Genomic DNA, 115,343 nt, shown 5'->3' with positions numbered 1-115,343 from the left:
AGGATAACCCTGCTCTAGCAACGTACCGAAAGCCAAAGTTTCAGCATAACCCCAGTTTAGCGGCATCGCCCCAGCAGTCATTTTGTTACGATCTTCATAGATCTTCATAACTTGACGCTGAACGACAACACCATCAGGAACTGTTGTCAGCTTTTTAGCCACTTCTTGAAGTTGAGCAAGTGGATACGAGGTATCCCCCGCATCAGTCCACTCTACCCCAAGGTAAGGCTTCCAATCGACAAACAACTCTGAATTTGGCTCAAGCACCAAACTTTTCGCCACATGACGACCGTTATCCAAATCAGCACGGTTTTCATTAACAAGCTGATCCGCTTCCGCTTCACTCACAACACCTTCACTGATCAAGCGCTCAGCGTATTGAGTGCGAGTAGTTTTCAGTTTGCTAATGATCTTGTACATCAATGGCTGAGTACCAGACGGCTCATCCGTTTCGTTGTGACCACGGCGGCGGTAACACACCATATCAATCACGACATCACGACCGAATTCGTAACGGTAATCCAGCGCTAGCTGAGTCACAAATAACACAGCTTCTGGATCATCACCGTTTACGTGGAAGATCGGCGCTTGAATCATCTTCGCAACATCCGTTGCGTATTCAGTAGAGCGAGAGTCTTCTTGACGGTTTGTGGTGAAACCCACTTGGTTGTTCACAACGATGTGTACCGTACCACCAGTACGGTAAGCACGTGTCTGAGACATCTGGAAGGTTTCCATTACCACACCCTGACCAGCAAACGCCGCATCACCGTGAATGGAAATCGGCACTACCGTTTTACCCGTCTTGTCTTGACGACGGTCTTGGCGTGCACGAACAGAGCCTTCTACCACTGGAGAGACGATCTCTAGGTGAGATGGGTTAAAAGCAAGTACCGTATGTACTTCGCCACCCGCAGTCATCACATTAGATGAGAAACCTTGGTGGTATTTCACGTCACCAGACGTATTCACCAGTTTCTTACCTTCGAACTCATCGAACAAATCTTGTGGGTTTTTACCCAAAGTGTTCACAAGTACGTTTAGGCGACCACGGTGAGCCATACCGATTACAACCTCTTTAGCACCCAGGGCACCAGATCGTTGAATCAGCTCATTCACCATAGGAATCAAGCTTTCACCACCCTCAAGACCAAAACGCTTGGCACCTGGGTAGCGGCTGGCTAGATATTTTTCCAGACCTTCTGCTGCAGTCAGACGCTCAAGCAAGGCTTTGCGCGTGTCGGCAGAGTACTCAGGGCGAGAACGCACGGATTCTACACGCTGCTGCAACCAAGCTTTTTCTTGGGTGTCAACGATGTGCATGAATTCGTAGCCGATCGAGCCACAGTAGGTCTTCTCTAGCTCAGTGACGATGTCTTTAAGAGGCATCGACTCTTGATTAAAGAACAGTGAACCTGTTTTAAATGGGGTGTCAAAATCTGCACCGGTAAGCTGATGGTAACCTAGATCCAAGTCTGCAACTTTATCGCGCTTTTGTAGACCAAGAGGATCCAAAGTCGAGTGCTGATGGCCTCGAACTCGGTAGGCATTGATTAGCTGAAGGACATTGATTTGCTTTTGCTCGTGTTCAGAGCTAGCAGCGACACCTGAAGTAACAGGCATATTGCGGAACTTGTTTTTACCAAGCTCTAAGAATTGTTGTTGAATAACGGAGTGTGGTAGATCGGTCGACTGTGCTTCACTGATTCTAGGCAACTGATCAAAACATTTCCGCCATTCTTCGGATACTGAGTTGGGGTCAACTAAGTAGCTTTCAAACAGCCCCTCAACATATTCAAGGTTACCCCCTGAAAAGTGAGAAGTGCTCCATAGCAACTCCATCAAACTTTCGTGCATTCTCGATCACCCTTTTATGTTCGAGCTAGCTATCACAAAACGTGATAACTCATGTTTTGTCGTACTGGCTACACCTTATACAGATACGCCAGATTATTATTTGCTTTTTACCATACACAAACAGCCCTATTCTAAAACACTAGAAGCTTCCCTTTTAGTGCAAAACAGTACTATTTGGTATTTTTTTCGCAGTCTGAGTAATTTCAACTGCAAAATATTAAATCCTGCACATTTCTATTATTTTTTTGATTTTCACTCGTGCATCAAATAACGCAAAAACGGCGACAATGATCAGATACATCAGAGTCGCCATTTTCCACATTAACCCAAGCGATAGCTTGAGTAATGCTATCGACTCACTTATTAGGTCGCGCGCTGCAACAACATAGAACGAATGCTGCCGATTGCCTTAGTCGGGTTCAACCCTTTTGGACAAACATTCACACAGTTCATGATACCGTGACAACGGAATACGCTAAATGGATCATCAAGATCACTCAAACGCTCCTGAGTCGCGGTATCGCGGCTGTCCGCCAAAAAGCGGTAAGCCTGCAACAGACCAGATGGGCCGACAAACTTGTCAGGGTTCCACCAGAAAGATGGACATGCCGTAGAACAACAAGCACACAAGATACACTCATAAAGACCATCAAGTTTCTCACGCTCTTCAGGGCTCTGAAGACGCTCGATTGCTGGCGCAGGCGTATCGTTGATCAAGAAAGGCTTGATCTTTTCATACTGCTTGTAGAACTGTCCCATATCAACAACAAGGTCACGCACTACTGGAAGACCCGGTAGCGGGCGAAGAACCAGCTTGTTGTTTTTCGCTGCAGCGGATACTGGCGTAATACATGCTAGACCATTTTTGCCAGACATGTTCATACCATCAGAACCACATACACCTTCACGACATGAGCGGCGGTAAGAAATACTTGGGTCTTGTGCTTTCAATAAATTAAGCACATCAAGCACCATCAGGTCTTTTCCTGCTGGCAGCTCGATTTCATAATCCTGCATGTAAGGCGCGTCGTCCTTCTCAGGATTGTAACGATAGATACTCACTAACATTGACATAACTCCTTAGTATGAACGGACTTTAGGTGGGAAAGCTTCCATTGTTTTAGGCGCGAAGTTCACATCACGCTTGGTCACTTTCTTATCAGCTGGATGATACAAAGAGTGCTTCAACCAGTTTTCATCATCACGTTCAGTAAAGTCATTACGGGCATGAGCACCACGGCTTTCTTTACGGAATTCCGCAGGAACCGCTGTCGCTTCAGCCACTTCTAATAAATTCTCAAGTTCAAGAGCTTCGATGCGGGCTGTGTTAAATGCCTGGCTCTTATCTTCAAGGTGTAGGTTTTCTACACGCTTACGGATAAGTTTAAGCTGCTCCAGACCTTTCTGCATGGACTCGCCTTCACGGAATACACCGAAGTAAAGCTGCATCACTTTTTGCAGTTCATCACGAACCTCAGCAACAGATTCACCACCTGTTGTGTTGTTCAAGCGATTCAAACGAGCCATGGCACGTTCAACGTCTGTGTCTGTGGCATCCATGGAATCAAAACCTTCATCCAAAGATTTTTTCACCTGAAGACCCACAGCGCGGCCAAATACAACCAAGTCTAGTAGAGAGTTACCGCCTAGACGGTTAGCACCGTGCACAGATACACATGCAATCTCACCACATGCGTACAGACCAGGAACAACAACGTCCTCACCTGCTTCATTCTGCGTCAACGCTTGGCCACCAACGTTAGTTGGCACACCACCCATCATGTAGTGACAGGTTGGCACAACTGGGATAGGTTCTTTAACCGGGTCAACGTGAGCAAAGGTACGAGATAGCTCAAGGATACCTGGCAAACGCTTGTTCAACGTTTCTTCACCAAGGTGATCCAATTTCAACAACACATGGTCACCTTTCTCGCCGCAACCACGGCCTTCCAAGATCTCAAGAATCATCGAACGCGCCACCACGTCACGACCCGCAAGGTCTTTAGCGTTTGGTGCGTAACGCTCCATAAAGCGCTCGCCATCTTTATTGATCAGGTAACCACCTTCACCACGACAACCTTCGGTTACTAGCGTACCTGCACCGTAAATACCCGTTGGGTGGAACTGCCACATTTCCATGTCTTGCATCGGCACACCAGCACGTAATGCCATGCCAACACCGTCACCAGTATTGATGTGAGCATTAGTAGTAGACTGGTAAATTCGACCAGCACCACCTGTAGCTAGAACGGTTGCTTTCGCTTTCATGTAAACGGTTTCGCCCGTTTCAACACATACCACAACCGCACCAACGATTGCGCCGTCTGCGTTTTTCACCAAATCAGTTGCGTACCACTCATTGAAGAATGTAGTACCACCTTTAAGGTTCGCTTGGTAAAGCGTGTGTAATAGTGCGTGACCTGTACGGTCTGCCGCTGCACAAGTACGTGCAGCCTGTCCGCCTTTACCAAAGTCTTTAGACTGTCCACCAAATGGACGCTGGTAAATACGGCCATTCTCTTTACGAGAAAATGGCAGGCCCATATGCTCAAGCTCAAACACTGCCTGAGGACCAACAGAACACATGTACTCAATTGCATCTTGGTCACCGATGTAGTCCGACCCTTTTACAGTGTCGTACATGTGCCAGCGCCAATCATCATTCGGATCTTCACTTGCAATTGCACAAGTAATACCGCCTTGTGCAGATACTGTGTGCGAGCGAGTTGGGAATACTTTCGTTATACAAGCGGTATCAAGACCAGACTCTGTCAACTGTAGCGCAGCACGCATACCAGCGCCGCCGCCGCCAACAACAATGGCATCAAAAGAAATTGTACGAATATTAGCCATTACCTATAGCCCCCAAAGAACCTGAACACCCCATACGACATAGATAAACATTACTAGGCCACATAGAGATTGAAAGAAGAAACGAACACCTGTTGCTTTAATGTAATCAGTTGACACAGACCACAAACCGATCCAAGAGTGGATACCAACAGACAGAAGCGCCAGCAAGCTAAAGATACGCATTGCCGTGGACTCAAATAAAGCGCTCCACTGGTCATAGGTAAGGTCAGGATTTAGCAATAGGTAACCGATGATAAAAATGCTGTACAAGGACAACACCACAGCCGAAATACGCTGCATCATCCAATCATAAAGGCCTGAACGGCCGAAACTAGTAATTTGCGTTACCATACCCATACCCCTACTAACAGAATCAGAACAACAGCGATCACAAGGTTCGCTTTGGCAGCTAGACGGCCGCTTTCAAGTTCTTCGAAATGCCCCATATCCATGAACAAGTGTTTAACACCTGCTACGAAGTGATACATCAAAGCTGACACCACACCCCAGATAATGAATTTCGCTAAGAAGTTGTTTTGCAATGTTTCAACAACCTGATCAAAACCTTCTTGAGATGACAAAGATTTATCGAACGCATAAAACAAGAACACCAAACCTACGAATAGGATGATCCCTGTCACACGATGCAGGATAGAAACGATTGCGGTTACTGGCATTGATATTGTGGAAATATCAAGATTGACTGGTCTTTTTTTGTTCACGACTCTATACACCACTTTGTTGATTGAATGGTCAATCAGACCCAAGTTCTACTTTCTCCGATGGCTGCTACACTATCAGATTACATAGGCCTCCAAGAAAATCCCATCGATTTGCAAACGACTTTGGGTGTTCGACTCAAACAGCACAAATAACATCGGCAAATCAATGAAATCATCGGTGCGCAATTATAGACTAGGGGAAAAACTTAAGACAAATAGACAGAACAAGGGGTTTTCAATGGTCACCATTCATAAAATGAATGCAACCATAAACAAAACCAATAGTGGTGCAAAATTACAAAAAACAGCACTTACGAAATCAGAAAATAAATCAATAAAATCAAACAGATAACAATAAAACAACAAACTAAATGTAAAAGAACCCCATCGATTACGTAGTTTTCTTACAAAGAAATATTAGCAATATGATATCTAACGTGGAAATTGCCACATTGACTTTATAGTCACTAAGACAGTATTTTTTCCGCACCTTCTGGGCCTGGAGAGTTAATTCAAGACTCTTTGCCCCGGACCAGAGTATGAAGGAGAACAAAAATGGCTGATAAAAAAGCTCGCTTAACAGTAGACGGTCTCGATAAAACCATCGAGCTACCAGTACTTTCAGGTACAGCTGGACAAGATGTAATCGACGTACGTGGCCTAGGTGCTAACGGCGTCTTTACTTATGACCCTGGCTTTATGTCTACAGGCTCATGTGAATCTGCAATCACTTACATTGACGGTGAAGCAGGTGTGCTTCTACATCGCGGTTACAAAATCGCAGACCTAGCTGAAAACTCAAGCTACCTAGAAACCTGTTACCTGTTGCTTTATGGAGAGCTTCCTACTGAAGCACAAGCCGCTGAATTTGAAGAGACAGTTAAAAACCACACGATGGTTTCTGAATCGATGCAAAAATTCCTAGACGGCTTTAGAAATGATGCACACCCAATGGCCATCATGGTTGGCTTGGTGGGCGCTCTTTCTGCTTTCTACCAAGACCATATGGACATCAACGACTCCAAACACCGTGAGATCGCTGCATTCCGTCTAATTTCCAAGATGCCAACACTGGCAGCAATGTGCTACAAGTACTCTAAGGGTCAACCAACCATGTACCCTCGTAACGACCTAAGTTATGCTGAGAACTTCCTACACATGATGTTCGCAACCCCTTGCGAAGAATACAAAGTAAACCCTGTATTCGCTAAAGCAATGGACCGCATCTTCATCCTCCACGCGGATCACGAACAAAACGCTTCCACTTCAACAGTTCGTCTTGCAGGCTCTTCTGGTGCAAACCCATTTGCCTGTATCGCTGCTGGCATTGCAACACTTTGGGGCCCTGCTCATGGCGGTGCCAACGAAGCCGTATTGACCATGCTTGAAGAAATTGGCGATGAAGCAAACATCGATGAATTCATTGCCAAAGCAAAAGATAAAAACGACCCATTCCGCCTAATGGGCTTCGGTCACCGTGTCTACAAAAACTTCGATCCTCGCGCCAAAGTAATGCGTGAAACCTGTGATCAAGTGCTTGCAGAGCTTGGCCAGTCGGACGACCCAATGCTTAAGATTGCGAAACGCCTAGAGCAGATCGCATTAGAAGATCCTTACTTCGTTGAGCGTAAACTTTACCCGAACGTAGACTTCTACTCAGGCATCATCATGAAGGCTATCGGCATTCCGACTTCAATGTTCACAGTAATCTTTGCCATGTCCCGCACAATTGGCTGGATTTCTCATTGGAACGAAATGATCAGCGGCCCATATAAAATTGGTCGTCCTCGCCAGCTATATGTTGGTCACACAGAGCGAGACTACCCGACTAAGAAATAAAATTTTCCAGTCACAAAAAAAGGCGTCCATTGGACGCCTTTTTTATTTCACATCATCAAATGCAGAAAGCATCCGTTACTCGTCATCTTCATAGACAATTTCAGTGATTACTTGAGCTCCGCAGTTAACACACTCACCTTCAATCCATAGACGCTGAGACGTTTCATATTCTTTTGGATTCTTCATACCCAAGTCCATTTCCATACACTGATTACACCAGGTTTGAGCCAAAAAATCCGCCTGCTCTTCTACTGGGCGAGCAAAGAAGTCTTTTGCAATTGGAGTCTCTTCAGGACTATCTGACATTAGTTACTACCTTTATATTCAAACATTTCCACCCGATTCGCATCAGGGTCTAACGCACTCAGAGATTTGGGTGACAACATAGAATTCAAGGCCACACTGTTTCTGAATTTATCCACCGAACCATCAAGCTCAAGCAACAACTCTACACTGTCTCCTTCTATAAGCTGAATACGGCTTTCTCGCACCACACCTACCTTATCTAGATATTGCTTAACATTCTGTAGCGCTTGATAGGTATTCACCCCAGTCACTTTAACAGGCAAAGACTGTCCAGAACCGGCCGAGCGAACCGACGCATAACGATTAGACAAGGCTTCCGCTAATTGCTCAACAATCATCTCATTAGCCACTGCCTCAGATGGTGCATTTACTGACAATCTCTGTGGCACAGCGCCAGGTGCAAACAGTACCCCATCCACATTCACAGCATTTCCGTATTGACCCATGCGCACAGCAAATACAACATCCGTCTGATAGCGCTCACTGGCCTGCAAAATTTCATCTTCAAAGAACCCCCAAAGGGCGCCAGCACTCAGAGCTTCAGCGTCTACCCTATCCTGCAAAGGTGCATAAGTAGGTAAACCAAGCTCCTTACCGTAAGCAAACATCTGCCCCAACTCCGCACTGGGTTGACGTGCACCAGAGACCGTACGCACACCGTCTTTTTCTTGTACTAACCACAGCAAAATACTGGGACGATTACTCCCCCAAACCGCCAAACCGTTGGCATATAGAAATCGATTGATAGATTCACTGTAAAAAGAAACATTAACTTGGCGAGCTGTCTGCAGCTCACCATCGAACTCCACCAAGTCCGGCAAATCTTGAATCCTATGCTGAGCCACCCAACCACGAGCACTCTTATGGGCCGACGCTAACACATCAGAGCCAATCGAAGCTTTTTGCCCAGAAACACGAAAAAGGACCTTGTCTACCGCCTGATTGAAGGCCTGATTCAGCAAATCAGACTCATTTAATCGAGCCGGCAACTGGACGGAAGCCTTGTAAAGATTGGCGACGTTGGCAGCCGATACTGATACAGAGAAAAAAAGTACCCAAGCAAATAAAAAAATATGTCTTAAAATCATAACCTTTCCCTTAGTGAGCACCCTATTCTACTGTCTTCTGTGCAAAGAACCATAGCCCTTATTTTCCACTGTGTTAAAATGCCGCTTTTCCCACTCCATGGTAATAAGGCACAGGCAATGACCGAATCGAATAAAACCTCGATCAGTTACAAAGACGCAGGCGTAGACATCAATGCAGGCAACGAACTCGTTGAGCGCATCAAAGGCGTTAGTAAAAAAACTCGCCGCCCAGAAGTTTTAGGCGGCCTAGGCGGCTTTGGCGCATTGACTCGCCTGCCACAGAAATACAAAAATCCAATCCTAGTTTCTGGTACTGACGGTGTGGGTACAAAACTTCGCTTGGCAATGGATCTAAATAAACACGACACCATTGGCATTGATTTGGTTGCCATGTGTGTCAACGATCTAGTTGTTGCTGGTGCAGAGCCTCTTTTATTCCTTGATTATTACGCAACCGGCAAACTAGATGTGGATGTTGCTGCAGATGTAGTAACTGGCATTGGCGAAGGCTGCCTACAATCAGGCTGCGCCCTAGTTGGCGGGGAAACCGCTGAAATGCCTGGCATGTACCATGATGGTGATTACGACCTAGCGGGCTTCTGTGTCGGCGTTGTAGAAGAAGATGAAATCATTGACGGCAGCAAAGTCCAAGCCGGTAATACTTTGATCGCATTGGGCTCCTCTGGCCCACACTCCAACGGCTACTCACTCATTCGTAAGATTCTAGAAGTAAGCGAAGCCAAGCTAGACCAAGAAGTTGATGGCGTTGCCCTGAAAGACGCACTGATGGCTCCAACAAAAATTTACGTCAAATCCATTCTGAAACTTATGGAGACAATCAACGTAAAAGCCCTTTCTCATATCACTGGCGGCGGTCTTCTAGAGAACATCCCTCGTGTACTACCTGAAGGGGCAGCCGCTTACATTGATGCTGCAAGCTGGACGCGTCCTGCCATTTTCGATTGGCTACAAGAACAAGGTAACGTCGATCAAGAAGAAATGTACCGTGTACTGAACTGTGGTGTTGGTATGGTTCTAGCCATTGACGCAGCAGACGTTGAAAAGACACTGTCTATTTTAACTGCCGAAGGCGAAAACGCTTGGGTTATCGGTGAAATCCGCACCAAAACCGACAAAGAGGTTGTCATCTCTGACCTAGAGGCCTCTGCGTGAGCTTTCCAGTCGTTGTTCTAATTTCTGGCAGCGGCAGCAACTTGCAGGCTTTGATTGATCAAAGCCTGCAAGGGAATCTCGATATTGAGATCAAAGCCGTCATCAGCAACAAAGCATCGGCGTACGGACTAGAGCGCGCACAAAAGGCAGGTATCCCAACTCATGCCCTAAGCCACAAAGACTTTGAGTCACGGGAAGCTTTTGACACAGAGCTCGCTGGACTTATTGATCACTACCAGCCCAAGCTAGTTGTGTTGGCTGGGTTTATGCGGATACTGACGGAAACCTTTACCCGTCGCTATGAAGGAAGAATGCTAAACATCCATCCTTCTTTACTGCCTAAATTCAAAGGCCTCGATACTCATCAAAGAGCCATCGATGCCAATGAAGCTGAACATGGCGTCTCTGTTCACTTCGTCACAGCGGAACTCGATGCTGGCTCTGTTGTCCTACAAGCAAGCACTCTTATCGAAGCTGGCGACACGGCAGATAAATTAGCTCAAAAAGTTCACGCTTTAGAGCATATTATTTATCCCTTAAGTGTAAAGTGGTTCAGCTGCGGACGACTTGAACTTAAAGACGGCTTAGCTTACCTTGATGGTAAACCATTGCCTGAAACAGGCATGAGATACCATCCAGATTTAAGTTAGCAGCAGGAAGTACTAACATGGGCATGATCAAGAAAGTCATATTTTTCAGTTTATTCTTTCAGATTATGCCCGTTTTAGCCTCGACACCTGCTTCGCCGGTTCATTTCATTCCTTCTTTTCAGGCCACTTACAGCACCATCTGGGAAAAAGGCATTAGCTTTAAAGTCGAAGGCAAACAAACCCTCACCCAACAAAAGCCCAACCTTTGGCATTTTGAATTTTCTGCTGACACCCTACTTGCCAGTTTAAGCGAATCCGTAACATTTAGGGCCACCAAAAACGCCATAAGGCCGCTCAACTATCACTATAAATCCCGCCTGCTAAATAAGAAACGAGAAGCCAAACTTACCTTCGACTGGAACAATATGAAGGTACTCAATGACGTAGAGAGCAAGCCTTGGAAAATGGACATCACCAACAAAACCATCGACCGCTTGGGACTACAACTTCAGGTTCGTTATGACCTGATTCATGGCAAAGAAACCTTGAAATACGACGTGGCAGATGGCGGTAAGATAAAGCATTACACCTTCAAAAAAGGCAAAACAGAACAAATCAAAACCAAACTGGGAACACTGGATGTTGTTAAAGTTATTCGCACCGACAACTTAACAGATAAAAGGCAATCTTACTTTTGGTTTGCCCCTGAATACGACTTTTTACTGGTGCGCATGGAACACCATGAGAAAGGCGAATCCTACATACTTGATTTAGAAAAAGTCATCGAACTCTAGCGTAATTGCTCTAGCAGGTTTATGTTGTCCAGTTCAGAATCATTTGCCCAATGATATGACTGACAACCCACATGGTTATAGAAAGCCATTACCCCAAGGCGCTCCGCACTTTTCAAATAGTCATCCAAAAGAGATAAACAACTGACCGGAACCACGCCATGGAGTGGATGATGACCAGATTCAGTGGAAATAAAATGGATCAGATTTGGCGATTTTTGAGCGCACTTAACAAGAGCTCTAATTGCCTGTTGAGATACCTTAGGCGTATCACATGGAAGCACTAATAAGTGGGAAGAGGAAAGTGAATTTTTGGCAGAAGCCAATCCACCTAAAGGGCCTTTATCTGAATACTCATCAAGGTCTGAGATAAGATAGTCAGAATAATCTCTATAAGCTTCTTGGTTTCGATTAACACTGATCAAAACCTTTTCAGAGTAAAGCTCAGCCAGATCCACTGCATATTCAATCAAAGGCCGACCAAGATATTCCTGCAGGCCTTTATCGACGCCAGACATGCGAGTTGCTTTGCCGCCCGCCAAGATCAAAGACTCTAAAGTAAACATAAAGAACCAACTGGTGCCTTAATTATCAAACAACTCCCCTATTGCGCCCCACTTAATGAGTCACCACACCCCGCTGAATAAGGAGAGCTAACGACAAACGATCTTTAACATTAAGCTTCTGATAAATAGCTGTTAAATGAGCTTTAACCGTACGCTCAGTAATCTCCATTTCAGTGGCAATGCGCTTATTACTAAACCCTTGTCCAATATACTCAGCGACTGTCTTTTCTCGCTCAGATAGCTCTTCAAAACCGCTAGAAGTATTGATAGTTACGTTAGAAACCGTCGCAGTTTGCTGAATAAGTTGCTGAATAAAATCCTTGCCGCCCCAGATTTCCCCTGAGTCGATTACGGATAAAACGAGCTTAAGTTGCTCCTTCCCGATAAAAGGCGAACACTGGCCATTTACACCCATAGATAACATTCTAAGCGCCGCAGCTTGACTACGTCGGTTTGGAAAAGCAACCAATTTAAGATTCGTAAACTTTTCTCGGAGCGCTACGACATCTTCTACTTTTTCTGAGAAATCTTCATCGCCAAGATAAACAAAGCAATAGTCAAAATTGCCCTTGGACAATTGATTTACTGTTTGTTCGAAATCAGTGGCTCTTATTTGTTCGACAGACGAGTCTAAAATAGTGGTCCAGTGATTCCATACTGATTCATTTGTGTTCCAGCACAATAGTTTCAAAATTCGCCTCATACCTGCAGTGTGCCCGCTCTATTCTATAAGGGAGCTTAACCAATATACGTTAAGTTTTGTAACACCGATTAGTCATAAAATACAATTTTGTAACTATCTTTCTCTTAACGCATTTTGCTTCGCTTTTAGTATGGGTTTGAGCAAGTAATCTAGTAATGTTTTCTTACCTGTGATCACATCGACAGTCGCCTGCATACCAGGAATAATGGCCAAAGGCGCTTCCTCTGTACCAAGATGACTATTATCGGTACGAACCCTCACAAGATAAAAACTATTCCCTTCTTCATCAACAATCGTATCAGCAGAAATATTTTCTACACGAGCGTGAAGGCCACCAAAAATTGCAAAATCATAAGCTGTTAATTTCACCACAGCCTCTAAGTCAGGTTTAATAAAACCAATGTCTTCTGGGCGAACTTTTGCTTCAATCAAAAGAGAATCTTCAATGGGAACAATTTCCATTAGATTCATCCCTGGCTTAATCACACCACCCACTGTATTAATTTGAATCTGCTTAACAATGCCTCGGACCGGTGAACGAACTTGAGTACGCTCTACTTTATCAGCAAGCGAAACACTGGTTTCTCTGATGCGATCTAACTCGGATCGTGCTTTAGTGAGCTCCTCTTGCGCTTCCGCGCGAAATTTAGCATTGCTCTCTTGAAGTTTGGTTTCTGCTTCTCTTAGGGAAGATCGTGCTCGAGGCAGAGCCAATTGCGTTGCCTGCAACTCCCCTTGCATCTGATTGACTTCCCGCTCCAATTGCAACAGTTCAACACGAGACACTGCCCCCTGCTCAAACGCAGGACGTGTGAGAGAAAGCTCTTCTTGGGCTAACTCAACACTTCCTTGGAGGTTATTTAACTTAGCTTCCTGCTCGACAATCTCTTGCTTTTTCTGATCAATCTGCTGCTCAAAAACCGACCGATTAGCCTGCAACGAATCTTGTCGATTCCGATACAAGTCCATTTCTCGGCTGACGATTTCTGGATATTGATTGCGCATGCGATCCGTAAACACAGGGGGCTTGTTTTCTGCTTCAGCAGTCAGACGTGCCGCACGTACAAGCAGGTTCATTTCTTCTACCTGCTGTTCCCGCAAAGAAGACAAGGCTTCTGTGTTCTCAATAGTCATGAGCAACTGGTCGCGGTCTACCGTTTGACCTACATGGGTATTAATCTCTTTTAGAATGCCGCCTTCAAGGTTTTGAATCACTTGAACCTGACTGGAAGGTATAACCTTCCCTTCTCCTACAGTTACCTCATCCAAGGACGTATAGTTGGCCCACACTAGAGCAGCGATCACAAAAATGAATATAGACCAGAGAATGATTCGACCACCACGTGGGGTTTTCAACATAAACGCGGCGTTACGATCAGACAAGAAGTCGAGATCCGTTTGCGCAACGGATTGGCGCTCTTTGGATTCGTTCATCATTAACTTACCTTCAACTTGCCTTGGCGTAAGGCTTCAAATACTTGAGCTTTAGGACCGTCAGCCACCATCCGACCATTATCCATCACAATAATTCTGTCTACTAAATCTAGCATGGAGGATTTGTGCGTGATAAGAACCAGAGTTTTATTCTGGATTGCTTGAGCTAAGCGTCGCTTCATACGCGCTTCAGTTGTATTATCCATAGAGGCCGTAGGCTCATCCAATATCAGTATATTTGGATCGAACAGTAGGGCACGGGCGATAGCAACACTCTGCCTCTGACCACCAGAAAGCAGCACCCCGCGCTCACCCACAACACTGTCTAAACCTGAAGGTCGTCGATTAGCGAACTCAGAAACACCGGATAAGTCTGCAGCACGAAGCACAGCGTCATCTTCAATGTATGGCACCCCAAGGGTAATGTTGTCTTTAATTGACCCGTAAAACAAGGTGACATCTTGGGAAACGGCGCCGACATTGCGACGCAAGTCCGTGGGATTGACTTGACGTATGTCCACCCCATCAATACGTATCGCACCATCCATTGGCGCATAGAGCCCAGTCATTAACTTACCAAGAGTCGATTTCCCTGAACCAATACGACCGATAATGGCAACTTTTTCACCCGGGTTAATTTTGAAGCTAATATCGCTTACAGCAGCTTGCTCTTGTTCTGGGTAAGCAAAACTCACCGTATCAAATTCAAACTGCCCATCGAACCGAGGACGGTGAACATACTTCACTTCGTCTGGTTGCTCTACCGGAGAGTTCATTATTTCATTGAGAGACTCAAAAGCAGACTTTGCTTGATTATAACGGGTTGATAAAGCTGCCACTTGGGCCATTGGCCCCAATGCTCGCCCAGTCAACATGACACAAGCAATTAAAGCCCCCATACTCATTTCTCGTTCCGAGATCTGGTACACACCAACGATCACCATAATCACAGTCGTTAATTGCTGTGCGACCATTGCAAATGAGGAACAGGATTGGGCCAGTTGACGGGTCTTAATGCCCCAATCAGCAATATTGCCCACAGCACTTTCCCAATGCTGCTGTAGCACACCTTGTGCATTGTTAAGCTTCACGCTTTCTGCATTGGAAAGACTCTCGATCAATACGGCATTTTTTTGCGAAGCCGTTTTCTGACCTTCTTCCACAGATTTACGTAATGGCACCTGGATAATCATAGAGTAGATAATAATCAAAGCGATGGTCACGAGCGGAATGTAGCCCACTGGCCCACCTATCAACCAAATTACCCCAACAATCAAAAACATAAATGGGATATCAACCAAGGTGGTAATAGAGGCTGAAGTAATAAAATCCCTTATGCTCTCAAACTCTTGCAGGTTTTTAGCAAAAGCCCCTACCGACTTAGGACGTGAGGCCATTGTGATATTGTTCACTTTAGAAAAAATGGTGGCAGATATTAAAATGTCGGATTTTTTGCCTGCCACATCAATAAAATAGGCTCGTAACGAGCGCAGTAAGAAATCAAACAAATAGACAACACTGGCCCCAATTGCTAATACCCAAAGGGTATCAAAGGCATTATTTGGCACCACTCGGTCATAGACGTTCATGACGAATAAGGGACTGGCCACCGCAAACACATTTATTAAAAGGGAGGCTATAAACACATCTCGATAAATGCGCCATGAGGATGTAATGGTTCCCCAGAACCAATGGCCTTTTTTACGCTCCTCTCCGGCTTGAGTTTGAGATCGCTTATCAAAGCGATATTGCGGACGAACAAAAAAGCAATAACCGGTATAGCTTTCTATTAGTTCGTCCAATGGCATATGCACTTCCCCCTCGCCAGACTCCGGACGAAAGATTTTCGCAATACGCTGTTTTTGATCCACTTCTAACAGCACACATGCCTGCTTATCTTTTAGCAAGAGAACGGTTGGAAGGACCAACTCAGGAATCTTTTCTAACGAGCGCTTCAAAAAACGCGCTTTGAGGCCAATTCGGCGGGCCGCTCGTAAAAATAAATCCGGCCCCATACTTTCAGTATTAACAGGTAAGCCTGCTGCTATGCCATCAGCTGTATAAGGGTTATTGAAGTATTTACTTAATAGCACCAAACAATCTAAAAGAGGGTTAGGATATTCAATCTTAGTGGGATCAATTTCCCATTGTGCTCCAGTTTCCTGAAGGTTCTCTGACTCTTGCTTTGTTGCTTGGGAACTCGATGTATTCTGAGAGATAGTAGACTCCGTAATCTGCTCAGTAGAACTAGCGGTTTGTTGACTAGAACTAGTCTCTGGTTTTTGTTTCTGGCCCGATTGTTGTTCTGACTGATTTGACAATTTATCTGAAGTCTCAGGTGCGGCCATATTGTCTGAACGAGATTCATTGCTTTTACTGAAAGACAAATCTTCATTCAATAATTCTCTTACATTTTTTTTGGGGGCTTCGCTCACTTTAGCATTTTCACTCTCGGTCACACCTTTACTTTCAGTAGCGTTGGACGGTGTACCTTTATCTCCTGACACTGCCATGCAGCCAACCCCCAAAAAATTGATTTAAACAGAACATCTTATGAATCAAGGATATAATAGACTAGAATAAACCCATCAATCATAGAATACTACGATCATCAGCGATTTATAATTCACTTAACCACATTGGAGGGATGCAACAATGCTCTATGCAAAAGTCAATGAAAACGGCGACATAATTGATGTTGCAACCCAACAGTCAGACGAATATACATTGCTTGTAGCACCGGATAATCCAGTAGTTGCTCAATTACTGGAAGCCAAACTCGACGAGAACTCGTCCCGCGAACTATTAGAAACTTCCGACCAAGATATGATGCGAGTCCTAGAGGACTTAATCGACTTACTGAGCGAGAAACGCATCATTCAATTCACGGAACTTCCTTTAGCCGCCCAGAAAAAGCTGTTAAGTCGTAAGTGGGTACGAGGCATTCAAAAAGGCCACAGTGATGCCCTCATCATCGAAAATGAACTAGACGATGATGCTTTGATTTAAAGCATCATCTCATTCATTTCTTAACCAAAACTTCTTGGACGCCCCACTCCGTAACCCTGAATACCGCTAATATCAAATCCTTTCAGTATTTCGATTTGCTCAGCCGTCTCAACACCTGTAGCAATCACTTCAATCTGCAAGCTATTAAACATTTTACACAAGGTGTGCATAAAGAAAGATTCGGACTCCTTACCTACAGCCAGCTTAGTATAAGAAGGATCTACCTTCACATAATCTGGCATTAGGGTCTGCAGGTATTGGAACGCCGAGAAGTGCTTACCCACATTATCAATCCCCAGCTTAACCCCATGACCTTTCAACGTCTGAGCTAACAAAAAGGCATGATCCTCTGATGCCAAGACTGTCTGCTCTGAGATTTCAAAGGCTAGCTTACCTTTAACCGCTTCCGGCACTTTGGTTAACAATTGATCCAACCAGCTCACAAAGGACATTTTTGCATAGGCTGAAGCAGAAAGGTTAATGGCATAAATACCTTTCACAGAAGGGTGTTCAATGGATTCAATCACCCGCTGAATAATTACTTGGTCGACCTGCTCCCCCAAGTCAAATTGTTCAGCTAAACCGATGAAGTAACCCGCATGATACTGCTTACCCTCGTAAGAAAGACTGGCGTAAAGCTCATGCTGCAACGATTTATTCAGGTCTTCAACACTGGCCACCATCTGGCTGCGCAATACAAAGCTGCGCTTTTCAATGGCGTACTCCAGCATCTCCTTCCACTCTAAACGGCCAATGGCCATTTCGTGACCTGTCTCACTGTCAAACAGACGAACTTGGTTCGGGCCAGCTTGCTTCGCAGCACGCAACGCCGCATCGGTTTGTGCCATGGCATTTGAGCGAGTCACACTGTTATCTATCAACACTGCCCCTATGTTCGCCACGTCTTCCGAGTAACTCACACGAGAACCTGAAAGCTCTTTTAGCTCACCCATTAGATCGTCCGCTAATTTAGCAAGTCGATCTTTATCTATGTTAGGAATGAGCACCACAAAGTCAGCACCACTCATTCGCGCCACTGTGGCATCGGAAAATCCTGAAAGCCCAACATTTAAAATAATGTCTGCAGCACTGCGAATAAAATTGTCCGCCGCCTCATAGCCACGCTCATTGTTAACCTTTGCGAGATCTAAGAGGTTCACCAGCACTAGGCCATCTAACGTACGATCCGTATCATCAAAATGCGCTTTGGCTCGACCTTCAAAAAAGTTCCGATTTCCCAGTCCACTAACAGGATCCTTAAACGCCTTGGCTTGCAACCACTGAGCCGTTTGCGCTTCAGCAGCGAATTCTTTTTCCAATTTCTCCGCCATTCGGTTCATGGACTCCACAACGGATTTTAATTCTCGGGTTTTGGGAAGTTCTGTCATACGAACAAAGCGGCGCTGCTGTATCGCCTCTGCCTGTTTTTCCAACTGCACTAAAGGCTTAAACAACCAGCGCAGTGCCAAACCACCTAATACAACAGAGACCAAGCCGATGACGACAAATGACAACAGCAAGGCCCGTGTTGCTTGCCATAACTGGTAATAGCCATAGCCAGCACTGCCAGTAACATACACCTGTCCCATTTCCGTCCAGCCATTGGAGACGACAGCCCGAGCTGTTGGCACTTCAAAATCGATCATGCTGGTAAACCAAGCCGGCACCCCAATGATTTTAGTGGTGTTACTGCGTTCAATATTGCTATCAGATTCGTAGATATGTACGCGCACATTGGAAAAATAACCACTATCAAATACCGCGTTCACACTACTTTCCACAGATACAAAATCTTCCATGGCCATATAGTCCGAGATCTGCATACTCAAGGTAGTCGCAGAGTCTTGGGTCGTTGAGTGCAACTGATTGACCAAATAATCTTTCGTGCTTTGGAAGTTAATCGCTAACACCACCATCAGCACCAAAGACAGCAGCAATATTATGGTTAATAGAAGTTGTCGAAAAAGAGTCACGCTCGTTCTCCTAGCTTTCCAAATCAGAAAGTCGATTGTTTAAGTCTGTCCATAAACTCAGACGCGATGAGCCACCCACCAATTCACCTCGCCCCTTTTCCTTAGACAGCCATAAGTTCTCGGCATTAAAAGAGTATATCGGCAGCAAATCTGGACGTTTAATTGCGGGCAGTATGGTTTTATTTAAGTTATCTAAAATAACCGGTACGGAAGTAGGCTTGTGATAATAAGCCAGTACCATGTGATGTTGATTCAATGTGATCGCTTTAACATAAACCAAGCGAAGTTTGTCATCGGGAACACCCAGCTCGCGCAAGGCGAAATATTTGGCAATGGTAAAATCTTCACAATCCCCTGCGCCTTTCCCTAAGAACTCTACTGGTGTGGCCCAATAGTCGTTTTTTCCCCACAGGTCGATATCATTCACAAAGCCCATCATGTTAAAGAAGTCATTTACCGCGTTTAACTGATCTATGACGCCTTTGCCTTGGGTATCCTCAACCATGTTACGCCAAGCGATAATGCGTCGCTCAGCGCGTTCTCCGTGCTGTAATCCGATTTTATGGGCGAGCGCCAAATACTTCTGTGAAATATCCGCCTGAAGCAAGGTCGCAATGAACATCAATGGCAAGACGATCAACAACAGTCGAAACATTGTCGTCCGTGCTAGCCAAGTGATGAGTCCGCGGATGCCCACTGCCATTAACGCTACTCTTTAGGACCCTTTGCAGCGAACTGAGCCAGTTGCTCTGGAGAGGCTTCTGCTTGATATTTGGCTTTCCATTGATCATAAGGCTCTTTGTAAACGATTTCTCTCGCTTCATCATACGTGAGCTCTTGACCTTGCTCTTCTGCAGCAGCCACATACCATTTGCTCAGGCAATTACGACAAAATCCCGCCAAGTTCATCAGATCAATATTTTGAACATCTTTACGGGAATCTAAATGCTCTAACAAACGGCGTAACACCGCCGCTTCAATTTCAGTTTTGTTATCCATGTTTACAACTTCTTAATCACGATAAATGTTTATGTTGCTGGGGCTGTTGTGCCCATTGTCTCTCGACCACTGCGGCAAAAAACGACGTCATTGCTTGACTGTCAAACTCAGTTGAAAGCAAGTCTAAAGCATAGGTGGCGGCCTCAAAGGTCGATAATGCATTTTCGCTGGGCGATTTACGAATCACATAATGACTTTTAGGCGGTATGGTAAATGACACCATTGGAAAGCTAGCCAATACATCATGGGTATACAGCATCTTCTTTGCCTTTCGCCAAGTGCCATCTAATAACACAATATTTGAGTAATCTGATGACTCATCCGTTGCCAGGATCTCTAGTGGTTTTGCTTTATCATCAGGATAAAGCAAAACCGTGTTTTTAGTTGTAACGCTTTGCAAGAAAGTGTGCCATTCTTCAGGGTCATCCACTTGCACTATTTGTGCTGGCTTATACCCTAAGATAAACAAACGTGCAGTATTCTTAGCGTGCCTGGATTCCTTTTTATCTTGTAGAATCCAAACCTTAACGGAGCCTGAAAGTGACGGTACCAAATCACATATACATTGTATCGCTGGGTAACTGCAGGCTTCGCAGACACAACGTTTATTAACCATCGCCTCAGCCATCAGCTAAGTTGATCTAAATACGCTTTAACGACATTATCCCAACCCAACTCAAGCGCTTCGACCGTCAAAGCGTGGCCAATGGACACTTCGGTAATGTGACCGGGAGCGCATAACAACCCAACATTTTCCAGGTCAAGATCGTGACCTGCATTAACCTCCAAGCCAATGGACTTCGCGGCTAAAGCGGCCTCTTGGTATTCTTCATTGACGGATGCTTGCTGATCTGTGTGGTAGGCATTGGCATACGCTTCCGTATAAAGCTCTACCCGATCAGCACCAACAGACTTTGCCAATGTCATATTCTCAGGGACGGGATCCATAAAGAGCACCACACGAATGCCTTTATCGCGAAGTTTTGCAATGACAGGGCGTAATGCATCCTGATCGCGCGCCACATTCCAACCATGATCGGAAGTCAGCTGATTTGGGTCATCCGGTACTAGGGTGCATTGATCTGGCACGACCTCTAATACCACCTCCAAAAATTTTGCATCAGGAAAGCCCTCAATATTCAACTCTCGGCCTGGGTATTGTTGTAATAACGTCTTAATGTCGTAGGCATCTTTGTAGGTTGCATGACGCTGATCTGGGCGAGGATGTATGGTGATACCAAATGCCCCTTGATCCAATGTGCGCTTTGCCATGGCAACCACATTTGGGTAGTCACGGCCACGAGAATTGCGCAGCAGGCCAATTTTATTCAGATTAACGCTAAGGTGTGTCATGAGCTGTCCTAGTCTAACTATTTTCCACATCAGTATAAGCCAATGACACAACTAACTTTAAGTACTAATTCTTAGAATTCCTATGGAGCGAAACAGTTATGCTACAATGGCCGCCAATGGTTAGGAGCCCACTTTGAACTACGAATCTTTTACAGACATTTATCAACGTGCCATTAAGCGTTTTGGTTCTGAAGCAGTATTAAAACAACAGTTAGTTGTGCCTAAAAACCCTTCGGAATTAGCGCAAATTTCCGATGATCGTTGGCTTGCTGCATTTACCCAAAAGATTTTTCAATCTGGGATGAACTGGCAAGTAGTACGCAATAAATGGCCAAACTTTGAAGAAGCTTTTTTTGGCTTTGATATAGAAAAAATGCTGCTGATTCACGATGAGATGTGGGAGGCAAAAGCCAAAGACCCTGCAATCATTCGCCACCTTGGAAAAGTAATGACCATTCGTGAAAATGCCCTGATGATCTCAGAGATCCAAGGGAAACACGGCAGTTTCTCAGAATATGTGGCTAATTATCCTGTGGCCTTCATCACTGACCTCTGGGCCCAGTTGAAAAAAGACGGGGCACGCTTAGGTGGAAATACCGGCCCTTATACATTACGCATCATGGGAAAAGACACCTACTTGATGACCCGTGATGTTGAAGGTTACCTGCGTAACACCGAGATCATTACCACAGGCAGAGACACACAGGCCGCGAAAAATGCAGCACAAGCTGCCTTTAATCATTGGCAGCAAGAATCCGGGCTCCCCTACTGTCAAATCAGCCAATGCATAGCATTTGGTGTTAACTGATATTATTTCCACGGAGATCAAATGGCCGATTTAACTATCGACATCGTTGCAGACCCAGTTTGCCCATGGTGCTACCTAGGTTACACACGCCTTAAAGCCGCCATAGAGCATTTGGGAGACGACTTTCGTTTCGACATTCACTGGCTTCCCTTTGAATTACACCCAGATGTGCCTAACAGCGGTGTTCCTCGCGCTGAATATTTGGGTAAAAAGTTTGGCAGCCAAGAAAAGTTAAACGAAGTTACCCACGCACTGCAAAACGTAGGTCAAGAAGCGGGATTAGAATTTAACTTTTCTGAGAAAGACGTAATACCGAACACTAAACTCGCCCATCAGTTTATTGCTCAAGCATCACGCATGAACTTATCAACCGCTATGATGACTGCTTTGTTTTATGCTTATTTCACATTAGGCGAAAACATTGGTGATGAAACTGTAATCACAAAAATAGCCAGAGATGTTGGACTTCAAGACGAAGACATCGAAGATGCTTTGTCACGTGAAGCGGAACTCTTGGTGGAAGAAAAGATGGAACGCCTAGCCAGTTTAAACATCCAGTCTGTTCCGACTTACATCGTCAACGAAAAGTTTTTGGTTCAAGGCGCTCACCCACCAGAGACCTTCGCAGAAATTCTCACGGATATCACTAAAGAAAATGGCGCTTAAAGCGCCATTTTCTTTAGCTGTACAAACAAATTTATGGGGTGCAAGCATTTATTCTTAAAATCTATCAGTATTTTAAAATAAATTAATATCTTTTTGTTGATAACAATTATCACTAACCCTAAAATCATTCTCAATTAGTATTGAGAGTGATTTTCATTTTATGTACGTTTGTCTTTGCAACGCCGTATCCGATAAAACGATCAAGAAATCGATTGCCGATGGCGCAACCTCTATGCGTGATCTTTATCGTGAGCATAATTTAGGCAATCAATGTGGAAAGTGCTGTAAGGATGTGAAGAGTATTCTGAATGAAGAGCTCCTCAAACTTGCAGAGGAGCTTCCTATCGCAGTAGTAGCTTAATTGATTGGTACTTAATTCATTAAAGATCAATCAATAGAAGATTCGCCCATTTGCGACTGTAAGTAATTCTCTAACCCAGCTGAGCCAATCAAATGCTGCTGTGTTTCCAGCCAATCAATCTGCTCTTCTTGCTCATCCTGAATCTTTTCAACAACTTCACGACTCATAAAGTCTTTCTTTGATTCACACAGCTTCACAGCTGCCTGAAGGTCCGGCAGTGTTGCTAGCTCAAACGCCAGATTTGATTCAATCATTTCCACACAATCTTCGCCAATGCGCAGACGCCCGAGATCCTGCAGATTTGGTAACCCTTCCAAAAACAAAATACGCTCAATCAATCGATCAGCATTCTTCATTTTTTGGATAGAGGTTTTGTAATCCGCTTTATCTAGTAATTCAAAGCCTTTGTCTTTAAACATACGGGCATGTAAAAAGTACTGATTAATGCCTACCAGTTCATTTGCGAGTATTTTATTCAAGCTCGCAATGACGTCACGATCACCTTTCATACTCGCTCCTTACATTTGAGATTGAATGTAGTTTTGCTCACCGATGACATCCATCAGACGAAGCTGTTTCTCTAGCCAATAAACATGATCTTCTTCCGTGTCAAACAGCAACTTCTCAAGCATTTCGCGGGTTTGGTAGTCCCCTTCTTCCTCGCAGATAGCAATCACATCACGTACGCAGGCCACCACTTCCAGCTCGAGGGTAAGATCATTTTGCATCATAGAACGCACGTCCGTACCCACTAACAGGTCGCGACGTTTAGTCATGCAAGGAGTGCCTTCTAAAAACAAAATACGCTTAATTAACCAGTCTGAGTGATCCTTCTCTTCATCCATCTCATGGTTAAGGCGCTCATATAATTTTGTGAGTCCCCAATCCTCATACATGCGAGAGTGGATAAAGTACTGATCAATTGCCGCGAGTTCATTTTCCAATAGCTTGTTCATGCTATCGATGACTTTTTGACTGCCTTTCATGTTTAATACCTCTTCAGACTACTGTATTCAAAGTAGCATCAATTTCTTACATTTTAAATTTTTCTAATCTATTACTCTGAGGGTTTACCTTCACCCACTTTTACTTCTAAGGTGTCGATCCTCTGGAAACCACGGGGAAGTTTCAAACCTCGACGCCCACGTTCACCAATGTATTCTTGTAACTCTTTCTCAGCGAAGGATATGAATCGCTTACCACTGTGAGCCAAAAGCAGGTCTTCAGGCTGTACAGACGCCATCGCACACACCCACTCTTCTCGATCCTTCGCACGTGCAGACGAGATACTCAGCATCTTATTGCCTTTGCCTTTTGCCATCTGAGGTAAGGACGCCACGTTAAACACCAACATGCGTCCTTCATTTGATACCACCACCGCACGACTTGTCTCAGGGTCTGCTACTTTCACCGGCGGTAGCACTTTCGCATTAACGGGCAAAGTCAGTGTCGCTTTGCCTGCTTTGTTCTTCGCATGCAAATCACCCAACTTAGCGACAAAGCCATAACCAGCATCAGAAGACACTAGATAATAGGCATCATCAGTATCTAAGGCAGCCGCAACAATATGCGTATCTTTTTCTAATGAAATACGACCGGTAATGGGTTCACCCTGCCCCCGCGCCGATGGCAAAGTGTGCGCTTTAATTGAGTAAGTACGCCCATTGGAAGCAAACAAGACTAAGGTTTGATTTGAGCGCCCTTTAGTAGATAAAAAGAATTCATCGCCGGATTTGTAACTCAAACCACGCTCATCAATATCGTGGCCTTTTGCAGCACGCACCCAGCCTTGTTTGGACAAGACCACTGTAATCGGGTCGTTGGACAACAAGTCTTCTTCGCTAAAAGCTTGTGCTTCTTTTCGCTCAATGATTGGTGTTCGACGCTCATCACCGAAGGCTTCGATCGCCTCTTCAATCTCAGTAATGATCAGCTTTTTAAGCTTACGATCCGACGCTAATAAGGCCTCGAGTTGCTGGCGTTCTTTTTCCAACTCATCCTGTTCGCCACGGATACGCATTTCTTCGAGCTTGGCCAAATGGCGAAGTTTTAACTCTAGAATCGCTTCTGCTTGAGTATCCGTCAGGCCAAAACGCTCCATCAAAACAGGCTTAGGCTTATCTTCCGTACGGATAATCTCAATCACTTCATCAATGTTTAAGAAAGCAACTAACAAACCCTCTAAGATATGTAGACGATTAAGTACTTTATCTAAACGGAATTCTAAACGCTTACGCACGACCCCAATTCTGAATCGCAACCACTCACTAATAAAAGCCGTCAAAGGTTTTACTTGGGGCAAACCATCCAAACCGATCACATTCATGTTTACCCGGTAGGATTTTTCTAAATCCGTGGTGGCAAACAAGTGGGTCATTACACTTTCAACATCCACTCGGTTAGATTTCGGAACAATGACGAAGCGAGTTAGATTCTCATGGTCCGACTCATCACGCAAGTCCACGACCATTGGCAATTTCTTCGCCTGCATTTGAGCGGCGATTTGCTCTAAAATTTTGCTACCAGAAACCTGATGGGGCAATTCATAAACAACGATCTCCCCTTCTTCCATGCGGTATCGAGCACGGGCTTTAACTTGCCCCTTACCGGTTTCATATAAACGACGGATGTCAGAACGTGGCGTGATAATTTCTCCGCCCGTAGGAAAATCAGGCCCTTGGACATACTCCATCAGGTCGTCCAGTTCCGCCTTCGGGTTTTGCAACATGTGAATACATGCCTGCCCTACTTCACGAAGATTATGGGGCGGAATGTCCGTTGCCATACCCACTGCAATACCAGTTGTACCATTTAACAAAAGGTTCGGCAGTCGAGCTGGCAACACTGATGGTTCTTGTAGGGTGCCATCAAAGTTAGGAATCCAATCCACGGTTCCTTGATTTACTTCTTTTAGCAGAACATCAGAATACTTTGATAAGCGGGATTCGGTGTAACGCATGGCGGCAAAAGACTTAGGGTCATCTGGTGCCCCCCAGTTACCTTGCCCATCCACTAATGGATAGCGATAAGAGAATGGCTGAGCCATTAACACCATAGCTTCATAACAAGCACTGTCTCCGTGGGGGTGGAACTTACCTAAAACATCACCCACGGTACGGGCAGACTTTTTGTATTTCGCTGTGGCTTTAAGCCCCAGTTCGCTCATGGCATAAACAATGCGGCGTTGCACGGGTTTTAGACCATCACCAATGTGCGGCAAGGCACGATCCAAAATCACGTACATGGAATAATTGAGATACGCCTTTTCGGTGTAATCTTTTAACGAAAGCGTTTCATTGGCTTCGAAGTTTAACAGGTCACTCAAAAGCGATTTCCTTTACTAGATGAACTCGGAGGCGAAAAGCCTAAGTATATCGATGACTTAACAATGCCAACTACTATAATGAGGCGTCATTTCAGCTGCAACCATTGCCGTGTCTGAATTCAGTAATAGTCTTGGATTTCTTTCCGTTGTAGACTGCAAATACTAGGAAATAAGGAGCAAAGCATCATGATGCAGACGCCTCTGGGCAATCAGGGCTGGCAAAAGATTCTTTACAACACGTCTCGTTTCAGGGTGTACGAAGTACAGTTAACCTTAAATGACCATGCCCAGCACAATTATGTCTTCCCTAGCGATGCCATGCTATTTGTTTGTGATGGTCAGCTGTTTATTCAATCTACTCTGGAAGAGTCTTCCCTTAAGACCAACCAAGCCGTCTGGATACGCCATAACTTATCGGTACGCTGTGTCACAGTATCCCCTAGCACCCGCTTCTTCGTCATTGTCTTTTTAGGTCAAACTTCTCGAGAGAATGCACGATTTGAACGGTTTGCCAGCGGTACGGAAGCAAAGAAGCAGAATCGAAATGGCGTCACCCAATGGACTGTAGGGGATAAGACATCAGCAAAAATAGAATGGCACATGTTTCCACCAGGCCACAAAGAGCCTTTTTACTACCTCAAATCCTCTGAGCAATTTGTTGTGCCCATTAATACTGAACGGGACCTCCTCATTGAATACACAGGTTCTGAACCAGTAGGCATAACGCCAAGCGGCCTGTTAATCCCAGCAGGTAAAACTCGTAGCTTGATTAACAACTCTGATAAGCCCATCACTTTCTTAAGTGTTGCCGCTCCCTTCCCTAAACAAAGCCGGGTACTCAAACTCTCTCGTTCAACGTAGGGTTAACGCTGTCAAAACGTGATCTTCCCAAACACCATTGATTTTAAGGTAATTGCGCGCCATCCCTTCTCTCTCAAAGTTCATCCGTTGTAGAACTGCGGCACTGCGATGATTTCTGGGCATGTAACAGGCTTGAATTCGATCAATATTAAGCTCAGATGAAATGTACCGGATGCCAGCCTGCAATACTTCTTGCATCAAGCCTTTTCCCTGGTGCTCATAGGCAATGCTATAGCCTAAGAAGCAAGACTGGGAAATTCCCCTCACAAACTGTGAATAATTACTGTAAGCCAACATTTCATTTTCGCCTGGTGACAGTAAACACAAGACACAGCCTCGATCTTCAATAAAATCCTTACGCATCTCCTTTATGCGCAGATAGCAGGTTTCTTCTGTGTAGTAGTCATCATTCCGTTGCGGCTCCCATGGGGTCAAATGGTCCTTTTGTTCATTGACGTAGCGATGTAGCAAAGGCATATCCTTAACGTCCAGTAACTTTAAAATGCCTCGAGGAGTCTTAATCACGGGAAAACGCCCACTCTCTTTCCAACTTTGGTTACTCACCGACACATCCTCCTGCACCACTTCCATGAGCTTTAAGCGATATTCATCAAACCAACACTGATTACCAATGGATAGAGTTCGACGCAGCATGGTGTGATTCATCCAAGCCTCAGCTTCCACTTTTGTGCGCCAGTAAATTGTTAACTGAGACCGCTCATCCGCCAGCCATTCAAAATACAAATATCCTGGTTGCCCCTGGGCCAGCTCAATGACTTTTTCTGTCATAACACGAAACATGACATCTTCACGCAGTTCAGAGGTGCTAAGGCTTACAGCAAAATACGGGGTCTCGAACACTAATTCCATGGAAATAAATCCTCTACATCACAAATAAAAATGAACCCACTTTAAAATTGATTGTCTATAATTTATACAACCTGAGATTAAGGACTTTGAGCACTATCTCAGTTTAGGAAACGTTCTAGCGGCAATTAGAAGATTTCCATGAAGTTCAATCGCTCCCACACGTTACATGGCGCTCCCCTTTGCGCCTCTAGGGAAAGTATATTAACCCGCTACAGCTGTAGCGGGTTTTTTTTACATAAAAAAAGCGAGGGACTTCAAGTCGCTCGCTTTTTCAAGTAATGCCTAAGACGGCTTAGGAAACTCGCTCACCATGAGCTTGCTTGTCAGCATGGTAAGAGGAACGCACTAATGGGCCACATGCCGCATGCTTAAAGCCTAGCTCTTTTGCTACCTGCTCGTAACGCTCAAACTCTTCTGGGTGAACGAAGCGATCCATTGGGAAGTGATGCTTAGACGGTTGCAAATATTGACCAATCGTCAACATATCCACATTGTGGGCACGTAGGTCTTTCATCACCTCAACAATTTCTTCAAATGTTTCACCCATCCCCACCATTAAACCAGATTTGGTTGGCACATCAGGACAACGCTCTTTGAATTTCTTCAATAGATCAAGCGACCATTGATAATCAGAGCCAGGACGCACTTGGCGGTATAAACGGGGGATCGACTCAAGGTTGTGGTTGAAGACGTCTGGTGGAGAAACTTGCAAAATATCCAGTGCCACATCCATACGACCACGGAAGTCTGGCACCAAGGTTTCAATCTCAATACTTGGGCTCAACTTACGCGTTTCATCAATACAATCCACAAAATGCTGAGCACCACCATCACGCAAATCATCACGGTCCACAGAGGTGATCACGACGTATTTCAAACGCATGTCACGTATCGCTACAGCAAGCTCTTTTGGCTCATCTTGACTCAATGCATTAGGTCGGCCATGAGCAACATCACAAAACGGACAACGACGGGTACAGATGTCACCCATGATCATGAAGGTAGCGGTACCGTTAGAAAAACACTCCCCAAGGTTTGGGCAGTTAGCTTCTTCACATACTGACGCTAATTTGTGTTCACGCAGAGTGCTTTTAATACGCGCGATCTCTGGTGATGCTGGCATTCGCACTCGTAGCCAGTCCGGCTTACGTGGGATTTCTTCGGTTGGGATAACCTTTACAGGGATACGTGCCATTTTGTCGGCACCACGTAGTTTCTCGCCCTGTACGACTCGCTTTTGCTGAGTTGTCATTCTTATTCACCCTTGTTGGATAGTCGGATGAGAATATCCGAGACGCTCAGCCAGTATATTTGCCAGCTGAACTTTCACCTGCGCCATAGACGTTTCCGGCTGTAGACGCTTCATATCAATCATTTGTAGGCCTTGGTAGCCACACGGATTTATCCGTAAAAAAGGCATGAGATCCATATCGACATTCAATGCCACACCATGAAACGAACACCCTCTTCGTACTCGTAAGCCAAGGGAAGAAATTTTCATTTCATCCACATAAACACCAGGAGCATCCGGCTTGGGGTAGGACGTAATACCGTTCGCTTGCAAAACGTCCACAATAGAATTTTCAATCAGTGTGACTAGATCTCTGACCCCTATTCCACAACGCTTTAGGTCAATCATGATGTAAGCGATCAACTGACCTGGGCCATGATAGGTAATCTGACCACCTCGGTCTGCCTGTATGACAGGAATATCCCCAGCATTAAGCAAATGCTCCGCTTTACCTGCTTGTCCCTGAGTAAACACAGGCGGATGCTCGAGCAACCAAATTTGGTCTGGGTCGTCTTTTGTTCGAGTCTGGGTGAAGGCTTTCATGTCTTCCCAAGTCGACTCGTATGGCACCACACCGAGGTCGCGGCACAGAAGAGTTTTCGGCATGAATTAAATGACCATTTTAACTGCTTCAACAGCCATTAGGTCACCGTGAAGCTTTGCAAGCTGCTCTTCACTTTGCGCATTAATGCGAAAACTGAAGCTAACAAACCGCCCTTTTGAGGAGCGGTTTAAACTGATCGTTGTATCATCGAAGTCAGGTGCATGCTTGCGCACGCACCCGACAACGTTAACTTGAGTGTCGTCAGCATCCATTGCAACGACTTTAATCAGGTAATTTTCACAAGGAAACTCGATTTTAGGCGCATCTGGTGCGTCCTGTGCGATATCACCTGTTTTATTAATTAAAGCCATATAAGCTGTATCACCGTTTAGAACAAGTTCATAAAGAACAATTTGATTTTATCGAATAAGCGTTTAAAGAAGCCGCCTTCTTCCACTGACTCTAATGCTACTACATCTCGCTCTAGCAAGATATTGTCAGGCGTACCAACAATAATTTTACCTAGCACATCACCCGCAGCAATCGGCGCTTCAATTTCTTGTTTCAGCTCAAGAGAGGCTGGAATAGAGTCGGCGTTTTGGCGTGGCATTGTCACCAATACATCTTCAGTAAAACCAACTTTTACAGAATCCGCTTCGCCGCCCCATACCTTAGCATCGCTTAAGGATTGGCCTGCATTATACAGCTTACGAGTCTCGTAGTAACGGAAACCATAGTTCAAAAGTTTTTGTGATTCTGCAGCTCGGGCCTCATCAGACGAAGTCCCCAGAACCACTGTAATCAAACGAGTGCCGTTACGAACTGCTGAAGCAGCCAAACAGTAGCCCGCGGCTTCTGTGTGACCGGTCTTTAAACCATCTACTGTCTTATCTCGCCATAACAATTTGTTGCGGTTTGGCTGACGGATATCGTTGTACGTGAAGTACTTTTCATTGTACATCTTGTAGTTTTCTGGGAAGTGAATGATGGTTGCACGGGATAGCAAGGCAAGATCACGGGCACTTGAGTAATGGTCTTCCGCAGGGAAGCCCGTTGAATTCACAAAGTGGGTGTTATCCATCCCTAATAATCGTGCATGCTGATTCATCAGATCAGCAAAAGCAGATTCACCGCCCGCCACATGTTCTGCTACGGCAACACTGGCATCGTTACCGGATTGAATAATGATGCCACGCATCAGATCTTCTAGGCGCACCTGAGTCCCCTCTCGAATAAACATGCGAGAGCCCTCCATACGCCAAGCTTTTTCACTGATGGTTACTTTATCATCTAAGGTAATATTGCCTTTCGCCAACTCGTACTCGGCAATATAGGCAGTCATCAGCTTAGTCAGACTTGCAGGTGGCAATGGTTCGTCACTGTTATGCTCAACCAAAATATCGCCCGTATAAGCATCCATTAGAATATAACTTTTCGCGGATAATTGAGGTGGCGCTGGGATCAAAGAAGGTGCCGCATTTGCTACGGACACGACGAGGGACATTGCTACAATAAATAGTGAAAAAAGTCGTTTCATACTGGTCAACGTTTTAGCCTGATTCGTGAGGTTGAGAATAATACTAGAGCAAGGTTTGAATCTCTAGCCTCGTAAAAGTTCCCCTAGGGAGTTAACGCTACTTTTACACTTTTACCAAACCCTGCTGACTCAAGTTTCGCTTGCCAAGCTTCTAACTTAGCATTTGAGTCATAGGGGCCAACGAACACACGGTACAATCCATCGTCGGATTGACGAGTTTGAATGTTAATGGCGGTATCGAACTGCTCAAAAAGTTTCTGTTTTAGATTATCCGCGGAGGATTCCTTAGAAAACGCAGCCAATTGCAAATGACTAAACAGAAGGTCATTTGACGGAGCTGACGCCGGTGCGACAACTGGGGAAGGCTCTATCGCCACAGGCGTTGATGGGGCACTTGCCACCGGCTGCTTATTGGTTTTCACAGACACCACTTCGCCTGGCTTCGGCGTAATCGCCTCCACCTTAACTCGAGCAAGCCCCTTATTGTGATAATCCAAGCGAGCCGCCGCGGCATAGGACAAATCAATCAAACGGTCCCCATGGAAGGGTCCCCGGTCATTTACTCGCACAATGACACTGCGCTGATTGTCTAAGTTTGTGACCTTCACGTAGGTCGGCAAAGGCAAAGACTTATGGGCGGCAGAAAAGGCATACATATCGTAGGTTTCGCCGTTAGAGGTTTTATGCCCATGGAACTTATTCCCATACCAGGACGCTGTGCCAGTAGCTGTATAACCTTCCGCCGAGTCCATCACATAATACTTTTTACCCCAAACCTCGTATGGAGATTTATTGCCTCCGCGGCTTTTGGGTTCATATTTAGGAACCAGATCAGGTAAGTGGTCTACATTGACTTCATCAGTTGGGCCGTGATCTTGAAGAATAGAATAACGACCGCCTCCAGAAGCCTTATCGTAGTCAATACTGCTAGACGATGCGCCAGCCTTGGTACCACTAAGGTGTTGAGTGCTCATACAGCCAGCTAAACCAGCCGAGCACATCAAGAAAAACAGTTTAACTACCTTCACTCTGAGCAATCCTATTTGCTAGTTCCAAGACAGCCATGGCATAACGTCGGCTGGGGTTGTAATCCATAATTGTAAAGAAGTTCTCATAGGCAAGCCAATAGGCTTTAGAACCTTCTTTATCCTGTAAACCAATGAGTCCTGCATCTCCATACACATATTCACTGGTGGACCAAACCCCTTTCTCTGACCATTCCCTTAATGTGTAAAGTGGTTTGCGCCCTTTGTTAATCAAATCATCAACCGCTGACTCATCATCCACTCTGGCAGTACTCACGGTATAGGCTCCCGCTTGCCAGCCATGATGTTTCATATAGTTTGCAACGCTACCGATCGCATCAGCATTAGAGCCCCAAAGATCTACGTGATCATTTCCATCATAATCAATCGCTAACTTTAAATAATTACTGGGCATAAATTGAACCATGCCTAATGCACCACTGTAGGAGCCTTTGGTGGTTCCTACCGTCCAGCCTTCTTGGCGCGCCAAAATAAGGTATGCCTCCAGCTCGCTGCGAAAATACTGGCCACGGCGAGGATAATCAAATGCCAAAGTAGCCAGTGAGGTAAAAACATCTCGATTTCCGGTAATACGGCCATAAGACGTCTCAACACCGATCAAAGCGACAATGACAGGCCATGGCACTCCGAACTCCGCCTCTGCTTTATCGAGCCAAGCCTTATTTTTCCGAGCAAAAGCAACCCCATCCCGCACTCTAACAGGGTCTATAAAGCGTTTACGATACTCGTAATATGGGGTAATCACTTCCGGTTGATTATCGGATTTAGTAATGACTTGAACACGTTTCTCTGTTTTCGAGAATATATCAACCAAAAGTTGGCGATCATACTGATGTTTGTTCACCATATGATCAATAAACTCAAGCACTTCTGGCTGTGAAATATAAGTTTTGGGTGTAGGCTCTGAAACAATTGGAGTGGGTTGAGAATCCACCGTAGCTGAACATCCTGTAAGAGCAAGTGTTACGCTCAGTGCAATAATTCGTAAAGACATTACTGGGCCCTTTTATGCGTTTGAATCGACATCAAAATACCAAAGGTCGCCATAATGGTAATAATGGAGGTGCCACCATAGCTGACCAGCGGTAACGGTACACCGACTACAGGCAAGATCCCAGAAACCATGCCAATATTTACAAACATATACACAAAGAAGGTTAAGGTAATACTGCCCGCCAACAGGCGAGCATAGTTATCTTCAGCGTACGCTGCGATGTAAAGCCCCCGAGCGATAACCAACAGGTAAGCACACATAAGCAAGGCGCAGCCAATTAGGCCAAACTCTTCCGCCAACACAGCAATGATAAAATCCGTATGACTCTCGGGAAGGAAATTTAACTGGGCTTGGGAGCCTTCCAGCCAACCCTTACCGTGGACACCACCTGAACCAATCGCAGTCTTAGACTGTATGATGTTCCACCCGGAACCAAGGGGATCGCTTTCTGGGTCTAAGAAGGTTAACACCCGCTGTTTTTGATACTCCCGCATCACCTGCCACAAGCTGTAAGCGGCAATAGGCGCTATCGCAGCCGCACTAAGGATGTAACGCCAACCAAGACCCGCTAAAAATAATGCAAAAATCCCGGACACACCAACCAACAACGCTGTCCCTAAGTCAGGCTGTTTAGCAATCATCATAGACGGCACAGCAATCACAATCAGCACCGTCACAATTTCTTTCAACGTAGGGGGGATAGGACGATGAGCAAAGTACCAAGCCACCATCATAGGCATAACAATTTTCATGATCTCAGAGGGCTGAAAACGCAGTCCACCTGGCAACGCTAACCAACGCTGGGCCCCTTTAGCGCCCACCCCAAACAACAACACTCCAACCAACATGGCGACCAATACAGCAAAGAGTATTGGTGAAGCTCGGCGCATATATTTAGGCGGCAATTGCGCCAGACCTAAACACACAGCCATACCAATTCCGAGACGAAGCACTTGGCGTTCTACCATGGCCACATCCTGACCAGAAGCAGAATAAAGTACAAACAAGCCTCCCGTCATCAGCAACAATAGAGCGAGCAATAACAGAATATCAACGTGAGTCAGCTGCCAGAGCCGAGCATTGGTAAAGGAGACTATACGCTGGTAAAGCGACTTATTCATCGACGCCCCTCAGTGAAATAATCGTAACTGGATGGATAATCGTCGTACAAATAAGCATCAAATAGCGCCTTCGTCAGGTCTGCAGGTTTAGAGCTGCTACCGCCATTTTCAAAGATCGCAAATACGGCAATTTTAGGTTTATCAGCAGGGGCAAAACCAATGAATAGAGCATGGTCATGGAGTCGTTTATCGAGGCTGTCCGCGTCGTACTCTTGGTCTTCCTGTAAACTGAATACCTGCCCTGTACCCGTTTTACCCGCTATTTCATAGTCCGTTCCACGAAGACGACGAGCCGTCCCTTTAGAATCCGTCACAACCTTTTTCATTGCTGTCACCATGCGTTCCCAGTTGCGTTGATCCTTCAGCTTAATTTGATGAAGGTTCGGATTACCTTCTTCAAATTCCGGCTCATGATCTGATACGGATTCCGCCATACGCGGATAAAACATCTTACCGCGCGCAGCCAAAGCAGATGTTGCAGCAGCAATTTGTATCGGGGTGGCCACCATAAAGCCTTGCCCTATCCCCACGTTTACAGAGTCGCCGGGGTACCATGGTTCTTTATAACGGGCCATTTTCCATTCATTGGAGGGCAACAATCCACTACTGACACCATGAAGATCTAAGATAGTCTCTTGACCAAAACCGAATTTAGATAAAAAGGTGTGTATTGGTGTGATCCCCATCTTATGAGCCAGCTGGTAATAGTAAGTATCCACGGACTCTATGATAGAGCGCTCAAGGTCAATCCAACCATGACCTGTACGTTTCCAGTCTCGATAGCGTCGGCCATTAGGGTTTATCTGATAATAACCTCGAGCGTAGTAGCTTTCATCCCAAGTTGAAAACCCGTACTCCAACCCAGCAAGAGCCATAAAGGGCTTAATAGTGGAAGCAGGCGGATACCCTCCACGTAAGGCACGATTAAACAATGGCAGGCGCTTATCGTCCCTAAGACGATCATAGTTTTTAACGGAAATTCCCCGTACAAAAAGATTCGGATCATAGCCTGGCTTAGATACCATAGCCAAGATCCCTCCGGTGTTTGGGTCAATGGCAATGACCGAGCCTTTATAATTGCCAAGCAGATCGTAAGCATATTGTTGTAGCCGGGCATCCAGGTATAAATGAACATCTTGCCCAGGGGTCGGATTCTGTCGTTCGATCTCAGACATAATACGCCCGCGGGCATTGACTTCTACCTTTGAGATACCAGGTTTGCCGAATAAGGTTTCTTCGTAGAACTCTTCTACGCCAGTCTTACCAATAAACAAAGCCCCTTGGTAAGCTAATCGGTCCACCCGTTCTAGGTCTTTGGAGGTAATGCGACCAACATAGCCCACCGCATGGGCGAATGCTTCGCCGTAAGGATAGAAGCGCGTTAGCTGAGCTTCTACTTGCACCCCATCTAACTGAAACAGATCTACGGACACTTTTGCCCATTCCGCATCCGTCAGTTGGGATTTAAGAGTGATGGATTGGTAAGGTCGGCGGTACTCTTTGAGCTTAGAACGGTAGTTTTCCCATTCCTCAGGAGAGATATCAATGACATCAGAGAGCTTCTTCTGGAGCTCGTCAAGATTACCCGCTCGCTCGGGAATCACGGTTAAACTATGAATCGGGCGATTGTCTGCCAAAACAATGCCATTACGATCGTAGATAAGCCCACGTGGAGGTGGCTCAGTCACCAACATAACGCGGTTTTCGTTGGCCTTGGTTTGGTACAGGTCATATTGCATCACCTGCAAATAAAACAAACGAGCCATCAGCACACCAACCATCACCAGGACAAATAACGCAGCAACAATAATACGGCGCTGAGTTAAACGTTGTTCCTGACGGTAGTTACGGAAGACCTGATGATGCTTGCCCAAAATAACACTCTAGCGATGGTACGGATGATTATTCATTAATGTCCAAGCTCGATAAATCTGCTCGGCTAACAAGATTCTAACCATGGGATGTGGCAAAGTAAGCTTTGATAACGACCAGGCTTGATCCGCTCTCGCAGTACAGCGTGGATCAAGACCATCTGGGCCACCCACCAACAGCGAAATGTTGTAACCATCCATACGCCATTGGCCAGTCTGTTCGGCTAACTGCTCCGTTGACCAAGACTTACCCAGCACCTCCAAGGCGATCACTTTATCGCCATTCGGGATAGCCGCCAACATGGCGTCGCCTTCCTTTTGAATGGCTTTAGCAATATCAGTATTTTTGCCTCGAGGTGACATAGGCAACTCAACCAGCTCTAATGCAAAATCTTTCGGCAATCGCTTAGCATACTCTTCGTAGCCTTGCGTGACCCATTTTGGCATTTTTGTGCCGACTGCAATTAAACGAACCCGCATCAAAAACGCCTTAACGCTGCTCTGGTGTGATATTCCACAGTTTTTCTAGGTCGTAGAACGAGCGGGCCTCTTCAGTCATTACATGAACGACCACATCGTATAGATCCACTAGTACCCAATCACTTCCCATCTCGCGACCTTCACTACCTAGAGGCTGGAGGCCTTTACTTTTAGCGTGTTCAACAACGTTTTGACCAAGGGAGTGCACATGACGTTTGGACGTACCGGTACAAATCACCATAAAGTCCATCATGTCTGTTAGTTCACTCACGTTTAGTACCGTGATGTTATCGCCTTTCACATCCTCTAATGCTTCGACTGCCAATTCGAGAATTTGTTCAGCTGATAATTGATCTTGGCTCATAGTTTTGGATAACCCTATTTATATAAAGAATGCGCTTCAATAAAGCGCTGTATTGTCTCAGGCACGAGATACGCAATCGATGCGTTCTCGCGACATAGTTTTCTTACCTGACTGGAGGAAATCGCTAACGGCGTAAAACTTTCCATCCAAATCTTTCCAGCGGGCGCGCATTGTAACTCAGCTACGTTCTGGGCTCGATGTTTTTCATAAAACTCTTCCAAGGTGGAGATAAAATCAGGCTCCCAGCCAGGGCGAGAGATCACCAGAATATGCGCCACGTCTAATAAACTTTGCCACTCAGCCCAGGTTGGCAAGGACAAAAAGCTGTCCATCCCCACTACCATAATGATAGGTTCTTCTTCCCCTAATTCATTACGTAGCTCCTGCAAGGTATCCTTGGTGTAGCTTGGCCCTTCGCGCAGAATCTCGCGGGGGTCTACTTCTAACCGTATGTCTGCTTGAATACCCAGCTCAACCATTTGCAAACGCTGCTCTGGGGTTACCGAAGGCTGATCTTTATGAACCGGCTGAAAACACGGCACCATACGCAGGCTTTTAAAACGAAAGAAGTCCAGAATATCCACAGCCGAACGCAAATGACCATGATGGATAGGATCAAAGGTCCCACCCATCACAACCGTACCGCTGTTTTCATTGACTATTGGGGTAAAAGACTCAATTGTCACGGGTGTGACCATCCCCTAATACGACGTATTTTTGACTGGTTAAACCTATCAACCCCACAGGTCCGCGGGCATGAATTTTATCGGTTGAAATACCAATTTCAGCCCCTAACCCATATTCGAAGCCATCTGCAAAAGCGGTAGAAGCATTAACCATTACGGAAGAAGAGTCTACTTCAGCCATAAATGCACGGGTTTTAGAGTAATTCTGCGACACAATGGCATCAGAGTGGTGGGAGCCATATTGGTTAATATGGGCAATAGCTTCATCCATGTCTGCTACCAACTTGATAGACAATTTAGGAGCTAAGTACTCAGTATACCAATCCTCTTCCGTAGCAGGTGCCGCCTCAATAATGTCACGGGCTTGCTCACACGCTACCAGTTCAACGCCTTTCTGGGCCAATGCATCTGCTAGGCAAGGCAATATCGCTTTAGCCACCTTGGTGTTAACCAATAAGGACTCCATGGCATTACACACACCGTAGCGGCGGGTTTTAGCATTCATAGCGATTTTAAACGCTTTTTCTAAATCCGCTTCGTCATCAATGTAAACATGACAGTTGCCATCCAGATGCTTAATCACAGGCACACGGGCGTCTGCACTGATGCGTTCGATCAAGCCCTTGCCACCGCGAGGCACAATGACATCAACAAATTCAGGCATGGTAATCAAACGTCCAACCGCTTCACGATCAACAGTGTTAATGACTTGCACCGCATCTGCTGGTAAACCAGCCGTCAACAAACCTGTTTGCACGGCCTCAGCAATAGCCTGGTTAGAGTAAAAGGCTTCGCTGCCACCACGTAAAATAGTCGCATTACCTGATTTAAGACACAGACTCGCCGCATCAATGGTTACATTTGGGCGGGACTCATAAATGATACCAATCACACCTAACGGCACACGCATTTTGCCCAGCTGGATGCCTGATGGACGAAACACCATATCTGTAATTTCTCCTACAGGATCTGGCAAGCTAGCCACCTGCTTGAGACCTTCTATCATGCCGTCAATACGTCCGTCATTCAGTTCCAAACGATCCAACAAGGCAGCATCTAAGCCCTTTTGTTTGCCGTTTTCTAAGTCCTTAGCATTCTCTTCTTTCAATCGAGGTCGTGCATCTTCCAAAGCATCTGCCATGGCGAACAAAGCATTATTCTTTTGTTCGGTGGTCGCACGGGTCAATAGTCGTGACGCGGCACGGGCTTTTTGACCAACTTCGTTCATGTAAGATTCTAAGGACATTGCTTTCTCTCTTTTTTGCTTATTAGCGAGTTTACTTCCCTATTCGGGCGCTATAGAAACAGATAGGCGCTATACTAACACATCTTGTAGAATCTCATTCCCAAATATTTGACGTAATTATTCATCCATTCCCATGTCAGAACATTTTAAATTCCAACAAATTGGCATCGCACACTCTTGCTACCAACAGAAATTTGGCATCCCCAGACAACCAGGTCTAGTGACGGAAGCAACGGCGAGCATAGAACTACTCCCGCCTTTCAATCGACTTGATACACTGGATGGGTTAGAGGGTTTCTCCCACATCTGGGTACACTTTATTTTTCACCAATGTATGAATGAGAAATGGAAAGCCAAGATTCGCCCCCCTAGGCTTGGAGGTAAAGAGAAAATCGGTATCTTTGCCTCACGGGCAACCCATAGACCGAATCCCTTGGGGTTATCCGTGGTAGAAGTTAAAGGCATTCGTCAGGAAGGTAAGCAAGTTTTCATCGATATCATTGGTGCAGATCTGCTCGACAAAACCCCGATTGTCGATATCAAACCCTACTTACCTTACGCAGACGCACTCCCCCATGCCAAAGGTGGATTCGCGCCACTGGCCACCCCCCTTACTAACGTTAACTTCAGTGAACTCGCAATAGACCAGCTAAAAGACTATAAAGATATCTATGACAGAGATTTGCAACCATTGATTGAACAGGTCATTGGCCAAGACCCTCGCCCCTCTTATCTAAAGGGGTCCGAGGGCAGAGAGCACGGCAACCAACTGTGGAATGCCAATATAAAATGGGTCGCTAAAGCGAATCAGTTTTGGGTCACCGAAGTGCAGTTCCCAAGGAGCGTAAAAGATGAACAAGTCCAAAATGCTCAACGCCTACAAGACTGTGAATAACTTACAGCCTAAGAGTGACGCCACAATAGGCGACAATTCACAGGAAAAAAAGATCTATCGATCAGAATATGATGAAAGGTTGATCAAAGAGTACCACTTTGCCAAGTTTCAGAAGAATTTACACCAAATTCAGAACAATAAAGAGCTCGCCGAACTGCTCGAAAAAGAGGATTGGAGTGAAGACGACATGAAGACTTTATTAGCCGCTTTTCGTTAACAATTTAACTATACCCATATTTATCCACACCTTCTGTGCATAGTTTATTTGTCAATCAAAGTCTGAAAAAAAGCATAAAAAAAGCGGACCATAAGGTCCGCTTTTTAAAAACATAATCCGTTAATTCGAATTAGTTTTGGTTCTCAAGTTGAGCTTTGATTAGGTCACCGATTGTAGTCGGGCCATTTGTCTCAGCTTGTTGTTTCTCAGAGTGAGATTTCAGTGCTGCTTTCTCTTCAGAAGCGTCTTTCGCTTTGATAGAGATAGCGATAGTGCGAGCTTTACGATCAACGTTTACGATCGCAGCTTCAACAGCATCACCTTCTTTAAGTACAGAAGAAGCATCTTCTACACGCTCACGGCTGATTTCAGAAACTTTCAAGTAAGCTTCTACGCCTTCAGCTAGAGTAACAACAGCACCTTTCGCATCAACTTCAGCAACAGTACCGTTTACGATAGCACCTTTGTCGTTTTCAGCAACGAATGCAACAAAAGGATCTTGCTCTAGTTGTTTAACACCTAGAGAGATACGCTCACGCTCAGCATCGATAGAAAGAACAACTGTTTCTAGAACATCACCTTTCTTGTACTTACGTACTGCTTCTTCACCAGTTTCGTCCCAAGATAGGTCAGATAGGTGAACAAGACCATCGATACCGCCGTCAAGACCGATGAATACACCAAAGTCAGTGATAGACTTGATGGCACCAGAGATCTTGTCGTTCTTGTTGAAAGAAGTAGCGAACTCTTCCCATGGGTTTGGAGTGCACTGCTTGATACCTAGAGAGATACGACGACGCTCTTCATCGATGTCAAGGATCATAACTTCTACTTCATCACCGATCTGAACAACTTTAGATGGGTGGATGTTTTTGTTAGTCCAATCCATTTCAGAAACGTGAACAAGACCTTCTACGCCTTCTTCAAGCTCTGCGAAGCAGCCGTAATCCGTTAGGTTAGTTACACGTGCAGTAACTTTAGTACCTTCTGGGTAACGAGCTTTGATTGCTACCCATGGATCTTCGCCTAGTTGCTTAAGACCTAGAGATACGCGGTTACGCTCGCGATCAAACTTAAGAACTTTAACGTCGATCTCATCACCTACAGCGATGATTTCGCTTGGGTGCTTGATACGCTTCCAAGACATGTCAGTGATGTGTAGAAGACCATCAACACCACCCAAGTCAACGAACGCACCGTAATCAGTAAGGTTCTTAACGATACCTTTAACTTCTTGACCTTCTTCAAGGTTAGCAAGAAGAGTTTCACGCTCAGCGCTGTTAGTCGCTTCCATAACGGCACGACGAGATACAACAACGTTGTTACGTTTCTGATCAAGCTTGATAAGTTTGAACTCAAGTTCAACACCTTCAAGGTGAGATGTGTCACGGATAGGACGAACATCTACCAAAGAACCTGGCAAGAAAGCACGGATGTTAGCGATATCCACAGTGAAGCCACCTTTGACTTTACCGTTGATAACACCCTTAACGATTTCACTTTCTTCGTATGCTTTTTCAAGTACAGCCCAAGTTTCAGCACGCTTAGCTTTCTCACGAGAAAGTTTAGTTTCACCGAAACCATCTTCAACTGCATCTAGAGCTACTTTAACTTCGTCGCCGATGTTAAGAGTGAATTCGCCGGTCTCACTTAGGAATTGAGAACGAGGGATAACGCCTTCAGATTTTAGACCTGCGTGAACTGTTACCCAATCGCTGTCGATGTCAACAACGATACCAGTAACAATCGAGCCTGGCGCCATTTCTACGCTTTTTAGGCTTTCTTCAAACAGTTCTGCGAAGCTTTGAGTCATTGTGATTCCTATATATACGGAACAACTAAATGTTCCCTGCCACATCACCAGCTATATGTGGGGTTAATTTACAGTGATTGCGACGCCAGTGGTTGCTGGTCCTGCCGTCGACTTATTCCTACTATTTTAGCACATTAATTGAGCACAAAAACAGATTAAAACTTAAATGTATGAAGCTTTTGATGCCTCAGAGAGCACAACTTCAACAACTTCATCAATACTCAGGTCAGTGCTATCGATCACCAGTGCACCCGCCGCCGGTACAAGTGGCGCCACAGCACGGTTAGCATCACGCTCATCACGCTCTTTGATGGTCTTAACTAGCTCATCAAAATTGACCTCATCTCCCTTGTCCTGTAGCTGAAGCATACGACGTTGCGCACGCTCTTCTGCGCTGGCAGTCAGAAAGACTTTAATAGACGCCTCAGGGAAAACAACAGTCCCCATATCTCGTCCATCCGCCACCAATCCAGGCGTTTGCGCAAAGGCGCGCTGACGCACCAACAGCCCCTCACGGACTTCAGGGATAGCCGCTAGCTTAGATGCCTGGTTTCCCACTGTTTCAGTACGAATCGCCTGGGTGACCACTTCACCTTCAAGGATTATTTCAACTTTGCCTTCTGGCGTTTGCAGGAACTGAATATCCAAATGCTCCGCTAACACCTTCAACGCTTCTACATCTTCAACTGACATACCATGATGCGACACAGCAAGGGCCAATAAACGATACAACGCACCACTATCAAGCAAATGCCAACCCAGCTTCTCTGCAACGATTTGACTTACCGTGCCTTTACCAGCACCACTTGGGCCATCAATCGTAATAACTGGGGCTTGATTTAACATAAATGTTCCTCTTCCTTAGATGTGTACTGAAGCCTTTAGGCCCAGCATCACAGCAATTTCTTCTAAATTTGGAATTTGTTCTAATATTTTTTGACAGTCACGTACGACAGCGCCGTTTCGACAACGGGCAGAAAGCAATAGGAATGCCAACGCCACTAAATCATTACCCGCACTGTCTAAATCGCCACCTTCAGGCACCTTGCCTGTGATATGCAACACCCCACCTTGCCACTGGCAGTCACCACCGATGTGGTTCACACCATCTACTAAAGTCGTCATACGATCTTCGTAGAAATAAGGCAATTGGGAAATCCCTTCAAATGAGCTATCTCCTTGCGCAAAAACAGCTGCAACCGCTAACAAAGGCAAAAACTCTCGGTATTCATAAACCTCCGCAGGAGAAAGATGAATACCCTTTAGTTTTGCAAACGACACCTTAAACGATCGCGTGCTAAATAATCCTTGAGGCTCTGAAAGCCAATCAATCTGAACCCCCATCTTAGGCAACAGATCAAATAGCAGCCGCCCTCGACCAATGGTGGACACCTCATTGATTTGCAACGAGGAACCAGGCAGTAATACGGCTAGCAAGGCACTCCAGATGACTTGTTGCAAGTCCGAAGGCAAATCAATCTCCGCTCCCTCCAATGGTGAAGGCATAACTTTTAGACATTGAGAGCCTGACATTGAGACACCAAAGGCAGAAAAAAGTCCCCGTGTCTGTGCATCAATAGCTATTTGCCCTTTAAACTCACTGTCTTGCTCTGCGTATAGACTTAACAAAAGCGCACTAGAGACCAACCGAGAAGATGGCGAACCAGGTAACTCTCCGGAGACACTTTTAATCACTGCAGGCGTCACTTTAAAGGGCAGACAATCCGCCGGCGCAGAGGTCACTTGCGCTCCTGAACGGGTTAGCAACTCAAGGAGATGCGTAAAAGGCGTATTTAATAAAGCACCTTCACCAATCACTTCAACTGGGAAATTTTGCCCCGCCAAAATAGGCAGTAATAAATACAAGCTAGTAGCCGATTCATGAACATTGACAGGGGCAATGGGTGCCCGCAACCCAGTTCGACCCACACCATGAATGCGTACAGCCCCATGACCAAACTCTTCAATGACTACGCCCATATCACGTAATGCCTGCATGGTGATTTTGACATCACCTGCTAAATCAACATTACCTAATTCACTGACCCCATCAGACAGGGCGGCCATAATAAGGGCTCTATGTGACAAAGATTTGTCACCAGTGAATTTTATTTCACCATTTACCGCTGAGGCTGGCGCCACGGCCATTGAGATTTGTTTTTGCTGAGGCTTGCCAATGGTACGTTGCTCAAGCAGACGCAAAAAATGATCCCGAGCAGACTTAGCTCGAGTAAACACGCCATACATGGAAGCGCCATCCGCCTCAACGATGGCCTGACGCATTTCAGCAAGACGATCGGTAAATAAATCGAGGGTCGCAAGGGTTGCGTCTTTATTGGCTAAAAACACATCTCGCCACATAACCGGATCACTGGAAGCGATTCGTGTAAAATCACGGAACCCCCCCGCCGCAAAGCGGAAGATATCCTGACTCCGATCGGCATTAGCCAAGGTATCCACTAGGGTATAAGCCAATAGATGCGGCAAATGACTTGAAGCAGCCAATACATGGTCATGATGCTCCACATCCATGCTCACCACATCTGCCCCCACAGCACGCCAAAGACGATGCAAACGGTCCAGTAGCTCAGGATCTGAGTCAGGAAGTGGCGTAACTATCGCCATATGCTTTTCAAACAAATGAGGGTTAGCCGCGAGTACACCACTCTTTTCTGCACCGGCGATAGGATGACCAGGGATAAAGTTCTCTGGGGCAGCACCAAACACTTTCGTCGCCGCAGCCACCACACTCCCCTTAGTGGAGCCAACATCCGTTAACAAGGTATCGGAGCGAAGATGGGGCTTAATCTCAGCTAAGACGGACTCCATGGCTCGCACTGGGGTTGCTAAGATAATAATGTCCATCTTTTGGATGGTGTCAGCATCAAGTTGCGCCGGATAATCAATCACGCCGGTAGAAACACCCAGCGTTAACTCTCCTGCACGACGATCTGCACCAAACAAAGTTGCCAAGCCTTGCTGCTTTAAACTCTTGGCAAATGAGCCACCAATCATCCCTAAACCGACGATCAGGACATTTCCGAACTCTTTATTATCTTGCATTATATTTATCTTTTTTAGCGTTACAGAACAGCGACTGGGTAAGATCCCAACACCTTCACTTCAGAAGCACGCTCGCGCAACTCTTCGATGACGGAACGGCACTGGGCATCTTCGCAATGACCGACAAAATCGATATAAAAAACATATCCCCACTTACTGATTAATGAAGGACGTGTTTCCAATCGAGTCATGTCAACACCGTGACGCTCAAAGGACTCCAGCAGGCGATACAACGCACCTGGCTCATTTTTTGCGCTCACCAACAAAGAGGTTTTATCCTTGCCACTTGGCGGAATTTTTTCATTGCCGATGATTAAGAAGCGAGTCGTATTATCTGGATGATCTTCAATATTCGCTGATACAACGGACAAGCTGTAAAGCTCGCTGGCGATATCACCCGCAATGGCAGCGACAGCCTTACCATTCTTACCTGCTTCTTCTGCCAAGCGAGCACCCTCAGCATTGGAGCTAACCGCCACGCGCTCTGCATGGGGCCAATAGCGGTCCAACCAAGCACGACATTGAGCTAAAGACTGCTGATGAGAATAAATGTGTGTCACATCATCTGGGTTCACATTGGGTGCCACCAAAAGATTATGGTGGATGCGCACTTCCACTTCACCACAGATTTTAAGGCGAGAGCCACGGAAGCTATCCAAAGTATGATTAACAACGCCCTCGGTAGAATTCTCTACTGGCACCACCCCATAGTTGGCTGCCCCTGACTCTACCTCACGGAATACTTCATCAATCGCAGCCATTGGGGCACTTACGATAGAATTACCAAAGTGCTTAAGGGCCGCCTGTTGCGTAAAAGTCCCCACAGGTCCCAAGAAAGCAATACGCATTGGCTTTTCCAGGGCCAAACATGAAGACATAATCTGACGAAAAATCTTCGCCATTTCTTCATTACCAAGGGGGCCTTCATTACGCTCCATGACGCGTCGAAGAACTTGTGCTTCACGTTCAGGGCGATAAAACACTGCGCTCTGCACACCCTGCTCTGCCATTTTAACTTCTGCGACTTTTTCCGCGCACATGGCACGCTCATTGATTAGGCGCTGGATTTGCGAATCGAGAGCATCTATGCGATCACGCAGTAATGGCAGGGTTGTCGGAATATCATCTTTTTTTGTCGACATGGAACGTATCCTATTACTATTAACCGTAACGTTTTTCGAAGGCCGCCATGAATTCAATCAAGGCCTCAACCCCAGCTTTTGGCATGGCATTGTAAATGCTCGCACGCATACCCCCTACAGAACGATGGCCTGCAAGGGTGCGCAATCCAGCGGCATCGGACTCTTTCAAGAAGGTCGCTTCAAGGGATTCGTCTGCTAGAACAAATGGCACATTCATACGAGAACGGTAACGAACATCAATAGGGTTAGAGTAAAAACCGCTATTATCAATAGCACTGTAAAGCATGGCAGCTTTTTCAATGTTGATTTGCTCCATGGCAGCAACACCGCCTTGGGCTTCTAGCCACTCAAACACCAAATCCGCTAGATAGATTGCAAAAGTCGGCGGAGTATTGATCATGGAATCATTTTTCGCCAGATTTTCAAATGACCAAACCGTTGGCAAGACATCATTGTTGCTGCGCGCCAATAGATCCTTACGAATAATATTGATCACCACACCCGCAGGGCCAACATTTTTCTGTGCGCCGGCATAAATCAGACCGTATTTGCTCACATCGATGTTACGAGACAAAATTGTTGATGACAGATCAGCAACAATCGGCAGATCCGTTTCAGGCAAAGCATCAAACTCTAAGCCACCAATGGTTTCATTTGGCGTCAAATGTAGGTAAGCCGCCTTTTCGTCTAACTCAAGGGAGGAGAAGTCAGGCACTGTGGTGTAATTCTGAGCCTTGCTAGAGCCTGATACGACAACATTGGCGTACTTCTTAGCCTCTTTAATTGCTTTCGTAGACCATGCACCTGTATCTAGATAACAAGCACTATCAAAGCCATTAGTTAGGTTGGCCGGAATCTGGGCAAACAGAGCCGAAGCGCCACCCTGAGCAAAAACGATTTCATAGTCATCAGGAATGTTCAGCAACCGAGCCAAGCGCGCTTTGGTCGACGCAAGAATGGAAACAAATTCATCACTACGGTGACTCATTTCCATTACCGACACACCTGTGCCATGCCAATCCAACAATTCTGCTTGTGCTTTTTCTAAAACCGCTTCTGGGAGCGCAGCGGGACCAGAACAAAAGTTATAAACTCGGCTCATTCTGCCTAAAACCTCATAAGGTAAGTGGTATATCTATACAAAAGAAGGCGCACTCGAGGTGCGCCCTGGGGGAACTTTATGCTTCCGTATCAGGAGCCTGATCTTGCGGCTCGTCGTTGACAACATCTTCTATTTCAGAGACTTCACCCTCTGCTGTAGCATCATCATCTTCAACAACACGCTCAACACCGACTAAACGTTCCTCATTAGACAAACGAATCAGTGTGACACCTTGTGTATTTCGACCCTGACAAGAAATCTCGGAAACACGTGTACGCACTAGGGTACCCATGTCTGTGATCAAGATGACTTCATCTGTTTCATCAACTTGAGTCGCACCCACAACAGGTCCATTACGCTCTGATACCTGAATACCGATAACCCCCTGACCACCACGTCCGTAGACAGGGAATTCTTCGGTCATAGTGCGCTTACCGTAACCATTTTCACAGGCCATCAGTACCGCTGTATTTTGCTCTGCGCTAGGCACAATCAAAGACACAACTTTAGCGTCTTCTGCCAGCTTGATACCGCGAACACCTGCAGCCGTTCGGCCCATGGCACGAACATCTGTTTCTTTAAAGCGGATCGTTTTGCCAGAGCTGGAAACAAGCATAATGTCATCCGACCCGGTGGTCTGAGCAACACCTACAAGCGCATCAGTTTCATCCAACTTCAGGGCAATCAAGCCGCTTGAACGAGGACGAGCAAAATGCTCCATTGCTGTTTTCTTCACGGTACCGTTAGCAGTCGCCATGAAGATGTAGCTGCTTGCAGCAACGTCCTCTTCTTCCAATTCAACTTCAGCTTCTGCGTCGGTCTTTTCTGGAGCGGTCAAAGGTAGCAATGCGGAAATATGCTCCCCTTCTGCCAAAGGCAATAGGTTAACAATCGGGCGACCTTTCGATGTACGACTTCCCAACGGAATCTCAAACACACGCAACCAGTACACTTTACCGAAGTTACTGAACAACATAACGGTATCATGACTGCTGGTAACGAGAAGGTGACTGATGTGGTCTTCATCTTTCATACCAGAAGCAGACTTACCACGGCCACCACGTCGTTGTGCTTTATATTCTTCCAAAGGTTGAGTCTTGGCATAACCCGTATCAGAGATGGTCACCACCATTGGCGCTTCATCGATTAAATCTGCGATGGTTAAATCTTGCTTAGAGGTCAAAATCTCAGTACGACGGGTATCACCAAACTGATCACGAGCATCTTCTAGCTCTTCACGAATCACTTCCATCAAACGATCTGGGTTACCCAAGATGTTTAGCAATTCAGCAATCAAATCGATCAACGACTTGTACTCGCCCAATAGTTTTTCGTGCTCAAGTCCCGTTAAACGATGTAAACGAAGATCAAGAATAGCTTGGGCTTGCTCTGGAGACAGGCGGTAAACACCATCATTAAAACCGTAGGCAGCATCCAAATCATCTGGGCGGCAAGCATCGGCACCTGCACGCTCAAGCATGGCGTTAACATTGCCTGGCTCCCAGCTTTCAGAGATCAGCTTTTCTTTCGCTTCAGCAGAGGTTGGAGACTGACGAATCAATTCGATCACACGATCAATGTTAGCAAGCGCAACCGCTAGGCCTTCCAGTACGTGACCACGCTCACGGGCTTTACGTAGCTCGTAAATGGTACGACGGGTAACCACTTCACGGCGGTGTTTCACAAAGCACTCAAGCACTTGCTTGAGGTTCAGTAGCTCTGGACGGCCATCAACAAGGGCAACCATGTTAATACCAAACACAGACTGAAGCTGAGTTTGGGTGAAGATATTGTTCACTACCACGTCTGGGTTTTCACCACGGCGCAGCTCAATCACGATACGCATACCGTCTTTATCAGACTCGTCACGCAGCTCGCTAATACCTTCAATCTTCTTCTCTTTTACCAGCTCAGCAATTTTCTCAATCACTTTAGCTTTGTTTAGCTGGTATGGAATCTCAGTAAAAACAATCGCTTGGCGATTGCCTTTATCCATGTCTTCGACATGATGGCGAGCACGCATGTAGATGCGTCCACGACCTGTTTTGTAGGCCTCCACAATGCCAGCGCGACCATTAATGAACGCACCTGTTGGGAAGTCTGGACCAGGAATAAACTCCATTAATTCATCAATGGTGATTTCCGGGTTATCAATAACGTTCAAACAGCCGTCAATGACCTCACCTAAATTATGAGGCGGAATATTGGTCGCCATACCTACGGCAATACCCGCAGAACCATTTACCAACAGTCCAGGAATACGAGTAGGCAAAACTTCAGGCATAAACTCAGTGCCATCATAGTTTGGCACAAAATCGACGGTTTCTTTTTCCAGATCCATCAGCATATGGTGCGACATACGCGCCATACGAATTTCCGTGTAACGCATGGCGGCTGCACTGTCACCGTCCACGGAACCGAAGTTACCTTGACCATCAACAAGTGTGTAACGCATAGAGAATGGTTGCGCCATACGAACGATTGTTTCGTATACAGCCGAGTCACCGTGTGGGTGATACTTACCGATCACATCACCAACGATACGGGCAGATTTTTTGTAAGGCTTATTCCAATCGTTTTTCAATTCATTCATCGCGTAAAGCACACGACGGTGAACCGGTTTCAAACCATCACGAACATCTGGAAGCGCACGTCCAACGATTACGCTCATGGCGTAATCGAGATAAGAACCTTTCAGCTCGTTTTCGATACTGACGGGAATAATTTCTTTGGCTAATTCACCCATAGATACAACCGTTCCTTATGTTAGGAGCAACATGTGCTCGTCATTGCAGACCGAGCAACTCCGACCATCTTTTTGTAAGCGCGGCATTATACCACAAGCATTTCACGAACACCTCTCCCCAATGGCGCTTTTATTCTCCGATTTCTTTTCACAAACCCAGCACTAAAAATACCTAGTCGCCACTCCCCCAAAACCACTATGCCCTTGGCGATAATCATGAGTTTGTGCGAAAGCAAGCTAAATACTCTGCTTTAGTTTGTGGCAAATTCTATTATCTATATAATGCAAGTCATCCAAATAGCGGTAAGCGTACGAATACCATATATATGCATAGTCACCTTGGCGCCGCCAACACGTTTTACATAGGAATGATGACATGACCACCAAGCAATCTAACGCCACCAATGTTGATCTAGATGAAGTTGCGAAGTTTGAAGCCCTCGCAAGCCGCTGGTGGGACAAAGACAGTGAGTTCAAACCACTGCACGACATCAATCCCCTGCGTGCTAATTACATTAACGAGCGCACTAACCTAGCCGGCAAAAAAGCCATCGATGTGGGCTGTGGCGGCGGTATTTTATCGGAAGCGTTAGCACAAATGGGCGCCCAAGTTAAAGGGATCGACATGGGCGAAGCGCCTTTGGCAGTTGCGAAACTACACCGTGAAGAAAGCAAGCTAGACATCGATTATGAACGCATCACAGCAGAAGAAATCGCAGACCGCGAAGCAGGCCAATACGATGTTGTCACCTGTCTTGAAATGCTGGAGCACGTTCCCGATCCATCCTCTGTTATTCGTGCCTGCATGAAGCTATGTAAACCAGGCGGCCACGTATTCTTCTCTACCATCAACCGCAACCCGAAGGCCTACTTATTTGCCATTGTTGGTGCTGAGTACATCTTGCGTATGCTGCCAAAAGGCACCCACGACTACGCGAAATTTATCCAGCCTGCTGAATTAAGCCAATTTGCCCGTCAAGCCGGATTGGAACTCACTCATATGACTGGCCTAACCTATAATCCTATTACCAAGGTCTATAAACTGAACGACAGAGATGTTTCTGTAAACTACATGATGCACACTCAAAAACCTGACACGAACTAGGAGGCAATTATGCTGGATTACCAAGCCCCTAATGACCTTTTAAAAGACAAAGTCATTTTAGTAACAGGCGCTGGCGATGGTATTGGCAAGGAAGCCGCGCTAACCTATGCAGCCCACGGTGCAACCGTTGTGCTTTTGGGTAGAACGACAAAAAAACTGGAACAGGTTTACGACCAAATTGACAATAGCGGCCACCCCCAAGCAGCCATAGTCCCACTGAATCTTGAGACGGCTGCTGAACACGACTACATGGAACTCGCCAACACCATTAAAAAAGAATTTGGCCGCCTTGATGGCATTTTACACAACGCCAGCTTACTGGGTGCCCGAACGCCTTTAGCTAACTTCGAACCCAGCACATTTGACCAAGTTATGAAGGTGAATGTGACTGCTCAATTTTTGTTAAACCAAGCACTGATCCCATTGCTGCAAGAAGCTCCCAGCGCATCCATTGTTTTCACCACCTCCAGTGTTGGACGTAAAGCCCGTGCATATTGGGGTGCCTACTCGGTGTCTAAATTTGCGACGGAAGCCATGATGCAATTACTGGCTGACGAACTGGAAAGCATCTCTAACATTCGCGTCAACGCGATCAACCCTGGTGCCACCAGAACGAGCATGAGAGCTTTTGCCTACCCAGCAGAAGACCCTAACACACTCAAAACACCTACCGACATTATGCCCCTTTACCTCTATTTGATGGGCAACGACAGTAAAGATATCAACGGCCAATCCCTCGACGCACAACCCAACCGCTCACCATCAGCGTAAGCAGTTGCACTGCATCATGGGTTCGAGATAATCTGAACCCATGATGTATTTACTTTCACAAAACACTTTTTTTCGCCATCTTCTCGTCTTTGTGAGCTTGGTGCTCACGAGCCCCTATTCACTAGGCACAAGCATGCAAAACATCCCCGGCAAAAGCCACTCAGACGCCAATAATTATCATTATTTGACCCTTGATAATGGTCTACAAGTCATCCTTATCTCAGATCCAAAGGCGGAGCGCTTCGCTGCTTCACTAGCCATTGGCGCTGGCAACCAACAAGACCCGAACGAGCACCCTGGCATCGCCCACCTACTGGAACATATGCTGTTCCTAGGCACAGAAAAATATCCAGATGCTGGCGCATACCAAACCTTTATACGAGAACATGGGGGCTCCCATAACGCCTACACCAGCAGCCAAGAAACCAACTTTTACTTTGATGTATTACCTGAGGCCTATCCAGAAGCTTTGGACCGATTTGCCCAATTTTTTGTGGCGCCAACCTTGGATGCAAACTACATCGCAAGGGAAATCAACGCGGTAGACTCTGAATACAAAGCCAAGTTAGATGACGAACGCCGCCGCACGAACGAAGCACAAAAGACCCTGTTCAATCCCCACCACCCTGGCAGCCGTTTTACCGTTGGCAATCTAGAGACTCTCGGTAACATTCCCACTGAAACACTCCAAAGCTATTTACAGAGGTTTTATGAGGATTATTACACCCCCGAGAACATGAGACTCACACTGGTGGCAAACAAATCACCAGAAACACTTGCCAGCTTTGCTCGTACATATTTTTCAGGCATAGAAGCCAGACCCACCCAGATAACACCCGAGCTACCTGCCAAGTTTCTTCAGACTCAGACATTCCAGGCCTTTAAGACCAACACCGAAAAAAGCCAGCTGAAGTTGATGTTTCCCATACCCAGCCAACTACGGCACTACCCCTCCCAGCCATATAGATATGTGAGCTATGTTCTTGGAGATGAATCCAGCAACTCCCTATTCGCAAATCTTAAAGAGCTAGGCTGGGCCCAATCGCTCCATGCTGGCATCAGCCAAGATGACGGCAACCAAGCACTTTTCGCCGTTACCATTAGGCTTACTGATGCCGGAGTTAAGCAACGTAACGCTGTGATAGGAAAGGTTTTCTCAGGGATCAAAAATCTACAGCAAGCGCCAACCAACCCCGATTACCTTCGTGAAATCCGAACCTTAAGCGAGCTAAATTACGCCTACCATGATTACATCCCATCGGTACGACTTGCTCAGGTCGCCTCATCGCGCTCACTAAACATCCCTCCTATGGATTTATTGCACAGCTTCAAAATTGAGCGAGACGCCACAGAAGCAGAAATAGCCCCAGTATTGAACGCACTAACCCCAGACAACCTAGTAATCCAATGGCAACACCATAAAGAGTTCCCAACAGAATGGGCTCAAGACGAACTAACATGGTCAACAGAGCCTTTTTACCAAGGACATTATGCTAATGCGTCCTTTAAAAAGGATTGGTTGCAACAGGACGATGAAACGAGCCAGAATTCAATGTATGGCTTACCTAAAATCAACCCATACATTCCAGAAGATCTCAGCTTAACCCAAGGGACTGACAGCCGCCCCACGGCTATATCTGACACAGAGAGCTTTGATTTTTGGCACAAGAAGAACAGCCAGTACGGCAAGCCCACCGGCATGATCTTTGGCTATTTTGGCTGTTCAGAATCCGCCAATGCCAGACAAAAACTGCTATTGCAACTCTGGGCACGCCTCTTCACCGACGCCATGAGTGAACAAACATATCAACCTTATACCGCAGGGCTAAATTACTCTCTTTACGCCCACAGCAATGGGCTAACCCTTCGCACTCAAGGCTACACAGACAAACAAGATGCCTTTTTCGAACACCTGATTGGTGAGCTAATGACTTTTCAGGCGACTCCTGAGCGCCTTACCATCGCTAAGCAAGAAATCCTAAAAGGCTTCAATAACCTAGATAGCCAACCACCCTATGCCTTAGCGCGCCATTACTTTTCACAAGTCGTGACCAAAGGCAGCTCTTCGATTGAAACGCTTCAAAACCTGCTAACAGACATCAAAACAGATGAGATCAATGACTTTATCCAAACCCATCTGTCTCAATTCCACTTTACCGGCTACATGACAGGGAATTTCGAGAAAGACAACGCGGAAACACTCTCCCAGATCCTGCAGACAAAGCTCAAGGGGCGACTAGGCGCTCACACTTATCAGTATGTGGAATTGAAATCGTTTGCACCAAAAAATCGCTACATCTACCGATTTAACACCCGCAGCGCTGATACCACCTTGCTATACAGCCTTATGGCGACTGACAGCAATGACGCCAGTTACACTGAACGCGCCTACGTTAGGATGATGGCACAACTTATTGGCGCTCGCTTTTACAATGAGTTTCGCACCGAAAAACAATATGGCTACATCGTAGCAGTCACCAACCAAACCATTGAGAAAACACCAGCTCTTGGTTTTTTGGTCCAATCCCCCAACACAGATATCGAAACGTTAGTACAGGAAATAGAGCGCTTTATAGTCGAAAACAAAGACTGGAGCGACAGCTTATCCGATGCGGAGTTCGAACAAGCTCGTACGGCAGTGCTGGCAGCCTTTACCAAAAAGACCACTTCTTTGAGGGAAGATGCACTAGAGGAATGGCCCCATGTGGTGGAGCCGGAACACAACTTTGCAGATCGAGCCAACTGGATTGCGAGCATTGAAGCCCTATCCAAAGACGAGTTTGTAGACTTTGTGAACGCCAAGATCAAGCGTAAGCAATCTGCCAGAGTAGTCATTGCAAACCAGTGGCAAGACACTGAAAACTGGACACCATTGATTATTGATTAATTAGCCGCCAATCAGCTGTTCAAGTCTCTCTTCGTCTGATAACTCAGCCTGCTGAGACTCTTCTGTCGTGGCGCCTGACTCAGGATCACCAAACACCTGATTACCAGGCGTCACTTCACTAAATTGCCCCTCATCCGGCACAACGGATTCTTCAGGATTAAGTGCCTCTTGGTCACGCTCAAGCTTCTCAGCCTGATCGCCAAAAATCCCCACCTCAGGCATCATACTCAGACGACGCTGTTGAATCTCTTCCGGAATATTACCAGTAAACAATACGGTAAATGGCGCCTCTCGAGTCCGGCGATTCACCTCTTCGTAAATCTCCTGCTCACGTTCAGCAGCTTTAGTCATCTCAAGATAGGAGGATTTACTAGGGTTCGCCGATACTACCATGTTGACAATATCTTGATTATTAGGCTGCTCAGCCGGAATGATGGTGACCGTGTCAGGGGAGCTTCGAACAATCTGGTGCTCACCACGGTAAACCTGATTCCCATAGATTACATCCACAGGCTCAACGGTAATTGTCTGAGCAAGTGCAATAGGCATTGAAGTAACCAATAAACTGGCGACGGTATTTTTTAAAAACATTTGCTACTCCGAGATTCCAATTCACTCTAAAGGAACCTCAAGTCAAAAAAAAGGAGGCTTATGTGCCTCCTTTGTTATCGACCGTAACCGAAATATCTTAAAGTGTAATTACATCAAATTCGACCTGAGGGTCCACATCGGCTTCGTAATCCACGCCTTCAACACCGAAACCAAACAACTTCAAGAACTCATCTTTGTAAAGTTGGTAGTCCGTCTCAGCAAATAAGTTCTCATCTGTGATTTGCGGCCAAAGATCACGGCAAGCTTGCTGAACATCTTCGCGCAATTCCCAGTCATCAACACGTAGACGATTGGCATCATCAACCAACTCTGCAGGAACATTGCCATTGTACAGACGCTCTGCAAACAGACGATAAACTTGATCCATACAACCTTCATGCAAACCTTTCTCGCGCATCACCTTGAATACCATAGACAGGTAAAGAGGCATCACAGGAATAGCAGAAGACGCTTGCGTTACCACAGACTTCAATACTGCGACGTTAGCACCGCCGTTTTTCTTAGCCAATTCAGTATCAATAGCCTTAGATGCACGATCCAAATCTTCTTTCGCTTTACCCAAAGCACCATGCCAGTAGATTGGCCAAGTGATGTCAGAACCAATGTAAGAGTATGCGACAGTACGCGCACCTTCAGCTAAAACACCCGCTTCATTCAAAGCCGACATCCAAAGTTCCCAGTCTTCGCCGCCCATTACAGTGACGGTTTGCTGCACTTCTTCTTCTGTTGCTGGTTCAATTTCCGCGTCGATGATCACATCACGGTTTGTATCAATAGCCGTTGAACGGTAAGGTTCGCCAATTGGCTTCAAGACAGAGCGAATCACTTCGCCAGACTCAGGCAGTTTACGAACTGGCGAAGCCAATGAGTAAACCACTAAATCGATCTCACCCAAGTCTTCTTTAATTAGCTCAATAACTTTGTCACGGGCTTCGTTAGAGAAGGCGTCACCGTTAATGCTTTTAGCGTACAAACCCGCTTCATGGGCAGCTTTGTCAAACGCCGCAGCATTGTACCAACCTGCTGTACCCGGCTTTTTCTCTGTGGCTGGCTTCTCAAAGAAGACACCAATCGTCGCCGCACCTGAACCAAATGCTGCTGCAATACGTGAAGACAGACCGTAACCACTTGAAGAACCGATTACCAAGACCTTTTTTGGTCCATCCTTGATCTCACCATTAGCTTTAGTTTTAGCGATTTGATCCAATACGTTTTGCTCACAACCCGTCGGGTGTGTCGTCGTACAAATAAATCCACGAATTTTCGGCTTAATAATCATAGTTAAGTCTCAACGTTATGTTTCCATAGGGTGCTGTGTACGCCATCGTGGGCACCAACACAAAGTTGGCGCACATGATACAATACCTCAACTTACTTGTCCCTTTTCTTTAACCCCCAAGATCCCAGATACCATGAACGTTTTGATAATTGGTTACGTATGGCCAGAGCCAAATTCGTCCGCCGCAGGCAGCCGCATGATGCAGCTTATCAGCGCCATGACAGAACAGACCTGGCAAATCACCTTTGCCTCCCCCGCCCAACAAACCGAACACATGGTTGACCTTGAGCCACTAGGCGTGACCAAGCAGGCGATCCAACTTAACAGCGACACGTTTGATCACTTTATAAAAGAGTTGTCACCGGATCTGGTGATTTTTGACCGCTTTATGATGGAAGAACAGTTTGGCTGGCGGGTTGAAAAGCATGCGCCAGATGCCTTACGAGTACTGAATACAGAAGATCTCCACTCGTTGCGAGATGCGCGTCATAAGGCAGTGAAACAAGAGCGTGAGTTTCAGATACAAGATATGTATTCAGATCTAGGCGTCAGGGAGATTGCCGCAATTCATCGAAGCGACCTGACGTTGATGATTTCAGAATACGAGACCGCCCTCTTAAGCCAGAAGTTTCATGTGCCAGACAGCCATCTAATGCATTTACCCTTCATGCTTCCTCCTGTTGAGAATGCGTTTAAACCTTTCGAAGCACGTCAGGACTTTGTTTTCATCGGCAACTTCCGCCATGCACCAAACTGGGATGCAGTACAACAGCTCAAAAACACCTACTGGCCAGCCATTCGCCAGCGATTACCCGATGCCAAGTTGAATATTTTTGGCGCCTACCCGCCACCCAAAGCCACTCAACTTCACAATGAAAAGCAAGGTTTCTTAATCAAAGGCTGGGCAGAAAACGCCTTAGACGTGATAGAAAATGCCCGCATCATGGTCAGTCCATTACGATTTGGGGCAGGAATAAAAGGCAAGCTAGTAGAAGCAATGCAGGTGGGCACCCCGAGCATCACCACTGCCATCGGCGCCGAAGCCATGCACGGCCTTCTCCCCTGGAACGGCGTTATCACAGATGACACTGAAGAGTTTGTCAATGCAGCTGTCAGCCTCTATCAGGATCAAGACTCCTACACTTTAATGCAGCACAATGGTCGAGAGATATTGCGCCAGAGGTATGATGGTGAGATTTGGAAGGCGCGATTCATTCAACGTATCACCTTACAAATGAGGCTACGTGATACGTTACGGAAGCATCACTTTTTAGGGAAGCTGGTGCGACATCATTCCATGAAAAGCACCCAGTACATGTCACAATGGATCACTCTTAAAAACGAGCGACAAACTGATCCTAGCTAACAAAGGCGCTTTGACTTTCTCGTTGACGGACCTTTTCCATCACCGCAAGTTGCTGCTCTCTCGTCATGGCTCCCCATCGACTGATCTCCATGCCAGTGCGATAGCAACCAAGACAGACGTCGTTATCGTCTAAAAAGCAGACATTGACGCAGGGTGATTTCACCGGTTGATCTGGCTTCGAACTACTCATCTTGTCCTGACTCCTGGGTTTGTGTGGCTTTTTGTTGAGCATTCCATTCCCGCAGGTCTTCGTAGTAAGTGTCCCAGACACATGGGGAGCATTGGCTTTCGCAGCATTCCCAATCTTCTGGCGGGGTCGGTTTTTCGTTCATTGGAATGACTCCATAAAAAAAGCTCTCACACCTTATTATACAAGATGTGAGAGCTCTATATCGAAGCGATTAATATTCAGCGTTGTGATACACGCGCTGAACGTCATCCAGATCGTTTAAAAGGTCTAGGAAACGCTCAAATTGCTCCACGTCTTCACCCGAAATCTCAGTGGTCATTTGCGGAACAAATTGAATCTCATCTACGTCAAACTCAATTTCACCAAACGCATCAAGGATGGCTTGACGAGCTTTACCGTATTCTGTGTTTGGAGTGAATACAGTGACTTTGCCTTCGTCATCAGACTCGATATCAGATACATCAACGTCCGCTTCTAACAAGGCTTCCATAACCCCATCTTCGTCGTCAGAGCTGAAAACAAAAATAGCGGAGTGGTCAAACATGTGAGACACACTACCCTGAGTACCGATTTTGCTTTTTACCTTGTTAAAGCAAGTTCGAACATCACCGTAGGTGCGGTTTGGGTTATCAGAAAGACAGTCTACAATCACCATGGTGTTGCCTGGACCAAAACCTTCATAACGAGCTGTGTCGAAGTCTTCTCCACCGCCACCTTTGGCTTTATCGAGGGCTTTATCGATAACGTGCGCTGGAACTTGATCCTTCTTAGCACGGTCGATCATGCTGCGTAGCGCTAGGTTACCATTAGGGTCAATACCACCCGATTTTGCGCACACATAAATTTCACGTCCGTATTTGCTGTAAACCTTGGCTTTTTGATCCGAGGTCTTCGCCATAGACTCTTTTCGGTTTTGATAGGCTCTGCCCATTACATATTCCTACTGTTCTATCGTTTAGAAAAAATAAATTTTACCGCTTACCGAGACGATAAGAAACTCCCCACACATGAAATGATAGAAGAACCCCCCTCTAATTCTTGATCGAATAATTATTCGGGTTGTCGCTTCTGAAATACTTGAGACAATTAACCGGCGGAAAAATATCAAGCAAGGGGGTACGGCAAGATGATAAGATATCGTTAAATGGTTATTTAATTATATCTTTTTCAACTAAAAACTACTTTAACACTTTGGAGACCCCTAATGTCTACAGCTCTGCATCGTTGGCTACCTTGGCTTCACCTGATAACAGGATCAACGATTAAAGCAGACATTATTGCTGGACTAACCTGTGCCTCCATGTCGATTCCGCAGGGGATCGCCTTTGCCGCCATTGCAGGCTTACCGGCTGAGTACGGCTTCTACAGTGCCATGGTAGCACCTATCATTGCCGTTCTTTTTGGCTCTTCATGGCATATGGTCTGCGGACCCGCCACAGCGATTTCCGCACTTTTATTCTCTTCTCTCGCTGGGCTGTACACGCCAGGATCGGCAGAATTTATTCAAGCCGCCTTAGCGATTACCTTCCTGGCGGGGGTGATTCAGCTCGCCCTTGGATTGGCGAAACTGGGGAATTTGACGAACTTTGTATCCCATGCGGTGATGGTTGGCTTTATTACTGGTGCAGCTTTACTCATCATGTTGAGCCAATTTCAACACGCTTTAACAGCGGAGCTTCCCAGACCAGAATCGATCTTAAGCTTTATTAATGCCCTGGCCCATGTAGGACCTCAAACCAACCTGTATTCCCTCGGTATCTGCGTCATTACTATTGTATCCGCCATGATTATTCGCAAGATATCTAGCAAGCTGCCCCATTACTTGATGGCGCTGATTGCTGGTAGTGTTGCTGGCTATTTAATGCAGGCTGGTGAACACGGCGTTCCTCTAGTGGGCGAGCTAAAAGAGGCAATCCCGCCTTTTGCATTAATTACATTCTCTTCTGATACGTTACGAGAATTAATTCCAGGAGCGGTGGTACTTGCCCTGATCGGGTTACTGGAAGCGGCTTCTATTTCCAAAGCGATCGCCCTCAAAACCCAACAGGAAATCGATACCAATAAAGAGTTTGTCGGACAAGGCATGTCTAATATTGTCGGCAGCCTATTCTCTAATTACATGAGTTCAGGGTCCTTTACCCGAAGCGGCATCAACGTGGAAGCCGGTGCTCGCACACCGTTAGCCATTATTTTTTCCAGCGTCTTCTTATTACTTATTTTGTTACTAATCGCGCCTCTGTTTTCCCATTTACCGATCCCAGCCATGGCGGGCATTATTATTTTGGTGGGTTGGCGGCTGATTGAATTCAAAGAGCTACTGCATTATGCCCACACTAGCCGCAGTGAATTATCCATTGCCTTAGTCACTTTACTCAGCACGATCGGCATTAGCTTAGAGTTCGGCATCTTGGTCGGGGTTGGCTTGAGCTTGGCGCTATTTCTGAATCAGACAGCGAAACCAAATGTGCGCATTCTGGCTCCCATGCAAACCCAAGAGGGTCGCTACTTCCATAACATCATGCATTTTGATTTGGAGACCTGCCCTCAGATACATTTTATCCGTCTAGACGGCCCACTTTATTTTGGTTCTGTGGACTTTATGGCGAAGCAATTTCACGACATAGAAACCCAAATGCCCCACAAGGATCACTGGGTCATCTTGTGCCGTGGCTTATCTGCAATTGATATGCAAGGCGCGCACTTCCTCAAACAGCTTGCTACTCGCCAAGGCAAGAATGGCACCCGAGTACACTTGGTTGCTCGCTACCTTTGGCAATTAGACCGCTTGAACACCTTCGGTGTCATAGAACATGTTGGCAAAACCCATGTCTACCCTGGAAAAGGGATTGCCATTGAGCAAATCGAACGAGATATGGATTTAAACCAATGTGCAAAGTGTGATAAATCTGTGTTTTGGGAATGCAATAGTCGTCGTGAACGGGGCCAAGCAGCGCAGGATCTATCAAATACTCAGCATTGATAGTAATTCCTCATTATTTACTAATGTAAAGATAGCCAGCTTAACCGTTTGGTCGATATAGTAGCATCACAGCTCAATACTTGATCCACCCAACTCACACAGGACAGCAGAAACGACTCTATGATTGGTTCCAAAGGCTTTCAAATCCGTCACAAACTTTTTGTCGTTTTTGTATTGAGCAACGTACTTTTGATCGTCTCCATGTGGCAGGTTTTCCAATGGAGTTTTGATCGCGGTTTCGTCACCTACGCCACGGAGCGTGATCGAGACTTCCTTCAGCAGATGGCCAACCGAACTGCCAATCTTTATATTTATTACGATGACTGGTACTTCTTAGTGCAAGAAAGTCGCCTAGAAAAAGAGTGGCAGACCGCCAAACTGGATAATATTCGCGATTTAATTCCACCACCAAGCACCCCAAATCTGGACTTGATCTACCCTTCGCAATATTACCGCCAACGGTTTTTATTGTTTAACAAAGATCAGCAACCCTTGATTGGTGAAGTCCCCTTTAAGGATGCCGAAACCCATGGGGTAATGGTCGACAATGAATTAGTGGGATATGTGGGCTTACGCTCAATGCGTGCCCTAGTACAAGACCAGACGCTTCGCTTTGTGCGCCAACAAGGTGAAGCCTTCTTATTAATTTCAGCATTTATGCTGACCATTGCCGCCTTGCTAACTTGGCCTCTCGCCCAATGGCTAAGCCGTCCAATTGGTACGGTTAGACAAGCTACGAAACGACTTGCTGCAGGCAAGTTCGACACCCGTATTAAGATTAAAGGCACTGACGAACTAGCGGATTTGGGTGGCGATTTTAACCACCTTGCTTGCACCCTAGAACACATGCGTGAAGCTCGTAAAAAGTGGGTAGCAGACACGGCCCATGAATTGCGCACCCCAGTGGCAATTCTTAGAGGTGAAATCGAAGCCATGCAGGATGGTATTATCAAGGTGACACCAGACTCCTTGAACTCCCTACAGCAAGAAGCGGTTCATATCGCTCGATTAATTGATGACCTGAACCAACTCTCTATGCATGACATGGGCAGTTTAAATTATGATATGGATGATTTGGAACTTAATGACATTTTAGAACAAACCGTTTCTTCGATGCATTTGCCATTTGATGAAGCGGGCATTGAACTAGAACTTGTAATTGTGAAAAAAGCGCCCATCATGATTACGGGTGATGCAGACCGTTTACATCAGTTGTTTTCTAACCTTATGAACAACACGTTGAAGTATACGAACGCACCGGGCAAATTGACCATTACGCTAACTAGGGAAGGCAAGAAAGCCGTTGTATTAATGGAAGATACGCCTCCAGGGGTTAGCGAAGACGATATCAAACGCATTTTTGAACAATTTTTCCGCGTGGAAAATTCACGCAATCGTGCAACCGGCGGGCGCGGCCTTGGCCTTGCCATCTGTGCGAACATTGTCGATGGACACCAAGGTTCTATTTCCGCCTATCAGCCTGATACTGAAGGATTGGGAATACGTATTGAATTTCCTTTAAATTAATATGGACTTGAGAACTATGAGCAAAGTACTGATTGTCGAAGACGAACCTAAATTAGCAGAATTGATGGCCGCTTATCTTGAGCAGGCAGGCTACGAGCACCACCATATTGATCGTGGCGATCAGGTCGTTGACTACCTAAAAAACAACCAAGCAGATCTGATGCTATTGGATTTGATGCTCCCCGGTCTGGATGGGGTTGAAGTGTGTAAACAAGTGCGCCAGTTCAGCGGCATGCCTATCATTATGGTGACCGCTAAAGCAGAAGAAATTGACCGCTTGATTGGCCTAGAAATGGGCGCAGACGATTATGTTTGTAAGCCATTTAGTCCACGTGAAGTTGTTGCTCGTGTAAAAGCGAACCTTCGCCGCGTAGAGCTTGACCAAACTGAAGCCCCTAAAACAGACGGCTTCGATCTGGATGCAGACCGTTTACGTGCAACCTACAAGGGCGAGCTAATCGACCTTACAACCGTTGAGTTCCAATTACTGCAGCTATTAATCAAAGAGCCAGGACGTGTATTTGGCCGTGACTTGATCATGAAGAGCATCTACACCGATAGCCGTGTGGTAAGTGACCGTACGATCGATAGCCACATCAAAAAATTGCGTAAGAAAATTGCTGCTGTTGCACCTGAATTGAATGTCATTCACTCAGTGTACGGTGCTGGTTACCGATTCGAGAACAACGACTAAACCTTAAATGCACGGCAGGCAACATGGATAGTTTTCTATCAGTGGTAGAGTTTTCCATCTCTATCACAGCCCCAATCTTCCTTGTTTTGATTGTGGGTGTTTTTCTAGAACGCATCGGCATGATCAACGATAACTTCGTTGATGTAGCGTCAAAGCTAGTCTTTAACGTTACCATGCCTGCCCTCATTTTTATCAGTATTACCGAGCACTCAAAAAACCCAGGCAGTCACCTGTCCCTTTTGATGTTCGGTGTTATCGCAACCTTTCTAACCTACCTAGTGCTGGAAGTACTTGCCAGCCGATTAATCCCCAAAAAAGCTGACCGTGGCATCATTGTACAAGGGGCGTTCCGCTCTAACATGGCCATCATTGGTCTTGCCTATTGTATTAATGCCTATGGTGACGAAGCGCTGGCCATCGCCTCAATCTACATTGGCGGCCTCATGATCCTGTATAACGTACTGTCGGTCATCACCATTAACCGCTCAATGGGCGCTAACAAAAGCATCAAAGACTCTTTGATCGCTATTGCGAAAAACCCGCTAATTATTGCTATCGTATTGGCCTTAATTGCCACTCAAATCAACCTTAAACTGCCAGATGTCGTCACCCAAGCAGGCAACTACTTTGCCCGGATGACACTTCCTCTCGCACTCTTGTGTGCAGGGGCCTCCCTTCGCTTTAAAGAGCTAAAGCAGGACCTTACCCCAGCAATGCTCTCCACCCTTGGCAAATTGATCCTAATGCCTGTGGTTTTGACACTTGGTGGCTTTCTAGTCGGTTTTCGAGGGATTGAATTGGGTATCCTATTCTTGCTGTCCTCCTCACCTTCCGCTTCGGCTGGCTATATTATGGCGAGAGCCATGAATGGCAATGCCGTTTTAGCCGCCAACATCATTGTCTTAAGCACTCTCTTCTCTTTACTGACGACCAGTTTAGGCGTGACAATTCTTGGATATTTGCAGTTGATGTAAAAGCTTTTTGTAAATTTAAATGAGAAGCACTTGCATTAACTAAAACCATGGTATTAAATAGTAATCATTCTCAAAACTTAAGAGTGATGACACTATGCGAATATCAGCAGACACACTATACGAACCCAGCGGTCACATTGCCGACCATTGGTCTAAGTTCGTCTCTGGTAGCCGTCATATAAAAGCAGCTGCTACCGCCAGCATTCAGCTGATTCAGCAGTCTACGTATGTAAAACAAGCCGTCACTATTGAAGAAAATTTGGCTCCAGGTCTGTATCTAACGTTTACCCACGATGAAGAGACATACACCGCTCACAACATCGTTAGTGCACAAGTAACACCTGTATATGAAGCCGCGACGGTCGATTGGTCTGTCACTCAAAAACAATCCTTTCATTGGTCGCAAATCTATTTAACTTGGGAGTTACTAGCCCAAATCACTGGCGAACAACTAGAAAACGTCATGCACTTCTTTAAACAAAGGGTTGCAATGGAAACAGGTGGAGCCTTTAACCTCACCGTATCCAGTGATCTAGTAGAAGACTTAAGCGCTGTATTTTCTCAACAAGGCAGCAATCTTGCTTTTACAGGCAAACTTTACAGCACCTTGTTTCAAGTGATTGAGCACATTCAAGTAACCAACCACTTATCACAATGTGAAAACTGCCAGAAAAAACTTTTTTCAGGCCAAAATCTTTTGGAAGCCAACTTTAAATTGACAGCGAAAACACTCGCTAGAAATGTTGGATTAACTCGTACAGCATTAGAAATAGGCTTCCCTATTATCACTGGCATGACCTTAACCGAATACCAAATTGAGGCGGCAATCCGCAAAGCCATGTCAAAGCAGTCATCGGATAACAGCTTAGATCTAGCTAAGTTGATCACCGCAGAGACAGGGTTAGCACAAGCGGATGTAGAAAAGGCCTGCGTCAAGCGATTTGGCGTTATGAGTCATCAGCTAGGCAGTATGCAATAACCCTTGAGGACACTATGAGCACAGCGAACAGCATCGGACTATTTTACGGTACAGACACAAGTAATACGGAAATGGTCGGTCAAAAGATACAGGAACAATTTGCAGAGTTAGATCAAGCGGTGGAGCTGCATAATATTACCGATGTAGACGTGACCGCGTTAATGGAATATGACTTTTTGATCTTAGGCATCCCTACATGGGATTTCGGTGGTATCCAGAGCGATTGGGAAGACGTAGGCGATGCCCTGTCGCAATTGGATTTAAATAACAAGGTGATCGCCTTGTACGGCCTAGGGGATCAATTTGGTTACGGCGACTACTTTGTAGACGCTATGGGCTGGCTCTATGAGAAGCTCAAAAACACTGGCGCTACATTTATTGGACAGTGGTCAACGGAAGGCTATGACTTTGAAGCCTCGTTAGCCGCAAACGAAGACAAATCCCAGTTTATTGGACTGGCTATAGATGAGGACCAACAATTTGACCTAACTGATCAACGTATTGAGCAGTGGGTTATACAGCTTTATGCAGAGCAGGCACTGGCAGCCGCGTAAGTTAAAACTGACTGGCTCATGGATTTACACACGACTCATTTGGCTTCCACTCATTCGCTGCCCCGAATGACCAAATTCGTGTAATGACATGATTAACTTACGATAAATTTCTGCATAAAAACACGCTTCCTTCTTTTCTCTCTCTCCTGCTTTTGAGGGAAGCGTGTTTTCTTTTTCTTCTAAGCTTTGTAAGCTTGTCTTCTCAACGAAATCAAGCTGACCTAATGAATATCACCCTTCTCGATCTAATTGTTATCTTTTCTCTTATGCTGATTGGCATCATGGTATGGCAAAACCTAAGCACCCGAGAGTCTGCCCTTAAGCTAGTAAAGCTTCACTGCAAAACACTCGACCTCCAAATGCTAGATGATTCTATCTATGGTGTGTATTGGCGCCCCACCTACCGTGATGGTCAACTACGAATTTTACGTCGTTATAAATTCACTTTTAGTACGGCAGGCGATACCCGCTATAAGGGAGAAATCGAAATGCTTGGCAGACGTCAAACTAAACTTCAGTTAGATCCTCACCGTATTTAATTGTCACTCAGTTACATCAAACTGAATCTGCTAAGTGCTTATAATCATTCGGTTTTAGGAAGAATAGGTAAAGATAGGCACATAAGTATTTACAAAACTCAGACAAAACCCAATACTCTAGCTATGGAATTTTGCCTACTAGAGACGATAGTAGAGCTATAACAAATACAATAATAACTACGCAGGTGATTTTAATGCTGGTAAATCTAAGCTTTAAGGCTAAACTGACGATTCTTTTGAGTGGTGCGATATTAGGTTTCGTAATTGTAACCGTAGTTGCCCTCAATGGAATGAACGCCCAAACATCAGCATCTGAGCGTTTTGAGTCTATTACTAAGGTCCGCAATGACCTCTCCTCCCTCGTAATTTCCAATATGGAATTATACGAGCAACTAGGTACGCTCAGTGACGACTCATATGAGTCTTACCTTTCCACCCTGACAACCAATTCTGAACAGTTTGCCACTGTCATCAATGAAGACATTGAATTAGTTGATAACCCTGAAACAGAAAGCGTATTAGCAGACATCAGCGGTTATTTAGAAAGTTACTCCAGCATTCTTAACGAATTAGTCACCCTAAAACATGATATCGGCTTTACTGCCACCTCAGGCCTAAAAGGCGAAATCTGGAACCTTGGGGAAGTTGTGGTCGAAAAAGTTTCGTTTTTAAGTTTGGTGAAACAAGAGTTCCTGCCAGTCCGTGAAGCAGAAAAGAACTTCATTTTCGAGCCCACCGCTGACAACCAAGCAGCTTTTGAAGAACGTTATGATAAATTCTACGAGCGGGTTGTTAACTTCGGTCTTGAAGAGCGATTTGGTGAGTTCATCGTTGCGTACCATGAAAAAGTGCAGCAGTACGGTGAAGTAATCGGCACTCTGAGCGGCCTTGAAACTCAGTTTGCACAGATTCGTAGTCAATACAATCAAGCCACTAACCAAGCTCAAGAACTATTGCGCTCTGAAGTAGTTGCTGCACGCCAGCAGGCAGCAGATCAATCACAACAGGCCAGCATCAGTGTTATTGTAGTGAGCGTCATCGTTGCTGTCTTAGCAGGCCTCATGATGATGGGAATTGGTCGAAGTGTTAATCAAACTCTTAGCCAAATCATTCGTGACCTGAGCAAGGTCAAAAACGGTGATCTCACTGCAAGACTTCCAGTTAACACCAAGCGTAACGATGAATTTGATTCCCTATGTAGCTCGGTGAATGAAATGACCAATGGCCTTGGCTCCGTTATCGGTGACGTCGTCCACACGACACGTGACGTGAGCGATATGGTGAGCAAACTTAACGGCGCAGTAGGCAACATTGCTTCAAGCAACCGTTCCGTGAGTGAACAGACGAACTCATTGGCTGCCGCCACGGAAGAAATTTCCACCACCATATCGAGCATTTCTCATACAACGGATGAACTGAGTGAGCAATCTAAGCACACCTATGAATCCGCGAAGTTAGGCTCCGAAACGATCAAAGGCGCTTTGTCTAATTTAGGTAAGACCATTGAAGTTGTGAACCAGACAGGCCGTCAGTTAAACGACCTTGGGCAATTATCCAAAGACATCGACAACGTGATCGCCATGATCAATGACCTTGCAAATCAGACCAACCTACTGGCTCTTAATGCTGCAATCGAAGCCGCACGCGCCGGTGAAGCAGGTCGAGGGTTCTCTGTCGTCGCCGACGAAGTACGCTCTTTGGCTGAGAAAACTGTCGATGCAACCGCTAAAATTACAGACATTGTTGGCACCATTCAGGTTTCAACACAGTCTGCAATTACTACCATGGCAAGTGGCCAAGAGAACTTGCGTTCGATTGAAGAATTCAGTGAAAAAGCAGAACTGGCCATTCGTGAAATCGAGCAAAATGCTCAAACCAGCTCAACCTCATCTGCGGATATGGCACGCTCCATTCAAGAAGTAGCGAAGACGGCCGTCCACATGAGTGAAGAAATGGATCGCATAGCTCAGCAGCTACAGCGTGATAATGGCGACATCAACAGTATTGAAGGCAATACTCGTCATATTCACGATCAAGTATCGGCCCTAGACGATAAAACATCCGTCTTCACAACACCTTAAACCCCCACCCTTAGGGGCAATAAAAAACCGGCTCAATTAACTTGAGCCGGTTTTTTTTGTTATATATGAAGCTTAATCTAGAAGTGCGATTACAACGCCGCGAACTCTTTTTCCCAACGCTTAGCTTCTTTCTTGGACGGTCCACCCACCGCATTGACAGCATGACGTAAGCGGGCACGTGTCATGTCTGGCCCCAGAATGGTCATGGAATCGAACACAGAGACAGAAGCCGTTGTACCTGCCACAGCCACAAACAATGGCGCGAAGAAATCTTTAGGCTTGACCTCCATTGCTTGAGCAAGGGACTTCATCTCAGCAAAGATCTTATCTTTTTCCCATGAACGAAGTGCTTCCAGCTTCCACAATGCAAATTGTAACGCCTTACGTAGAGTTTCCTCTTCCATTTTGATGTCAGCGAAGGACTCAGCCGTCACATTCAACTGACCTTTAAAGAAGAAGCCCGCCACATCTGCTACGTCCGAGAAGGTATCAATACGTGGGATGATCAATGGTAAAATAGCGTTCACATAGTCACTATTTAAGCCCCATTCTGCAAATTTCTGAGCAAAGTCTGCTACCGATAAGTCCTCACGAATCCAAACGCCGTTTAGCCACTTAAGCTTCTCCACGTCGAATACCGGGCCACCCAAGGACACGCGCTGGATATCAAAGTTTTCGATCATTTCAGACAAAGCAAATTTCTCACGCTCATCCGGCATAGACCAGCCCATACGACCAAGATAGTTGATCACAGCTTCTGGTAAGAAGCCCATTCGTTGGTAGTACAGAATCGATGTTGGGTTTTTACGCTTGGACAACTTAGATTTGTCAGGGTTACGCAACAAAGGCATATGGCACAATGTCGGCATATCCCAACCGAAGTATTGGTATAAAAGGATGTGCTTAGGCGCAGAGTTAATCCACTCTTCACCACGGATCACATGGGTAATTTTCATTAAGTGATCATCTACCACGTTGGCCAAGTGGTAGGTTGGCAAACCGTCAGCTTTTAATAACACTTGCTGATCAATTTGCGCCCAGTCAATTTCGATTTCCCCACGCAGCATGTCCTGTACGACACAGGTACCCTCTTCCGGCACCTTCATACGAATAACATAAGGCACGCCAGCGTCGATCTTGGCTTGAACTTCTTCTGCCGTCAGTTTTAGAGCTCGACCATCGTATTTTTGAGGCAGGCCTTGCTCTTTTTGCTCAGCGCGCATTTGATCTAGTTCTTCTGGGGTTTCAAAGGCATAGAACGCATGGCCTTTTTCCACTAACTCTAATGCGTAATCTTTGTAAATATCGCCTCGTTCGCTTTGACGGTATGGTCCATGGGGCCCACCTACATCTGGACCTTCTGCCCACTCTAGGCCCAACCAACGCAGTGCATCCAAGATCATTTTCTCCGATTCTGGCGTACTGCGTGTTTGATCAGTATCTTCGATACGTAGAATGAATTCGCCACCCATTTTTTTGGCAAAAGCCATGTTAAACAGTGCGATGTATGCAGTACCAACGTGAGGGTCGCCAGTTGGAGAAGGCGCAATACGAGTTCTTACCTCAGACATATCCTATCTCATTAATTAGGTTAGTGAATCCGCGTATTATATGCTTCTTAGTCGGTATCAGTAAGGGATAAACACATCTTTTCTAAATTGATCCTGAACTTTTAAAACTTGCCCAGATTAAAGAGACCTAAGCCTTAGAAGCAGGTGGGATAGCAAATTGAGAAAGGCGAACACCAACGTCCACATCCGTTCTCAAAGTCACCATAGAACGGGCAAACACGCAGTGCTCTAATTGCCCCTCTAGCAGTTTTTGGAATTTTGTTGGATAGACAGATAGATCCGCAAAAACACTCTCCAAATCAGGCTGTTGGGCGAGAATTTGTGCCGCGGATTTAGGGCCAACGCCTTTCACACCAGGAATATGATTGGTGGTGTCCCCCACCATAGCCCAATAATCAGGTAAGGCTTCACAGGACACCCCATATTTATTTTCCGCCCACATGCGATCGTAGCCTTGCTTAGCGAAATAGTCATATTGAAGGATATTGGGGTGCTTCAATAGCTGGGTATAGCCTTTATCCGTTGAGATAATCATAGCCCCCACACCATGTACACTGGCTTTATAAGCCAAGGTTGCAATCACATCGTCAGCTTCCCAACCCGCTAAGCGTATGCAAGCCCAGCCGTTAAAGCGAAAGGCCTTGGCAAAATCAGGCATGGCTTCGAGTAGGCTATCATCCATCGGCACACGACCAAGCTTATACTCTGGATAAACTTGGTGACGCCATGTTTTTTCAGGAGAATCAAATACTATCGCCACATGACTTGGTGAAAACTGATCCATTAGCTTCACCATGGCATCGATACACAGGTTTTGAGTACGCTCAATACGTCGTTCTGGGTCTGACTCACTTTCTAGCGCAGCGTGTAAGCGGCGAATCAAGTTTAAGCCATCAATGAGTAAAAGCCGGTTGGCCACAATCACCTTCCATGAAGAGTTCTATTTATTAGGAACCATTCTACGTTATTCTGGTAATCAATTGGAGAACGCTAATGACATAAGCTTAACCATTTTAAAGGAGCTCACGATGGATACATTAAAGCGTCTTGATAAGCCACTGCTTACTGGATTACTGCTTTCAGCCATGGCTGCCTATGCTGCACCAGACGCAGTGGTGATTGAGCAGCAAAGCAGCCAGATTACTGAAACACTTAGCGCGCAACAATCTCTTAGCTTTACCCCGATAAACGGCACTTTGATTCCTATGTCAAAAGGGTACAAACCTTTCCAACTGCCTGAATATGCTAATGCATCACTGCAAAATTGGATGGAACACTTGGGGCAACCTGTTGTAGTAGAACACAAGCAACGGGACCTATCATTAGAGGGTACTTTAGAGAGCATTTCTGGCAATTACTTCACATTAAGCGTCAAGCGCGTACCCGCTCGTTACCCTATCTCTGACTTCTATCTTGTACCTAAACTGGCTGCTATTGGCAGTCGTCAAACCCTTAATTACCAAGGTCAACTAACCTATCAAACCGCGGATCTTAGTTGGGCCCCAGAACTTTCACTGGTAGTTGATGACAACCAAGTCCTACTTATCCAGCAGGCAAACATCCGCAACCAGTCCAGCTCATCCTTGGCACTCAATAGCGCTTTGCTACACTACGGCCAATCCGCTAACAATGTACGCCCTATGTATAAAAATGCCATGGCCAGCGACAGCCGTATGGAGCTGGCAAGTGCCCCACCTGAGACCCAATACACCAATAGCGAAATCACCTTGGAGTTAGCAGCTCTAACCTTGCCTGCCACATCAGAGACTTTAGTGGATCTAGGGCAATATAAAGCCCCCATCGACCAGCGCAAAAATGCTGCTTTGGCCTACAGCTATCCGTCTTCCTCTGCAATAACGCTAAACTTTAACCAACAGATTGCTTTTAAAAGCCCCAAGGATCTTATTCCAGGTCAATACAGCACGCTTTGGCACAAGAAACCTTATTACTTAAGCGGCAGTCCCGTCACTCTGGAAAATACCCGTGAAGGCGCAAACGTCACTGCCACTTTAAATAAAAGCCTCGACTTAAAAGGGGAATTAACGCTTATCACGGAAACACAAGACAATAATAAAACCACACAAACATGGGAGCTAACTCTCGAAAACATGTCTCGGCAGGATCAAGCTTATGAGATATCACACCAATTTAACCAAGCCATAAAAGGTGTGTCTCTACGCTCTCTAGAGCAAATATCAGCGAATGCCTTAATGACTTCAGGCAATCTTGCAGCCAACAGCACTTATAAAATTCGCTACACTGTTGACCTACAGAAACGTCAGTAATGACCTTATCAAGGCCGCCTACAATCTAGCTGGGCGGCCACTAAGTACCATTTTTTACACAATAATAAGACTCGATTTGTCAATTCTGTATGATATTGTCAATAGTCATACTAGATATAGCATTTAGAGTAGTGTCCACTACTAACGCTGTAAGGTAATATAAATTTATTTCATATTAAGGCCAGAAAGACATCCATGAAAAAGCATATTATCGCGTCGTTCATAGCAGCGGCAGCTGCTCTTCCCGCCCACTCAGAAAGCCTCGTTCAAGTCTATAACCTTGCTAAGGCCCATGATCCAAGCCTACGTGCAGCTGCAGCCACCTACCGTGCTGACAAAGAACAGGTTGAAGTCACTCGAGGCAATCTTTACCCAAACATTTCATTCAGTGGCAGCTTGGGTTACACAAAAACTGACCCTGATTACCTTGATGATTCCTACAGTAATGTTCAAAACCAACTAGCAGTTAATCTTGATTACCCGATTTATTCACCTGCTTTGGAATATGGTGTTGACGCAGTAGAAATTGCCTACACCAGCTCAGGCATCGAATTCGAACAAGCGGAAGAGACCCTCGCATACAATACCTTGTCAGATTTCTTTGACGTGCTAACCGCCCAAGCCACTCTTGATACCACTCAAGCACAGGTTAAAAGCTACGCGGGTCAGTTGGACCGCGTGAAGAAACAATACGAAGTGGGTTTAGTATCCATTACCGATCTTCAGGACGCTCAAGCAGGCTATGACTCCGTTCGAGTGACGGCTTTGCAAGCTGAAGCCCAGTTAACCATCGCCTTGGAATCCCTATACCAACGCACTGGCCAAACAATCGAAAGCATCCCAAGCCTGTCAGAAGATTACCCAATCACAGTTCCAGCAGGGCTGAATGCTAACACCCTGATTGAGCGTGCTATGACTAATAACAAGAGTATTAAAGTGTTAGATCTGTCTGTTGAAACAGCCCAGAACAACATTAATATTCAAAAGTCTAATGGCCGCACGCCAACAGTCTCCATCACAGGTTCCGTTTCTCGTACAGACAACGATTACAGTGATGCGCCGTCTTCCATGCAAAGCGGTGTTGTGAATTCCGCTGCCATTGGCCTTGGAGTGTCTATCCCACTTTACAGTGGTGGCGCGATCAACGCATCGGTACGTCAAGCGACTGCCTCAGCTGAAGCGGCTTTAGAATCTCGTGAAAGCTCCATCCAAGACATCGAGCTTAGCATTCGTAACGCGGTTCTTACCCTTAAAACCATCGCAGCTCAAGTGGACGCACAACGCCAGCTGATCCGTTCCTCTCAAAGTGCTTTAGAAGCCACTCAAGCAGGTTACGATGTAGGCACACGTAACATCGTTGAGCTATTGGACGCACAGTCTACTTTCTTTGATGCTAAGAACACTTACGAATCACTACGCTACAACTTCGTATTGCAGCAGATCACCCTAGAACAACTTACCGGTGACCTAGATGAAAGCAAGATCGAAGCACTGGACAAGTGGTTGATGTAATCTGACATCTGCACCACAAAAAAGCCCAGCATTAATATGCTGGGCTTTTTTATAGGCCGTCATTGAGACTAAATCACTATTTGCTGATCAACTCAGGACACTGGGAAAACTTCACTAACACCTGATATAAGTTAAAGGCATCTTCGCTGCCCGCCAACTCACGAATAGAGTGCATACCGAAGGTCGGCAAACCGATATCCAAAGTTGCCACCCCAATTTCACCGGAAGTAATCGGACCTATCGTGCTACCACAAGCCATATCACTACGAACAACAAAGGTTTGCACGTCAAAACCAGCCTGTTGCGCCAAATCCTTATACACCGCCGTGGTTTCGCTATTTGTCGCGTAGCGTTGGTTATTATTAACCTTCACTACAGCCCCTTTGTTAATCAATGGCGCATGCAGTTGGTCGTGTTTCGAAGCATAGTTAGGGTGCAAGGCGTGGGCATTGTCAGCCGACACCAACATAGAGCGTTGAATAGTCTGAGTGTATTGCTCTGGAGAAGGTGTTAAGCGACGTAACACATCTTCAAGGAAGGGGCCGTTGGCACCGCAGGCAGACTGACTTCCCACTTCTTCATGGTCGGTACAAATAAGCAACGTTGGACGCTCATCATTAGAAGACAACAAGGCTTGCATACCAACATAGCAGCTCAACAAGTTATCTAATCGAGCACCACAAATGTAGTCCCCATGGAGACCAGTAATAGCGGCTTTTTGTACGTCGTAAAGAGACAACTCAAAGCTTAAAATGGATTCCACAGAGGCATCATCATGTTGACGGGATATTTGCTCTGTTAACCATTTATCTAAATCAAAGTCCTTATCCGAGCCGCACAAAACTGGCAAAATTTCTTCCTGAGGATTGACCTTAAAGCCCTCTGCAGAAACGGTTCGGTTCAAATGAATGGCCAAATTTGGCACCACCGCAATCGGATCTTTAAAATCAATTAAGCGACTTTTCAACGCCCCCTCTTTCGTTTTAAAGGTCACACGTCCCGCCACAGAAAGGTCTCGGTCTAGCCAAGTATGCAGCAACACGCCCCCGTATACTTCCACACCTAATTGATGGTGACCGAAGCGTTCCACATGGGCGTTTGGCTTGAGTTTTAGGCACGGGCTATCCGTGTGCGCCCCAATCATCCGAAACCCCTGATGGGCAAAATCCAAACTCGGAGCCGTAAAAGCGATAATAGAGGAATCATTACGGGTGACAAAATAACGCCCTCCTTCACTTATGACCCACTCATCTTGCTCGTTTAACTCTTGGTACCCTGCGGACTGCAGATTTTGCTTCATGGTAACAACGGCATGAAACGGTGTTGGTGAATCATCAAGAAATGACAATAATGATTGATTAAAACTGGCTTGATTCATAAATTCCTGCTAAGTCAATGATATAAAAAACGACTTTTTCACAACTGGACTGGTCTTGTGGGTACTAGTCTAATATGATTTTAGAACCACAGACAAAACAGTTAAGAGAACCGATCGCGGATGATATATAAACGCCTATTGTTATGTTTGCTTCCCAGCATCGCCCTTATTAGCGGTACTGCGTCAGCCTATGAAAAGCTAGAGCCGCCTCACGATTACGACAAAGTAGCGAAAGAAATCGTCGAGATGCTGGAGAGCGTCCACTATAACAAAACTCCCCTCAACGATGAAATCTCACAACAAGCGTTTGATCATTACCTCGATGCGCTAGACCCTTCACGTAGCTTTTTACTGCAACAGGACATCGACAGTTTATCTAAGTATCGCAATGACTTTGATGACGCCTTACGCAATGGTGAAACTCAGGTCGCCTACGACATCTATAATACCTATCTAGATCGCGCTGAAGTGCGTCTACAATGGATCATTGAACAAGCCCCAGAAATGGTAAAAGGCTTTCAATACGACTTAGATGAATCCTTCAACGCGGACCCAGACAGCCTAGAATGGTCAACCAGCGAAACTCAGCTGAATGATTATTGGCGCAAGCGCATTAAAAACCGCGCCCTAACCATGCGTCTCAACGGCGATGATCAAGAGAAAATCATCGACTCCATCGTGCGCCGCTACAAAAGCCAGCTAAAGCGAATCGAACAAACCAACTCTACCGATGTGTTCCAGAGTTTTGCCAACTCAGTGACTTCGGTTCTAGACCCACACTCTAGTTACTTTGCACCACGAGCTTCTGAAACCTTCAATATCAACATGAGCCTGTCCTTAGAAGGCATTGGGGCAGTTCTGACCATGGAAGATGACTACACCAAGGTGGATCGTCTCATTCCAGGGGGACCAGCAGAGGCCCAAAAAGAACTACAACCCGGTGATCGCATTGTGGCCGTTGGGCAGGAAAACGAACCATTCGTAGATGTTATCGGTATGCGTCTTGACGATGTGGTTGACATGATTCGTGGTGAACGTGGCACAAACGTCATCCTTGAAGTGCTGCCGGCCAAGAGCGCTGGCCAAGCCACTAAAAAGATCACCATCAAGCGCGACAAGGTGAAGCTTGAAGACCAATCAGCCAAGAAAAAAATCGTTGAAGTGGAACGTGGCGGTGAAACCTTCAAAATTGGTGTCATAGAGCTTCCGACGTTCTATTCCGATTTTGCAGCGATTCAACGGGGTGACCGAGATTACAAAAGCTCTACCCGTGATACGAAAAAACTCATCGAAGAACTTCGCCAAGAAGACATCACGGCACTCATCCTCGATTTACGTAATAACGGTGGCGGCTCTCTTCAAGAAGCCAACTCCCTAGCTGGGCTATTCATCCCAGCTGGCCCAGTGGTTCAGATCCGCGATGCTTCTGGTCGAGTGAGTATCCTTGGGGATCAAGATCGCGGTGTGACCTACAGTGGTCCTATGGCAGTATTGACCAACCGCATGAGCGCCTCAGCCTCCGAAATCGTCGCTGGCGCCTTAAAAGACTACGGCCGAGCATTGATTCTAGGGGGGCAAACCTTTGGTAAAGGCACGGTACAAGTGCTTCAGGACATGGACAAAGGCCAGCTTAAAATCACCCAAGCTAAATTTTACCGTGTTTCCGGTGTCAGCACACAGCATAAAGGGGTGATGCCAGACATCAAGTTCCCTTCCTTGCTGGATGAAAATACCGTAGGGGAAAGCGCCCTCGACAACCCTCTACCATGGGATAAAATCCACGAAACCCGTTACCCCGTTTACTGGGACTTCAACGAGTATCTGGACAAACTCACTCAATTCCATAATGACCGTATTAGCAAAAACCCGAATTTCATCGCTTTAGAAGAGCAAATCGACGATGTGAAAGCCCAACAGGAGCGCTACAAAAACATTTCTCTAAACGAGAAAGTCCGCAAGCGCCAATTGGAGCAGGGGGAAGAAAAAGAACTCGCTCGAGAAAACACTCGACGGTCGGCCCTAGGACTTCCCACACTGGACTCCATTGATGACATCGAGCCACTGGAAGACGATGTCTACGCGGAAGAAGCGGCTGAAGTCCTCCTCGACTTTATCGCGGTGTATCAGCAAAGCCAGAAATAACCCACTCAAGCGCCCCACTCGGGGCGCTTTTTGCTGTAAAGACTGGCAATCCAACAGGAAAACCACCGATAATATGTGCCTCAAAAAGTGACGAGCACTTTTCTCCTAACAAACGAAAAAGATACGTATTAAAACCCTATGGCTAAAGCTTCCTCTGACCGCAACACCATTGATCTATTTGGCAAATCCCGAGGCCGCCCACGTACCCAGCCATTAACACGAAAAGACCAATTGAAGGCGAACAAACGCGTTCAAAGACAAAAAGAAAAATCCTTGGGCATGAAACGGGTAGAACTCGTAGTAGACGAAGACACCGTTAAAAAGCTCGATGCCCTGTGCGACATGTCTGGGATTAAACGTTCAGACTGGCTCACCATGCAGATCGCAGTGGCCTTTAACAAAGCCAAGAAAAAACCTATTGCGGATTGAGATCAAACCATGGCAAAGCTTTATTACTACTACTCAGCAATGAATGCAGGCAAATCCACAACATTGCTTCAGTCAGCCTATAACTACGAAGAACGTGGTATGAAAACCTTCTTGCTGACTGCCGCCCTAGATGACCGCTATCAGCAAGGAAGTATCACCTCACGGATTGGCATCCAAGCCGATGCGGAGTTATTTACTCAAGCAACAGACCTGCTAGCACTGATTAAAACGCACCATAACCAAGAAAAAATTGGCTGTGTACTGGTGGATGAATCCCAGTTTCTAACGAAAGAGCAGGTCTATCAATTGTCAGAAGTGGTGGATCGACTTAAGATCCCTGTTTTAGCATTTGGCATCCGTACAGATTTTAAAGGGGAGCTTTTCCCTGGCAGTGAAGCGCTCCTAGCCTGGTCTGATAAACTGATCGAATTAAAAACCATTTGCCATTGTGGTAGTAAAGCCACCATGGTGATCCGTGTTGATGGAAACGGCAACGCAATACGGGAAGGCACACAAGTCGAAATCGGTGGCAATGACCGCTATATTTCTGTCTGTCGTAAACATTTCAAAGCAGCGATCAAGGATTAACAAACATTATGTGGTTTAAGAATCTACAAATCTTTCAATTGAAAGAGACGGAAAACTTCGACAGCAACGCACTGATCGCTAACATTCCAGAACACCCTCTAAAAGAATGCGGCTCCCAAGACGAATTCACTTTTGGGTGGATGCCCCTAATACGTAACAGTGAGCAATGGACCATTGTCAGCGATCGTTGTTTATTACTACGGGCCGGTAAAGAAGAAAAAGTACTTCCCTCTGCAGTGGTTCGAGAAGAGCTGGAAGCTAAGGTCGCAGAGATAGAGTTGGTCGAAGGCCGCAAAGTTGGCCGTAAAGAAAAAGGCGACCTAAAAGACGAGCTAGTCTTTACCCTACGCCCGAGAGCCTTTGCCAAACGCAGTGATATTTGGGCCTACATCGATCTGAAAGCCAAACTACTGGTTCTTAACAGCACCAATGCGGGTATGACAGAACAGCTGTTTAAACTGCTGCAAACCACTTTGGGCAGCTTTCCAATGGTCCCCCTGCAAGCTCAAGTCTCTCCCGCAAGTTTAATGACGGATTGGCTCATGAAAAACGAGCTGCCAGCGAGCCTTGAAACAGGGGACGAATGTGAAATCCAAGACAGCTCAGAAGACAAAGCCAAGATTCGCTTCAAATCTCTTGAACCGCTATCTGAGGACGTTACCCGCCATCTCGAACAAGGCATGAGTGTTAAAAACCTCGCCCTGCGCTGGACCGACAAGCTGTCATTCGTCCTAAACGACGACCTCACTCTGAAAAAAGTAAAATTCGACGACACCTTGAAAGAGTCTGCGTTTAATGATTCACAGGGCGGCACTTTGTCAGATATGGACGCTAACTTCTCACTCATGTCGTTAACCATTCGAGAGTTTTTTGAATCCTATAAAGTGTGGTTTGAGATCGCAGACGAAGAATAAACTTTTCCACAATTTGGGTGGATAACATTGGGGAGAAGCAAGGCTAAGCCTGATCTCACAACAGCCCCGAAATTCGGGCACGATTTGTGCCCATCTATCCCCTCAAATCATCCAGTAGCCACCATTAACGGATCCTTTAAACATGGCCACAGCTCAACAAGAAACACAATTAGCTCAACGAGTTACCGTTATTGGCGCTATTTGGGATGCGCTACTGGGGATACTCAAGATCATCGTTGGCTATCTGTCTCAATCCCAAGCACTTATCGCAGACGGTATCCACTCCCTTTCCGATTTGGTGACGGATGTATTCGTATACATTGCCTCCAGTAATGCCCGCCAAGCCCCAGACAAAAACCATCCTTATGGGCATTTGCGTTTCGAAACACTGACCACCGTTATTTTAGGGGTCGTGTTAATCGTAGTGGCCTCAGGCATCGCCTTTGAAGCCTTTAACAATGATCTCACCCCCACCGCTACTTGGTATGGCATTGGCGCAGTACTACTCACCATTGCAGTAAAGGAAGCTATCTTCCACTACACCAAACACGCAGGGGAAAAAATCGGCAGTCGCCTTCTGGTCGCCAATGCCTGGCATAGCCGCAGCGATGCATTATCTTCGGTAGCCGTATTAGCAGGTCTCATTGGCGTGTATTTTGGCTACGCTTGGGCCGATAAAGTAGCGTCCGTTGTCGTCGCTTTATTCATCGGTAAAATCGCCGTAGAAATGATTTGGGAAAATTTAGCAGAGCTAGTAGATACGTCTCCAGATCCAAAAGTGATTGAACAGATTAAAACGACAGCAGATAGCTTAAAAGATGTTATGGCCCCCCATGACGTGAGAGCCCGCTCCATGGCTGGGAAAATTTTCTTGGATATGCACATCCATGTGCCTGCCCACGCTACCGTGAGTGAAGGCCACTATCTGAGTGACCTCGTGAGCTACACGGTACAAAAAGCACACCCACAAGTGAAAGATGTCATGGTGCACGTGGACACCAACGATCACATCCAATCAGACACCCTTGGAGAAGATCGTGAGGGACAACGCCCCCCAGCATTGAAACTGCCCGCCCGCCATCAAGTATTGGCTGACCTAGGTTTTATTCTTCGGGCTCACAGTGCATATATCGATTTTGACCTGATTCAACTGCACTATATCAATAAGACCTTAAGCATTTATTTAACCGCCAATGCTAACAAGGCACCATCGGACAATTTTAGCCAATTGTCCCAAGCCATTTTGATGGATCTAAATAGCCTGCCTTACGGGCAGGATCACAGAGTCTTCTGGTCCTTCGACGAATAGCCGCATCTATTCGTCGTCTTCCGACTCCTCTTCAGGGAGTGAAAGCTGTTTATTGGTTTTCGCTCCCATGAGTCGCAAGCGTTCCGCCCGGCTCATCAAATTACCACGGCCCATGGCTAACTTTTTCATCGCCTGTTCATGGCTTCGAGTGAGGGCATCAATACGCCCACCAATATCGTCCATATCTTCCACAAAGCCCGCAAACTTGTCATACATGGCTCCTGCTTGACGGGCGATTTCAATAGCATTCTGGCTTTGTTTTTCGTTGCGCCAGATGTTCTGCACGGTACGCAAGGTCGCCAATAAATTAGACGGTCCCGTGATAATAATATTATGCTCAAAGGCTTCAGCAAATAGGCCATTCTCTGCCTGTAGCGCCAAGCCATAAGCGGCTTCAATAGGGACAAACATGATCACAAAGTCCAAGGACTCAATCCCTTTGAGATCATGGTAGTTTTTGGCGCTCAGCTCTTTCATATGGCGACGAATGGCTTCAAGATGCTGACGCAAAGCCTGTTGTTTATCTTGCTCGGTTTCGGCTTCAACATAGGCCAAGTAACTCACCAATACCATTTTGGAGTCGATCACTATTTGCTTGTTATCAGGCAAATGAACAATCACATCTGGCTGGTAGCGTTTGCCCTCCTCCGTATTCAGTGAGACCTGAACCTCATACTCCCGACCCTTTTCTAAGCCGGAGCGTTCTAGAATACGCTCTAAAATCACTTCCCCCCAGCCGCCTTGGACCTTGTTCTGGCCTTTTAGCGCTTCGGTTAAGCTCATTGCGTCGTCACTGATCCGTTGATTAAGTTGCTGTAGATTTTTGATCTCACGCACTAATGAGAAACGTTCACGAGCTTCTGCGTCATAGCTTTTTTCAACCCGTTGTTGAAATTGCTGAATTTGCTGCCCTAAGGGGGATAGCAAAGCATTCAATTGACGCTCATTTTCGGTGGCCAAATGAGCCCCCTGTTGACGCATAATATCTTGCGCCAACTGTTTAAATTGCACTTCGTTCTGCTGCTTCTGTTGCTCTAGGTAACGCTCTTTCTGCTGCCAGATTTCTTGAGCTGCGGCGAATTGTTGCTCAAGGGTTAAAGCCTCTTTTTCTAATTGATGCACCTCTTGCTGAGAGCGCTCCAGCTGCATACGCAAAGAGTCCAGTGACTGCACAGAATTTTCATGCTCAAACTGCCACTTACGCTGGATTCTCTGTACAATAGCCAGCGCAATCATGGCGGTTATGGTGAGCCCAATTACAAATCCTAAGGCAATCCATACAGATTGCTGAAACCAGTCCGTCATAGTCGTTAATCCGCCACTTTACCTTTAAAAACAAGCGCTTTTGAAAAATCGCTAAACGAAGTTTACATGGATTACTATCAGAGCCCAACACACGAACAACGCTTTGATCTGGAAATTAAAAATAGCCAGTTCATCACCACCATTCGTCGCACCAAAGGCCGAGACCAAGCCAAGGGTTTTATTGACGAAATGAACCAGCGTTATCCGGATGCCAACCATAACTGCTGGGCTTTTGTCGCGGGTGCCCCTAACAACGTGCATCTTTGGGATCAAAGTGACGATGGGGAGCCTAAAGGTACAGCAGGCAAACCCATGCTAAATGTCCTGCAGCACTCTAACTTTGGTGAAATCACCGTTGTGGTGACGCGGTATTTTGGTGGCATTAAGCTTGGCGCTGGAGGCTTGGTTCGTGCTTACAGTCAAGCAGTGGTTGACGCCTTAGATCAATTGGAATGGGAAACCATCTATCCCCGACAGCCCGTTTCCATCAAGATAGCCTATCCTTTGTTGGGTAAGGTGGAATATTGGCTGGAAAGCAGCGATATAGAAGTTGAAGAGAAACTTTTCTCAGACGACATTGAATGTAAGCTCGCGGTCATTGAACGCACCTGGCCAGACAACAAACAAGCCTTGATCGATATGTGTCAAGGCAACATCACGATTATTGAAAACGACAAAGAGTAATTATGTATCAAATCGGACAACGATGGAGCAGCCGTAACGAGCCAGATCTTGGCATCGGCATTATCACTGAAAAGCAACACAAATCCTTTGTCTTATTTTTCCCCGATGCGGAAGCCGAGCGTAACTATGCCAACTCTCAAACCAGCCTAGTTCGCCGTACTTTAACCAAAGGTGACCAGCTGTTTTTTGAAGGGGAAGCGTACCAAGTAGAGGATGTTCGTGAATACGATCTGCTGATGGAGTACTACATCGGTGACGAGTGGATCGACGAGTCGGAGATTGAGTTTCCTCGTAACGATAAAAACGAGTTGGACTCCATTCTCGCCCTATCCCCAGCTCGTCGTATGTGGTTCGACCTGCGCCGCAAAACCTTAGAATTTCAAGCCATACATTCTGCTAGCCCAGTCCGTGGCTTAATGGGATTAAAAGCAGAGCTTCTGCCACACCAAATTTACTTGGCACACGATATTGCCAACCGCCCTGCTGCCCGAGCTCTACTGTGTGATGAAGTAGGCATGGGTAAAACCCTTGAAGCGGGCTTGATTTTGCATCATCGAGTGCTAAACGGCCTTTCTCGCCGTGCCTTGATCCTGACACCAACCAACTTACAACACCAATGGTTGGTTGAAATGCTACGCCGTTTCCACCAACCTTTCTCCTTGATCAATGAGTCCGCTTATGAGGACTACATGGAAGGAGACGATAACCCATTTGATGACCAAGCCTTTGTCATCGCCCCAATCGACTGGGTCGCTTCAAACGGTAAAGCCGCTCAACATATGCTGGCGTCCGAATGGGATATGGTGATTGTGGACGAGGCTCACCACTTGTCATGGGACCCAGAAACACCCAGTATCGCTTATCAGCTAGTACAGCGTTTGGCAGAAGCCAGTGAGTCTTTATTACTACTCAGCGCCACCCCAGAACAAACCGGTGAGCTGGAGCACTTTTCACGCCTACAACTTCTGGACAAAGAGCACTACCACAGCTTTGAAGCCTACCAATCCCAGCAGGCCGAATTTAAACAAGCGGCGGAGTTAGCAGAGCAACTGCTACCATTTACGGAAGCAGACAACACCCTAGAGGCTTTAGACTGGAAAGCAGCCTTTGGCCAATACTTCACAGATGTGCAAGCAAAGGACTGGTTTGCAGAACTAGACAGCTCCGATAAAGCAGTCCAAAACCAAGCCGCTGTGGACGGGATAAACTGGTTAATCGACCGTCATGGCACAGGGCGTGAAGTATTCCGCAACACCCGTGCCGCCATTGGCGGTTTTCCTGAGCGTCATTTAAATACTTACCCACTGGCAAACAACGAATACTTTGAGTCAGCACAGCACCACGTATTGCCTGAATCTCAAGTAGATCATGGGCTATGGGAGCATGATCCCCGTTGGGAATGGCTAAAAGAATTCCTCGACACCGCACGTACCAAGGTATTGGTCATTTGTCATACCGCCGATATGGCTCGCTGGTTGAATGACCAACTCACCTTTGCAGGCTTTATCAGTGCTGACTTCCACGAGCAAATGCCTTTGATTCACCGGGATCGCGCAGCGGCCTACTTTGCTGACCCAGAAGGCGCACAAGTATTGGTATGTTCTGAAATCGGCAGTGAAGGCCGTAACTTCCAGTTTAGTCATAACTTAGTCATGTATGACCTGCCGGAGCACCCTGATCTTCTTGAACAGCGCATCGGCCGTCTTGACCGCCTTGGTCAGCGCAATACTGTTGAAATCCACGTCCCTTACTTGGAAAACAGCGTGCAAGAGCGTCTGTGCCATTGGTATCACAAGGCACTGAATGCGTTTAACCGTACCACTGGCGTGGGCGACAAGGTTAACGCATCCTTCAAAGAACCCCTTCAAGCGTACCTGCTTGGGAATGATGACGATGAAGCCCTATTGGACGAAGCCAAGGTCTACCACGAAGCCTTGTTAAAACAGATGGAAGAAGGTCGTAATCGCTTACTGGAAATGACCTCTTGCCGCCCAGGGGAAGCTAAAGTTTTGATCGATAAAATCAATGAACAAGCGACCCATGGCCTCCATGACTACATAGATCAAGTCACCCACGCCTTTAATATTCATGCAGAGTGCATCAACGACACCCCAGAGCAAGCTGCGTGGTTCCTTCGACCTTCCACTGACATGATGCTGGAAGCTCTCCCTGGCATTGAAGAAGAAGGCAAAATGCTCATGCTGGATCGCCGTCAGGCCAGCCAACGTGAAGACGTGGCCTTTGCCACCTGGGAACACCCGCTAATCACCATGCTAATGGATGAAGTGCAAGGCTTTGACTCAGGCAAACTGACCTCTGCGATCTTACCTATTGCTGCTCTGCCAGAAGGTACAGTATTGGTTGAGAGTATGTTTGTCATCGAAACCAGTGGACACCCTCGCTTGAAACTGGCCCAAACACTGCCAATGACGCCCATTTGGCAGCTTTCCGATGCGAACGGTAAGTTCCTACATAACCAATTCACCGCAGACAAATGGGCGGAGAAACTGAAAGGCGTGCCGAATCGCGTGGCAGAACAATGGATTGCTGCATTACGCAGCCAATTGCTGGATATTTTGCAAGCTCACCAGCTCAATGCACAGGATCAAGCACGTCCAACGGTCCATGCAGCCAAAGAAGCGTACCAACGTAAATGGCAAGGGGAAATCGACCGTTTGAGAGAGCTACAACAGCAAAATAGCGCCATTAAGGACGAACAAATTGAGCTGTTTGAAAGCTACTTATCAGAAGGCTTAGGACGCATAGACGAGCACCAAGTTCGCTTGGATGGGATTCGCATCATACTCACCACGAAACCTGGGTAGCGCCCCACGTGCTGGATATTTTATACGAAGATGATTGGCTGGTAGTGATCAACAAACCAGCCAACAGTTTGTCCGTCCCTGGTCGTGGGCCGGACAAATTTGACTCCATCCTAACAAGGGCTCAAAGCCACTATGGGGAAGCGCATCCAATCCATCGATTGGACTGCGCCACCTCAGGTTTAATCCTGATTGCAAGGACCTTAGAGTGCCAGAAGCGCATGTACGCCCAGTTTCGAGAGCGTCATGTGCAAAAGGAATACCGGGCAACCGTACGCGGCGAAATAATGGGCAAGTCAGGTGAAGTACGAAAACCCTTGCGCTGTGATTGGGATCGTCGCCCAAGACAAATGATCTGCACCCAGTGGGGTAAAGACGCCCTCACTAAATGGCAACCAGTTTGGATTGAAAACGGTCAAACTCATGTCAGCTTAACCCCAGTGACAGGGCGCTCCCATCAACTTCGAGTGCACATGCAAAGCCTTGGACACTCCATCGTTGGAGATGAGTTCTACGATCCAGAGAAACAAGACGGAGATACGCGTCTTTTACTCCATGCCTACCGTATCGAGTTTTATCACCCCTTTACCGGCGCCTGGGTCAAATTCGTCGCCCCCTGCCCCTTTTAATACCGCGCAAACAATGACATCAAGAGTCATAGTTTGCGCGACCCCCAACCTATCCCACACCCACCTTTCTACAACACAAATCCAAAGCGCCTTAGCGAGGCAGTCTAATTAAATCTCATCAGGACAAATCCGTGACAACAAATGCATTTGAGAACTATTTTCATGTTCTTTTTTGACACAAAATAGATCATTAAATGATACAAAATAAATCTCAAACAGAAACAATGTGCACAGAATAAATAACAATAAATTCATAATGTTAGAGATTAATTGAAATTTTACGTTTCATCTTTTGATCAATATCAATACAAATTTATGATTGATAAAATCAACATCTGAATCACACATTCAAACAAACCGTTCACTCGCACACCCATAGCGTCGTAGTTGCACTATTTATTACCCACATACCAGTCAGTGGGCGCAATCCTGCAATGTACTGACAATGGGTAGGCCTATTTCATCATTAGCCAGAATTTTGAAAGGATTGCTTTATGAACAGAAGACAAGTGCTCAAACTGTTCGGGCAGGCTACCGCTTCCCTTGCCGTAGCGCCTCACATTAGCGCCAAAGAGCTACATGGTTTCCCTCACGAAACCGCTCTTACCGAAGACCACCTTCCCAACCCTGCACAAACCGGTCGCTTTCGGGTGTTAACCAAGCAGGTTGATCGGGACACCCTATCCGCCGTTTATGACCGTCTTATCCCGGCGGATGAGTATGGTCCGTCTGCGACGGAAGCGGGATGTCTAGAATTCATTGACGATCAATTAGCAGGGGATTACGGCAGCGGTAAAGCCCTATATCTAGAAGGCCCAATGGATCGCGAAAACGAAATAAAGCTTCTTGGGAAGCCACAATTTCTTGCCACGCCTAAAGAGCGCTACCTAACGGGTTTAACAGCGTTAGAAGCTTATTCTCAAAAGCACTATAAGGTTGCCTTCGCGGCCCTTTCTCCTGATCAAGTCGACGAGTTCTTGCTTGCCTTAGAAGCAGACACTATTGACCTAGGGAAGGACATCGATGGCGCCGCATTGTTTGAACTCATGCTGCAAAACGCCCGAGAAGGCTACCTCGCCGACCCCATTTATGGTGGCAACAAAGACATGGCCGGCTGGAAGATGATTGGCTTTCCAGGTGCCCGCTACGACTACCGACCTTACCTTGCCCGCCGAGGGGAAGCATTGAACCTTATCCCAGTCAGCTTGATTCCAAACGATTAACGGAGACTTAACATGACAATAGAACGCAAAAAAGTCGACGCCGTAATCTGTGGCTTAGGATGGGCAGGCTCTGTGATCGCGGAAGAACTTACCCGAGCAGGACTAAATGTACTTGCCATTGAACGTGGTGCTTGGCGAGACACGTCAACGGACTTTCCTCCTGCAGTCGATCCTGATGAATTACGTTGGCAAACACGCCGCTCAATGACTCAGCCAATGAGCGTTGAAACCACGACCTTCCGAAACCGCCCCGATCAAAAGGCGGCACCCGTTCGAGATTGGAACGCTTACCAGTTTGGCTGGAACGTTGGCGGTGCAGGGACTCACTGGGCTGGCATGGCATGGCGATTCAACCCTTGGGACTTTGAAGTCCGCAGCAAGACCATTGAACGCTATGGCGTCGAAAAGACCGAAGGCTTACAACTGCAAGACTGGGGGGTTACCTACGAAGAGATGGAACCCTACTACGATCGTTTTGAACGTATTGCAGGTATTTCTGGCAAAGCGGGCCACCTTAATGGTGAAAAGATCACAGGCGGCAACGTCTTTGAAGGTGCTCGTACACGGGACTACCCTACTCCACCCTTAGAAGACACCCACTGGATGAGCAAGTACCGTAAAGTGGTTACGGACATGGGCTACCATCCATTTACCATTCCAGCTGGCAATTTATCCCAAGCTTACGTAAACCCTCTTGGTATCACCATGGGCCCTTGTACCTACTGTGGTTTCTGTGACTTTCATGGGTGTGGTAACTTTTCCAAATCTTCCCCCCAAGCCTGTATCTTGCCGGCCCTTATGCGCCGCGACAACTTCTCCGTCTTGACCGAGACAGAAGTTTTGCATGCAGTTAAAGACGAAGATGGTCAGACCGTAAAAGGCGTTAACTTTGTCACTAAAGAAGGCAAACTAGGTTTCCAGCCTGCAGACATTGTTATCTTTACCGCCTACCAAATGGATAACGTGCGCCTGATGCTGTTATCCGGAGTGGGCAAGCCTTATAACCCTGCTACGGGTGAAGGCACCATTGGTCGTAACTACAGCTACCAAACCTGTTCATCGGTTACCGGCTTCTTTGATAACGAAAACATGAACCCCTTTATCGGTGCTGGAGCACTGGGTGTTCAGATTGACGACTTCAACGCTGACAACTTCGACCACAGTGATCTGGACTTCATTGGTGGCGCAGGCATCATGGCTTTTAACACCAATGGTCGTCCGATTCAAAACGCTGGTAACGTGCGCCCAGGCACACGTCGTTGGGGCACAGAATGGAAAAAAGCCTATGCCCGCGACTACCAAAACGCCGCTTCAATCTTTTGTCAGGGGACTTCCATGCCCCACAAAGACGCTTATCTAGACCTCGATCCAGAATATAAGGACCGTCACGGTCAGCCGCTATTACGAGTCACTTTTGATTGGAATGAAAACGATCAGAAAATGGCCAAATATGCGACAGACAAAGCCATCGACATCATGAAGCGCGCAGGTGCCGTCGATATCATGGTAGACAACCAAGCAGAAGAAAGCTGGAACCCATATAAACAGCACAGTTCCCACACTATCGGTGGTGCTGTCATGGGAGCGGACCCAAGTACATCTGCTCTAAACCCTTACTTGCAAAGTTGGGATGCCCACAACTTGTTTGTCGTGGGCGCTTCTGCCTTCCCTAACAATGGTGGCTTTAACCCAACGCTGACGGTAGGTGCTCTTGCGGTCCGGGCTGCGCGCGCGATCCACGAGACCTACATTCACAATCCTGGTCCAATGGTTAAGGGGTAAACAACCATGACTCAAACAAAACGCACTATTTTAAAAGTCTTTATTGGGCTAGTTGTGATTGTGGCGGTCGTCGCGGGCGTTCGCCTATGGCAAACACTGGACACATCCAGATCGAATGCTGCGAACGATTCGGTCACCTTGTCGCAGTTTAAAAGCGATGACTTAGAGGCCATCAAACGTGGTCAGTATGTTATGCGCTTGGGGGACTGCTCTGCTTGCCACACCTCTGGTAACGGCTACATGGCTGGGGGCTATGAAGTGAAAACGCCTTTTGGCTCACTTTACAGCTCTAATATCACACCCGATCCAGAAGTAGGCATCGGCAATATGACAGAGCGAGATTTCTTTAACGCTGTGCGTCAAGGTCAAGGCTCCCACGGATTCCTATACCCAGCAATGCCTTACACGGCCTATGTTAATTTCACCGATCAAGACATGCATGACTTATGGGCATACTTCTCTACTGTGGCACCCGTAAACCATGATATCGATGAAACCCAAGACATGCCCTTCCCATTCAATGTTCGTCTGTCTCTGGCGGGTTGGAACATGCTCTTCTTTGACAATGAAGGGATAGAACCCGACCCTCAGCAAAGTGACGAATGGAATCGAGGCCAGTACATTGTCGATGGGGGCGGTCACTGTTCTGCCTGCCATGGTCCTCGCAATTTCTTAGGCGCTGAGATATCCAGTCTGTACATGCAAGGTGGCAACCTCGGTGAATGGTACGCACCAGACATAACTTCCAACCCACATCAGGGTATTGGTGATATGTCTAAAGAGCAGATCATGAGTTACCTAAAAACTGGCACTGACGGTATTGCGGTCGCTTCTGGTCCAATGGCAGAAGCCATTGAACACTCCACCCAATACTTCACAGAGGAAGACTTAGGTGCCATTGCAACCTACTTAAAGAGCATCCCTGCTTCTGAAGAGAAGGCACCTCATCCAGCATTACCTGTGACTGAAAAAATGACACTGAGCTACGAAGTAAACTGCTCTGCCTGTCACGGGCTAGAGGGTGAAGGGATTCAAGGTATGGCCCCTGCTTTTACCAACAACAATGTGATCCGAGCAGATGATCCGACAAACTTGATTCATGCCATGCTGAAAGGGGTTCGAGCAGCTCATACTGAGACCGTTCAAACTGCTGCGGGCATGCCTTCTTTCGCTTGGAAAATGAACGACCAACAGGTAGCTGACATATTGAACTATGTGCGTAATTCTTGGGGCAACACTGCCATTGAGGTGACTGCAGACCAAGTTGGAAGCATGCGTGAAAGTTTAGGTGCGCGACAAAAACTGACAGAAGCCAATTAGGCAACTGATCAGCGCCAGCACCAAAGCCCTGCCGCTGCCCTCGGCAGGGCTTTTTTTGAATTTTGGCACCTTTTAGGTGCTATGAAGCAAAACGCTCCAACCAAATAGTGTGGGCGGCTTGATGCACTAAACTATGACGTGCCGCCACGACACTATGATCATGGTCATACCCACCCCCAATGACACAAGCGACGGAAGCTCCCGAATTCAAAGCATGTTCGATCACATATCGATCTCGAGCCAAAATCCCAGCATCCGTTAAACGCACATACCCAAGGCGATCGTCCTTATGAACATCCACCCCTGCATCGTAAAACACAAAATCCGGCTGGTATTCGGCTAATAGTGCAGGGACATGTTGAGCTAATATGGCCAGATACTCCTCATCTTCCGCGTGCTTAGGGATCGGAATATTAATACCACTGAGTTGTTTCTCTAGGGGGTAGTTTTCTTCACAATGGAAAGACACGGGAATGACGTGAGAACTATCGTTAAAAAATGCCGTTGTGCCATCTCCCTGATGCACATCACAATCGATGATCATCACCTTTTTAGCCCTTCCGGTATGAATCAGATCTATTGCCGCAACTGCTAAATCATTAAAAATACAAAAGCCTGAACCATGATCCGGAAACGCATGGTGGGTGCCACCTGCCAAATGACAAGCAAGCCCATGCTCTAACGCCAAGTGAGCCGTGAGCATGGTGCCAGATACGGCCCGCAAGGTACGTTCCACCAGCCAATCACTCCAGGGTAACCCTATGTCTTTCTCTTCTTGTACGGTCAGTTGACCACGGATAAAACGCTGCACATAGTCCCCAGTATGGGCGCGCATTAGGGCTTCAAGGGACAAGGGAGCGGGTTGATGACAGTTATCTTGTGTCAAAATCCCTAAGCACGAAAGATGCTCCGCCAGCAAGCCAAATTTCGGCATGGGGAATCTGTGTCTATCTGGAAACGGGATACTGTAATTGGGGTGGTATACAAGAGGTAGTTTCAAAACAGCCTAAAGGTCAATCGATAGTGGAAAGGGATACCTTAACGTTATCGACGCTTAGCAACCAGTAGTTTTCGTACCGCACGATTGAAAGCATCCACCAGATGAGGGGGGACGCCTTTGCCACTTTCAGAGTTCACTTTTTGAATGGCGCGCATGGCGCTTTTTTTATACTCATCCCCTGACTTTCCCCACACCACGTCAATAAATTGAACAGCCATGGACAAGATAAAAGCCCCTTGAGGGATCATGCCACCCACTAGACCTTCGGGATAGCCCGAACCGTCAAACCGCTCACGGTATGCACTGACCATTTCAATGGCGGATTCCCAACCATCATGTTTACTGAGTAACTGTGCACCTACCATTGGGTGATTACGCTCGGCCCGTTCCCTGGCTTCGTCGTCGTCCTTACACTTTAGGATCATGGCCATGCCCATATTATGCATGTAGGACGCCGCCGCCAACTGTGCTCGATCAACCGGCGTGGCGCATTCTGAGTTAATCAGTTGGCAAAGTTTGAGAATACGCTCACCCCGCTCTGGAGAATAACCAAGCAGCTTATTCAACCGAGCACTAAACTGTTGAAACTGTTCGATATCAAGCTTTTGAGTGTCTGTATATTCCACTCGAACAATCAGATCTTCCTCAGGCGCTTCTTGTGCCACATGCTCGCTGTCCAACTCGCTCAACAATTCATCCGCTAAGCGTCGGCGCTGGGCTTGGTCTTCTTGTTCGTAAATTCGGTCTAGGTAGGTTTGTAATACGGTTAGCAGCTTGCTGTCAGCACCGTGGTGTTGATGAAGTTGATTTAACAATACAAGCACTTGGTCCAGCACCGTATTAATCAATTCACCAAAAATGGAATCATAACCAATATAGCCCCCGCGCATGCCATCAACGATCTCTTCCAATCGATGTAGAGCACCCACAAGAGGATCTAGGAAACAGACAGAGCAGTTCCCTTTCATACTATGTAACGAGCGAAATAAGGTGTCTAGCTTCTCATGGGAGAAACCAGCTTCCTCTATGTCGTTAATGATCGCTTCGATTTCTTGCTGAGCTTCGAGATAACATTCTAACAAATCATCTTTCAATTCTTTGTCTAACGCCGAGAACTCTTTGCAAGCAAACTGTTCCATATGATCGTTCCAACAGCTTCCACTTCGGTATTAAAGTGCTTATAGGGAGTAATTGTAGTTACAATATACGCCAGTATGAACAATGCGAATGTATATTTCTGCAACAAAACGTGAGGCGATATGGCTGTTTGGCTAATGAAATCTGAGCCCGATGAGTTCTCCATCGATGATCTAAAACGGTTAGGTAAGGCAAACTGGGACGGTGTACGTAACTATCAAGCTCGAAACTTTATGCGCGACATGTCCTTGGGAGATCAAATTTTGTTTTACCACTCGAGCTGTAAGGTGCCGGGGATCGTTGGTACCTCTAGAGTGAGTAAAACCGCCCACCCGGATCCCTCTTGCTGGGATGAAAGCAGCCCATACTATGATGCAAAGTCCACCGAATCTTCCCCCCGCTGGGATCAAGTTGAGCTCACTTATGAAAGTAAGTTCACATTCCCAATCACCTTGAGTGCCATGAAAAACATGGCTGGCCTTGAGGGTTTCAGCTTAATTCAAAAAGGCAGCCGCCTAAGTGTGATGCCCGTAGCGCAAAACTACCTAGACGTTTTAGGAGAAAATAGCTCACATTTTAAACAGACTCCTGCTTGACCTTCTGACCTCGCACCTATAAGTTAGCGACCAACAATACATTATTTCACAAGGATTGTGTTTTATGTCAGGACGACTCTTACCCATATTGGGTGGGTGCGTGTTGCTGCACTTATGGACTCCCGTGCACGCAAGCGACCTTCCCTACCCAGAAAGCCATAACTTTTCCCTAAAGGACAGTGATTTTGACGGTGTATTAGACGCCCAAGATGAATGTCCAAACACGCCTATAGGCATCAAAGTAGATAAGCGAGGCTGCCCTATTGAACCAGAGAGTTCCCAGCCAAACGGACAGTCAAAGGAAAGGGACATGTCTGTCTTAGAAATTAAAGTACCTAATCGACTCTAAATTAGTGGTAGCTACGTTCTCTTTGCTTGAAACTCATACCACGGTCAAAGTAGTAGCGTAGCGCCAATCCCATATAAGGAAAGATATCCGCGTTACCACCTCGCAACACAACCCCAAGAGCTAGGTGTTGGCGATATTTTTGGGGTTGCACAAAAGATTCTAAACGCCACCCTTCGGTAGAATCATAACGTTCCCGGAACAAAGCCAGCTTTTGTCCCTCACTTGGATACCAAATAAGACCCGCCCTAAGAGAAGTGGTTGCCCTAAAGTCATCATCAAATTTGGCGTAATCCCAGGAAAAAGTCACATCTTTTACATAGAGCGCTGCTGTACCGCGAACCACTTGTACCTGCTCAGTTTCATAAGCTCCTGACTTAGATTTCAACTGCAATGTACCCAGTCCAGCGCCAATACGTCCCTCTTTGACCCGGATAAACCCCATACCATTAAATTCTGATACAGCAAAATCCCCCAAATCAGGATCACCAAAGACATAGTTACTGTCTAAGTTAATTTGGCTGGATAAAAAGGATGTCATAGGAATATTCACAGTAAAATCTAAGTTAAATAACTCAACGTCAATCCCCTTGCCGCCTCCCAAGCCTATTTCAAAGTTAGGCAGTTCACGTTCTGCCAGTAACTCTCCTGAGAAGCCCACACAACAGAGCAACGCTGACGTTTTCAAAAATTTCATCTGCTATCCATTTCATAAACTAAGCTTTAAATGATAAGGGTTTTGAAGCCATGCGTCATCGCACAAATACTATGTTGTATAGAATTCACGCACAGAGACTCAGGCACCTATGGGAATCAGGGCAAAACCCCAATATAATGTGCGCCAAAGTCATCTGACTCATTTTTTATTAGGTTTACATTTTTACATGGCGAAAAAACTCTTTATCCAAACACACGGCTGCCAAATGAACGAGTACGACTCTTCACGAATGGCAGATCTACTTGGCGATTCCCACGAAATGGAACTCACAGACAACGCTGAAGAAGCGGATGTTCTGCTATTAAACACCTGTTCCATTCGTGAAAAAGCACAAGATAAGGTGTATCACCAACTGGGTCGCTGGAAAAAGCTAAAAGAGAAGAACCCGAACCTCAAGATCGGTGTTGGTGGCTGCGTTGCATCTCAAGAAGGAGATAATATTCGCAAGCGCGCCAAGCACGTAGATATGATTTTCGGTCCTCAAACACTACATAAGCTACCAGAAATGGTGGATGCGGCCGCTAACGCTATTCCTATTACGGATGTCACCTTCCCAGAAATCGAAAAGTTTGACCATTTACCCGCCCCGAAAGTGGACGGTGCAGAGGCATTCGTTTCTGTCATGGAAGGTTGCAGCAAATACTGTACTTTTTGTGTTGTACCTTATACCCGTGGCGAGGAAGTCAGCCGTCATTTTGAAGACATTCTAAAAGAAGTCGCTCAATTGGCTGAGCAAGGCGTGCGTGAGATCCACCTTCTAGGTCAAAACGTTAACGCCTACCGAGGTGAAAACGCCGCCGGTGAGGAAATGGACCTGGCGGATGTGATTCATGCAGTGGCTCGCGTTGCGGGAGTCGAGCGCATTCGCTTCACTACCTCCCACCCAGTGGAGTTCACCGACAGCTTGATCGAAGCCTTCCGCACCGAACCTAAGTTAGTCAGCCATTTGCACTTACCGGTTCAAAGCGGCTCCAACGCAGTGTTGGCTAATATGAAGCGCGGCCATGATCGTCAATACTACATTGACAAAATCAACCGTATCAAAGCTGCGCGCCCTGGCATTAGCTTGTCTTCGGACTTCATCATTGGCTTCCCTGGGGAAACAGAAGAAGACTTCGTCGACACCATGAATCTGATTCAAGAAATTGGCTTCGATCACTCTTTCAGTTTTGTTTACAGTCAGCGCCCAGGTACTCCTGCGGCTCAACTGGATGACACCACACCAGAAGATGTGAAAAAAGAACGCCTTGCCATCTTGCAGCGTCGTATTGTGCAACAAACCTACGACATCAGTTTAAGCATGGTTGGCAACATTGAACGTATTCTTGTAAGCGGCTACTCCCCCCGTGACCCAGGTAAACTTCAAGGGCGTACAGAGAATAACCGTATCGTAAACTTTCAAGCGGATGACCCACAATTAATCGGTAAATTTGCCGATGTGGTCATTACCGACGCATACCCTAACTCCTTGGTCGGCGAATTTGTCGGATCAGAGTTGGATGCAGATTTCGAATTAACTAAATAAGGTCAATCTTGGACACCACATCAACAACTTCTCAACAATTCCGTTTAGAGCCAGCTGACGCCAATGCGTTAGCGGCTCTATGTGGTCAATTTGACGACCACTTAAAGCAAATCGAGCAACGCTTAGATGTCACGATTCAACACCGTGGCGAGCTATTTGAAGTCTCCAGTGAAGACAGCGAGCACGTGGCAGCAACTAAAGTCTTGATTGAAAGCATCTATCGTGAAGCGCTCGCCCAAAAAGAAATCACCAAAGAAGCGATTCACTTATACCTGCAAGAGTCAGCGATCGAGTCCTTATCAAAAGGTAAGACAGATCGTGATCAGGTTGTGGTTAAAACGCGCAAGGCTTACATCAAGCCAAAGGGCAAAAACCAGCAAAACTATGTCCAGCAGATTCGTAAACACGACATCAACTTTGGTATCGGGCCAGCCGGGACAGGTAAAACCTATTTAGCTGTTGCCTGTGCCGTAGAAGCCCTAGAAGCAGATCGAGTAGAACGCATCATGCTGGTTCGCCCTGCCGTGGAAGCCGGTGAAAAGCTTGGCTTCCTGCCAGGGGACCTGTCTCAAAAAATCGACCCATATTTACGACCACTGTACGATGCCTTGTACGAGATGCTGGGATTTGAACTGGTTGATAAGTTAATCGAGAAAAACGTGATCGAGATTGCCCCTCTGGCATTCATGCGTGGCCGTACTCTGAATAACTCATTCATCATTCTTGATGAGAGCCAAAACACCACTCGCGAGCAGATGAAAATGTTCTTAACTCGTATTGGTTTTGGCTCCACTGCCGTGATTACTGGTGACCGTACCCAGGTAGACTTACCCCGTGGCACCAATTCAGGCCTAGCTCATGCGATGCATGTTTTGAACAATGTGAATGGCATCAGCATGACTCAATTTGCCGCATCAGACGTGGTTCGCCACCCATTGGTACAGCGAATCGTCGAAGCTTATGACAAATTCGATGAGCAGCAAGACGCAGAACGCAAAGAGCGCGATGCACAACGCAAAGCTGAACGTGAAGCAGAGCAATCGTCTAATGAAGGTAACTCCTAGTGGCTGAGCTAGACCTAGACATGCAAAATGCCTGTGAGCAGCTTGATGGCCTTCCAAGTGACGAGGCGTTTTTCACTTGGGCCAAGGCAGCTATGCCTGATCATGGCAACTTCGAAATGACCATTCGTTTAGTCGATGAAGCAGAAAGCCAAACCCTTAATCACGAATACCGTGGCAAGGATAAACCGACCAACGTTTTATCATTCCCATTTGAAGTACCCGATGGCATCGAACTCCCCTTGCTGGGAGATTTAGTGATCTGTCGTCAAGTTGTTGAACGGGAAGCCGTTGAGCAACAAAAGCCCTTAGCCCACCATTGGGCACATATGGTCGTTCATGGCGTGTTGCATTTGCGCGGCTATGATCATATAAAGGATGATGAAGCAGAGGAAATGGAGGCACTTGAAACTCAAATCTTGGCCACCATGTCTATCCCTGACCCCTATTTTGTTAATGAGTGAGTTTCTCCCACTATGAGCGAAGACCGATCGGGAAGTTCGAGCGATCAACAGAAATCTTGGTTTGAACGTTTAGCGCAAGCCTTCCACGATGAGCCCCGTAGCCGTGAAGACATTATTGAACTTCTGCAAACGGCTGTTAAATCCGAAGTCATCGACCGCGATGCTTTTTCTATTGCTGAGGGCGCCTTAGAGGTGTCTGAAGTACAAGCTCGCGACATTATGATTCCCCCATCTCAGATGGTGGTGATCAAATCCGAAGACGACCCAAAAACTTCCATTCGAAAAGTCATCGACTCTTCCCACTCCCGTTTTCCGGTGGTCGGTGAAGATTCTGATGAAATTTTGGGAGTATTACTGGCGAAAGATCTGCTGCCTTTATTGTTTAAAGACGGCGATGTGACCCTTGAAGACATACTAGATCGTTTACGTCCTGCGAACTTCATCCCTGAAAGTAAACGCCTAAATGTTCTGCTCAATGATTTCAGAACTAAGCGCTACCATATGGCCATCGTACTCGATGAATACGGTAGTGTGTCTGGCCTTGTGACCATCGAAGATGTATTGGAACAGATCGTTGGTGAAATCGAAGACGAGACGGATCGTCTAGAAAACGAAGACATCCAAGCGACTGAGCAACAAGGTATCTTCCTAGTACCGGCCTTGGTTTCCGTGGAAGACTTCAATGAATTCTTTAGCACTAATATTAGTGAAGAAGAATTCGACACCATCGGCGGCATCATCGTCCAGCAGTTTGGTCACGTACCTACCCGAGGCGAGGAAATGACCTATGAAGGCTTCCATTTCAACGTTGTGAAGTCTGATGGACGCCGGGTTAAAACCCTACAAGTGACCAAAGTTAGCGAAGAAGACACCATTTAGTCATGAATCAAAATGCCACCTTGAACACATTGGACGTTACAGGGTGGCGTTTACGCCTCCTAACGTCTGTTCAACACTCCCCTATTCGCCATACTCTATTAAGCCTTTTATTAGGTGGTTTAAGCACATTGAGCTTTGCCCCCTTTTACATTTGGCCTATCTATCTCATTAGTGTGGCTTACTTATTTGTTCTATTCCAATTTGCGCCTAACAAGCGCCAAGCCTTCAAATTCGGCTTTGCTAACGCCTTAGGCATGTTTGGCAGCGGCATTTCATGGATTTACGTGAGCATTGCCAACTTCGGTCAAGTGGGAATCCCCATTGCCGTTGGCATCACCTTTGGCTTGATCGCCGTCATGTCCATCTATTGGGGATTGCTGGGTACCAGTTTCAAAGCCTGCCAAAACAAGCTCTCAAGTCGCTTCCATATCGTGTTGTTTTGTTCGCTATTTCTATGCTTTGAATGGATCCGAAGCTGGTTATTTACGGGCTTCCCATGGTTATTACCCGGATACATCACTGAACCTAGCTGGTTGTTTGAACTGCTGCCTGTGGGGGGCATTTGGTTTGTCAGTGCAGTGTGCCTAATTAGCGCCGCAAGCCTTGGACACTTTTTCATCCAACCGACGTATCGTTGGCTGATAGTCACAGGGAGTCTTTGGCTTGGAGCCGGAGCGCTCAATTATGCTCCCCCAGCTTATGTGACACCTGTTGAGCAGCATAAAACAACGCTCATTCAAGGTAACTTAGCCCAAGACGAGAAGTGGCTCGCTGAGAACGCTGGCCCTTCCCTCGCCTACTACCAGCAAGCGACAGTTAATCATTTGGACAGTGATCTGGTGATATGGCCGGAAACCGCCATCACCTATTTACTAAGCCAAGTAGAACCCTATCTAGAAAGCTTTTCTAAAGAATTGGCGGACAGTCAAACCACCCTGATTACCGGCGTCCCTGTTTGGGATAAGAACCAAGGCACCTACTATAATAGCGTCTGGGCTACAGGCAATGGCTTTGGACTTTACCAGAAACAAAAGCTTGTCCCTTTTGGCGAATACATTCCTCTAGCGAGCTGGTTTGGCCCAGTGTTTGATTTATTTGGCATGCCCATGTCCCAGTTCAGCAAGGGAGAAGCCAATCAGCCAACCCTACAAGCGGGCGAGTTGAGCATAGCGCCATTTATTTGCTACGAAGTAGTGTATCCAAGTCTAGTTCGGAACATGGTACGAGACAGTGATGTACTGCTTACCATTAGCAATGATGGCTGGTTCGGGGATTCCATTGGCCCATTGCAACATTTGCAGATTGCCCAATTTAGAGCCAAGGAAGCGGGCCGTTATATGATCCGCGCCACCAACACTGGAGTGACTGCCATCATTGATGAAAACGGCCAAATCACCAGTGAACTGCCCCAATTTGTGCGGGCGACGCTGACCGGAGACATTACGACCTTCTCTGGTAATACGCCTTATGTGATGTGGGGGAATGGGATACTGTTTGCCCTAATGGGACTTTTGTGGGGCTTTGCTCTACTCCCAAACAGAAAGCGCAGCGCAGCTGCAGAGTAGATGGATTTAAGTTAAAGGGAGAAAGGGCTTCTCCCTTTAACAAAATTACTTTACGTTACTATTCCCCTTGGAAATAAAGCACGCCGTAGTGACACACTTCGCAAGTGTCTAACACACCCGCTTCATGGGTATTCTCATGACCACAATCCATACAAATATAGCGTCCTGATTGTGCTTCTTTACCCGCCACAGAACAACGCTCTAAGGGCACTGGGTTGTTATTGGCGTGATTCACCAACCAAAGTAATGCCGCATCCTCACGACGATCCAAATCTTCCAGAAGCTCTTCACTTTCGTCTTTAACCAAATGCCAATTCGCATCCACCCAAGCTTCCACATAGCCCATTTGGTCATGCCAATAGGCACGCATCAGTTCCACGTCCTCTAACAACCAATTCTTCGCGCCAGTTAAAGTTTTCTTCGCTTCTTCGACTAAATCTAAGTCATTATTGGCTTCTTTTTTCATAGATTCTACAACTCCATCGTTATGCGCCTTCTAATCGGTGCGGCATCTATATAAAATAGCGGATAATTCTAACTTCTGTTGGTGAACTTGGACCTCTATGGTCGCAAATCAAACTTTTTATGAAATTGTGACGCAATTCACCAAACACTCTTAACGCCTATCATGGGATGACTGATACACATGCAAGAACAATATAGTCCGCAGCAAATTGAATCTGCTGCACAAAACTATTGGGATGACAACAAAGTCTTTAAAGCCGTAGCGGATTCCAACAAAGAAAAATACTACTGCCTGTCAATGTTTCCTTACCCAAGTGGCCGCCTCCACATGGGGCATGTGCGTAACTACACCATTGGTGATGTGATCTCTCGTTACCAGCGTATGCTTGGAAAAAATGTTTTGCAACCAATGGGTTGGGACGCATTCGGCATGCCAGCAGAAAACGCTGCGATTAAAAACAAGACGGCTCCAGCAAAGTGGACCGACGAAAACATCGCCTACATGAAAGGTCAGCTGAAAAAGCTTGGCTTTGGTTATGACTGGGACCGTGAAATTGCCACGTGCAAACCTGAATACTACAAGTGGGAACAATGGTTCTTCACACAACTGGTAGAAAAAGGCCTAGCTTACAAGAAAACCTCCGCAGTGAACTGGTGTCCTGAAGACCAAACTGTATTGGCTAATGAACAAGTTGAAGACGGTGGTTGCTGGCGTTGTGGCACACCAGTTGTGCGCAAACACATTCCCCAGTGGTTCATCAAGATTACGGACTACGCTGAAGAGCTATTAAACGATCTGGATCAACTAGATGGCTGGCCTGAAAAAGTAAAAGCCATGCAGCGTAACTGGATTGGTCGCTCAGAAGGCCTAGAGTTCAGCTTCGCAGTGGAAGGCAAAGAAGAGCGCCTATCGGTTTACACAACTCGCCCTGACACCATCATGGGTGTGACCTATGTTGCTGTGGCCGCGACGCACCCACTTGCCTTAGAAGCCGCAGAAAGTAATGCCGCTTTGGCAGCGTTTGTAGAAGAAAGCAAACACACGTCTACCACAGAAGCAGACCTTGCTACCGTGGAGAAAAAAGGCATGGACACGGGGTTCAAAGCCGTTCACCCAGTGACGGGTGAATCCGTACCTGTTTTCGCAGCAAACTTCGTACTAATGGACTATGGCTCTGGTGCCGTGATGTCTGTTCCTGCTCACGATCAGCGTGACTTTGAGTTTGCTGAAAAATACGACTTGCCAGTGAAGCAAGTGGTTCAGCCTAGTGGCGAAGAGTCCATTGATTTGAGCAAAGAAGCCTTCACTGAAAAAGGCATCCTTTGTAACTCTGGTCAATTCGACGGCTTAGCTTTTGCTGAAGCATTTGACGCCATTGCTGCATTCATGACTGAAAAAGGCATTGGTGAGCGTAAAGTAAACTACCGCCTACGTGACTGGGGCGTCAGCCGTCAGCGCTACTGGGGAACACCAATTCCAACCATCAACCTCGAAGATGGTACTGTGGTTACGACGCCTCACGACCAACTTCCGGTTGAGCTACCGACAGATGTTGTGATGGATGGGGTTAACTCACCTATCAAGAACAACCCTGAGTTCTCTGCCACCACTTACAATGGTCAGCCAGCTGAACGTGAGACGGATACCTTCGACACCTTCATGGAGTCCTCTTGGTACTTCGCCCGCTACTGCTGCCCAGAGTCTGACGAGGCAATGTTGACGGAAGAAGCCAACTACTGGCTACCTGTTGACCAATACATCGGTGGTGTAGAACACGCTATCTTACACTTGTTGTACGCGCGCTTCTTCCACAAGCTACTACGTGATGCAGGGCTTGTGACATCTGATGAGCCATTTAAACGTCTTTTGACCCAAGGTATGGTGAATAAAGACGGTACCAAGATGTCCAAATCTAAGGGCAACACGGTAGACCCACAGGAAATGATTGAGCGATACGGTGCTGATACAGTTCGCCTGTTTATCATGTTCACTGCGCCACCAGAGCAATCTTTGGAATGGAATGACGCGGGTGTAGATGGTGCTTCTCGTTTCCTACGTCGTCTATGGGCGCTGGCTTACCGCCATACCAATGCTGGCACTCCTGGCCAATTGGATGTAGCTGCTCTAACAGCAGACCAAAAAGTATTGCGTCGTAAAACTCACGAAACCATCAGCAAGGTCAGCGATGACGTTGAGCGTCGCCAAACCTTCAACACGGCTATCGCTGCAGTGATGGAGTTGTGTAATGAGATCAGCAAGTTTGAGGATCAATCTGAACTTGGCCTAGCGGTTGAGCGCGAAGCATTGGAATCTGCAGTACTATTGCTGTCACCAATTGTGCCGCACATCGCTCACCAACTTTGGAGCGAGCTAGGTCACACAGATAACGTTGTTGACACCGCTTGGCCTACGGTAGATGAAGCAGCCTTGGTGAAAGACGAATTAACCATCGTTGTTCAAGTACTAGGTAAGAAGCGAGCAGAAATCACGGTTTCTGCCAAAGCTGACAACAAAGAGATCGAGGCATTAGCCTTAGCGAATGAAAATGTTCAGAAGTTCATTGATGGTAAGACGGTTCGTAAAGTGATCGTAGTACCAGGACGTCTTGTGAACATTGTCGCTAACTAATGGCAATGTGAACTCAATTGGGGATGGCTTAACCATCCCCTTTTACTTTTGATGGATTAACTATGCTTCAACGTCGTGCCAACCTCTGGGTCGCTGTACCATTCTTAGCGTTTTTCTTAACCGCCTGTGGCTTTCACTTACGGGGCCAAGCACCGATTCCTGCCGCACTACAGCAGCTGACCTTAAATCTAGAGACCGGCTCACCAGCGTTCGAACGAGACCTGCGTAATGCCCTATCACGGGCTGATATTTCGGTAGTGGATGCCCTCAATGCCACAGCCGACACTTATGAATTGCGCGTTAACTCATTGAGCACCAGTGATACAATTTTGGCTCGGGACTCTAGCAATGACGTTACCCAAGTAGAACGACGTCTCAGCGCTACCTACTTCATTCGGAACAAAGACGGCAAAGCCCTCTACGGTCCACGCAATGTTAGCACCTCCATTATTTTGGGTAACCAGAACGCAGAAGAAAGCACTAAGTCTGCCTACAACGCCCAGCAAATGGAAAATGCTGGCGGCCAACTTGCGGACGAGCTGGTTTATGACTTGAGCTACGCACCACTTTAATGAAACTTCGACCGGATCAACTCAACAGCGCCTTAGAGAAACAACTGTCTCCCATTTATATTATCTCTGGGGATGAGGTGCTGTTGTGTCAAGAAGCAGCAGACAGCATCCGTAAAGCTGCTCACCACCATGGCATTGAAGAGCGCCTACGCTTTGTGGCGGACGCTCAATTTGATTGGCAAGAAGTCATCAACGAACTACAAGCCCTGTCACTGTTCTCTTCCCGCCGTCTATTCGATATTCAAATAGACAAGCTCGGAGAAAAGCACTCCAAGGCACTTACCCAAGTGGCGGAGCATTTGGGACCAGACAACGTGATCCTTCTATCTCTGCCCAAGGTCGACAGCCGCACCCAGCGAGCGAAGTGGTTTCAGTCGTTAGAGCAGCAAGGCACCTTTATACAAGTTTGGCCAATTGACAGCTCCAGACTGCCTGCCTGGGTACAACAGCGAGCCAAAGGCCTTAATTTACACTTGTCCCGAGACGCTGCTGCAATCCTGTGTGAGCGTGGAGAAGGCAATCTTTTTGCCCTATCCCAAGAGTTAGAAAAGCTCGCCTTGAGTCATGGCCCAGGCGCCCAGCTGGATGCTCAAACCATCACTGAAAGTGTCACCGACTCCAGTCGATACTCCATTTATGATTTAAGCGACAGACTGCTCACCGGTAAATTGAAAGAAGCCCTGCACTGCTTACATCAGTTAAGGGCAGAAGGCGTGGAAGACAGTATCTTACTTTGGCTATACAACCGTGAGCTGGCCACCCTTAATCAACTCGGCGCACTGGCCCAGACTCAAGGTCTCCGCCAAGCCTGCCAACAGCTGCGCATTTGGGATAAACGTATCCCTATCTATGAAAGTGCTTTTAGCCGTCATAACCCTCAAACCATTGCCTACATGCAAAGTTACGTCGCCTTACTGGATCAAAGCATCAAAGGGCTAGACGGCCCAGATATCGAGCTAGGGTTTCGCAACCTCACCCTGATGTATTGCGGTATAAAGCCTGTTACAACGGAGTTGGATCTATAACTATGCTCCCTACAAAACATTGACGCGTATCAAAAAGCCACCTAAGTTTACATAAAGCCCCTAGGTTCACTATCCGCTAAAAATTACACTCATTCTTCTATTATTAAAAATATAGGGATGCGTCTATGTCTTGGTTTAAGAGAACGATATTATCGGAAAAGCATTTTGACGTACGCGAGTATTCTCATCTTGTACAAGTCAGCTCCGCTCAAATCAATTCAGAAAACTTATTGCCCTTATCTTTCGGCCACACTGGCACACAGCTGATACTAGCCTTCATTTCACCTCATTTAGATTTTGAAAACGTGGTGAAGCAGATCCAAGCAGCAACCCCCTTCTGTCATCACGTCATAGGAATTATGACTGCCGGGGAGCTAAACAGCTGTCAAGCCAACCTGTATCAAGAAGCAAGCAACACTTGGGACAATATCGTACTGCAAAGCTTCAGTGCAGACTTATTCGAACAAGTCTGTATACACACGATCCCTCTGCACTGCGAAGACATGCGCAGCGGCAATATTAAGTTAACCAAGGAAGAGCGCATCCGGGCTATTGAGCAAGAGTTTCGCAACATTCAACTCCCCTTCCCGATCCACTTTAATGATACCTTCGCACTGACATTTATCGATGGTTTATCTGCCTCAGAAAACTTCTTTATGCAGGGTATGTACGCCACAGACCTTTTTCCATGTCATTTCATTGGGGGATCCGCAGGAGGAACCTTCGATTTTAAGGAAGCTCTGGTCCATGATGGTACTAAAGTCGCCCATAACTGTGCGGTTGTAGCCTTTGTTAAAATGAAGCCCGATACACGTTTTGGTATTTTAAAGACCCATAACTTCGAGCGTACATCAGAATCCTTTGTGATCGCGGAGGCAGATGCCCTTCGCCGAAATGTCAGCACCGTCATTTCCAAGAAGAGCGGCAAGATCGTAAACATAATTGAGCTTCTGTGCGAACATTTCCATTGTGCCCCAAACGAGCTAGAGGGCAAGCTATCTGGTTATACCTTTGCGGTCAGCATTCGCGATGAATTGTTCATCCGTTCCGTAGCAGCCATTGACACCACGGCAGGCTTGATCCATTTCTTCTGTGATTTGGATTTTGGTGATGAACTGATATTAGTTAAAGCAAAAGATTTTGTGCAAAGCACCCAGCAAGCCTACAAAGACTTCATGCACAATAAACCTAGTCAACCTGTGGCAATGATCGCAAACGACTGTATTTTACGTCGTGTCAATAACACCACAGACCTGAATAACATCAAAGCTTTTAAAGATATCAAAGCTGGCGGTTACTCTACCTTTGGGGAAATCCTTGGTATTCATATGAACCAAACCCTAACGGGGTTATTCTTTTTCAAACATGAACCTGGGGAATCCTTTCACGACTTCTTTGTCGATAACTTCCCTATTCACTATGCTAATTTCCGTGAATATTTTGTTTTAACTCAGCTAAACAGTAAGGGACAGCTAAACAAACTACAGTCAGACTTGATCCATCATCTATCCGAATACCGTCCTTTACTGCAGGAAGTAACGGGTAGTTTTGAACGTGTGACAAGCTACTCCCAATCGACGCAGGATGTCATTACTGAGGTGACGGGGGAATTCTCTTCTTTTAGTGACGCTATTCAAGCTCAAGAATCCGATCGAATTGAAATGATCAACAATGTCAAAGAGCTTAAGGAAAATGCCGAACGTGTCCTTAGTATCTTAAAAGTCATCTCAGGCATTGCAGATCAAACGAATTTATTGGCTCTAAACGCAGCCATTGAAGCAGCTCGAGCGGGAGAAGCGGGTCGAGGGTTTGCCGTAGTCGCCGACGAGGTACGCCAACTTTCCCAAAATACCCAACAGAGCCTAGATCAGACCGGTGAAACCATTAATGCCGTTGCTGGCTCCGTTACCTCAATTGAAAAAAGCATTGAGAAGATTGATGCCTTTATGGGGAAACTGCTTGAAAGCACCACCATCTTATCAAATCAAGTAAGTAGCTTAAGGGACACCTCCAACATGGCCAGCCAGGATGTGCAAAACAGCATTGATGCCATTCAAGGCATGAGTCATAAGGTTGTAGCCATCGACAATGAAGTGTCAGTCATCGAGCGATTAAAAACCACCAATAACTTAGAGTGACCCTATAACTAACAAGGCCTCTAAAGAGGCCTTGTTTTATTCTGACACTTGTTCGTCATCACAGCGATAACTCTGGGATAAGGTATCACCGTCCCATGACTCCAAGATCACATCAAACCCCCACAGACGTTTAAAGTGCTTAATCACTTCCTTAGTATCTTCATTTAGAGGGCGACCTTGATCCATGGTATGTTTCAAGATTAAACTGCGATCCCCGTAGAGATTCACCTTTTGCACCTGAATATTCGGCTCACGATAACTCAAGTTATACTGCTGCGCTAAACGCTGACGAAGGGCCTTAAAGCCTGTTTCGTTATGGATCTCCTTCACTTCCACAAACGGATCCAACACATCATTTTCGATGCCAAAGAATCGGAAATCACGCATCACCTTCGGGGATAAAAACTGCAGGATGAAGCTTTCGTCCTTGAAATTCCGCATGGCGAAATCCAGCACCTCAAGCCAAGGCTTGCCGACCACATCAGGAAACCAATAGGCGTCTTCTTCTGTGGGGGACTCACACATGCGCTTAATGTCAGAGTAAATTGCAAACCCTAACGCATAGGGGTTAATCCCCGAATAATAAGGGGAGTCAAAACTAGGCTGGTACACCACACTGGTATGGGATTGAAGAAATTCGAGGATAAAGCCCTCTCCTACTTTGTGCCGGTTATACAGCTCGTTCATGAGCGTGTAATGCCAAAAAGATGCCCATCCTTCGTTCATGACTTGAGTCTGGCGCTGAGGGTAAAAGTACTGAGCCATCTTACGCACGATTCGAATCAGTTCTCGCTGCCATGGCTTTAGCAAGGGCGCATTTTTTTCAAGAAAATAAAGTAAATTCTCTTGGGGCTCCGCTGGAAAGACCCGCTCTCGCTTCTCTTTCTCTTCTGCTTTATCTAGTACCGGAATGGTTCGCCACAAATCGTTCACTTGTTGCTGCAGAACTTGCTCCCGCTCGTCTTGGCGAGCCCTTTCTTCTGATAAAGAAAGTGGCACTGGACGCTTATAGCGATCCACACCAAAGTTCATCAGCGCATGGCAAGAGTCCAGAGTCAGCTCCACTTCTTCGATGCCGTATTTCTCTTCACACTCCAAAATATACTTCTTGGCGAACACTAAGTAGTCGATAATCGCCGAGGCATCGGTCCAGGTTTTAAACAGATAATTCCCTTTAAAAAAGGAATTATGACCATAGCAGGCATGGGCGATCACCAGAGCCTGCATCATCATATTGTTCTCTTCCATTAAGTAAGCAATACATGGGGAAGAGTTAATGACAATTTCATAGGCCAACCCCATACGGCCACGTTTATAATTCTGCTCCACTTCTAAAAACTGCTTACCATAGGACCAGTGGTGATAACCCAAAGGCATACCAACAGAGGCATAGGCATCCATCATCTGCTCTGAGCTAATGATTTCAATCTGGTTGGGGTAAGTATCGAGGCCGAATTCCGCGGCAATTTTGCCAATTTCTTGATCGTATTGCTCAATTAAATCGAATGTCCAATCTGGCCCCTGAGACAATTGGCTCGGCATATCAGTGTTTGCTCGACTCATGCTGCCTCCTTTGGAATAAATCTCGGAAAACTGGGTAAATATCCCCCACATCGACGATATGCCGCATGGCAAAGCTTTTTGGGTGAGCTGACTGTATTTGCTCGTAGACGTGCCACAAGCTTTGATGATCCCTAGGGGTAATTTCGATATAGGTGAAGTACTGCACCAAATCAATAATGTCTTCTTCTAAGATTTGTTTACAGATCTTAGAATCATCGTCCCAGTTGTCCCCATCTGATGCCTGAGCCGCATAGATATTCCATTGCTCCGGTGAGTAGCGGTCTTTGACAATTTTATCCATCAGCTTCAAAGCACTGGAAACAATCGTGCCCCCCGTTTCTCGGGAATAGAAAAACTCCTCTTCCGTGACTTCTTTGGCACTGGTGTGGTGGCGAATAAACACCACATCGATTTTTTCGTAATTACGATTTAAAAATAAGTACAACAAGATAAAGAAGCGCTTCGCGACATTCTTGGTTTCTTGGGTCATGGAGCCAGACACGTCCATGATGCAAAACATTACCGCTTTGCTACTGGGTTTAGGTTCTTTAACGTGATGGTTGTAACGTAGATCGTAGGTGTCTAAAAACGGTGTACGCTCGATCTTTTGTTTCAACAAAAGTATTTGCTCATCCAACCATACCAATCGGGCTTTTTGCTCGGGTGAACTTGCCTCCTCAATTAACTGCTCGCGTTCCGCCTCAACCTCCGCTAATTTTTTCCGTGAGCCACTGCTCATCACCATGCGGCGAGCATAAGCATTGCGCATGGAGCGTACGATATTGAGCTTAGATGGCGTCCCTTCAGACACCACGCCAGCATGCTTTAAACTGAACTCTTTTAGCTCTTTTAGATCTTTACGCACAAGGTTAGGAAGCGCTAAGTCTTCAAAAACAAAATCCAAAAACTCTTCTTGGGAAATCTGGAAAACAAAATCGTCCTCCCCTTCCCCTTGATTAGACGCATCACCGCTACCACTGCCCTGACCCTGGCCTCCTTGGGGTTTATTAATTCGATCCCCAGGCGCAAACTCTTTGTTCCCCGGGTGAACGATAGAACCAGTCCCCCCTTGGCCGTGGCCAAAGGTGGGTTCATGAATGTCCCGCTTAGGGATGGTAATTTGTTCCCCTCGATCCAAATCCTGAATACTGCGCTGATTGACAGCCTCTTCAACCGCTTTACGGATATGCGCTCGATATCGACGCAAAAATCGCTGACGATTGACGCTGCTTTTGTGCTTCCCATTTAGGCGGCGATCAATTATGTAAGACATGCTTGCACCTCCTTTCTCGACCGTTTTTAGGCAACAACTTCACAACTACCTATTGGGATTTACGCACACGCAAGTACCACTCAGACAGTAAGCGTACTTGTTTTTCAGTATAGCCACGCTCCACCATGCGTTTCACAAACTCATTATGTTTACGCTGATCTTCACTGGAAGACTTGGCACTGAAGGAGATGACTGGCAACAAGTCCTCTGTGTTGGAGAACATTTTGCGCTCAATCACGACTCGAAGTTTCTCGTAGCTGAGCCAGCTAGGGTTGCGGCCAGCATTATTAGCACGGGCCCGCAGTACAAAATTCACCACCTCATTACGGAAGTCTTTAGGATTACTGATCCCTGCAGGTTTCTCGATTTTCTCAAGTTCATCGTTGATGGAAGAACGATTTAAAATGTCCCCAGTTTCTGGATCTCGATATTCCTGATCCTGTATCCAGAAGTCCGCGTAGGTGACATAGCGATCAAAAATGTTTTGACCGTATTCAGAATAAGACTCTAGGTAAGCGGTTTGGATCTCTTTCCCAATGAACTCCACATACCTAGGGGCGATAAACTCTTTTAAGGCCCGCAAATATCTATCATGGCGATCTTGATCAAATTGCTCCTGCTCGATCTGTTGTTCCAGTACATACATCAAGTGGACTGGGTTGGCCGCCACCTCTGTGGGATCGAAGTTAAACACTCGAGATAGGATTTTGAAGGCAAAGCGCGTCGATAAGCCGTCCATCCCTTCGTTTACGCCAGCAGCGTCTTTATATTCTTGTAGGGACTTCGCTTTGGGGTCTATGTCTTTTAAAGATTCCCCGTCATAAATGCGCATTTTTGAGAACACACTGGAATTTTCAGGCTCTTTTAAACGGGACAATACGGAAAACTGAGCCAGCATTTTCAGGGTGTCAGGGGCACAAGGAGCCTTATCAAGAGAAGAGTGTTCAAGCAGCTTCTGATAGATACTCATCTCTTCTGTCACTCGAAGACAATAAGGCACTTTGACCGTGTATACCCGGTCGATAAAGGCTTCGTTGGTTTTATTGTTTTTAAATGCTTGCCACTCAGATTCGTTGGAGTGGGCAAGGATAATGCCATCAAATGGAATGCTCCCTAGCCCTTCTGTGCCGTTAAAGTTACCTTCTTGTGTGGCCGTCAATAATGGGTGGAGCACCTTAATAGGCGCTTTAAACATTTCCACAAACTCCATGATCCCGCGGTTACCCCGGCAAAGACCACCAGAATAGCTGTAAGCATCAGCATCGTTTTGCTCAAAGAATTCCAACTTACGAATGTCTACCTTACCTACTAAGGCGGAAATATCTTGGTTGTTTTCATCGCCAGGTTCGGTTTTAGAAATACCAATTTGTTTGATCGCTGATGGGTACACTTTCACCACACGAAACTGTTGTATGTCCCCACCATATTCTTTTAAGCGTTTTGAGGCCCAAGGAGACATGACCCCTTTTAAGTAACGCTTAGGGATACCGTACTCTTCTTGGAGAATATCGCCATCTTCATTGACATCAAATAAAGATAACGGTGACTCAAACACAGGAGATCCTTTAATGGCGTAAAACGGCACGGACTGCATCAACTCTTTAAGCTTTTCTGCCAAAGAGGATTTACCGCCCCCCACAGGCCCTAATAAATACAGTACTTGTTTAGACTCTTCCAAGCCTTGGGCAGCATGGGTCAGGAAGGCCACGATTTTTTCAATGGAATCTTCCATGCCATAAAAATATTCAAATATTGGATAACGCTTAATCAATTTGTTTGAGAAGATCCGACTGCTTCGTGAGTCCTTGGAAGTATCAATAATCTCTGGCTCACCTATAGCTTTGAGGAGTCTCTCAGGCGCCGAGGCGTATGCGTCAGGATTGGATTTACATAGGGTCAAATACTCGTCGAGTGACATTTCTTCTTCTTTTTGAGCATCAAAACGAGACTGAACATGATCAAAAATACTCATCGCGGCATCCCCTTGTATGTCATTGGGCTCGCGCAAAACGCAGCGGCTACCCAGAAATCGACCGAACTCTCACTAAAAAAGAGCACCATATAATCGGCGAAGATACTTTAGGTGTAGCACAGTCTAGGGACTACTCAAGGAAGAAATAGGCGCATTTACATTTATAAACTTTCGGTAAAACAAAGTGATAGTCGTTTAAGTACCTGAAAACTAAGCATTTCAAATGCTGTTTTTTGAGATTAAGGATATTAATTTGCATAGTTATGTTGCGTAGGGGGATTTTGAGCCCAATTTTTGCTTCTATAGACAATGAACTAACAGGAGACAATCCTTGCTAGTACTTTCACAACACTAGGATTTTGTAGTAATTTAACGAAACAAATGGTTCTTCTTTGGACGCAAATTGTGTCTATATTCCGTTACGCAGTAATAACAAAGCCGTGCCATCTCAACTTTGCGTTGCCACGCTTCACTGCGATAACCTCATACCTCGTGATTAAGGTGGCCTAATGGATTTATCAAAACACGTAAGCGCTTTCCCTTTTATTCAGGACGCTTCTGACAACGTTATAAAGACCCTCACAGAACTGGCCCAAATTAAAACACTTAGCGCCGGCGAGGTGCTTGCACGACAATTCGAAGTGGGCACCCATCTCTATTTTATTATGTCGGGTGAAATATCCATCTCTATTCCTTTACAGGACTCAGGCAAGTCTTATCACGTTGGTTTGCTAAACCAAAAACTTGCCCCGGTAGGCTGGTCTGCCTTTCGCCATCCATCCCGTTATGCCACCAGTTTCCAAGCCACTAAGTCGTCAGAGTTGATTTATTGGCCCATTGTGGAGTTACAAAAGCTTTTAGATACTGAGACAGAGTTTGCCAATGCATTCCTGTCTTTTGTTTACCGGGAGTCTTTGCCCGTATTAACCGGCATTCAAAACTTGACCCGTCCATTTTTTGCCAACGAGTCGCTGGCATTTGACGAAACACGTCCACTGATTAATCCAGAATTACAAAACCAAACCATAAAAGACTCCAGCGCCTTTTTATCCAATACGGCCTTTTTTGATGGTTTCACCCAAACTGAAATTCACGCATTAGCTAAACATGCCTCTATCCTATTAGCTCACCAAGGTGACATTCTTTCTCAGCAAGATCAGCAAGAAGATGGCTTGTACTTCCTTGTAAAAGGTAAGGCTATTGTGAGTTACCAAACTGAATCTGGTGACATCATTACGACCCGAACCATTGCTCGGGAAGGCACTGTACTGGCTTGGTGTACTTCCGATGACAGCCAGCGTAATCGTGCCACGATTATTTCATCTCGAGACACTACGGTTCTTTTCATAAAACGGGACGACTTACTCAGTGTCTTTGAGCAGATGCCAAAATTGGCCATCAAGTATTGGTACCGTCTCATTTGGCTAATCGGCACTCATTTAGTGTCTGCCCGCATGCGCTATCTATCACAAATAGCTGGCGATGAAGTACTTGCGGTAAACAGCATGATCGAGCAAAGCGCTGCGGTGTTGCCCGTCAGCTCACCGCTCTACAAGGTGGGTAATTTATTAAAAAATGCCGTCACCACAGATGAGGCCTTTGGTGTCTTGTACCGTTGCCTGCACTTTGGCTCCCGTATCGAGCGTACGGTGGCAGGTATGAGTCTAGATATTCTTAAAGACCTACAACGGGAGAATGCTTTCTATCGTAAGCTGGCTAGCATTTACGATATGGTTAACACCATGTCCCCTGATGCAAATGCTATGGATGTGCGCCGCTTAGGAACGGAACAATTTAAACAAGCCTTTGCTCAAGTGCCTTATGTGATCAAAGGCTTGGAAAACCTACCTAAGAAACAAGGCAGTCTGTTTATTTATAATCACCTACTAGGCTCCCATGCCACACAGCTAGCAAATGGCTTCCGCTACTCCTTAGATGCCCAGTTCATCAGCTCCATGATCATCTCTAAGCAATATGGCGTATCTGCCCAGCGCGTTGTGCGCCGTAGCAAACAGCATGAATACTGGCGCGATGATTACTATGAGCGCTTTGGCAATATCTTTGTGGACAGCTGGGACTCTCTCACGAAAGGCACAGAAAGCTACGATAAGTTTCTTTCTGAAAGTCAGGCAACGCTTAGTAATAACACGCCCCTATTAATTTCGCCGGAAGGCAAAAGCTTTGCTACTCAGGAATCCCCAGGGGAGTTACTGCCTTACGTATTTGAGTTAGCGGGATCCTTTGGTACTGAGCAAGAGCCATGGATCGTGCCAATTGCCGTTGCCAACTTTGATAAACGAGCTGATCACAACATCTACAGCGTGGTCATCAAGCCAGCGTTTCGTATTTCTGACCGGGTGGACGTCAACGACTCCGAAGCATTGAATGCTTTCTTAAAATCTTATCAAGCTGAGTTTAGAGAAGCGGTACAAGAAGCAGAAGATCTTGCTAAAGAAGTGAAAAAATACCCCATACTCAGCGGCCAAAATGGCTGTAAGTCCAATGTTCTAAGCGTGAACCAGCTGGATATCGAGTTTGAATCAGACGTACGTGAGTTAGAATTCCGCCTTGCTCACAAGCTCTATAAAGAGCCCCCTGTGGCATTTTATGGCAGCTCAACCATCAAGCTTTGGAATGACTTTGAGCCGACATTTGGCAGCCACTCAGCGATTAATTTAGGTTTCAGTGGTGCCACCATCGAAGCTTGCGTGTATTACTTCGAGCGCATTGTGTTACCACGGGCACCAAAAGCCTTAGTACTTTATGCTGGTGACAACGACATCAGCAATAAACACAACAGCAATAAAGTCATTGATATGTACGTGAGCTTGCTAGAGAAAGTAGATCGCCATCTACCGGGCACGCCAGTGGCCATTTTAGGTGTCAAAGTGAGCCCTGCTCGTTCCGACATCAGTGCCACATTGGACAGCACGAATAAGATGCTCAAGCAGTTAGCTAAGACTCGTCCGAACACATATTTCATCGATACCAATGCGTTATTGTTGAACACTGATGGGACAATTAACGAGAAGTTGTTTGAAAGTGACCGATTGCATCTTAACGACAAAGGCTATCAGGCATGGAGTAAAGCCTTAAAGGATCAGACTAAAAACATTTTCTGACCTAAAACACAAAAGGGCTTGGTGTGACGCACCAAGCCCTTTTTCATTTCAACCAGCAGTTCTTTTAGTTAGCAGTCCGTTACTGGGGCAGCAGAAAGTGCTTAACAATGTCCTGGGCAGAACATGGACGGGCAAAGAAGTAACCCTGCAAATACTTACAACCAAAAGAGCGCAACAGCTCCCACTGCTCTTTTGTTTCAACCCCTTCTGCCACCACATCCATAGATAGACTTGTGGCTAGCGCGATAATGGCACGGGCCACATCTCGGTCATAGTCATCCGCGGTGATGCCATCGATAAAGCTTCGGTCAATCTTTAGAGTATTGGCATTCAATTTTTTCAAATAGCCAAGAGAGGTATAACCCGAACCAAAATCATCGACTGACGCTTTAACCCCCATTTTTAGCAACTTATTGAGCACTTCAGTGGCCTTATCTGGGTCCGCCATAATCGCAGTTTCAGTGAGCTCTATATCGATGCAATTGGCTAAAAACGGATAGCGACCTAACACGTCCTCAAACACATTAACTAGCTCCATACGAGTCACATGGGCGGCA

At 46.3% G+C, this 115,343-nt stretch carries 103 protein-coding genes (2 of these 103 running past the window's edge); 48 read left to right on the top strand and 55 right to left on the bottom strand.

Annotated features, from left to right (window positions below; genetic code table 11):
* The 5 genes from ACZ5DR_RS11620 to sdhC all read right to left on the bottom strand — a co-directional run.
* On the bottom strand, positions 1-1,857 hold the 5' portion of the coding sequence (locus tag ACZ5DR_RS11620) for a 2-oxoglutarate dehydrogenase E1 component (protein ID WP_377369517.1). It extends 981 nt beyond the left edge of the window; only the first 1,857 of its 2,838 coding nucleotides appear in the window; the start codon lies at positions 1,855-1,857; the stop codon falls past the left edge of the window.
* 363 nt (positions 1,858-2,220) lie between these two features.
* Positions 2,221-2,925 (bottom strand): succinate dehydrogenase iron-sulfur subunit, encoded by a 705-nt coding sequence (locus ACZ5DR_RS11615; protein ID WP_452600469.1) that lies wholly within the window; start codon positions 2,923-2,925, stop codon positions 2,221-2,223.
* 12 nt (positions 2,926-2,937) lie between these two features.
* Positions 2,938-4,710, bottom strand: coding sequence for a succinate dehydrogenase flavoprotein subunit (gene sdhA / locus ACZ5DR_RS11610; protein WP_377369513.1), 1,773 nt, complete (start codon positions 4,708-4,710; stop codon positions 2,938-2,940).
* Positions 4,711-4,713: 3 nt separating this feature from the next.
* Positions 4,714-5,061 carry a succinate dehydrogenase, hydrophobic membrane anchor protein gene (gene sdhD, locus ACZ5DR_RS11605; RefSeq protein WP_377369511.1) on the bottom strand — a complete coding sequence of 116 codons (348 nt, stop codon included), beginning with the start codon at positions 5,059-5,061 and terminating at the stop codon, positions 4,714-4,716.
* Complete coding sequence (sdhC, locus tag ACZ5DR_RS11600) at positions 5,055-5,432, bottom strand: succinate dehydrogenase, cytochrome b556 subunit (RefSeq protein ID WP_377369509.1); 378 nt, start codon at positions 5,430-5,432, stop codon at positions 5,055-5,057. Before sdhC ends, sdhD begins: the two co-directional genes overlap by 7 nt.
* A gap of 555 nt (positions 5,433-5,987) precedes the next feature.
* Between sdhC and gltA the strand changes: the two genes are divergently transcribed.
* Complete coding sequence (gltA, locus tag ACZ5DR_RS11595) at positions 5,988-7,271, top strand: citrate synthase (RefSeq protein WP_377369507.1); 1,284 nt, start codon at positions 5,988-5,990, stop codon at positions 7,269-7,271.
* A gap of 75 nt (positions 7,272-7,346) precedes the next feature.
* Here the strand turns inward: gltA and ACZ5DR_RS11590 are convergent, their stop codons facing one another.
* Together ACZ5DR_RS11590 and ACZ5DR_RS11585 are read right to left on the bottom strand one after the other, a co-directional pair.
* The gene (locus ACZ5DR_RS11590) at positions 7,347-7,577 is read right to left on the bottom strand and encodes a hypothetical protein (RefSeq protein ID WP_377369505.1); all 231 of its coding nucleotides are present in this window, start codon (positions 7,575-7,577) and stop codon (positions 7,347-7,349) included.
* Positions 7,577-8,665 (bottom strand): DUF2066 domain-containing protein, encoded by a 1,089-nt coding sequence (locus tag ACZ5DR_RS11585; protein WP_377369503.1) that lies wholly within the window; start codon positions 8,663-8,665, stop codon positions 7,577-7,579. The genes ACZ5DR_RS11590 and ACZ5DR_RS11585 overlap by 1 nt, the downstream gene beginning before the upstream one ends.
* Positions 8,666-8,782: 117 nt before the next feature.
* On the opposite strand from ACZ5DR_RS11585, the gene purM reads away from it, so the two are divergent.
* The 3 genes from purM to ACZ5DR_RS11570 are packed head-to-tail and all read left to right on the top strand — an operon-like array spanning position 8,783 to position 11,222.
* Positions 8,783-9,838: a phosphoribosylformylglycinamidine cyclo-ligase gene (purM, locus tag ACZ5DR_RS11580; RefSeq protein ID WP_377369501.1), complete on the top strand. Its 1,056-nt coding sequence runs from the start codon at positions 8,783-8,785 to the stop codon at positions 9,836-9,838.
* Positions 9,835-10,488, top strand: coding sequence for a phosphoribosylglycinamide formyltransferase (gene purN, locus ACZ5DR_RS11575; RefSeq protein ID WP_377369499.1), 654 nt, complete (start codon positions 9,835-9,837; stop codon positions 10,486-10,488). Before purM ends, purN begins: the two co-directional genes overlap by 4 nt.
* A 17-nt stretch (positions 10,489-10,505) precedes the next feature.
* Complete coding sequence (locus ACZ5DR_RS11570) at positions 10,506-11,222, top strand: DUF3108 domain-containing protein (protein ID WP_377369497.1); 717 nt, start codon at positions 10,506-10,508, stop codon at positions 11,220-11,222.
* Here ACZ5DR_RS11570 and ACZ5DR_RS11565 read toward each other — a convergent pair.
* The 4 genes from ACZ5DR_RS11565 to ACZ5DR_RS11550 form a co-directional block, all read right to left on the bottom strand.
* A complete protein-coding gene (locus tag ACZ5DR_RS11565; protein ID WP_464543571.1) occupies positions 11,219-11,737 on the bottom strand; it encodes a molybdenum cofactor guanylyltransferase in 519 nt (172 codons plus the stop codon). The two genes, ACZ5DR_RS11570 and ACZ5DR_RS11565, sit on opposite strands and share 4 nt — an antisense overlap.
* A 100-nt stretch (positions 11,738-11,837) precedes the next feature.
* Positions 11,838-12,476: a response regulator transcription factor gene (locus ACZ5DR_RS11560; protein WP_377369493.1), complete on the bottom strand. Its 639-nt coding sequence runs from the start codon at positions 12,474-12,476 to the stop codon at positions 11,838-11,840.
* Positions 12,477-12,581: 105 nt separating this feature from the next.
* A complete protein-coding gene (locus tag ACZ5DR_RS11555) occupies positions 12,582-13,925 on the bottom strand; it encodes an HlyD family type I secretion periplasmic adaptor subunit (RefSeq protein ID WP_377369491.1) in 1,344 nt (447 codons plus the stop codon).
* Complete coding sequence (locus tag ACZ5DR_RS11550) at positions 13,925-16,435, bottom strand: type I secretion system permease/ATPase (RefSeq protein ID WP_377369490.1); 2,511 nt, start codon at positions 16,433-16,435, stop codon at positions 13,925-13,927. Before ACZ5DR_RS11550 ends, ACZ5DR_RS11555 begins: the two co-directional genes overlap by 1 nt.
* A 142-nt stretch (positions 16,436-16,577) precedes the next feature.
* Here ACZ5DR_RS11550 and ACZ5DR_RS11545 point away from each other — a divergent pair, with 142 nt between their 5' ends.
* On the top strand, positions 16,578-16,931 hold the full coding sequence (locus ACZ5DR_RS11545) for a hypothetical protein (protein WP_377369488.1): 354 nt from the start codon (positions 16,578-16,580) through the stop codon (positions 16,929-16,931).
* 20 nt (positions 16,932-16,951) lie between these two features.
* Here the strand turns inward: ACZ5DR_RS11545 and ACZ5DR_RS11540 are convergent, their stop codons facing one another.
* The 5 genes from ACZ5DR_RS11540 to ACZ5DR_RS11520 are packed head-to-tail and all read right to left on the bottom strand — an operon-like array spanning position 16,952 to position 21,256.
* Entirely contained in the window at positions 16,952-18,904 is a 1,953-nt protein-coding gene (locus tag ACZ5DR_RS11540) for a bifunctional diguanylate cyclase/phosphodiesterase (RefSeq protein WP_377369486.1), read from the bottom strand.
* 10 nt (positions 18,905-18,914) lie between these two features.
* Complete coding sequence (locus tag ACZ5DR_RS11535; protein ID WP_377369484.1) at positions 18,915-19,607, bottom strand: transglutaminase-like cysteine peptidase; 693 nt, start codon at positions 19,605-19,607, stop codon at positions 18,915-18,917.
* Positions 19,608-19,612: 5 nt separating this feature from the next.
* On the bottom strand, positions 19,613-19,903 hold the full coding sequence (locus ACZ5DR_RS11530) for a DUF1244 domain-containing protein (RefSeq protein WP_377369482.1): 291 nt from the start codon (positions 19,901-19,903) through the stop codon (positions 19,613-19,615).
* A gap of 16 nt (positions 19,904-19,919) precedes the next feature.
* On the bottom strand, positions 19,920-20,519 hold the full coding sequence (locus ACZ5DR_RS11525; RefSeq protein ID WP_377369480.1) for a tRNA-uridine aminocarboxypropyltransferase: 600 nt from the start codon (positions 20,517-20,519) through the stop codon (positions 19,920-19,922).
* Positions 20,520-20,530: 11 nt separating this feature from the next.
* Positions 20,531-21,256, bottom strand: coding sequence for a pyridoxine 5'-phosphate synthase (locus ACZ5DR_RS11520; protein WP_377369478.1), 726 nt, complete (start codon positions 21,254-21,256; stop codon positions 20,531-20,533).
* Positions 21,257-21,389: 133 nt separating this feature from the next.
* Here ACZ5DR_RS11520 and ACZ5DR_RS11515 point away from each other — a divergent pair, with 133 nt between their 5' ends.
* The 3 genes from ACZ5DR_RS11515 (at position 21,390) to ACZ5DR_RS11505 (ending at position 23,091) form a co-directional block, all read left to right on the top strand.
* Positions 21,390-22,064 (top strand): DNA-3-methyladenine glycosylase I, encoded by a 675-nt coding sequence (locus ACZ5DR_RS11515; protein WP_377369476.1) that lies wholly within the window; start codon positions 21,390-21,392, stop codon positions 22,062-22,064.
* A gap of 21 nt (positions 22,065-22,085) precedes the next feature.
* The gene (locus ACZ5DR_RS11510; RefSeq protein ID WP_377369474.1) at positions 22,086-22,730 is read left to right on the top strand and encodes a DsbA family oxidoreductase; all 645 of its coding nucleotides are present in this window, start codon (positions 22,086-22,088) and stop codon (positions 22,728-22,730) included.
* 160 nt (positions 22,731-22,890) lie between these two features.
* Complete coding sequence (locus ACZ5DR_RS11505; RefSeq protein ID WP_377369472.1) at positions 22,891-23,091, top strand: (2Fe-2S)-binding protein; 201 nt, start codon at positions 22,891-22,893, stop codon at positions 23,089-23,091.
* A 26-nt stretch (positions 23,092-23,117) separates the two neighbouring features.
* Here ACZ5DR_RS11505 and bfr (ACZ5DR_RS11500) read toward each other — a convergent pair whose 3' ends face one another.
* The 3 genes from bfr (ACZ5DR_RS11500) to parC all read right to left on the bottom strand — a co-directional run bounded on the left by bfr (ACZ5DR_RS11500) (position 23,118) and on the right by parC (position 26,416).
* Positions 23,118-23,600 carry a bacterioferritin gene (bfr, locus tag ACZ5DR_RS11500; protein ID WP_377369470.1) on the bottom strand — a complete coding sequence of 161 codons (483 nt, stop codon included), beginning with the start codon at positions 23,598-23,600 and terminating at the stop codon, positions 23,118-23,120.
* A gap of 9 nt (positions 23,601-23,609) precedes the next feature.
* Positions 23,610-24,077, bottom strand: coding sequence for a bacterioferritin (gene bfr / locus ACZ5DR_RS11495; protein ID WP_377369468.1), 468 nt, complete (start codon positions 24,075-24,077; stop codon positions 23,610-23,612).
* Positions 24,078-24,148: 71 nt separating this feature from the next.
* On the bottom strand, positions 24,149-26,416 hold the full coding sequence (parC, locus tag ACZ5DR_RS11490; protein ID WP_377369466.1) for a DNA topoisomerase IV subunit A: 2,268 nt from the start codon (positions 26,414-26,416) through the stop codon (positions 24,149-24,151).
* A 186-nt stretch (positions 26,417-26,602) separates the two neighbouring features.
* Here parC and ACZ5DR_RS11485 point away from each other — a divergent pair, with 186 nt between their 5' ends.
* The gene (locus ACZ5DR_RS11485) at positions 26,603-27,277 is read left to right on the top strand and encodes a hypothetical protein (protein WP_377369464.1); all 675 of its coding nucleotides are present in this window, start codon (positions 26,603-26,605) and stop codon (positions 27,275-27,277) included.
* Here the strand turns inward: ACZ5DR_RS11485 and ACZ5DR_RS11480 are convergent.
* The 13 genes from ACZ5DR_RS11480 to ACZ5DR_RS11420 all read right to left on the bottom strand — a co-directional run bounded on the left by ACZ5DR_RS11480 (position 27,269) and on the right by ACZ5DR_RS11420 (position 39,327).
* Positions 27,269-28,147 carry a GNAT family N-acetyltransferase gene (locus ACZ5DR_RS11480; RefSeq protein ID WP_377369462.1) on the bottom strand — a complete coding sequence of 293 codons (879 nt, stop codon included), beginning with the start codon at positions 28,145-28,147 and terminating at the stop codon, positions 27,269-27,271. The genes ACZ5DR_RS11485 and ACZ5DR_RS11480 overlap by 9 nt on opposite strands.
* A 292-nt stretch (positions 28,148-28,439) precedes the next feature.
* A complete protein-coding gene (gene lipA / locus ACZ5DR_RS11475) occupies positions 28,440-29,399 on the bottom strand; it encodes a lipoyl synthase (RefSeq protein WP_377369460.1) in 960 nt (319 codons plus the stop codon).
* A gap of 6 nt (positions 29,400-29,405) precedes the next feature.
* Positions 29,406-30,044, bottom strand: coding sequence for a lipoyl(octanoyl) transferase LipB (lipB, locus tag ACZ5DR_RS11470; RefSeq protein ID WP_377369458.1), 639 nt, complete (start codon positions 30,042-30,044; stop codon positions 29,406-29,408).
* Between the two features lie 3 nt (positions 30,045-30,047).
* Positions 30,048-30,353: a YbeD family protein gene (locus tag ACZ5DR_RS11465; RefSeq protein ID WP_377369456.1), complete on the bottom strand. Its 306-nt coding sequence runs from the start codon at positions 30,351-30,353 to the stop codon at positions 30,048-30,050.
* Positions 30,354-30,370: 17 nt separating this feature from the next.
* Positions 30,371-31,519: a D-alanyl-D-alanine carboxypeptidase family protein gene (locus ACZ5DR_RS11460; RefSeq protein WP_377369454.1), complete on the bottom strand. Its 1,149-nt coding sequence runs from the start codon at positions 31,517-31,519 to the stop codon at positions 30,371-30,373.
* 83 nt (positions 31,520-31,602) lie between these two features.
* Positions 31,603-32,547, bottom strand: a complete 945-nt coding sequence (locus tag ACZ5DR_RS11455; RefSeq protein WP_377369452.1) for a septal ring lytic transglycosylase RlpA family protein — start codon at positions 32,545-32,547, stop codon at positions 31,603-31,605.
* Positions 32,534-33,559: a lytic murein transglycosylase B gene (mltB, locus tag ACZ5DR_RS11450; protein WP_377369450.1), complete on the bottom strand. Its 1,026-nt coding sequence runs from the start codon at positions 33,557-33,559 to the stop codon at positions 32,534-32,536. Before mltB ends, ACZ5DR_RS11455 begins: the two co-directional genes overlap by 14 nt.
* Entirely contained in the window at positions 33,559-34,680 is a 1,122-nt protein-coding gene (gene rodA / locus ACZ5DR_RS11445) for a rod shape-determining protein RodA (protein WP_377369448.1), read from the bottom strand. Before rodA ends, mltB begins: the two co-directional genes overlap by 1 nt.
* On the bottom strand, positions 34,677-36,554 hold the full coding sequence (gene mrdA, locus ACZ5DR_RS11440; RefSeq protein ID WP_377369446.1) for a penicillin-binding protein 2: 1,878 nt from the start codon (positions 36,552-36,554) through the stop codon (positions 34,677-34,679). Before mrdA ends, rodA begins: the two co-directional genes overlap by 4 nt.
* A gap of 9 nt (positions 36,555-36,563) precedes the next feature.
* Positions 36,564-37,031 (bottom strand): 23S rRNA (pseudouridine(1915)-N(3))-methyltransferase RlmH, encoded by a 468-nt coding sequence (rlmH, locus tag ACZ5DR_RS11435; protein ID WP_377369444.1) that lies wholly within the window; start codon positions 37,029-37,031, stop codon positions 36,564-36,566.
* Between the two features lie 10 nt (positions 37,032-37,041).
* On the bottom strand, positions 37,042-37,395 hold the full coding sequence (gene rsfS / locus ACZ5DR_RS11430) for a ribosome silencing factor (protein ID WP_377369442.1): 354 nt from the start codon (positions 37,393-37,395) through the stop codon (positions 37,042-37,044).
* Between the two features lie 14 nt (positions 37,396-37,409).
* Entirely contained in the window at positions 37,410-38,081 is a 672-nt protein-coding gene (nadD, locus tag ACZ5DR_RS11425) for a nicotinate-nucleotide adenylyltransferase (RefSeq protein WP_377369440.1), read from the bottom strand.
* Positions 38,071-39,327, bottom strand: coding sequence for a glutamate-5-semialdehyde dehydrogenase (locus ACZ5DR_RS11420; protein ID WP_377369438.1), 1,257 nt, complete (start codon positions 39,325-39,327; stop codon positions 38,071-38,073). Before ACZ5DR_RS11420 ends, nadD begins: the two co-directional genes overlap by 11 nt.
* A 133-nt stretch (positions 39,328-39,460) precedes the next feature.
* On the opposite strand from ACZ5DR_RS11420, the gene tsaA reads away from it, so the two are divergent.
* Both tsaA and ACZ5DR_RS11410 read left to right on the top strand, forming a co-directional pair.
* Positions 39,461-40,222: a tRNA (N6-threonylcarbamoyladenosine(37)-N6)-methyltransferase TrmO gene (tsaA, locus tag ACZ5DR_RS11415; RefSeq protein WP_377369436.1), complete on the top strand. Its 762-nt coding sequence runs from the start codon at positions 39,461-39,463 to the stop codon at positions 40,220-40,222.
* Positions 40,179-40,439 carry a hypothetical protein gene (locus ACZ5DR_RS11410; RefSeq protein WP_377369434.1) on the top strand — a complete coding sequence of 87 codons (261 nt, stop codon included), beginning with the start codon at positions 40,179-40,181 and terminating at the stop codon, positions 40,437-40,439. The genes tsaA and ACZ5DR_RS11410 overlap by 44 nt, the downstream gene beginning before the upstream one ends.
* Before the next feature lie 130 nt (positions 40,440-40,569).
* Here ACZ5DR_RS11410 and rpsA read toward each other — a convergent pair whose 3' ends face one another.
* The 6 genes from rpsA to gyrA all read right to left on the bottom strand — a co-directional run bounded on the left by rpsA (position 40,570) and on the right by gyrA (position 50,305).
* Positions 40,570-42,252, bottom strand: coding sequence for a 30S ribosomal protein S1 (gene rpsA / locus ACZ5DR_RS11405; RefSeq protein WP_377369432.1), 1,683 nt, complete (start codon positions 42,250-42,252; stop codon positions 40,570-40,572).
* A gap of 162 nt (positions 42,253-42,414) precedes the next feature.
* Positions 42,415-43,098, bottom strand: coding sequence for a (d)CMP kinase (gene cmk, locus ACZ5DR_RS11400; RefSeq protein WP_377369430.1), 684 nt, complete (start codon positions 43,096-43,098; stop codon positions 42,415-42,417).
* A 15-nt stretch (positions 43,099-43,113) separates the two neighbouring features.
* Entirely contained in the window at positions 43,114-45,315 is a 2,202-nt protein-coding gene (locus ACZ5DR_RS11395; RefSeq protein WP_377369428.1) for a prephenate dehydrogenase/arogenate dehydrogenase family protein, read from the bottom strand.
* Between the two features lie 20 nt (positions 45,316-45,335).
* A complete protein-coding gene (gene pheA, locus ACZ5DR_RS11390; RefSeq protein ID WP_377369426.1) occupies positions 45,336-46,457 on the bottom strand; it encodes a prephenate dehydratase in 1,122 nt (373 codons plus the stop codon).
* Between the two features lie 19 nt (positions 46,458-46,476).
* Positions 46,477-47,559 carry a 3-phosphoserine/phosphohydroxythreonine transaminase gene (serC, locus tag ACZ5DR_RS11385; protein ID WP_377369424.1) on the bottom strand — a complete coding sequence of 361 codons (1,083 nt, stop codon included), beginning with the start codon at positions 47,557-47,559 and terminating at the stop codon, positions 46,477-46,479.
* 76 nt (positions 47,560-47,635) lie between these two features.
* Positions 47,636-50,305, bottom strand: a complete 2,670-nt coding sequence (gene gyrA / locus ACZ5DR_RS11380; protein WP_377369422.1) for a DNA gyrase subunit A — start codon at positions 50,303-50,305, stop codon at positions 47,636-47,638.
* Positions 50,306-50,681: 376 nt separating this feature from the next.
* Here gyrA and ubiG point away from each other — a divergent pair, with 376 nt between their 5' ends.
* From ubiG to ACZ5DR_RS11365, 3 genes are all read left to right on the top strand, one after another.
* Complete coding sequence (gene ubiG, locus ACZ5DR_RS11375) at positions 50,682-51,410, top strand: bifunctional 2-polyprenyl-6-hydroxyphenol methylase/3-demethylubiquinol 3-O-methyltransferase UbiG (protein WP_377369420.1); 729 nt, start codon at positions 50,682-50,684, stop codon at positions 51,408-51,410.
* Positions 51,411-51,419: 9 nt separating this feature from the next.
* Positions 51,420-52,181 (top strand): YciK family oxidoreductase, encoded by a 762-nt coding sequence (locus ACZ5DR_RS11370; RefSeq protein WP_377369418.1) that lies wholly within the window; start codon positions 51,420-51,422, stop codon positions 52,179-52,181.
* A 133-nt stretch (positions 52,182-52,314) separates the two neighbouring features.
* The gene (locus ACZ5DR_RS11365) at positions 52,315-55,068 is read left to right on the top strand and encodes an insulinase family protein (RefSeq protein ID WP_377369416.1); all 2,754 of its coding nucleotides are present in this window, start codon (positions 52,315-52,317) and stop codon (positions 55,066-55,068) included.
* Here ACZ5DR_RS11365 and ACZ5DR_RS11360 read toward each other — a convergent pair whose 3' ends face one another.
* Positions 55,069-55,659, bottom strand: coding sequence for a hypothetical protein (locus ACZ5DR_RS11360; protein WP_377369414.1), 591 nt, complete (start codon positions 55,657-55,659; stop codon positions 55,069-55,071). It lies immediately after the preceding gene.
* 97 nt (positions 55,660-55,756) lie between these two features.
* Positions 55,757-56,959: an enoyl-ACP reductase FabV gene (fabV, locus tag ACZ5DR_RS11355; protein ID WP_377369412.1), complete on the bottom strand. Its 1,203-nt coding sequence runs from the start codon at positions 56,957-56,959 to the stop codon at positions 55,757-55,759.
* Between the two features lie 133 nt (positions 56,960-57,092).
* Here fabV and ACZ5DR_RS11350 point away from each other — a divergent pair, with 133 nt between their 5' ends.
* A complete protein-coding gene (locus ACZ5DR_RS11350; RefSeq protein WP_377369410.1) occupies positions 57,093-58,325 on the top strand; it encodes a glycosyltransferase in 1,233 nt (410 codons plus the stop codon).
* Here the strand turns inward: ACZ5DR_RS11350 and ACZ5DR_RS11345 are convergent.
* The 3 genes from ACZ5DR_RS11345 to ACZ5DR_RS11335 form a co-directional block, all read right to left on the bottom strand.
* On the bottom strand, positions 58,318-58,515 hold the full coding sequence (locus ACZ5DR_RS11345) for a DUF1289 domain-containing protein (RefSeq protein WP_377369408.1): 198 nt from the start codon (positions 58,513-58,515) through the stop codon (positions 58,318-58,320). The genes ACZ5DR_RS11350 and ACZ5DR_RS11345 overlap by 8 nt on opposite strands.
* Positions 58,508-58,657, bottom strand: a complete 150-nt coding sequence (locus ACZ5DR_RS11340) for an oxidoreductase-like domain-containing protein (RefSeq protein ID WP_377369406.1) — start codon at positions 58,655-58,657, stop codon at positions 58,508-58,510. The genes ACZ5DR_RS11345 and ACZ5DR_RS11340 overlap by 8 nt, the downstream gene beginning before the upstream one ends.
* Positions 58,658-58,726: 69 nt before the next feature.
* Complete coding sequence (locus tag ACZ5DR_RS11335) at positions 58,727-59,446, bottom strand: YebC/PmpR family DNA-binding transcriptional regulator (RefSeq protein WP_377369404.1); 720 nt, start codon at positions 59,444-59,446, stop codon at positions 58,727-58,729.
* 273 nt (positions 59,447-59,719) lie between these two features.
* On the opposite strand from ACZ5DR_RS11335, the gene ACZ5DR_RS11330 reads away from it, so the two are divergent.
* From ACZ5DR_RS11330 to ACZ5DR_RS11295, 8 genes are all read left to right on the top strand, one after another.
* Complete coding sequence (locus ACZ5DR_RS11330; protein ID WP_377369402.1) at positions 59,720-61,495, top strand: SulP family inorganic anion transporter; 1,776 nt, start codon at positions 59,720-59,722, stop codon at positions 61,493-61,495.
* Between the two features lie 120 nt (positions 61,496-61,615).
* On the top strand, positions 61,616-63,022 hold the full coding sequence (locus tag ACZ5DR_RS11325; RefSeq protein WP_377369400.1) for an ATP-binding protein: 1,407 nt from the start codon (positions 61,616-61,618) through the stop codon (positions 63,020-63,022).
* 16 nt (positions 63,023-63,038) lie between these two features.
* The gene (locus tag ACZ5DR_RS11320) at positions 63,039-63,716 is read left to right on the top strand and encodes a response regulator (protein WP_377369398.1); all 678 of its coding nucleotides are present in this window, start codon (positions 63,039-63,041) and stop codon (positions 63,714-63,716) included.
* A gap of 23 nt (positions 63,717-63,739) precedes the next feature.
* Positions 63,740-64,690: an AEC family transporter gene (locus tag ACZ5DR_RS11315; protein WP_377369396.1), complete on the top strand. Its 951-nt coding sequence runs from the start codon at positions 63,740-63,742 to the stop codon at positions 64,688-64,690.
* Positions 64,691-64,784: 94 nt separating this feature from the next.
* Positions 64,785-65,669 (top strand): hypothetical protein, encoded by an 885-nt coding sequence (locus ACZ5DR_RS11310; protein WP_377369394.1) that lies wholly within the window; start codon positions 64,785-64,787, stop codon positions 65,667-65,669.
* Positions 65,670-65,683: 14 nt separating this feature from the next.
* Positions 65,684-66,223 (top strand): flavodoxin FldB, encoded by a 540-nt coding sequence (fldB, locus tag ACZ5DR_RS11305; protein ID WP_377369392.1) that lies wholly within the window; start codon positions 65,684-65,686, stop codon positions 66,221-66,223.
* A gap of 224 nt (positions 66,224-66,447) precedes the next feature.
* A complete protein-coding gene (locus ACZ5DR_RS11300) occupies positions 66,448-66,762 on the top strand; it encodes a DUF3301 domain-containing protein (protein ID WP_377369390.1) in 315 nt (104 codons plus the stop codon).
* Between the two features lie 194 nt (positions 66,763-66,956).
* Positions 66,957-68,843, top strand: coding sequence for a methyl-accepting chemotaxis protein (locus tag ACZ5DR_RS11295; protein WP_377369388.1), 1,887 nt, complete (start codon positions 66,957-66,959; stop codon positions 68,841-68,843).
* A gap of 89 nt (positions 68,844-68,932) precedes the next feature.
* On the opposite strand, the gene gltX is transcribed toward ACZ5DR_RS11295, so the two are convergent.
* Both gltX and xni read right to left on the bottom strand, forming a co-directional pair.
* Entirely contained in the window at positions 68,933-70,414 is a 1,482-nt protein-coding gene (gltX, locus tag ACZ5DR_RS11290) for a glutamate--tRNA ligase (protein ID WP_377369386.1), read from the bottom strand.
* Between the two features lie 127 nt (positions 70,415-70,541).
* On the bottom strand, positions 70,542-71,333 hold the full coding sequence (gene xni / locus ACZ5DR_RS11285) for a flap endonuclease Xni (protein WP_377369384.1): 792 nt from the start codon (positions 71,331-71,333) through the stop codon (positions 70,542-70,544).
* 109 nt (positions 71,334-71,442) lie between these two features.
* On the opposite strand from xni, the gene ACZ5DR_RS11280 reads away from it, so the two are divergent.
* Positions 71,443-72,699: a hypothetical protein gene (locus ACZ5DR_RS11280; RefSeq protein ID WP_377369382.1), complete on the top strand. Its 1,257-nt coding sequence runs from the start codon at positions 71,443-71,445 to the stop codon at positions 72,697-72,699.
* A 195-nt stretch (positions 72,700-72,894) separates the two neighbouring features.
* The gene (locus ACZ5DR_RS11275) at positions 72,895-74,211 is read left to right on the top strand and encodes a TolC family outer membrane protein (protein WP_377369380.1); all 1,317 of its coding nucleotides are present in this window, start codon (positions 72,895-72,897) and stop codon (positions 74,209-74,211) included.
* A gap of 76 nt (positions 74,212-74,287) precedes the next feature.
* Here ACZ5DR_RS11275 and ACZ5DR_RS11270 read toward each other — a convergent pair whose 3' ends face one another.
* Complete coding sequence (locus ACZ5DR_RS11270; RefSeq protein WP_377369378.1) at positions 74,288-75,589, bottom strand: M18 family aminopeptidase; 1,302 nt, start codon at positions 75,587-75,589, stop codon at positions 74,288-74,290.
* Positions 75,590-75,709: 120 nt separating this feature from the next.
* Between ACZ5DR_RS11270 and ACZ5DR_RS11265 the strand changes: the two genes are divergently transcribed.
* The 5 genes from ACZ5DR_RS11265 to ACZ5DR_RS11245 all read left to right on the top strand — a co-directional run bounded on the left by ACZ5DR_RS11265 (position 75,710) and on the right by ACZ5DR_RS11245 (position 80,971).
* On the top strand, positions 75,710-77,731 hold the full coding sequence (locus ACZ5DR_RS11265; RefSeq protein WP_377369376.1) for a carboxy terminal-processing peptidase: 2,022 nt from the start codon (positions 75,710-75,712) through the stop codon (positions 77,729-77,731).
* A gap of 138 nt (positions 77,732-77,869) precedes the next feature.
* Positions 77,870-78,160: a LexA regulated protein gene (gene ybfE / locus ACZ5DR_RS11260; protein WP_377369374.1), complete on the top strand. Its 291-nt coding sequence runs from the start codon at positions 77,870-77,872 to the stop codon at positions 78,158-78,160.
* A 9-nt stretch (positions 78,161-78,169) separates the two neighbouring features.
* Complete coding sequence (locus tag ACZ5DR_RS11255) at positions 78,170-78,748, top strand: thymidine kinase (protein ID WP_377369372.1); 579 nt, start codon at positions 78,170-78,172, stop codon at positions 78,746-78,748.
* 8 nt (positions 78,749-78,756) lie between these two features.
* Positions 78,757-79,662 (top strand): recombination-associated protein RdgC, encoded by a 906-nt coding sequence (locus tag ACZ5DR_RS11250; protein ID WP_377369370.1) that lies wholly within the window; start codon positions 78,757-78,759, stop codon positions 79,660-79,662.
* Between the two features lie 142 nt (positions 79,663-79,804).
* Positions 79,805-80,971 (top strand): cation diffusion facilitator family transporter, encoded by a 1,167-nt coding sequence (locus ACZ5DR_RS11245; RefSeq protein WP_377369368.1) that lies wholly within the window; start codon positions 79,805-79,807, stop codon positions 80,969-80,971.
* 6 nt (positions 80,972-80,977) lie between these two features.
* Here the strand turns inward: ACZ5DR_RS11245 and ACZ5DR_RS11240 are convergent, their stop codons facing one another.
* Positions 80,978-82,276, bottom strand: a complete 1,299-nt coding sequence (locus ACZ5DR_RS11240; protein ID WP_377369366.1) for a DNA recombination protein RmuC — start codon at positions 82,274-82,276, stop codon at positions 80,978-80,980.
* 66 nt (positions 82,277-82,342) lie between these two features.
* Here ACZ5DR_RS11240 and ACZ5DR_RS11235 point away from each other — a divergent pair, with 66 nt between their 5' ends.
* The 6 genes from ACZ5DR_RS11235 to ACZ5DR_RS11210 all read left to right on the top strand — a co-directional run bounded on the left by ACZ5DR_RS11235 (position 82,343) and on the right by ACZ5DR_RS11210 (position 90,736).
* A complete protein-coding gene (locus ACZ5DR_RS11235) occupies positions 82,343-82,960 on the top strand; it encodes a YigZ family protein (RefSeq protein WP_377369364.1) in 618 nt (205 codons plus the stop codon).
* Positions 82,961-82,962: 2 nt separating this feature from the next.
* Positions 82,963-85,785, top strand: a complete 2,823-nt coding sequence (gene rapA, locus ACZ5DR_RS11230; protein ID WP_377369362.1) for an RNA polymerase-associated protein RapA — start codon at positions 82,963-82,965, stop codon at positions 85,783-85,785.
* Positions 85,786-85,793: 8 nt separating this feature from the next.
* Positions 85,794-86,411 carry an RluA family pseudouridine synthase gene (locus ACZ5DR_RS11225; protein WP_377369361.1) on the top strand — a complete coding sequence of 206 codons (618 nt, stop codon included), beginning with the start codon at positions 85,794-85,796 and terminating at the stop codon, positions 86,409-86,411.
* A gap of 494 nt (positions 86,412-86,905) precedes the next feature.
* Positions 86,906-87,634, top strand: coding sequence for a gluconate 2-dehydrogenase subunit 3 family protein (locus tag ACZ5DR_RS11220; RefSeq protein WP_377369359.1), 729 nt, complete (start codon positions 86,906-86,908; stop codon positions 87,632-87,634).
* A gap of 12 nt (positions 87,635-87,646) precedes the next feature.
* Positions 87,647-89,416: a GMC family oxidoreductase gene (locus tag ACZ5DR_RS11215; RefSeq protein WP_377369357.1), complete on the top strand. Its 1,770-nt coding sequence runs from the start codon at positions 87,647-87,649 to the stop codon at positions 89,414-89,416.
* A gap of 6 nt (positions 89,417-89,422) precedes the next feature.
* Positions 89,423-90,736, top strand: a complete 1,314-nt coding sequence (locus ACZ5DR_RS11210; protein ID WP_377369355.1) for a c-type cytochrome — start codon at positions 89,423-89,425, stop codon at positions 90,734-90,736.
* Between the two features lie 79 nt (positions 90,737-90,815).
* Here the strand turns inward: ACZ5DR_RS11210 and ACZ5DR_RS11205 are convergent, their stop codons facing one another.
* Both ACZ5DR_RS11205 and ACZ5DR_RS11200 read right to left on the bottom strand, forming a co-directional pair.
* Positions 90,816-91,670, bottom strand: coding sequence for a histone deacetylase family protein (locus ACZ5DR_RS11205; RefSeq protein WP_377369353.1), 855 nt, complete (start codon positions 91,668-91,670; stop codon positions 90,816-90,818).
* A gap of 110 nt (positions 91,671-91,780) precedes the next feature.
* Complete coding sequence (locus ACZ5DR_RS11200) at positions 91,781-92,875, bottom strand: HD domain-containing phosphohydrolase (protein WP_377369351.1); 1,095 nt, start codon at positions 92,873-92,875, stop codon at positions 91,781-91,783.
* Positions 92,876-92,995: 120 nt separating this feature from the next.
* Here ACZ5DR_RS11200 and ACZ5DR_RS11195 point away from each other — a divergent pair, with 120 nt between their 5' ends.
* Both ACZ5DR_RS11195 and ACZ5DR_RS11190 read left to right on the top strand, forming a co-directional pair.
* On the top strand, positions 92,996-93,469 hold the full coding sequence (locus ACZ5DR_RS11195; protein ID WP_377369349.1) for an EVE domain-containing protein: 474 nt from the start codon (positions 92,996-92,998) through the stop codon (positions 93,467-93,469).
* A gap of 64 nt (positions 93,470-93,533) precedes the next feature.
* Positions 93,534-93,818: a hypothetical protein gene (locus ACZ5DR_RS11190; protein WP_377369347.1), complete on the top strand. Its 285-nt coding sequence runs from the start codon at positions 93,534-93,536 to the stop codon at positions 93,816-93,818.
* Between the two features lies 1 nt (position 93,819).
* On the opposite strand, the gene ACZ5DR_RS11185 is transcribed toward ACZ5DR_RS11190, so the two are convergent.
* Positions 93,820-94,512, bottom strand: coding sequence for a hypothetical protein (locus ACZ5DR_RS11185; protein WP_377369345.1), 693 nt, complete (start codon positions 94,510-94,512; stop codon positions 93,820-93,822).
* Between the two features lie 187 nt (positions 94,513-94,699).
* Between ACZ5DR_RS11185 and miaB the strand changes: the two genes are divergently transcribed.
* Genes miaB through lnt form a run of 5 tightly spaced genes read left to right on the top strand, consistent with a single transcriptional unit; the run spans position 94,700 to position 100,027 of the window.
* Entirely contained in the window at positions 94,700-96,058 is a 1,359-nt protein-coding gene (miaB, locus tag ACZ5DR_RS11180; RefSeq protein ID WP_377369343.1) for a tRNA (N6-isopentenyl adenosine(37)-C2)-methylthiotransferase MiaB, read from the top strand.
* An 8-nt stretch (positions 96,059-96,066) separates the two neighbouring features.
* Positions 96,067-97,122, top strand: coding sequence for a PhoH family protein (locus ACZ5DR_RS11175; protein WP_377369341.1), 1,056 nt, complete (start codon positions 96,067-96,069; stop codon positions 97,120-97,122).
* Positions 97,122-97,583 (top strand): rRNA maturation RNase YbeY, encoded by a 462-nt coding sequence (gene ybeY / locus ACZ5DR_RS11170; RefSeq protein ID WP_464543550.1) that lies wholly within the window; start codon positions 97,122-97,124, stop codon positions 97,581-97,583. Before ACZ5DR_RS11175 ends, ybeY begins: the two co-directional genes overlap by 1 nt.
* Positions 97,584-97,595: 12 nt before the next feature.
* On the top strand, positions 97,596-98,462 hold the full coding sequence (locus ACZ5DR_RS11165) for an HlyC/CorC family transporter (protein ID WP_377369339.1): 867 nt from the start codon (positions 97,596-97,598) through the stop codon (positions 98,460-98,462).
* A 2-nt stretch (positions 98,463-98,464) separates the two neighbouring features.
* Positions 98,465-100,027 (top strand): apolipoprotein N-acyltransferase, encoded by a 1,563-nt coding sequence (gene lnt / locus ACZ5DR_RS11160; RefSeq protein WP_377369337.1) that lies wholly within the window; start codon positions 98,465-98,467, stop codon positions 100,025-100,027.
* A gap of 58 nt (positions 100,028-100,085) precedes the next feature.
* On the opposite strand, the gene ACZ5DR_RS11155 is transcribed toward lnt, so the two are convergent.
* Positions 100,086-100,493: an Rpo12/RPC10 RNA polymerase subunit family protein gene (locus tag ACZ5DR_RS11155; protein WP_377369335.1), complete on the bottom strand. Its 408-nt coding sequence runs from the start codon at positions 100,491-100,493 to the stop codon at positions 100,086-100,088.
* Between the two features lie 180 nt (positions 100,494-100,673).
* Here ACZ5DR_RS11155 and leuS point away from each other — a divergent pair, with 180 nt between their 5' ends.
* The 4 genes from leuS to ACZ5DR_RS11135 all read left to right on the top strand — a co-directional run bounded on the left by leuS (position 100,674) and on the right by ACZ5DR_RS11135 (position 106,856).
* Complete coding sequence (gene leuS, locus ACZ5DR_RS11150; RefSeq protein ID WP_377369333.1) at positions 100,674-103,121, top strand: leucine--tRNA ligase; 2,448 nt, start codon at positions 100,674-100,676, stop codon at positions 103,119-103,121.
* Between the two features lie 62 nt (positions 103,122-103,183).
* Positions 103,184-103,693 carry an LPS-assembly lipoprotein LptE gene (locus tag ACZ5DR_RS11145; RefSeq protein ID WP_377369331.1) on the top strand — a complete coding sequence of 170 codons (510 nt, stop codon included), beginning with the start codon at positions 103,184-103,186 and terminating at the stop codon, positions 103,691-103,693.
* Complete coding sequence (gene holA, locus ACZ5DR_RS11140) at positions 103,693-104,718, top strand: DNA polymerase III subunit delta (protein ID WP_377369329.1); 1,026 nt, start codon at positions 103,693-103,695, stop codon at positions 104,716-104,718. The genes ACZ5DR_RS11145 and holA overlap by 1 nt, the downstream gene beginning before the upstream one ends.
* A gap of 125 nt (positions 104,719-104,843) precedes the next feature.
* Positions 104,844-106,856 (top strand): methyl-accepting chemotaxis protein, encoded by a 2,013-nt coding sequence (locus ACZ5DR_RS11135; protein WP_452600468.1) that lies wholly within the window; start codon positions 104,844-104,846, stop codon positions 106,854-106,856.
* Positions 106,857-106,892: 36 nt separating this feature from the next.
* On the opposite strand, the gene ACZ5DR_RS11130 is transcribed toward ACZ5DR_RS11135, so the two are convergent.
* Genes ACZ5DR_RS11130 through ACZ5DR_RS11120 form a run of 3 tightly spaced genes read right to left on the bottom strand, consistent with a single transcriptional unit; the run spans position 106,893 to position 111,664 of the window.
* Positions 106,893-108,419: a SpoVR family protein gene (locus ACZ5DR_RS11130; protein WP_377369327.1), complete on the bottom strand. Its 1,527-nt coding sequence runs from the start codon at positions 108,417-108,419 to the stop codon at positions 106,893-106,895.
* Positions 108,400-109,692, bottom strand: coding sequence for a YeaH/YhbH family protein (locus tag ACZ5DR_RS11125; protein WP_377369325.1), 1,293 nt, complete (start codon positions 109,690-109,692; stop codon positions 108,400-108,402). The genes ACZ5DR_RS11130 and ACZ5DR_RS11125 overlap by 20 nt, the downstream gene beginning before the upstream one ends.
* A 49-nt stretch (positions 109,693-109,741) precedes the next feature.
* A complete protein-coding gene (locus ACZ5DR_RS11120) occupies positions 109,742-111,664 on the bottom strand; it encodes a PrkA family serine protein kinase (RefSeq protein WP_377369323.1) in 1,923 nt (640 codons plus the stop codon).
* A 509-nt stretch (positions 111,665-112,173) separates the two neighbouring features.
* On the opposite strand from ACZ5DR_RS11120, the gene ACZ5DR_RS11115 reads away from it, so the two are divergent.
* Positions 112,174-114,786, top strand: coding sequence for a cyclic nucleotide-binding domain-containing protein (locus ACZ5DR_RS11115; RefSeq protein ID WP_377369321.1), 2,613 nt, complete (start codon positions 112,174-112,176; stop codon positions 114,784-114,786).
* 79 nt (positions 114,787-114,865) lie between these two features.
* On the opposite strand, the gene ACZ5DR_RS11110 is transcribed toward ACZ5DR_RS11115, so the two are convergent.
* Positions 114,866-115,343 carry the 3' end of a sensor domain-containing protein gene (locus ACZ5DR_RS11110; RefSeq protein ID WP_377369319.1) on the bottom strand. The gene runs 2,126 nt beyond the window's last position, so only the last 478 of its 2,604 coding nucleotides appear in the window; its start codon lies beyond the right edge, outside the window; it ends in the stop codon at positions 114,866-114,868.

Source organism: Marinomonas vaga (assembly GCF_055388305.1).
This window is presented reverse-complemented; position numbering and strand designations above follow the sequence as displayed.

Coding starts and splice junctions, on each gene's coding strand:
- ACZ5DR_RS11125 (WP_377369325.1), bottom strand. CDS start 109,692: ATGTCTTACATAATTGATCGCCGCCTAAATGGGAAGCACAAAAGCAGC.
- pheA (WP_377369426.1), bottom strand. CDS start 46,457: ATGTCGACAAAAAAAGATGATATTCCGACAACCCTGCCATTACTGCGT.
- ACZ5DR_RS11195 (WP_377369349.1), top strand. CDS start 92,996: ATGGCTGTTTGGCTAATGAAATCTGAGCCCGATGAGTTCTCCATCGAT.
- ACZ5DR_RS11520 (WP_377369478.1), bottom strand. CDS start 21,256: ATGACACACCTTAGCGTTAATCTGAATAAAATTGGCCTGCTGCGCAAT.
- ACZ5DR_RS11480 (WP_377369462.1), bottom strand. CDS start 28,147: ATGGAATTAGTGTTCGAGACCCCGTATTTTGCTGTAAGCCTTAGCACC.
- ACZ5DR_RS11210 (WP_377369355.1), top strand. CDS start 89,423: ATGACTCAAACAAAACGCACTATTTTAAAAGTCTTTATTGGGCTAGTT.
- ACZ5DR_RS11590 (WP_377369505.1), bottom strand. CDS start 7,577: ATGTCAGATAGTCCTGAAGAGACTCCAATTGCAAAAGACTTCTTTGCT.
- ACZ5DR_RS11320 (WP_377369398.1), top strand. CDS start 63,039: ATGAGCAAAGTACTGATTGTCGAAGACGAACCTAAATTAGCAGAATTG.
- ACZ5DR_RS11550 (WP_377369490.1), bottom strand. CDS start 16,435: ATGGCAGTGTCAGGAGATAAAGGTACACCGTCCAACGCTACTGAAAGT.
- gltA (WP_377369507.1), top strand. CDS start 5,988: ATGGCTGATAAAAAAGCTCGCTTAACAGTAGACGGTCTCGATAAAACC.
- fldB (WP_377369392.1), top strand. CDS start 65,684: ATGAGCACAGCGAACAGCATCGGACTATTTTACGGTACAGACACAAGT.
- ACZ5DR_RS11265 (WP_377369376.1), top strand. CDS start 75,710: ATGATATATAAACGCCTATTGTTATGTTTGCTTCCCAGCATCGCCCTT.
- ACZ5DR_RS11360 (WP_377369414.1), bottom strand. CDS start 55,659: ATGTTTTTAAAAAATACCGTCGCCAGTTTATTGGTTACTTCAATGCCT.
- miaB (WP_377369343.1), top strand. CDS start 94,700: ATGGCGAAAAAACTCTTTATCCAAACACACGGCTGCCAAATGAACGAG.
- ACZ5DR_RS11205 (WP_377369353.1), bottom strand. CDS start 91,670: ATGCCGAAATTTGGCTTGCTGGCGGAGCATCTTTCGTGCTTAGGGATT.
- ACZ5DR_RS11460 (WP_377369454.1), bottom strand. CDS start 31,519: ATGAAACGACTTTTTTCACTATTTATTGTAGCAATGTCCCTCGTCGTG.
- ACZ5DR_RS11545 (WP_377369488.1), top strand. CDS start 16,578: ATGCTCTATGCAAAAGTCAATGAAAACGGCGACATAATTGATGTTGCA.
- ACZ5DR_RS11185 (WP_377369345.1), bottom strand. CDS start 94,512: ATGAAATTTTTGAAAACGTCAGCGTTGCTCTGTTGTGTGGGCTTCTCA.
- cmk (WP_377369430.1), bottom strand. CDS start 43,098: ATGTTAAATCAAGCCCCAGTTATTACGATTGATGGCCCAAGTGGTGCT.
- ACZ5DR_RS11555 (WP_377369491.1), bottom strand. CDS start 13,925: ATGATGAACGAATCCAAAGAGCGCCAATCCGTTGCGCAAACGGATCTC.
- ACZ5DR_RS11255 (WP_377369372.1), top strand. CDS start 78,170: ATGGCAAAGCTTTATTACTACTACTCAGCAATGAATGCAGGCAAATCC.
- rodA (WP_377369448.1), bottom strand. CDS start 34,680: ATGAATAAGTCGCTTTACCAGCGTATAGTCTCCTTTACCAATGCTCGG.
- ACZ5DR_RS11350 (WP_377369410.1), top strand. CDS start 57,093: ATGAACGTTTTGATAATTGGTTACGTATGGCCAGAGCCAAATTCGTCC.
- rpsA (WP_377369432.1), bottom strand. CDS start 42,252: ATGACTCAAAGCTTCGCAGAACTGTTTGAAGAAAGCCTAAAAAGCGTA.
- ACZ5DR_RS11165 (WP_377369339.1), top strand. CDS start 97,596: ATGAGCGAAGACCGATCGGGAAGTTCGAGCGATCAACAGAAATCTTGG.
- lipA (WP_377369460.1), bottom strand. CDS start 29,399: ATGACAACTCAGCAAAAGCGAGTCGTACAGGGCGAGAAACTACGTGGT.
- ACZ5DR_RS11365 (WP_377369416.1), top strand. CDS start 52,315: ATGCAAAACATCCCCGGCAAAAGCCACTCAGACGCCAATAATTATCAT.
- ACZ5DR_RS11535 (WP_377369484.1), bottom strand. CDS start 19,607: ATGGCAGTGGGCATCCGCGGACTCATCACTTGGCTAGCACGGACGACA.
- ACZ5DR_RS11115 (WP_377369321.1), top strand. CDS start 112,174: ATGGATTTATCAAAACACGTAAGCGCTTTCCCTTTTATTCAGGACGCT.
- ACZ5DR_RS11335 (WP_377369404.1), bottom strand. CDS start 59,446: ATGGGCAGAGCCTATCAAAACCGAAAAGAGTCTATGGCGAAGACCTCG.
- sdhD (WP_377369511.1), bottom strand. CDS start 5,061: ATGGTAACGCAAATTACTAGTTTCGGCCGTTCAGGCCTTTATGATTGG.
- lnt (WP_377369337.1), top strand. CDS start 98,465: ATGAATCAAAATGCCACCTTGAACACATTGGACGTTACAGGGTGGCGT.
- gltX (WP_377369386.1), bottom strand. CDS start 70,414: ATGTCTGAGGTAAGAACTCGTATTGCGCCTTCTCCAACTGGCGACCCT.
- ACZ5DR_RS11300 (WP_377369390.1), top strand. CDS start 66,448: ATGAATATCACCCTTCTCGATCTAATTGTTATCTTTTCTCTTATGCTG.
- ACZ5DR_RS11295 (WP_377369388.1), top strand. CDS start 66,957: ATGCTGGTAAATCTAAGCTTTAAGGCTAAACTGACGATTCTTTTGAGT.
- ACZ5DR_RS11120 (WP_377369323.1), bottom strand. CDS start 111,664: ATGAGTATTTTTGATCATGTTCAGTCTCGTTTTGATGCTCAAAAAGAA.
- tsaA (WP_377369436.1), top strand. CDS start 39,461: ATGTCAGAACATTTTAAATTCCAACAAATTGGCATCGCACACTCTTGC.
- fabV (WP_377369412.1), bottom strand. CDS start 56,959: ATGATTATTAAGCCGAAAATTCGTGGATTTATTTGTACGACGACACAC.
- ACZ5DR_RS11485 (WP_377369464.1), top strand. CDS start 26,603: ATGATGCAGACGCCTCTGGGCAATCAGGGCTGGCAAAAGATTCTTTAC.
- holA (WP_377369329.1), top strand. CDS start 103,693: ATGAAACTTCGACCGGATCAACTCAACAGCGCCTTAGAGAAACAACTG.
- sdhA (WP_377369513.1), bottom strand. CDS start 4,710: ATGGCTAATATTCGTACAATTTCTTTTGATGCCATTGTTGTTGGCGGC.
- leuS (WP_377369333.1), top strand. CDS start 100,674: ATGCAAGAACAATATAGTCCGCAGCAAATTGAATCTGCTGCACAAAAC.
- ACZ5DR_RS11215 (WP_377369357.1), top strand. CDS start 87,647: ATGACAATAGAACGCAAAAAAGTCGACGCCGTAATCTGTGGCTTAGGA.
- ACZ5DR_RS11325 (WP_377369400.1), top strand. CDS start 61,616: ATGATTGGTTCCAAAGGCTTTCAAATCCGTCACAAACTTTTTGTCGTT.
- gyrA (WP_377369422.1), bottom strand. CDS start 50,305: ATGGGTGAATTAGCCAAAGAAATTATTCCCGTCAGTATCGAAAACGAG.
- ACZ5DR_RS11190 (WP_377369347.1), top strand. CDS start 93,534: ATGTCAGGACGACTCTTACCCATATTGGGTGGGTGCGTGTTGCTGCAC.
- ACZ5DR_RS11220 (WP_377369359.1), top strand. CDS start 86,906: ATGAACAGAAGACAAGTGCTCAAACTGTTCGGGCAGGCTACCGCTTCC.
- ACZ5DR_RS11345 (WP_377369408.1), bottom strand. CDS start 58,515: ATGAGTAGTTCGAAGCCAGATCAACCGGTGAAATCACCCTGCGTCAAT.
- ACZ5DR_RS11155 (WP_377369335.1), bottom strand. CDS start 100,493: ATGAAAAAAGAAGCCAATAATGACTTAGATTTAGTCGAAGAAGCGAAG.
- ACZ5DR_RS11130 (WP_377369327.1), bottom strand. CDS start 108,419: ATGAGTCGAGCAAACACTGATATGCCGAGCCAATTGTCTCAGGGGCCA.
- serC (WP_377369424.1), bottom strand. CDS start 47,559: ATGAGCCGAGTTTATAACTTTTGTTCTGGTCCCGCTGCGCTCCCAGAA.
- ACZ5DR_RS11505 (WP_377369472.1), top strand. CDS start 22,891: ATGTACGTTTGTCTTTGCAACGCCGTATCCGATAAAACGATCAAGAAA.
- ACZ5DR_RS11465 (WP_377369456.1), bottom strand. CDS start 30,353: ATGGCTTTAATTAATAAAACAGGTGATATCGCACAGGACGCACCAGAT.
- ACZ5DR_RS11370 (WP_377369418.1), top strand. CDS start 51,420: ATGCTGGATTACCAAGCCCCTAATGACCTTTTAAAAGACAAAGTCATT.
- ACZ5DR_RS11315 (WP_377369396.1), top strand. CDS start 63,740: ATGGATAGTTTTCTATCAGTGGTAGAGTTTTCCATCTCTATCACAGCC.
- rlmH (WP_377369444.1), bottom strand. CDS start 37,031: ATGCGGGTTCGTTTAATTGCAGTCGGCACAAAAATGCCAAAATGGGTC.
- rapA (WP_377369362.1), top strand. CDS start 82,963: ATGTATCAAATCGGACAACGATGGAGCAGCCGTAACGAGCCAGATCTT.
- ACZ5DR_RS11250 (WP_377369370.1), top strand. CDS start 78,757: ATGTGGTTTAAGAATCTACAAATCTTTCAATTGAAAGAGACGGAAAAC.
- ACZ5DR_RS11135 (WP_452600468.1), top strand. CDS start 104,844: ATGTCTTGGTTTAAGAGAACGATATTATCGGAAAAGCATTTTGACGTA.
- purM (WP_377369501.1), top strand. CDS start 8,783: ATGACCGAATCGAATAAAACCTCGATCAGTTACAAAGACGCAGGCGTA.
- ACZ5DR_RS11245 (WP_377369368.1), top strand. CDS start 79,805: ATGGCCACAGCTCAACAAGAAACACAATTAGCTCAACGAGTTACCGTT.
- ACZ5DR_RS11270 (WP_377369378.1), bottom strand. CDS start 75,589: ATGAATCAAGCCAGTTTTAATCAATCATTATTGTCATTTCTTGATGAT.
- ACZ5DR_RS11340 (WP_377369406.1), bottom strand. CDS start 58,657: ATGAACGAAAAACCGACCCCGCCAGAAGATTGGGAATGCTGCGAAAGC.
- ACZ5DR_RS11410 (WP_377369434.1), top strand. CDS start 40,179: ATGAACAAGTCCAAAATGCTCAACGCCTACAAGACTGTGAATAACTTA.
- ACZ5DR_RS11530 (WP_377369482.1), bottom strand. CDS start 19,903: ATGGATAACAAAACTGAAATTGAAGCGGCGGTGTTACGCCGTTTGTTA.
- ACZ5DR_RS11525 (WP_377369480.1), bottom strand. CDS start 20,519: ATGGTTAATAAACGTTGTGTCTGCGAAGCCTGCAGTTACCCAGCGATA.
- ubiG (WP_377369420.1), top strand. CDS start 50,682: ATGACCACCAAGCAATCTAACGCCACCAATGTTGATCTAGATGAAGTT.
- ACZ5DR_RS11280 (WP_377369382.1), top strand. CDS start 71,443: ATGGATACATTAAAGCGTCTTGATAAGCCACTGCTTACTGGATTACTG.
- ACZ5DR_RS11240 (WP_377369366.1), bottom strand. CDS start 82,276: ATGACGGACTGGTTTCAGCAATCTGTATGGATTGCCTTAGGATTTGTA.
- lipB (WP_377369458.1), bottom strand. CDS start 30,044: ATGCCGAAAACTCTTCTGTGCCGCGACCTCGGTGTGGTGCCATACGAG.
- ACZ5DR_RS11420 (WP_377369438.1), bottom strand. CDS start 39,327: ATGTCCTTAGAATCTTACATGAACGAAGTTGGTCAAAAAGCCCGTGCC.
- bfr (WP_377369470.1), bottom strand. CDS start 23,600: ATGAAAGGTGATCGTGACGTCATTGCGAGCTTGAATAAAATACTCGCA.
- ACZ5DR_RS11570 (WP_377369497.1), top strand. CDS start 10,506: ATGGGCATGATCAAGAAAGTCATATTTTTCAGTTTATTCTTTCAGATT.
- ACZ5DR_RS11565 (WP_464543571.1), bottom strand. CDS start 11,737: ATGTCTGGCGTCGATAAAGGCCTGCAGGAATATCTTGGTCGGCCTTTG.
- mltB (WP_377369450.1), bottom strand. CDS start 33,559: ATGTCTTTACGAATTATTGCACTGAGCGTAACACTTGCTCTTACAGGA.
- ACZ5DR_RS11585 (WP_377369503.1), bottom strand. CDS start 8,665: ATGATTTTAAGACATATTTTTTTATTTGCTTGGGTACTTTTTTTCTCT.
- ACZ5DR_RS11200 (WP_377369351.1), bottom strand. CDS start 92,875: ATGGAACAGTTTGCTTGCAAAGAGTTCTCGGCGTTAGACAAAGAATTG.
- ACZ5DR_RS11615 (WP_452600469.1), bottom strand. CDS start 2,925: ATGTTAGTGAGTATCTATCGTTACAATCCTGAGAAGGACGACGCGCCT.
- ACZ5DR_RS11510 (WP_377369474.1), top strand. CDS start 22,086: ATGGCCGATTTAACTATCGACATCGTTGCAGACCCAGTTTGCCCATGG.
- ACZ5DR_RS11145 (WP_377369331.1), top strand. CDS start 103,184: ATGCTTCAACGTCGTGCCAACCTCTGGGTCGCTGTACCATTCTTAGCG.
- ACZ5DR_RS11275 (WP_377369380.1), top strand. CDS start 72,895: ATGAAAAAGCATATTATCGCGTCGTTCATAGCAGCGGCAGCTGCTCTT.
- ACZ5DR_RS11330 (WP_377369402.1), top strand. CDS start 59,720: ATGTCTACAGCTCTGCATCGTTGGCTACCTTGGCTTCACCTGATAACA.
- ybfE (WP_377369374.1), top strand. CDS start 77,870: ATGGCTAAAGCTTCCTCTGACCGCAACACCATTGATCTATTTGGCAAA.
- bfr (WP_377369468.1), bottom strand. CDS start 24,077: ATGAAAGGCAGTCAAAAAGTCATCGATAGCATGAACAAGCTATTGGAA.
- ACZ5DR_RS11310 (WP_377369394.1), top strand. CDS start 64,785: ATGCGAATATCAGCAGACACACTATACGAACCCAGCGGTCACATTGCC.
- rsfS (WP_377369442.1), bottom strand. CDS start 37,395: ATGAGCCAAGATCAATTATCAGCTGAACAAATTCTCGAATTGGCAGTC.
- ACZ5DR_RS11395 (WP_377369428.1), bottom strand. CDS start 45,315: ATGCAAGATAATAAAGAGTTCGGAAATGTCCTGATCGTCGGTTTAGGG.
- ACZ5DR_RS11235 (WP_377369364.1), top strand. CDS start 82,343: ATGGATTACTATCAGAGCCCAACACACGAACAACGCTTTGATCTGGAA.